Origin of the sequence: Streptomyces sp. AK02-01A (genome assembly GCF_033795305.1) — a bacterium.
Classification (GTDB): domain Bacteria; phylum Actinomycetota; class Actinomycetes; order Streptomycetales; family Streptomycetaceae; genus Streptomyces.
In genome coordinates this window covers 1-113708 of sequence record NZ_JARBAE010000008.1, presented here as the reverse complement: position 1 = coordinate 113708, position 113708 = coordinate 1, and the positions used below count along the sequence as shown (strand labels likewise).

Genomic DNA, 113708 nt, shown 5'->3' with positions numbered 1-113708 from the left:
CGCCACCAATGTGGGCCGGATCTTCCGGCCCGACGGCGACGCGCTGCCGGCCAACTGGAAGCACCTGCCGATCGGTTACCACGGCAGGGCCGGCACGATCGTCGTCTCCGGTACGGACGTGGCGCGCCCCTCCGGCCAGCGCAGGGCTCCCGCCGACCCGGCGCCCGTCTTCGGGCCGTCCGTCAAGCTCGACATCGAGGCGGAGGTCGGCTTCGTGGTCGGCACGCCGTCCCGGCAGGGCACTCCGGTGGAGCTGACGTCCTTCCGCGACCATGTCTTCGGGCTCTGCCTCCTCAACGACTGGTCCGCGCGCGACATCCAGGCCTGGGAGTATGTGCCGCTCGGCCCGTTCCTCGGAAAGTCCTTCGCCACGTCCGTCTCCGCCTGGGTCACTCCGCTGGAGGCCCTGGACGCGGCACGCGTGACGCCTCCGGCCCGTACCGAGCAGCCGCTCCCGTATCTGGACGACACGGACGACGAGCAGCCGGGCGGCTTCGACCTGCGGATCTCCGTCTCGCTCAATGGCGAGGTGATCTCCGAGCCGCCGTTCTCCTCCATGTACTGGACGGCCGCCCAGCAGCTCGCCCATCTGACGGTCAACGGTGCCTCGCTCCGTACGGGAGACCTCTTCGCCTCCGGCACGGTCAGCGGCGCCGCGCGCGAGCAGCGCGGCTCCCTCCTCGAACTCACCTGGAACGGCACCGAACCTCTCGAACTGCCCACCGGCAAGCGCACGTTCCTGGAGGACGGCGACGAGGTCACCCTGACAGCCTGGGCCCCCGGCCCCGACGGCACCCGGGTCGGCCTGGGCGAGGTGACCGGCCGGATCGTGGCCCGATGACCGGCCGGCACGGCGGCGCCCGTGCCGCTCTCCTCGTCCTCTCCCTGCTCCTCTCCGCTCCCGCGCTCACGGGCTGCGGTGCGGAACAGACTCCGGCGGCCCGGTATGAGGACGGTTACCGCTTCGGCCGGGACGAGGGGCCGGCCGGCCATCTCGGCGGCGGCGGCGAGGTTTCGCTCGGCGCCGCCGAGTCGGAGTGCGGCGAACACGCGGAGACGGACGGCGTGGACACCAACGCCGCGTGGATGGACGGCTGCACGGACGCGGCACGCGGACTGCCCGCCCGGCCGGAATGAGCGGGCGCCGCGCGCACGTCAACGCCACACGCCGCCTTCCCACGTGCGAGGGAGCTTGATCTTGTATCCGGCGGTTACGCTGGCAGAACCCGCGAGACTCCGTCCCATGGGAGCACTGATGAGCGTCGAACCCGAGGCCCCTGAGCCCACGTGGCCGACCCCGCCGGACGGCGGCTGGACCGCCGACGATCTGGACCGGCTTCCGAACCTGCCTCCGCACACGGAGCTGATCGACGGGAGCCTCGTCTTCGTGCGTCCGCAGACTCTTTTCCACTCACGGGCAGTCACCTTCTTCGAATGGCAGCTCCAGTCCGTGGCTCCCGCCGACCTGGAGATCGTCCGTGAGTTCTCCATCGACATCGACCGGTACAACCGGCCGGAGCCCGATGTCATCGCCGTGCGCGGAGACATCGTCGACGACCCCGAACAGACCCGGTTTCCCGCCGAGTCCGTGCTGCTCGCCGTCGAGGTCGTCTCCCCGGAGTCACGGTCGCGGGATCGGGAGACCAAGCCGCTGAAGTACGCCCGCGCCAAGATCCCGCACTACTGGCGGGTGGAGAATCACGACGGCCGGGCCGTGGTCTACGTCTTCGAGCTGGAGCCGGCCACCGGCGCCTACACCAGCACCGGGATCTTCCACGACCGGATGAAGGTCTCGGTCCCGTTCCCCGTCGATCTGGATCTCACCACCATCACTCCGCGCCGCCGCACCGCCGGTCAGGCGTAGCCGACACGCGGAGGGCCCGGCACCAGCATGCCGGGCCCTCCGCGTGTCTGTGCGCGCCGCCTACCGTACGAAGACGCCCGCCTGTCCGGCCAGGTCCAGGAAGTACTGCGGGGCCACACCCAGCACCAGCGTGACCGCCACGCCCACGCCGATCGCCGTCGTCGTCAGCGGCGACGGCACCGCCACCGTCGGGCCGTCGGCCTTCGGCTCGCTGAAGAACATCAGCACGATGACGCGGATGTAGAAGAAGGCCGCGATCGCCGAGGCGATCACACCGACCACCACCAGCGCTCCCGCGCCACCGTCCGCCGCCGCCTTGAAGACCGCGAACTTCCCGGAGAAGCCCGAGGTCAGCGGAATACCGGCGAAGGCGAGCAGAAAGACCGCGAAGACCGCCGCCACCAGCGGCGAACGCCGTCCCAGGCCCGCCCACTTGGAGAGATGCGTCGCCTCACCGCCCGCGTCGCGCACCAGCGTGACAACCGCGAACGCGCCGATCGTGACGAAGGAGTACGCCGCGAGATAGAAGAGGACGGACGAGATCCCGTCGGGCGTCGCCGCGATCACACCGGCCAGGATGAAGCCGGCGTGCGCGATCGACGAGTACGCCAGAAGCCGCTTGATGTCGGTCTGCGTGATGGCCACGATCGCGCCGCCCAGCATGGTGATGATGGCGACGGCCCACATCACCGGCCGCCAGTCCCAGCGCAGGCCCGGCAGGACGACGTACAGCAGCCGCAGCAGCGCCCCGAAGGCGGCCACCTTGGTCGCGGCGGCCATGAAGCCGGTGACCGGAGTCGGAGCGCCCTGGTAGACGTCCGGGGTCCACATGTGGAACGGCACCGCGCCGACCTTGAAGAGCAGACCCGTCAGGATCATCGCGCCGCCGATCAGCAGCAGCGCGTCGTTGCCCATGGTGTCGGCGAGCGCCGGGTTGATGTTCTGGACGGTGCCGTCGACCACCTCCGCGATCCGCGCGTACGACACGGAGCCCGCGTACCCGTACAGCAGAGCGATCCCGAAGAGCAGGAACGCCGACGAGAAGGCCCCCAGCAGGAAGTACTTGACCGCCGCCTCCTGCGACATCAGCCGCTTGCGGCGGGCGAGGGCGCAGAGGAGATAGAGCGGGAGCGAGAAGACTTCCAGCGCGATGAAGAGTGTCAGCAGGTCATTGGCCGCCGGGAAGACCAGCATGCCGGCGACGGCGAACAGCGCCAGCGGGAACACCTCGGTGGTGGTGAACCCGGCCCTGACCGCCGCCTTCTCGCTGTCACTGCCCGGTACGGAGGCGGCCTGCGCGGCGAAGGAGTCGACGCGGCCGCCGTGGCTCTCCGGGTCGAGCCTGCGCTCGGCGAAGGTGAACACGGCGACGACCGAGGACAGCAGGATCGTGCCCTGGAGGAAGAGCGTCGGACCGTCGACGGCGATGGCGCCCATCGCCGCGACATGCGCCTTGGTCGAGCCGTATCCGCCGGCCGCGAGCGCGATCACCGCCGCGAAGGCGGCGGCCAGGGCGACGACCGAGAGGAAGAGCTGCGCGTGGTAGCGCCCCTTGCGTGGGACGAACGCCTCGACCAGCACACCCAGGATCGCGGCGCCCACCACGATCAGTGCCGGTGCGAGCTGCGCGTATTCGATGTCCGGGGCCGGGATCTTGTTGATCCCGTCGGCCGCCATGGTTGTCCAGGGGCTGTGGACAGCAGTCGCACTCACGGAGCGGCCTCCACCTCGGGCTTGGGATCGGTCTTCTGTACGTCGGACAGCGTGTGCTGCACCGCCGGGTTGACGATCTCGGTCAGCGGCTTCGGATAGACGCCCAGGAAGAGGAGCAGCGCGATCAGCGGAGTGACGACCACCAGCTCCCGGACCCGCAGATCCGGCATGCTCCGGACCTCGGCCCTCACCGCGCCGGTCATCGTGCGCTGGTAGAGGACGAGGACATACAGAGCGGCCAGCACGATGCCGGTGGTGGCGATGATGCCGATCACCGGATACCGGCTGAACGTCCCGACCAGGACCAGGAATTCACTCACGAACGGAGAGAGTCCCGGCAGCGAGAGGGTGGCGAGGCCGCCGATCAGGAACGTACCGGCGAGGACCGGCGCGACCTTCTGCACACCGCCGTAGTCCTCGATGAGCCGCGAGCCGCGCCGCGAGATCAGGAAGCCGGCCACCAGCATCAGCGCGGCCGTCGAGATCCCGTGGTTGACCATGTAGAGCGTGGCGCCCGACTGGCCCTGGCTGGTCATCGCGAAGATGCCCATGATGATGAAGCCGAAGTGCGAGATCGACGCGTAGGCGATCAGACGCTTGATGTCGCGCTGACCGACCGCCAGCAGCGCCCCGTACACGATGCTGATCAGCGCCAGTACCAGGATCACCGGGGTGGCCCACTTGGACGCCTCCGGGAAGAGCTGGAGGCAGAAGCGCAGCATCGCGAAGGTGCCGACCTTGTCGACCACCGCGGTGATCAGCACGGCGACGGGCGCGGTGGCCTCGCCCATGGCGTTGGGCAGCCAGGTGTGCAGCGGCCACAGCGGCGCCTTCACCGCGAAGGCGAAGAAGAAGCCGAGGAAGAGCCACCGCTCGGTGCTGGTCGCGATGGACAGCGAGCCGTCGGCCCGCGCCTGGGCGATCTCGGAGAGCGAGAAGCTCCCGGCGACCACATAGAGCCCGATGACCGCGGCCAGCATGATCAGACCGCCGGCCAGGTTGTAGAGGAGGAACTTGACGGCCGCGTACGAGCGTTGCGTGGCGGCGGCGTCATCACCGCCGCCCGCCGCGGTGGCGGCGAACTGGGCGGGCGCCGCGCGGTCCCCGAAGCCTCCGATGAGGAAGTACATCGGGATGAGCATGGCTTCGAAGAGGATGTAGAAGAGGAAGACGTCGGTGGCCTCGAAGGAGAGGATCACCATCGCCTCGACCATCAGGATCAGCGCGAAGAAGCCCTGCGTCGGCCGCCAGCGGCGGTTCGCCTCGCTCACCGCCGAGCGGCCCGCGGAGTCCGTCTCCAGCGGATCGGCGTCGTGCCAGCCCGCCAGGATCACAAACGGGATCAGCAGTGCGGTCAGCGCGAGCAGGGCCACCCCGATGCCGTCCACGCCCAGTTCGTACCGGACACCGAAGTCCGCGATCCAGGCATGCGACTCGGTGAGCTGATAGCGGTCACCGCCGGGCTCGAAGCGGACCAGCACGATGGCGGCCAGCACGAGCGTGGCGAGCGAGAAGAGCAGCGCCAGCCATTTGGCGGCGGTGCGCCGGGCGGCCGGGACGGCCGCCGTGGCGATCGCGCCGACCGCGGGAAGCGCGGCCGTCACCGTCAGAAGAGGGAACGACATATCCGATTACACCGCCCTCATCAGCAGGGTCGCGGCGATGAGCACTGCCGTACCTCCGAACATCGAGACCGCGTAGGTGCGGGCGTAGCCGTTCTGCAGCTTGCGCAGCCGGCCGGAGAGCCCGCCGAAGGATGCCGCGGTGCCGTTGACCACTCCGTCCACCAAGGTGTGGTCGACATAGACGAGAGAGCGGGTGAGATGCTCGCCGCCGCGCACCAGGACCACATGGTTGAAGTCGTCCTGGAGAAGATCGCGGCGAGCGGCGCGGGTGAGCAGGGAGCCACGCGGCGCGACGCGAGGCACCGGGCGCCGGCCGTACTGGGCCCAGGCGATCCCGACACCGATCAGCAGCACCACGACCGTCGAGGCGGTGACCGCTCCGGCGCTGATCGGCGGCTCACCGTGTTCGAACCGCGTCACCGGCTCCAGCCACTTCACAAAGGACTCGCCGATGCTGAAGAGACCACCGGCGAAGACCGAACCGAAAGCGAGCACGATCATCGGGATGGTCATCGACCTGGGCGACTCGTGCGGATGCGGAACGGCGTGCTCGCCGCGCTCCTCGGCGGCCGGCTCGACGCCCGGCTCCGCCGGGGACGCGGTGGCCGTCTTGCGCCACCGCTCCTCGCCGAAGAAGGTCAGCAGCATCACGCGCGTCATGTAGTACGCGGTGATCGCCGCGCCCAGCAGCGTGACCGCGCCGAGGATCCAGCCCTCCGTGCCGCCCTTGGCGAAGGCCGCCTCGATGATCTTGTCCTTGGACCAGAAGCCGGACAGACCCGGGAAGCCGATGATCGCGAGATAGCCGAGACCGAAGGTGACGAAGGTGACCGGCATGTACTTCCGCAGGCCGCCGTACTTCCGCATGTCGACTTCGTCGTTCATGCCGTGCATGACGGATCCGGCGCCGAGGAAGAGCCCCGCCTTGAAGAAGCCGTGTGTCACCAGGTGCATGATCGCGAAGACATAGCCGATCGGACCGAGGCCCGCCGCCAGGATCATGTAGCCGATCTGCGACATCGTCGAGCCCGCGAGGGCCTTCTTGATGTCGTCCTTGGCGCAACCGACGATCGCACCGAACAGGAGCGTCACCGCACCGACCACCACGACCGCGAGCTGCGCGTCCGGAGCGCCGTTGAAGATCGCGCCGGACCGGGTGATCAGATAGACGCCGGCGGTCACCATCGTCGCCGCGTGGATCAGGGCCGAGACCGGGGTCGGGCCCTCCATCGCGTCGCCCAGCCAGGACTGGAGCGGCACCTGGGCCGACTTGCCGCAGGCGGCCAGCAGCAGCATCAGGCCGATCGCCGTCAGCTTGCCCTCGGTCGCGTCGCCCGCGGCCTCCAGCACCGGCCCGAAGGCGAAGGTCCCGAAGGTGGTGAACATCAGCATGATCGCGATCGACAGACCCATGTCGCCGACCCGGTTGACCAGGAACGCCTTCTTGGCCGCCGTGGCCGCGCTGGGCTTGTGCTGCCAGAACCCGATGAGCAGGTACGAGGCGAGACCGACGCCCTCCCAGCCCATGTACAGCAGCAGGTAGTTGTCGGCGAGGACCAGCAGCAGCATCGCCGCCAGGAACAGATTCAGATAGCCGAAGAAACGGCGGCGCCGCTCGTCGTGCTCCATGTATCCGATCGAGTAGATGTGGATCAGCGTGCCCACACCGGTGATCAGCAGTACGAAGGTCATCGACAACTGGTCGAGCTGGAAGGCGACGTCCGCCTGGAAGCCCTCGACCGGGATCCAGCTGAACAGATGCTGGTGCAGGGAGCGTTCTTCGCCGCTCCTGCCGAGCATGCCGCTGAAGAGCACCACGCCGATGACAAAGGACGCGGCGGCCAGCAGTGTGCCGAGCCAGTGGCCCGCGCGGTCGAGCCTGCGCCCGCCGCACAGCAGGACGGCCGCTCCGAGCAGAGGCGCCGCGACAAGCAGCGCAATCAAGTTCTCCACGATTCAGCGACCCCTCAGAGCTTCATCAGGCTGGCGTCGTCGACCGAGGCCGAGTGGCGGGAACGGAACACGGACACGATGATCGCGAGCCCGACCACGACCTCCGCGGCGGCGACGACCATCGTGAAGAAGGCGATGATCTGGCCGTCGAGATTGCCGTGCATCCGGGCGAAGGTCACGAACGCGAGATTGCAGGCGTTGAGCATCAGCTCGACGCACATGAAGACCACGATCGCGTTCCGCCGGATCAGCACACCGGCCGCGCCGATGGTGAAGAGCAGAGAGGCGAGATAGAGGTAGTAGACCGGGTTCATCGCTTGATCTCATCCTCCTTGCGGCCCAGCCGCTCCGCCGACCGCTGCTCCAGCGCCTTGAGGTCCGAGATGGCCTCGTTCGACACGTCGCGGATCTGGCCACGGTCCTTCAGCGTCTTGTTGACCGTCAGCTCGGACGCGGTGCCGTCCGGCAGCAGACCGGCGATGTTTACCGCGTTGTGCCTGGCGTAGACACCGGGAGCGGGCAGCGGTGGGAGCTGCGTCCCCTTGCGTACGCGCTCCTCGGCCATCTCCCGCTGTGTCTTGGCCCGTTCGGTGCGCTCCCGGTGCGTGAGCACCATCGCGCCGACGGCCGCGGTGATCAGCAGCGCGCCGGTGATCTCGAAGGCGAAGACGTACTTGGTGAAGATCAGAGCGGCCAGTCCTTCGACATTGCCTCCGGCGTTGGCCTGGCCGAGCCCGGTGAACGAGTTCAGCGAGGCATTGCCGATCCCGGCGACCAGCAGGGCGCCGAAGCCGAGCCCGCAGATCGCGGCCCACCAACGCTGGCCCCGGAGCGTCTCCTTGAGAGAGTCGGCGGCGGTGACTCCGACCAGCATGACGACGAAGAGGAACAGCATCATGATCGCGCCGGTGTAGACGACGATCTGCACGATGCCCAGGAAATAGGCGCCGTTGGCCAGATAGAAGACCGCCAGGACGATCATCGTCCCGGCGAGGCACAGTGCGCTGTGCACGGCCTTCTTCATCAGGATCGTGCCGAGCGCGCCGATCAGGGCGACGGTGCCGAGGATCCAGAACTGGACGGCCTCACCGGTCGAGGTGACGGAGGCGGCGATCGCGTTCATCCGCCGATCACCTTCCTCGACGCCGGCTCGTCCTCGCCGAAGTCCGAGGCGCCTTCCTGCGGCCGCCCGGACTTGGTCAGCGGGACCTGCCGGACCGTACCGGGCGCGGCCTCGGTGACCAGGCCCCGGTAGTAGTCCTGCTCGTCCGTGCCCGGGAAGATCGAGTGCGGCGACTCGACCATGCCTTCCTCAAGTCCCGCGAGGAGCTGCTCCTTTGTGTAGATGAGGCTCTCGCGGGAGCTGTCGGCCAGCTCGAAGTCATTGGTCATCGTGAGCGCCCGGGTCGGGCATGCCTCGATGCACAGTCCGCAGAGAATGCAGCGGGCGTAGTTGATCTGGTAGACGCGGCCGTAACGCTCACCGGGCGAGTAGCGCTCCTCGTCGGTGTTGTCCGCGCCTTCCACATAGATCGCGTCCGCCGGACAGGCCCAGGCGCACAACTCGCAGCCGATGCACTTCTCCAGGCCGTCCGGATGCCGGTTGAGCTGGTGCCGGCCGTGGAAACGCGGCGCCGTCACCTTCTGCTGTTCCGGATACTGCTCGGTCAGCCGCTTCTTGAACATGGCCTTGAAGGTCACGCCGAAGCCGGCCACCGGATTCCGGGGGGTACGGGGGGCGTCCCCCTGCGAAGAGTCAGACACCGTCAGCCTCCTTTCCGTCACTCTCGGTACCGTCACTCACAGTATTGCCGCCACCACTGACAATCAGCTCGCGCTCCTGGCGCGGACGCCTGCGCGGCACCGGTGGCAGTGTCTGGCCCGGCAGCGGTGGCACCGGGAATCCACCCGCCATCGGGTCGAAGGCGGGCGGCTCCGGCTCCTTCGCCGCCTCGGCCCTCTCCTTCTTGTCACGGAAGATGTCCACGACGAAGGAGAGCAGCAGGACCGCGATGACCGCCCCGCCGACGTACAGCACGATCGACTGGAAGGCGTAGTTCTCGTTCCGCAGCGCCCGTACGGTCGCGACGAGCATCAGCCAGACCACCGAGACCGGGATCAGGATCTTCCAGCCGAGCTTCATGAGCTGGTCATAGCGGACACGGGGCAGCGTGCCGCGCAGCCAGATGAAGAAGAAGAGCAGAAGCTGGACCTTGACGACGAACCAGAGCATCGGCCACCAGCCGTGGTTCGCGCCCTCCCAGAAGGTGGAGACCGGCCAGGGAGCACGCCAGCCGCCGAGGAAGAGCGTCGTCGCGACGGCCGAGACGGTGACCATGTTGACGTACTCGGCGAGCATGAACATCGCGAACTTGATCGACGAGTACTCGGTGTTGAAGCCTCCGACCAGGTCGCCCTCGGACTCCGGCATGTCGAACGGAGCGCGGTTGGTCTCGCCCACCATCGTGACGATGTAGATGATGAAGGAGACCGGCAGCAGCACGATGTACCAGCGGTCCGCCTGCGCCTCGACGATCGCCGAGGTCGACATGGACCCGGAGTAGAGGAACACCGAGGCGAACGCGGCGCCCATCGCGATCTCGTACGAGATCATCTGCGCGCACGAGCGCAGACCGCCGAGCAGCGGATACGTCGACCCCGACGACCAGCCCGCGAGGACGATGCCGTAGATCCCGACCGAGGCGACCGCGAGGATGTAGAGCATCGCGATCGGCAGGTCGGTGAGCTGCATCGTGGTGCGGTGGCCGAAGATCGAGACCTCGTTGCCGGACGGCCCGAACGGGATCACGGCGATCGCCATGAAGGCCGGCACCGCGGCGATGATCGGCGCGAGGATGTAGACGACCTTGTCCGCGCGCTTGACGACCAGGTCCTCCTTCAGCATCAGCTTGATGCCGTCGGCGAGCGACTGGAGCATGCCCCAGGGACCGTGCCGGTTGGGCCCGATGCGCAACTGCATCCAGGCGACGACCTTGCGCTCCCACACGATGGAGAAGAGCACGGTCACCATCAGGAACGCGAAGCAGAACACCGCCTTGACGACCACGAGCCACCAGGGATCGCGGCCGAACAACGACAGGTCCTCGGCGGCGAGAACACTCACCGGGTCCGCCGCGAGCTGGGCGAGGGCGGTCATGCGTGCACCTCCGGAGTGGCGGGAGCCGCGTCCGCCGGCTCGGCGGGGCCGATACGGACGAGCGTCCCGGGACGGGAGCCGGTGTCCGCGAGGACACCGCCGCCGGTGGAGTTGAGCGGCAGCCAGACGACCCGGTCGGGCATCTCCGTCACCCGCAGCGGAAGCGCCACCGTGCCGGCCGGGCCGGTGACGGCCAGCTCGTCGCCGTCCTTGACGCCGGTCTCCGCGGCCGTCGCGGCGGAGAGCCGGGCGACCGCCGCGTGCCGGGTGCCCGCCAGGGCCTCGTCGCCGTCCTGGAGACGGCCCTGGTCGAGCAGGAGCCGATGGCCCGCGAGGACCGCCTCGCCGCCGCCGGGCCTGGGCACCGGCCGGGCGGATTCGCGCGGTTCGGTGGCGTGCGGCCCGTCCCAGCCGCCGAGCCGGTCCAGTTCGGCGCGTACGGCCCTGAGATCCGGCAGCGCGAAGTGCACGTCCAGGGCGTCGGCCAGCATGTGCAGTACCCGCGCGTCGCTCGGCGGCAGGCGCCGCGTCATCTGCTCCGGCTTCAGCGCGGCCTCGAACAGCCGCGCCCTGCCTTCCCAGTTGAGGAAGGTGCCGGGCTTCTCGGCGACGGCCGCGACCGGGAAGACCACGTCCGCGCGGTCGGTGACCTCGCTCGGCCGCAGCTCCAGCGAGACCAGGAAGCCGACCGCGTCCAGCGCGGCCCGCGCGGCCACCGGGTCCGGCAGATCCGCGACCTCGACACCGGCGACGACCAGTGCGGCCAGCTCACCGGTGGCGGCGGCCGCGACGATCTGGCCGGTGTCGCGGCCGTACCGCTGCGGCAGTTCGCGTACGCCCCAGACCGCCGCGGTCTCCTCACGGGCCCGCGGGTCGGTGGCGGGCCGGCCGCCGGGCAGCAGCGACGGGAGCGCGCCCGCCTCGACGGCGCCGCGCTCGCCGGCCCGCCGGGGGATCCAGCCGAGCCGGGCGCCGGTGGCGGCGGCGGCCCGGACGGCGGCGGTGAGCCCGCCGGGAACCGCGGCGAGCCGTTCGCCGACGACGATCACGGCGCCCGGCGCGCGCAGCGCCTCGGCGGCCCGGGCGCCGTCACCGTCCAGTCCCGTGCCGGACGCCAGGGCGTCCAGCCAGTCGGGCTCGGTGCCGGGCGCGGCCGGCAGCAGCGTGCCGCCGGCCTTCTCCAGACCGCGGGTGGCGTGCGTCGCCAGCGAGAAGGCGCTCTGCCGGTGCTTGCGGTGCGCCTTGCGCAGCCGCAGGAAGACGCCGGGCGCCTCCTCCTCGGACTCGAAGCCCACCAGCAGGACGGCCGGTGCCTTCTCCAGCGTGGTGTACGTCAGCCCCGTACCGTCCAGGTCGCGGCCCCGGCCGGCGACCTGGGCGGCCAGGAAGTCGGCCTCCTCGCCGCTGTGCACGCGCGCGCGGAAGTCGATGTCGTTCGTGTCGAGGGCGACGCGGGCGAACTTGGCGTACGCGTAGGCGTCCTCGACGGTCAGCCGGCCGCCGGCCAGCACACCGGCCCGGCCGCGCGCGGCGCTCAGACCGCGGGCGGCGGCCTCCAGTGCCTCCGGCCAGCTCGCCGGTTCGAGGACACCGTCCGCGTTCCGTACGAGCGGGGTCGTCAGCCGGTCGGGCTTCTGCGCGTAGCGGAAGCCGAACCGTCCCTTGTCGCAGATCCACTCCTCGTTGACCTCGGGATCGTCGGCCGCCATGCGCCGCATGACCTTGCCGCGCCGGTGGTCGGTGCGGGTGGCGCAGCCGCCCGCGCAGTGCTCGCAGACGCTCGGCGAGGACACCAGGTCGAACGGGCGGGAGCGGAATCGGTACGCCGCCGAGGTCAGCGCGCCCACCGGGCAGATCTGGATGGTGTTCCCGGAGAAGTACGACTGGAACGGGTCGCCCTCGCCGGTGCCGACCTGCTGGAGCGCGCCGCGCTCCAGCAGCTCGATCATCGGGTCGCCCGCGACCTGGTTGGAGAACCGGGTGCAGCGCGCGCACAGCACGCACCGCTCACGGTCGAGCAGCACCTGCGTGGAGATCGGCACGGGCTTGTCGAACGTCCGCTTCCTGCCCTCGAAGCGGGTGTCCGCCTCGCCGACCTGCATGGCCTGGTTCTGCAGCGGACACTCGCCGCCCTTGTCGCAGACGGGACAGTCCAGCGGGTGGTTGATGAGCAGCAGCTCCATCACACCGCGCTGGGCCTTCTCGGCGACCGGCGAGGTGACCTGCGACTTGACGACCATGCCGTCGGTGCAGGTGATGGTGCAGGAGGCCATCGGCTTGCGCTGGCCCTCCACCTCGACGATGCACTGGCGGCAGGCGCCGACCGGGTCGAGGAGCGGATGGTCGCAGAATCGCGGGATCTCGATGCCGAGCAGCTCGGCGGCGCGGATCACCAGGGTCCCCTTCGGGACGGAGATCTCGATGCCGTCGATCGTCAGCGAGACAAGATCCTCGGGCGGGACCGCCGCCTCGCCGCCGCCGGAGGGGGCAGACGTGGTGACTGTCATGCGTTCACCTCCAGGTGCGGGTTCTGGTCTGCCCACGCGGTGGACTTCGCGGGGTCGAAGGGGCAGCCCTTGCCGGTGATGTGCTGCTCGTACTCCTCGCGGAAGTACATGAGCGAGGAGAAGATCGGAGCGGCGGCGCCGTCGCCGAGCGCGCAGAACGACTTGCCGTTGATGGTGTCGGCGATGTCGTTCAGCTTGTCGAGGTCGGACAGCCGTCCCTTGCCGGCCTCGATGTCGCGCAGGAGCTGGACCAGCCAGTAGGTGCCTTCCCGGCAGGGCGTGCACTTGCCGCAGGACTCATGGGCGTAGAACTCGGTCCAGCGCGTCACGGCCCGGACGACACAGGTCGTCTCGTCGAAACACTGGAGCGCCTTGGTGCCGAGCATGGAGCCGGCGGCGCCGACGCCCTCGTAGTCCAGCGGGACATCGAGGTGTTCGTCGGTGAACATCGGCGTCGAGGAGCCGCCGGGCGTCCAGAACTTCAGCCGGTGGCCGGCCCTGATGCCGCCGCCCATGTCGAGGAGCTGGCGCAGGGTGAGGCCGAGCGGGCCCTCGTACTGGCCGGGGTTGGTGACATGGCCGCTGAGCGAGTAGAGCGTGAAGCCCGGCGACTTCTCGCTGCCCATCGACCTGAACCACTCCTTGCCACGGTTCAGGATCGCGGGAACGGACGCGATGGACTCGACGTTGTTCACCACAGTGGGGCAGGCGTAGAGCCCCGCGACAGCAGGGAAGGGAGGACGCAGCCGGGGCTGTCCGCGACGGCCCTCCAGGGAGTCCAGCAGCGCGGTCTCCTCGCCGCAGATGTACGCGCCCGCGCCCGCGTGCACGACGACATCGAGATCGAGTCCGCTGCCCAGGATGTTCTTGCCGAGATAGCCCGCCGCGTATGCCTCGCGGACGGCTTCGTGCAGCCTGCGCAGTACGGGGACGACCTCGCCGCGCAGATAGATGAACGCGTTCTGCGAGCGGATCGCGTAGCAGGCGATCACGATGCCCTCGATGAGGGAGTGCGGATTGGCGAAGAGAAGAGGGATGTCCTTGCAGGTGCCCGGCTCCGACTCGTCCGCGTTGACCACCAGATAGTGCGGCTTGCCGTCGCCCTGCGGGATGAACTGCCACTTCATCCCGGTGGGAAAGCCGGCGCCGCCGCGGCCGCGCAGACCCGCGTCCTTGACGTACGCGATGAGGTCGTCGGGCGTCATGGCGAGGGCCTTCTTCAGCCCTTCGTATCCCTCGTGCCGCTCATAGGTGGCCAGGGTCCAGGACTCCGGCTGGTCCCAGAAGGCGGACAGGACAGGCGCGAGAAGCTTCTCGGGGCTGGTCCCGTTCTCGTTGAGTTCGGCTGCCATGGTCATCACTCCCCCTCCTCTGCGGCTGGTCCGGCCGGGTGCGAGGGGTCGGAGGCCGACGTCTGCTGCGGTGCGTCGTGCGAGCTGAGATGGCGCGAGCCCGGCTGCGGCTCGTCGTGCGGTGTCCTCGCGTCGCGCGGGCGGACCACTCGCGGCTGGGGTCCCTCTCCCTTGGCGAGCCGCAGTCCGGTGAGCGACGCCGGTCCCGCACCGCCGGTGGCCTCGACGGCGCCGGGCCGCTCGTCGGGGAAGCCGGCGAGGATGCGCGCCGTCTCCTTGTACGTACAGAGCGGCGCGCCGCGGGTGGGCTCGACGCGCAGCCCTTCCCTCAGATCGTCGACGAGGCGCTTGGCGGTTTCCGGCGTCTGGTTGTCGAAGAACTCCCAGTTGACCATCACCACCGGCGCGAAGTCGCACGCCGCGTTGCACTCGATGTGCTCAAGGGTGATCTTGCCGTCCTCGGTCGTCTCGTCGTTGCCGACGCCGAGGTGCTCCTTCAGTTCCTCGAAGATGGCGTCGCCACCCATCACCGCGCAGAGCGTGTTGGTGCAGACACCGACCTGGTAGTCACCGCTCGGCTTGCGCCGGTACATGGAGTAGAAGGTCGCGACGGCGGTGACCTCGGCGGTGGTCAGATCGAGCAGCCGCGCGCAGAGGGCCATGCCCGTGCGCGAGACATAGCCCTCTTCCGACTGCACGAGATGCAGCAGCGGGAGCAGTGCGGACCGCGACCCTGGATAGCGGGCGATGATCTCCTTGGCGTCCGCTTCGAGCCTGGCCCGTACCTCGGCCGGATACTCGGGGGCGGGGAGCTGCGGCATCCCCAAGCTGACCTCGGAACTGGACGGTGTGACTGTCACCGGTCGACGCCTCCCATCACGGGGTCGATGGACGCCACGGCGACGATGACATCGGCGACCTGGCCGCCCTCGCACATCGCCGCCATGGACTGCAGATTGGTGAAGGACGGATCACGGAAGTGGACCCGGTACGGACGCGTGCCTCCGTCGGAGACGACATGCGCGCCGAGCTCGCCCTTGGGCGACTCCACGGCGGCGTACGCCTGTCCCGGCGGCACCCGGAAGCCCTCCGTCACCAGCTTGAAGTGATGGATCAGAGCCTCCATGGACGTGCCCATGATGTTCTTGATGTGGTCGAGCGAGTTGCCCAGTCCGTCCGGGCCGAGCGCGAGCTGCGCCGGCCAGGCGATCTTCTTGTCCGCGACCATCACCGGGCCCGGCTCCAGCCGGTCCAGGCACTGTTCGACGATGCGCAGCGACTGGCGCATCTCCTCCAGCCGGATCAGGAAGCGGCCGTACGCGTCGCAGGTGTCGGCGGTCGGGACATCGAATTCGTAGGTCTCGTAGCCGCAGTACGGGTCGGACCTGCGCAGGTCGTGCGGGAGCCCGGCGGAGCGCAGGATCGGTCCGGTGGCGCCCAGCGCCATGCAGCCGGCCAGGTCGAGATAGCCGACGTCCTGCATACGGGCCTTGAAGATGGGATTGCCGGTCGCGAGTTTGTCGTACTCCGGCAGGTTCTTCCGCAGTGTCCTCAGCAGCTCGCGCAGCGCGTCGACGGCGCCCGGAGGCAGATCCTGGGCGAGTCCGCCGGGCCGGATGAACGCGTGGTTCATCCGCAGGCCGGTGATCAGCTCATAGGCGTCGAGAATCAGTTCACGATCGCGGAAGCCGTAGATCATGATCGTCGTCGCGCCCAGTTCCATACCGCCGGTGGCGATGCAGACCAGGTGCGAGGAGAGCCGGTTCAGCTCCATCAGCAGCACGCGCAGGACGGTGGCCCGGTCCGGGATCTGGTCCTCGATACCGAGCAGCTTCTCCACGCCCAGGCAGTACGCCGTCTCGTTGAAGAACGACGTCAGATAGTCCATGCGCGTGACGAAGGTGGTGCCCTGCGTCCAGTTACGGAATTCGAGGTTCTTCTCGATACCGGTGTGCAGATAGCCGATGCCGCAGCGGGCCTCGGTGACGGTCTCGCCCTCGATCTCCAGGATCAGCCGCAGCACTCCGTGGGTGGAGGGATGCTGCGGACCCATGTTGACGACGATCCGCTCGTCGTCCGCCTTGGCGGCGGACTGGACGACCTCGTCCCAGTCTCCGCCGGTGACGGTGTATACGGTGCCCTCGGTCGTCGCACGGGGCGTTGCGTGGGGAGCAGACATCAGGAGTACGACCTCCGCTGGTCCGGAGCCGGGATCTGGGCGCCCTTGTACTCGACGGCGATCCCGCCGAGCGGATAGTCCTTGCGCTGCGGGAAGCCCTGCCAGTCGTCCGGCATCATGATCCGGGTCAGGGCGGGGTGGCCGTCGAAGATCAGGCCGAAGAAGTCGTACGTCTCGCGCTCGTGCCAGTCGTTGGTCGGATAGACCGCGACCAGGGACGGCACATGCGGGTCGGCGTCCGGAGCGGACACCTCCAGCCGGATCAGCCGGCCGTGGGTGAGCGACCGCAGATGGTAGACGGCGTGCAGCTCGCGGCCCTTGTCGCCGGGGAAGTGGACGCCCGACACCCCGGTACAGAGCTCGAAGCGCAGCGCCGGGTCGTCGCGCAGGGTGCGCGCGACCTGGACAAGGTGCTCGCGCGCGATGTGGAAGGTGAGTTCGGCACGGTCGACGACCGTCTTCTCGATGGCGTTGCCGGGGACGAGGCCCTGCTCCTCCAGCGCGCCTTCGAGCTCGTCGGCGATCTCGTCGAAGACTCCGCCGGGGCCGCCGTACGGCCGCGCGGACGCGCCCGGCAGTGTCACCGTCCGTACGAGACCGCCGTAACCGGAGGTGTCTCCGCCGTTGCGGGCGCCGAACATGCCCTTCCGTACGCCGATCACCTCGCCGGTGTCGTCGCGCGGAGTGGGGACGTTGTTCCCGGATCGCTGCTCGTCGCTCACCGCAGCAGCCCCTTCATCTCGATCAACGGGAGCGCCTTCAGGGCCGCTTCCTCCGCCTCACGGGCCGCTTCCTCCGCGTTGACCCCGAGCTTGGTGCCCTGGATCTTCTGGTGGAGCTTGAGAATCGCGTCCATCAGCATTTCGGGCCGCGGCGGACAGCCCGGCAAATAGATATCTACTGGGACAATATGGTCCACACCCTGCACAATCGCGTAATTATTGAACATCCCGCCCGATGATGCGCAAACCCCCATGGAGATCACCCACTTGGGGTTGGGCATCTGGTCATAGACCTGCCGGAGAACAGGCGCCATCTTCTGGCTCACCCGCCCGGCCACGATCATCAGATCGGCCTGCCGCGGCGAACCACGGAAGACCTCCATGCCGAACCGCGCCAGGTCGTACCGCCCGGCGCCGGTCGTCATCATCTCGATGGCGCAGCAGGCGAGGCCGAAGGTGGCGGGGAAGACGGACGACTTCCGCACCCAGCCCGAGGCCTGTTCGACGGTGGTCAGCAGAAAACCGCTCGGCAGCTTCTCTTCGAGTCCCATTGGTGGCCCCTCAGCCCCTTTAGTCCCATTCCAGACCGCCGCGCCGCCACACATACGCGTAGGCGACGAAGACGGTGAGCACGAAGAGCAGCATCTCCACGAGCCCGAAAATCCCCAGGGAGTCAAAGGTGACGGCCCAGGGGTAAAGGAAGACGATCTCGATGTCGAAGACGATGAAGAGCATCGCCGTCAGGTAGTACTTGATCGGGAAACGGCCGCCTCCGGCCGGCGTCGGCGTGGGCTCGATGCCACACTCATACGCTTCAAGTTTTGCCCGGTTGTACCGTTTTGGGCCGATAAGCGTGGCCATGACCACGGAGAAGATCGCAAACCCAGCCCCGAGGGCGCCGAGCACGAGGATGGGTGCGTAGGCATTCACGCCCCTCAGCTCCTTCCAGTCGTCCTTGACCGTTGGACCGCACCGGGCATTCACTTCGCCGCCTCGCCGGAGAACGCGGAAGATCCTTGAAGATCGTCTACATGTGAGGCAGTTCACAAGCCCGACTGCCCCGCATCCTATGCCTGTCGGTCTGTGATCTGCGACACGGGGTACGACACCGCCTTTGTGATCTCCACCACCGCGCGAAGGATCATGAAGCCGGATGAGCGGTGCCCTTCACACGCAAAGCGGCAGCCCGGTCACCATATGTGACATCCAGGCCCATCATCGCTGGTGGAAGGCGTGTGGCCTATCAAGGGATGCACCGTGCAAGCAAATTGGCGGTGGAACGCTTTCGAGTGATAAGGCGACGCCGCTCACCCGCGCGAGCGGCGCGCGAGGAGCGATGTGGACACGTGCACGCGTTCACGAGGTGACCGCGCGGAGCCGTAACCGGCCGGATCCGCACCGTGATCATCCGGCGGTTTCACCCGCGCGGCCGTCCTGGACGGTTTCGCGGCGCCTACGACCTCCGGACTACGACCACCCTGTGACCCTTACCACTCCACCCGATCCACAGGAGAAGCGGGCTTGGCCATGGACGTGAAGGGGTGGTAAGTGGCGGGCAATTCGGACGTTTCCCGGAAAGCCTGTGATCACGACCATGATCACCGATGCCCGATTTGACCGTTACGGCGTCAATAAAGGTCGTCGCTAAGCGGATTCAGATATTCCGAAAGTAACTGTGGCGCAACACACGTCCCTTGACGGCAACCCGGGCACGCCTGATAGCCGTAGTACTCATGTCCCACACCGCTCACATACCCAGCCACCGGAAGCCCCGCCGGAGAGCGTCGAAGGTCGCCTTTCGCGCCGGAGTTGCCGGTGGCGTACTCAGCACCATCGCGGTAGCCGGTGCCGCCGCCCCGGCGAACGCCGAGCCTGTGACCGAGACCATCGAAATGCCTACGCTCACCTCCGGGCTCGCGGGCAGCTTCGAACGGTCCGCCGACGCGACCCAGCAGATCGCGCTCGACATCGAGTCACGTGCCCAGGAAGACGCGGCCGCCACCAAGGCCGCCGAGACCGCCAAGAAGGCCCAGGCCGAGGCGGAGCGCACAGCGAAGGAAAAGAAGAAGAAGGCCGAGGAGGAGGCCCGCGCCAAGGCCGCGTCCGCCGAGCGCGCCTCCCGCTCCGCCGAGCGCACCACGCTCGCCACGGCCTCCAAGAGCACCGGCTCCGGCGACCGCGCCGCCTCGTCGGGCACCTCTCAGGCCACCGGGTCGGCCGCGGCCCTCGTCTCCTTCGTCAAGGCGCAGGTCGGCGACGCCTACGTCATGGGCGGCACAGGCCCCAACGCGTGGGACTGCTCCGGCCTCGTCCAGGCCGCGTACCGCCAGATCGGCATCGACCTTCCCCGGGTCTCCGGCGACCAGTCGACGGCCGGCACCCAGGTCTCGCTGAGCAACCTCCAGCCGGGCGACATCCTCTACTGGGGCGGCGCGGGCAGCGCGTACCACGTGGGTGTCTATGTGGGCGACGGCCAGTTCGTCGGCGCGCAGAACCCCAGCTCCGGTGTGGTCCTGAGGTCTCTGGACTGGGACCAGCCGAGCGGCGCGGTCCGCGTCCTCTGACACAAAAGGCCGCGGTAGCGGTACAACCGATATGACGAAAGCCCGCAACCCGCTCGGGGGGATGCGGGCTTTTGTCGTATTAGTTCACTTTAATGCCTCTTGGATGCCTCTTGCGAAGAAGGTCCGGCCCGCTCGCGGCGCCGGCGCCCGGAGCGCGAAACGGGCCTTCACTCCGGAGCCGAACTGATGCCAACGGCCAGTGGGTAGGAGCCACTTGAACCATCCCGCACCAGCGGGCGCTCTTTCAGCCCAGGAGGCACCACCCATGACGGTAAAAGGCATCGACGTTTCGTCCTACCAGAGCTCGACATTCAGCACGGCCGGCCTCGACTTCGTCTTCGTCAAGGCCACCGAGGGCACGTCGTACATCAACCCGCGCATGACCGCGCAGGCCGCCCGGGCCCGCGGCGCCGGGCTGGTCGTCGGCTTCTACCACTTCCTGCGTCCCGGCAGCATGAAGGCGCAGGCCGCGTACTTCGTCGAGGAGTGCGCCAGCATCGAGGGCGACCCGCTCTTCGCCGACTGGGAGGACGACGAGGTCTCCTGCGCGCAGAAGGACTCGTTCCTCGCCGAGGTGAAGCGGCTGCGCGGCGCCACCCACCGGGTCGGGCTGTACTGCGGCCAGTACTACTGGCTCAACCGCGACACCACCAGTAACGCCGGCGACGCCCTCTGGATCGCGGACTACGTGACCGCGGGAAAGCCCCGCATCAAGGCCGCGTGGAAGTTCCACCAGTACACCGACAGCCCCGTCGACACCAACCTCGGCCGGTTCGACAACCGGACGGCGCTGCGCGACTGGGCCGACGTGGGATAGCGGCGGCTCCCGTCCGGGACCGCCGTCGAGCGGATCCCGTGCGGCGGCGGTGCTCCGGCGCCGCGCCGCCGCCGTCCGGGCGTCAGGCCTTCGGAGCCACCTTGGAGAGGCCGTTGATGATGCGGTCCATGGCGTCGCCACCCGTCGGGTCCGTCAGATTCGCCAGCATCTTCAGCGTGAACTTCATCAGCAGCGGATGCGTCAGACCGCGCTGCGTCGCGATCTTCATGACCTTCGGATTGCCGATCAGCTTCACGAACGCGCGGCCCAGCGTGTAGTAGCCGCCGTAGGTGTCCTTGAGGATCTTCGGATAGTGGTGCAGGGCCAGTTCGCGCTGTGCGGGCGTGGCACGGGCATGCGCCTGGACGATGACATCGGCCGCGATCTGGCCCGACTCCATGGCGTACGCGATGCCCTCGCCGTTGAACGGGTTGACCAGACCGCCCGCGTCACCGACCAGCAGCAGGCCCTTGGTGTAGTGCGGCTGGCGGTTGAACGCCATCGGCAGCGCGGCGCCGCGGATCGGCATCGTCATGTTCTCCGGGGTGTAGCCCCAGTCCTCCGGCATCGACGCGCACCAGGCCTTGAGCACCTCCCGCCAGTCCAGCTCCTTGAAGGAGTCGGAGGTGTTGAGGACACCCAGGCCGACATTGGACGTACCGTCGCCCATGCCGAAGATCCAGCCGTAGCCGGGCAGCAGCCGGTCCTCGCCGGGGCCGCGCCGGTCCCACAGCTCCAGCCAGGACTCCAGATAGTCGTCGTCGTGGCGCGGCGAGGTGAAATACGTACGGACGGCGACACCCATCGGCCGGTCCTCGCGCCGGTGCAGCCCCATCGCGAGCGACAGCCGGGTCGAGTTGCCGTCGGCGGCGACGACCAGCGGCGCGTGAAAGGTGACCGGCGTCTTCTCCTCGCCGAGCTTGGCGTGCACACCGGTGATACGGCCGGTGCGCTCGTCGGTGATCGGCGCCCCGACATTGCACCGCTCGTACAGCCGCGCACCGGCCTTCTGCGCCTGCCTGGCGAGCTGTTCGTCGAAGTCGTCGCGCTTGCGGACCAGTCCGTAGTCCGGGTAACTGGCGAGATCCGGCCAGTCGAGCTGGAGCCGTACACCGCCGCCGATGATCCGCAGGCCCTTGTTGCGCAGCCAGCCGGCCTCTTCCGAGATGTCGATGCCCATCGACACAAGCTGTTTGGTGGCCCGCGGGGTCAGACCGTCACCGCAGACCTTCTCGCGCGGGAACGCCGTCTTCTCCAGCAACAGCACGTCCAGGCCCGCCTTGGCGAGGTAGTACGCGGTCGTGGAGCCCGCCGGGCCGGCCCCGACGACGATCACATCTGCGGTGTTTTCGGAGAGGGGCTCGGTCACAGCGGGTTCTCCCGAAGACTCGAAATTGCGTACCGGACGGCACTCGACGTGTGCAGTCTATGGGTGCGTACTGATCCACCAGTTGAAGGGCTGCCCCCGTGAGCAATATGACCAAGCCGCTCCCCGTGGTCCAGCTCCGTGTCCCCACGGAGGAGGACGCGCTCGCCTGGCACCGGGTGTTCGACGATCCGGAGGTGATGGAGTTCCACGGCGGAGCGGCGGCGGAGATGTCGGTGTACGAAGAGCTGACCGCACGCCAGCGCAGACATGACGCCGTGCACGGCTTCTGCCTCTGGACGATGCTGGACGACCACGGTGAGGTCATCGGCTTCACCGGCGCGCAGCCGTGGCCGCACGAGTCCTACGGGCCGGTCGGCGAGATCGAGATCGGCTGGCGGCTCGGCCGGGCGTACTGGGGCCGCGGTTACGCCACCGCCGCCGCGCGGGCCACTCTGGAGCGGGTGCGCGCGGCGGGCGTCGGCGAGGTCGTGGCGATGGTGAACTCGCGCAACACACGATCGCTGGCGGTGACCCGGCGGCTGGGCATGGAACCGGCGGAGACCTATGTGCCGCCTGGCTCCGGCCAGGAGGCGTACTGCTTCCGGCTGGCGCTCTGAGACTCCGGCCGGAGAACCGCCCGAGCCGCGTGTTCAGACCCGCACGCCGCGGTGCAGCGCCACGATCCCGCCCGTCAGATCGCGCCAGGCCACCTTGGACCAGCCCGCGTCCCGCAGCCGCGCCGCGAGCGCGGGCTGGTCGGGCCAGGCGCGGATCGACTCGGCGAGATAGACGTACGCGTCGGGGTTGGAGGAGACGGCCCGCGCGGCCGGCGGCAGCGCGCGCATCAGATACTCCGTGTAGACGGTCCTGAACGGCGCCCAGGTCGGATGCGAGAACTCGCAGATCACCACGCGTCCGCCGGGCTTCGTCACCCGGTACAGCTCACGCAGCGCGAGATCCGTGTCCTGGACATTGCGCAGCCCGAAGGAGATCGTCACCGCGTCGAAGACCTCGTCGGCGAACGGCAGCCTTGTCGCGTCTCCGGCCGTGAACGGCATCCAGGAGTGCCGCTTCTTGCCCTCCCGCAGCATGCCCAGGGAGAAGTCGCAGGGCACGACATACGCACCGGTGGCGGCGAACGGCAGCGAGGAGGTGGCCGTGCCCGCCGCCAGGTCCAGGATCTTCTCCGCCGGCCGCGCGTGCACGGCCTTGGCGACCTCCCTGCGCCACAGCCTCGCCTGGCCGAGCGACAGCACATCGTTGGTGAGGTCGTACTTCGCCGCCACGTCGTCGAACATCGACGCGACTTCGTGCGGCTGCTTGTCCAGAGTTGCCCGGGTCACTGGCGTCGGCCTCGCTTGTCTAGGGTCCGGTGCGGCGCGGTACGGTCCCGGCGCACCGCATGTCCGTCGCGGTACGCACGCCATTCTCGCAGGCGGCCCCGGAGTCACGCGCGCCGGTGGACCAGCCGGCCGCCGAGGACGGTGGCGACGCAACCGCCCGCCCCGCGCCCGGCCAGCGCCGCGTAGGGATCGCCGGCCGGCTCCACGGCGAACACCGCGAAGTCCGCGTCGAGTCCCTGGCCGGCCAGCACGGCGCCGTGGAACGCCTCCTCGGGCGGCCGTCCCGCGAAGGGATCCAGCGTGGGCCGGCCCGGCGGATCGGTGCGGCGTTCCTCGACGCTCAGCCCGACTCGCGCCACCGCGTCCAGCACGGTGTCCCGCCGCAGATCTCCGGCGACCGCGACCGTCCCGTGTGCCAGCATCCGCTGGAGCCCGCGCCGCGCGCTCGCTCCCCACCGGGTGTCCGTCATCTCCAGCGCGGCGAGCGCCTCGCCGGTGAGCGGCTCGGTTCCCAGTGCGCCGGCCTCACGCGGATCGGGATGGTACGCGCGCTCCAGCAGCTCCGGGCCGTACGGATTGCACAGACCGGGCGTGATGATCCCCGGCCAGCTCCGGACCCGGGCCGCCGGGCTCAGGGCCGCCAGCTTCTCGTAGGGACCGACGGCGGCGACCGTCCGTCCCTCGACCAGCACCGCGCCGCCGGGCACGGGCTCACGCCCGGCTCCCGGCAGCAGCAGTCCGGCCCGGTGAATGGTCAGCACGGCGGAGTCAGTTGGCGCTGAGCAGCTTCAGCTCCGGATGGGCCGTGCCGCCCTCGATGGCCGTCGACGAGATGTGCGAGGCCACGCGGTCGTCGACCGGGTCGTTCGCCGGGTCGTCGTGCACGACGAGGTGCTCGTACGTGGTGGCGCGCTGCGCCGGAACCCGGCCCGCCTTGCGGATCAGATCGATGATCTCCAGCCGGTTGGAGCGGTGCCTGGCTCCGGCCGAGGACACGACGTTCTCCTCCAGCATGATCGAGCCGAGGTCGTCCGCGCCGTAGTGCAGCGACAACTGGCCGACCTCCTTGCCCGTGGTCAGCCAGGAGCCCTGGATGTGCGCGACGTTGTCGAGGAAGATCCGCGCGATCGCGATCATGCGCAGGTACTCGAAGAGCGTGGCCTGCGTCTGGCCCTTCAGATGGTTGTTCTCCGGCTGGTAGGTGTACGGGATGAACGCGCGGAAGCCGCCCGTCCGGTCCTGTACGTCACGGATCATCCGGAGGTGCTCGATGCGCTCGGCGTTGGTCTCGCCCGTGCCCATGAGCATCGTGGAGGTCGACTCGACACCCAGTCCGTGAGCGGTCTCCATGATCTCCAGCCAGCGCTCGCCGGACTCCTTGAGCGGTGCGATCGCCTTGCGCGGCCGCGCGGGCAGCAGCTCGGCGCCGGCGCCCGCGAAGGAGTCGAGTCCGGCGGCGTGAATGCGCCGGATCGCCTCCTCGACGGAGACCTTGGAGATCCGTGCCATGTGCTCCACCTCGGAGGCGCCGAGAGAGTGGATGACAAGCTGCGGAAAAGCCTTCTTGATCGCCGCGAAGTGCTTCTCGTAGTACTCCACGCCGTAGTCCGGGTGGTGTCCGCCCTGGAACATGATCTGCGTACCGCCGAGCTCGACGGTCTCGGCGCAGCGGCGCAGGATGTCGTCGAGGTCGCGGCTCCAGCCCTTGGCGGTGTCCTTGGGCGCGGCGTAGAAGGCGCAGAACTTGCACGCCGTCACACAGACGTTGGTGTAGTTGATGTTCCGCTCGATGATGTACGTCGCGATGTGCTCGGTCCCGGCGTACCGGCGGCGGCGTACGGCGTCGGCAGCGGCGCCGAGCGCGTGCAGCGGCGCCGAGCGGTACAGGTCGAGCGCTTCCTCGGAGGTGATACGGCCACCCGCGGCGGCTCGGTCAAGGACGCCAGTGACATGTTCGGACGTAAGGTCGGCCTTCTCGGTCACCGGTGCGGGTCCTTCCCAAGGGGGCTGTGTGACGACCGATCCAGCCTACGCCAGCGCTCGGACGCCTCCTCCGGTGAGGCGCGCGGCCCGCCGGGAAGCACGGGAAGTCCCGGCGGGCCGGCGCTCCGCTCAGGCCGGGAGCAGCTCCACGCGCACATCGGCCGGGAAGCCGGTGGTCGGTCCGGTCCGGCGCGCGAACTCCGTGACGCCCGCGAGCTGATCGGGACCGAAGCGGAAGTCGAGCGTCGTGAAGTAACGCTCCAGCAGCTCCGCGTCGAAGGACTCCCAGCGCGCCGCCTGCTTGGCGACCTTCGCGACCTCTTCCAGGGAGAGATCGCGGGACGCGAGGAACGCCTCGTGCACCTTCCGTACGACCGCGGGCTCACGCGCCTGATAGTCCTTGCGGGCCGCCCACACCGCGAAGACGAACGGCAGGCCGGTCCACTCCTTCCACATCAGCCCGAGATCGTGGACCTGGAGACCGAGCCGCGGCGCGTCGTGCAGCGAGGCGCGCAGCGCGGCGTCGCCGATCAGGACGGCCGCCTCCGCCTCCTGCATCATCAGGCCGAGGTCCGGCGGGCAGGTGTAGTAGTCCGGCTCCACCTTGTACTGCTCGGTCAGCAGGAGCTGCGCCAGCCGTACCGAGGTACGGGAGGTGGAACCGAGGGCCACCCGGGCGCCGTCGAGCTGGTCCAGCGGGACCTGCGACACGATCACGCAGGACATCACGGGCCCGTCGCAGCCGACCGCGAGATCGGGAAAGGCGACAAGCTCGTCCGCGTTGCGGAGGAATTCGACAAGGGTGATGGGCGCGATATCCAGCTCGCCGCGCACGAGCTGTTCGCTGAGTTTCTCCGGGGTGTCCTTCGTCAGCTCCAGATCGAGCAGGGTTCCGGTCCTGGCGAGCCCCCAATAGAGGGGCAGACAGTTCAGGAACTGGATATGGCCGACACGCGGCCGGCTCCGGCCATGGCCGGTTCTGATCTCCTCGGCGGACCGGGCGATTCCGCCGGCTCCGGCGGAATCGGTCGCCCTCGCCGCTTCTTCCGCCGCTGCCTCTACCGCTTCTGTCGCTGCGTTTTCTACTGGACTGTCCACATCGCGAGGCTAGACCCGCGGCGTACTCGGGGCAGCCCCGGGGGCGCGGTTCGTCAGCACGTCAGGCCCTTATCAAACGTCCGGGTGAAGTGATCTTTCCCTCTACCGCTGCGCACACGCTGCGTGCTAGGCTCGCCGCAAGTTGCAGTTTGGTTTCCCTTGCAGTACAGAGCCTGCGGAGCATGTGACCCGCAGGCTTTTGTAGTTTTCAGACTTCTTTGCAGGTTCTGGAGCAGGGCAACCCTTTGGCCCAAGGAGGGCTTATGGCTACCGGAACCGTCAAGTGGTTCAACGCTGAAAAGGGCTTCGGCTTCATCGCCCAGGACGGCGGCGGCCCGGATGTCTTCGTCCACTACTCCGCGATCAACGCGACCGGCTTCCGCTCCCTTGAGGAGAACCAGGTCGTGAACTTCGACGTCACGCAGGGCCCGAAGGGTCCGCAGGCGGAGAACGTCACCCCGGCCTAGTTGCCCGGTCAGGTGATCGCGAACAACTTGAGTAGCAGTACCCAAGGAGCCCTGCTCCTCCACTCGGGTGGGGAAGCAGGGCTCCTGCCTGTGTGGATCGCCGGCCGCCGGACGGCCCGGCGGGTATGCCTGCCTCATCGCTCGTAGAGCCGTTCGATCTCCGCCGCGAAGTCCTCCGCGATGGCCGATCGCCGCATTTTGAGCGAAGGCGTCAGATGGCCGGCCGCCTCCGTGAAGTCGACGGTCAGCACACGGAACCGGCGGATGGACTCGGCGCGGGAGACGAGCCGGTTGGCCTCGTCTATCGCGCGCTGGAGCGTCCCGCGCAGTTCGTCGTCCTCGACCAGAGCGGCCAGTGGCACGTCCTGCTTCTTCTTCATCCGCCGCCAGTGGGCCAGCCCGTCCGGCTCCAGGGTGACCAGGGCCGCGACGTACGAGCGGTTGTCGCCGACCACCATGCACTGGCTGACCAGCGGATGAGCGCGCAGCCAGTCCTCCAGCGGGGTCGGCATGACGTTCTTGCCGCCCGAGGTGATGATGATGTCCTTCTTCCGGCCGGTGATCGTGAGATAGCCGTCGTCGTCCAGCGCGCCCAGATCTCCCGTCGCGAACCAGCCGTCCTCGGACTTCTGTCCCCATCCCCAGCCGGACATCTCCTCCGAATCCGGCTCCCGTACCGCCTCGCCGCGCTCCGCGTCCCAGTAGCCGGCGAAGAGCTGTCCGCCGCGCAGCAGCACCTCTCCGTCGTCGGCGATCCGTACCGCCGTGCCCGGCAGCGGCCAGCCCACCGTGCCCAGCCGGGGCCTGAGCGGCGGCGTGACGGTCGAGGCCGCCGTGGTCTCGGTCATGCCGTATCCCTCGAAGATCTCGATGCCCGCTCCCGCGTAGAACGCGGCCAGCCGGCGGCCCAGCGGAGAGCCGCCGCAGATCGCGTACTTCACCTTGCCGCCGAGCGCGGCCCGGATACGCCGGTAGACCAGCGGGTCGTACAGCGCGCGGGCGGTCCGCAGACCGAGCGAGGGCCCGGGGCCGGTGCCGTGTTCCGCCGCCTCCACGGCCTCGCCGTACTGCCGGGCGATCCTCGCCGCGCGGTCGAAGGACGAGACACGGCCCATCTTCTCGGCGGTGGCCCGGCCGGTGTTGTAGACCTTCTCCAGGACATACGGGATGGCCAGCAGGAACGTCGGACGGAACCCGGCCAGATCCGCGAGCAGGTCCTCCGTCCTGATGGAGGGAGCGTGTCCGAGCCGTACCCGGGCGCGCAGACAGCCGATCGCGACCATCCGCCCGAAGACATGCGAGAGCGGGAGGAAGAGCAGCGTGGAGACGGGCTCCTCGCTCACCGACCTGAAGGCCGGATGGAGCAGTTCAATGGCGTTGTCCACCTCGGCGAAGAAGTTGGCGTGCGTGATGACGCAGCCTTTGGGACGGCCGGTCGTCCCCGAGGTGTAGATGAGCGTCGCGACGGACTCCGGGCCGAGTCCGGCGCGGCGCGCGGTCACGGCTTCGTCCGGGATGTCCTCGCCCGCCGCGCGCAGGTCCTCGACCGCGCCCGAGTCGAACGTCCAGAGATGAGTGAGACCGGGAAGCTGCTGGCGTTCCTGACCGATCAGCAGCGCCTGCTGCCTGTCCTCCACCACGCAGGCGACCGCGCCCGCGTCCTGCAGGATCCAGCGGGCCTGGAAGGCGGAGGAGGTCGGATAGATCGGCACGGTGACCAGTCCCGCGGCCCAGGCGGCGAAGTCGAGAAGGGTCCACTCATAGGTCGTACGGGACATGATCACGAGCCGGTCGCCGGGCCGCAGCCCCTCCGCCACCAGACCTTTGGCCACGGCACGCACCTCGTCCGCGAAGGCGGCGGCCGAGAGATCCCGCCAGCCGCCGTCCGGTCCCTTGCGGCTGATGACGGCCTCGGCCGGGGCCTCGCGGGCGTTGTCGAAGGGAATGTCGGCGAGCGAGCCGTGTCCCACGGGCGGGACCAGCGGAGGTACGGCCACCTCCCTGACGACCCCGTCCACCCGCACCTTCTCCGGCTCGGCCGGCGATACGGACACGGACTGGTCGTCGGCGGACACGGCGAAGGACACGTGCGGCTCCTCGTCTCAGCGGCTCTGCGCCACTCGTGAATCTATGACCGCGCGGAAAGCAGAACAATGGCCGTCCGCCATCTGCACCTCACCGGCACAGCACCCGGCCGTTTCCTCACCGGAAATCTGGTGTCGCGCCGGCCGGCCGGGCGCGGCCCGCGACCGCGTCACCGCACCGCCGCCGGCGGCCAGCGCTCTCCGGCCAGGAGGTTCCCGAGGCCCGTCCAGGCGAAGTTCATCAGCGTCGCCGCGGCCTCCTTGGCCGAGGCGCCCGGTGTCTCGTTCGCCCATCCGGCGAGTGACTCGGCCGCTCCCACGAGCGCCTGCGCCAGTCCGGCCATGTCCCGGTCGGCCAGGTCCGCCGCGCCGGACCGGTCGACGGCCGCCGGCGTGGCGTGCGCCTCGCGGGCCGCGGCGGCGATCAGTCCGGCCACCAACGCGACCAGTTCGTCCCGCAGCTTCATGACCTCGCCCGCGAACGGCTCACCCTGCGTACGCGCCTGCCGGTTCAGCACCACCCAGCCGTCCGGGTTCTCCGCCGTATGGGCGAAGAACGCCATGAGCCCGGACCAGAGCTGCCGGTCGGCCGGCTGTCCCGGATCCACACCGGCCTCCACCGCCGCGAGCAGCGCCGCCGCCTCCTGCCGTACACAGGCGGTGAACAGCTCCTCCTTCGAGTTCAGATAGAGATACACCAGCGGTTTCGAGACACCCGCCAGCTCCGCTATCTCGTCCATCGAAGCGGCCCGGTATCCGCGCTGTCCGAAGGTCCGCACGGCGGCGGCCATCATCTGCCGCTCCCGTTCCGCCCGCGGCATCCGCTTGGCCTTGCGAACTCCCGCGGTCTCCACGGCACTTACCGCACCCACGTCAGACTTCCTCCCACCCCATGCCCCCGAGCCGGACCAGCCTAGGCCCTGTCACCGGACAGACGGACGGGCCTCCTCCTCCGTGTCCGGAGGAGGAGGCCCGTCCCATCGGCCGAAGCGCCGGGCGGCGGCCGTCAGGCGGCGACCGGGACCTTCACCTTGTGCTCGGCCCTGTCGCTGTCGAAGTCGTCCACCGGCGAGGCCGAGGCCGCGTTGTACGCGTCGTGGTCGAGGATCTTCTCGCGTGCCGCGACGATGACCGGGACCAGCGCCTGGCCCGCGACGTTCGTGGCCGTACGCATCATGTCCAGGATCGGGTCGATCGCCATCAGCAGGCCCACGCCCTCCAGCGGGAGGCCCAGCGTGGAGAGGGTCAGCGTCAGCATGACCGTCGCACCGGTGAGACCGGCGGTGGCGGCCGAGCCGACGACCGAGACGAAGGCGATCAGCAGATAGTCCTGGATGCCGAGCTGCACATCGAAGATCTGCGCGATGAAGATCGCGGCGAGCGCCGGATAGATGGCGGCGCAGCCGTCCATCTTGGTCGTCGCGCCGAACGGCACGGCGAAGGATGTGTACTCCTTCGGGACGCCGAGCCGCTCGGTGACCTTCTGCGTGACCGGCATCGTCCCGACCGAGGAGCGCGAGACGAAGGCGAGCTGGATCGCGGGCCAGGCGCCCTTGTAGAACTGGAGCGGGCTGACCTTGGCGGCCGTCGCCAGCAGCAGCGGATAGACACCGAAGAGGACGATCGCGCAGCCGACGTAGACATCGGCGGTGAACGTCGCGTACTTGCCGATGAGGTCCCAGCCGTAGTCGGCGATGGCGAAGCCGATCAGGCCGATCGTGCCGATCGGAGCCAGCCGGATGACCCACCACAGGGCCTTCTGGAGCAGTTCCAGCACGGCCTCGCTCAGCGCGAGGACCGGCTTGGCCCGGTCGCCGAGCTTGAGCGCGGCGATGCCCGCGACGGCGGCCATGAAGACGATCTGCAGGACATTCAGTTCGGTGAAGGGCGTGATGACGTCGGTCGGCACGATGCCGGTCAGGAAGTCGATCCAGGAGCCGGAGTTGTGCGGCGCCTTGCCGTCCTTCGGAGTGAGACCGGTGCCCGCGCCCGGGTTGGTGATCAGGCCGATCACCAGGCCGATGGCGACCGCGATCAGTGACGTGATCATGAACCAGAGCAGCGTGCGGGAGGCCAGCCGGGCGGCGTTGTTGACCTTGCGCAGATTGGTGATCGACACCAGGATCGCGAAGAAGACCAGCGGCGCGACGGCCAGCTTCAGAAGCTGGACGAAGATTCCGCCGACCTTGTCGAGCGTGGTGTACAGCCAGCCGATGTCCTGGCTGCGGGCGAGCCAGCCGAGCAGGACACCGAGGACCAGACCGGCGACGATCTGGGCCCAGAACGGGACCTTCGGTATGCGGATACCGGCACCGGAGCCGGACGGCTTCTCGGTCGTGGGGGACGCGGAGTTCGCGGACACGAACACACTCCAGACATGACGTATCAGGGAAATACGGGGACAGAGGTGCGGCGCCCGTGTGTCAGGTAAGGCGCCGCTGAATGATGCCGGGTCAGACCGAGCGGCAACAGACCGCGGACATACAGCGGCAGAGATCGACATGCAGACGTGCCACGAGCGGGAAGCTCACGCCGTGGTGGGGGCACGCTGCTGTCTTCATGTCGACACATTAACACTTCAACTTTGAGCACCTCAAAGTCATGCTTTGGGTCTGGTCCACGCCGGAGCGGGCGCGCTCGGCTCACAGGACCGGGCCCGGCATGGAGCCGACCCGGAAACGACAACACCCCGGCACCGGAGGGACGGCTCCGGGCCGGGGTGTCGCGCTGAGGTACTGAGGTGTGCTGAGGTACCGAGGTGTGAGGAAACGTACGCGGCGGCTACTGGGCGGCGCGGTCCTCCCGGGACCGGCTGGCCTCCAGCTTGGCCTTGGCCTCGTCGACCTTGGTGACGATCTGCTCGGACATCTCGTCACGCTGCCTGCGCAGCAGTACGTAGCTGAGCGGCGCCGAGATGACGATGGCGAGCAGCAGCACCCATACGAAGTTGGAGTCGCCGAGGCCCTTGGGCAGCACGCCGAAGTGGACCAGGAGCGCGACGAAGACCAGGCAGCCGATGAAGATACCGATGCGCATCGCGGTGTAACGGATCGTGGCGCTTGGCTTCGCAGCGGTCACAGCGGGCCTTCTCTCTTCCTGGTGTCGTACCGCACCACGCCTCGCGTGGCGCTTCCCCGGGACAGGGCATGTCCGAACAGTGAAGCACGCCCCGTTCAGTACTGGTTCAAGGGGAGCAGCATGGTGATGTCGTCACGGTCGTCACCTGGGGCGACGCGAATCGCGTCGGGCACCCGGCCGACCTCCTTGAAACCGCACGAGGCGTAGAACCTGTCCGCGCCCGTGCCACCGCGGCAGGTGAGTCTGAGGGCCTCGATGCCCTCGATGTCACGGGCCGCCTCCGCGGCCGCGGCCATGAGCTCGCGGCCGTATCCCTTGCCCTGATGCCCGGGATGCACCATCACGGTGTAGACCCAGAGCCAGTGCCGCATCAGCCGGTGGGAGTTGAGCGTGAGGAACGCCGTCGCGGAGACGGCGCCCTCCTCGTCGCGTCCGACCAGCAGCCGGCACCGGCCCTCGGCCATGGCGGTGAGATGTCTGACCAGCTCCGGCCGTATGTCGTCGGCCGTCACCGGCGGTACGAAGCCGACGGCGCCGCCGGCGTTGGAGACATCCGTCCAGAGCTCGACGAGACCGTCGCTCAGGGCGCGGTCCACTCGTGGATCCAGCTCGAATATGAGCGCCACTGCCCCGGCCTCTCAGACTCGCATCGGCTGCGGGGACTCGCGGCGGCCCGCGTCCGGCCCCGGGTACTCGCGGATGATCTCGTAACGGGTGTTGCGCTCGACCGGCCGGAAGCCCGCGTCACGGATGAGGTCGAGCAGATCCTCCCGGCCCAGCTTGTTCGGCGTGCCGTAGTTGTCCGCGTCGTGCGTGATCTTGTACTCCACGACCGAGCCGTCCATGTCGTCCGCGCCGTGCTGGAGCGCGAGTTGCGCGGTCTGGACGCCGTGCATCACCCAGAACACCTTCACATGCGGGACGTTGTCGAAGAGCAGCCGGGAGACGGCGAAGGTCTTCAGCGCCTCCGCGCCCGTGGCCATCGTCGTCCGGGCCTGCAGACGGTTGCGGATCTTGCCGTCCTTCATGTCCACGAAGTCGTGCTGGTAGCGCAGCGGGATGAAGACCTGGAAACCGCCGGTCTCGTCCTGGAGTTCACGCAGCCTCAGCACATGGTCGACGCGGTGGCGCGGCTCCTCGATATGCCCGTACAGCATCGTCGACGGGGTCTTGAGACCCTTCGAGTGCGCGAGCCGGTGGATGCGCGACCAGTCTTCCCAGTGGGTGTTGTGGTCGACGATGTGCTGGCGGATCTCCCAGTCGAAGATCTCGGCGCCGCCGCCGGTCAGTGACTCCAGGCCGGCCTCGATCAGTTCGTCGAGGATGTCGGAGGCCGACAGACCCGAGATCGTCTCGAAGTGATGGATCTCGGTGGCGGTGAACGCCTTCAGGGAGACCTGCGGAAGGGCTTCCTTCAGCGCGCTGAGCGAGCGCGGGTAGTAACGCCACGGCAGTGTCGGATGGAGGCCGTTGACGATGTGCAGCTCGGTGAGGTTCTCGCCCTCCATCGCCTTGGCGAGCCGGACGGCCTCCTCGATGCGCATCGTGTACGCGTCCTTCTCGCCCGGCTTGCGCTGGAACGAGCAGTACGCACAGGACGCGGTGCACACATTGGTCATGTTGAGGTGGCGGTTGACGTTGAAGTGGACCACGTCGCCGTTCTTGCGTGTCCGCACCTCGTGGGCGAGACCGCCGAGCCAGGCCAGATCGTCCGACTCGTAGAGGGCGATGCCGTCTTCACGGCTCAGCCGTTCACCGGCCCGGACCTTCTCCTCCAGCTCGCGCTTGAGCCCCGCGTCCATACCGGCCGCCTCCCATACGTCTACCAATCGGGCCTGTCGAGCCTACGCTCCCCCGCCCGCCGGAACGGACACGGCCCTCCGCCCGCGCCAACGGCCCGCCGCCGGGCTCATTCCTCGGGCAGTTCGCCGACCCTGTTCTCCCACTTGGTGGAGAGCACGATGGTGGTGCGCGTCCGGGACACGCCCTTCGTACCGCTCAGCCGGCCGATCGTCTTCTCCAGGCCGTCCACGTCGCTCGCCCGCACCTTGAGCATGTACGAGTCGTCGCCCGCGATGAACCAGCAGTCCTCGATCTCTCCGAGGTCGCGCATCCGGCGGGCCACGTCCTCGTGGTCGGCGGCGTCCGACAGGGAGATACCGATCAGCGCGGTGACACCGAGGCCGAGCGAGGCCGAGTCGACCGTCGCGCGGTAGCCCGTGATGACGCCCGCCGCTTCGAGACGGTTGATGCGATCGGTGACGCTGGGCCCGGAGAGCCCGACGAGCCGGCCGAGTTCGGCGTACGAGGCCCTGCCGTTCTCTCTGAGGGCCTGGATGAGCTGCCTATCCACGGCGTCCATATGCCTGAAGCCTTCCATTGTTCAGCGATCTCGCAAGATTAGGTGTAGAATCTAAGGCATGCAAGGCAGAAGCCCTGCGAATCTTTCGAACGATCAACGATAATTCTTCACACTGTCAGGAGTGAGTCTCACCGTGTACACGATCGAGATGGCCTACGCCCATATGCGTGCGCTCCAGGAGCTGGCCAACCGCTCGCGTGCCCACCAGCCGGCCGCCGCGCAGCGCGTCGACAAGGCCAACCGCTCCCCGCACCGCACCAGGAAGCACTGACCGGCGGGCCGGCGGGTCCCGGCCCGACCGCCCTTCATTCCGTCACCTCGCGGGCCCGCGCGCGGCACCGGGCCCGTCCGCGTCACCGCGAGAGCCACCACCGAGCTCTCCCTCCCAACGGCGGTACAGCCGGTGCGGCACTCCCGCCGCGTCGAGCACCCGCCCGGCGACGAAGTCCACCAGATCCTGGATGTGCGTCGCCCCCGCGTAGAACGCCGGAGAGGCGGGCAGCACCACGGCGCCCGCCTCGTCCAGCGTCACCAGGTGCTTGAGCGTCTGGCCGTTCAGCGGTGTCTCCCGCACCGCGACCACGAGCGTGCGCCGCTCCTTGAGCGTCACGCTCGCGGCGCGCTGGAGCAGATCCTTCGACAGACCGAGCGCCACTCCGGCCACACAGGCGGTGGACGCGGGCACGATCAGCATTCCCTTGACCGGATACGACCCGGAGGACGGTCCCGCGGCCAGATCGCCGGCGCTCCAGTGCCGTACGTCCGCCGCCTCCGGCGAGCCGCTCGACGCGTCCGGCGCGGGATCCGGCGGCAGATCCGGTACGAAGGCGTCCGGTTTGCCGTCCGCGCCGCGCGCCAGCCAGCTCCGCAGATCGTCCCGCCAGTACGCGTCCCGGAAGGCGATTCCCGTCTCGTCGAGCAGGGTCAGCCGCGACGCCCGGCTCACCACGAGATCGACGCTCTCACCCGCGTCCAGCAGCCCGCGCAGTACGGCCGCCGCGTACGGCGTGCCGGACGCTCCGGAGACACCGACGACCCAGGGCCGCCGCGGCTGTCGCGGGCTGTGCTGGTCTGCGTACTGTCCGGGCTTCACGGATCCGAGCCTATCCGGCGGTCCCTGACCGGAACCGAGTACCGTGCCCGGGACGTTTCCCGGAGGGACATACGCGAACGACGGCGTCCGCCGGACACGTCGCGCGTCGCCGTCCGCCCGCACCGTCAGCCATCTCCGCACACCGCGCGTTCTGTCCTGGACAGCCGTGGGCCTCAGGGGGCCGCAATGCCGCATCCGACCACCGACAACACCGCATGGAGCCGGGCCGGCCGGGTGAAGGCGGCCGCGGCCGTGATGACCGGCTGGGTCGCGCTGCTCTGGACGCTGGAGGCGGTGGACGCCGCGACCGGAGCGCTCGACACCTACGGTCTCAGCCCGCGCCGCTTCGGCGAGCTGCGCGATGTGATCCCGATGGCCTTCCTGCACCACGGCTTCGGACATCTCGCCTCCAACACCGTGCCGCTGCTCGTCCTCGGATTCCTCGCCGCGCTGAGCGGCCTCCGCCGCTTCGCCGCCGTGGTCCTCACGATCATGGTGGTCGGCGGGCTCGGCGTCTGGCTCACCGCCGCCGACAACTCGATAACGGCGGGCGCCTCCGGCGTGGTCTTCGGCCTGCTGGGCTATCTGCTGGTCCGTGGCTTCGTCGACCGGAGCGCCGTGGACATCGTGGTCGGCCTGGTGGTTCTCGCGGTGTACGGCTCGGCGCTGTGGGGAGTGCTGCCGACCAATCCGGCCGTGAGCTGGCAGGGCCATCTGTTCGGACTGATCGGCGGAATACTGGCGGCGTTCATGTTCCGCAGAAGGCGGCCGGCCGCGACCGCACCGGGACGCTGAGCGCCGGCCCAGGAGGATCAGCCGGTCAGACCGTCAGACCGCGCGCCAGCAGATCCAGCAGCGCGCAGACGAACAGCGCGATCCCGATGAAGCCGTTGACGCTGAAGAAGGCCCTGTTCAGCCGCGAGAGATCGTGCGGCTTGACGATGGTGTGCTCGTAGAGGAAGGCCGCCACGACGATCACCAGGCCGGCCCAGAAGGCCACTCCGACGCCGGTGGCCAACGCGTACCAGACCAGCAGCAGCGTGGTCACGGCATGGGCCGCGCGCGCGCCGTACAGCGCGGCCGGGATGCCGAAGCGGGCCGGTACGGAGAGCACACCGTGCGCGCGGTCCGCCTGGACGTCCTGACAGGCGAAGATCAGATCGAAGCCGCCGATCCAGATCCCGACGGCGAGGCCCAGGATCACCGCGTCCCAGGACCACTGCCCGGTGATCGCGATCCAGGCCCCGACCGGGCCTATGGCCTGAGCGAGCCCCAGAATCACATGCGGGAAGTTCGTGAATCTCTTCCCGTACGGATAGACGACCATCGGAATGACCGCGATGGGCGCGAGGGCGAGGCAGAGCGGGTTCAGCGCGGCGGCGGCGGCGAGGAAGATCACGACGGCGACCAGCGCGCCGGTCCACGCGGACCGCACCGACACCGCGCCCGTCACCAGCTCGCGGCCCGCCGTCCGCGGGTTACGGGCGTCGATCTCGCGGTCGATGATCCGGTTGCAGGCCATCGCGAACGTACGCAGCCCGATCATGGCGAGCGTGACCAGCAGCAGCCGGCCCCAGTGGATGTTCCCGTCGAGCTGGAACATCGCGGTCAGCGCGGCGATATAGGCGAACGGCAGCGCGAAGACCGAGTGCTCGATCATCACCAGCCGCAGAAACGCCGGTACACCTCCGCCATGGCGCGGAGCGGGCACCTTCGCGCTGCCCTCGCCCAGAATGGCCTCGCCGGTCACAGCCCGTACTCCTTCCAACGCTTCGTCACCCGGTCGGAGATCTCCGGGTCGGACTCGACCATCTCCGGCCAGCCGCCGTCCCGGGTGTATCCCTCCTCGGGCAGCTTCCTCGTCGCGTCGATCCCCGCCTTGCCGCCCCAGAACTGCTGGTAGGACGCGTGGTCGAGATGGTCGACCGGACCCTCGACGACGGTGAGATCGCGCGCGTAGTCGGTGTTGCCCAGCGCCCGCCAGGCCACCTCGTGCAGATCGTGCACATCGCAGTCCGCGTCGACGACCACGATCAGCTTGGTCAGCGACATCATGTGCGCGCCCCAGACGGCGTGCATCACCTTCTGCGCGTGCTTCGGGTACTTCTTGTCGATCGAGACGATCGCACAGTTGTGGAAGCCGCCCGACTCCGGGAGGTGGTAGTCGACGATGTCCGGCACGATGATCTTGAGCAGCGGCAGGAAGAACCGTTCCGTCGCCCGTCCCAGCGGGCCGTCCTCCGTCGGCGGCCGGCCCACCACGATCGACTGGAGCAACGGCCGCTTCCGCATCGTCACACAGTCGATGGTGAGCGCCGGGAACGGCTCCTGCGGCGTGTAGAAGCCGGTGTGGTCACCGAACGGGCCCTCCGGCAGCGTCTTCCCGGGCTCCAGCCAGCCCTCGATGACGACTTCGGCGTTGGCCGGCACCTGGAGCGGCACGGTCTTGCAGTCGACCATCTCGATCCGCCGGCCCTGCACGAAGCCCGCGAAGAGGTACTCGTCGATGTCGCCGGGCAGCGGCGCCGTGGAGGCGTAGGTCACGGCCGGCGGGCAGCCGAACGCGATCGCCACGGGCAGCCGTTCGCCGCGCCTGGCCGCCACCTGGTAGTGGTTGCGGCTGTCCTTGTGGATCTGCCAGTGCATTCCGATGGTGCGCCGGTCATGGCGCTGGAGCCGGTAGAGCCCGAGATTGCGGACGCCGGTCTCCGGATGCCTGGTGTGCGTCAGACCGAGATTGAAGAAGGAGCCGCCGTCCCGCGGCCAGGTGAACAGCGCGGGAAGCTGGTCCAGATCCACGTCGTCACCGGTGAGGACGACTTCCTGGACCGGTGCGTCCTTGACCTTCTTCGGCGGCACATGCGTCATCGCGCCGAGCTTTCCGAATGCCTCGCGCACGCCGATGAAGCCCTGCGGCAGTTCCGGCTTGAGCAGGCCGCCGATCCGCTCGCTGATTTCGGCGTACGACGTGAGGCCGAGCGCCTTGAGCAGCCGCCGGTCGGTGCCGTACACATTCATGGCCAGAGGCATCGAGGAACCGCGGACGTTCTCGAAAAGCAGCGCGGGCCCGCCGGCCTTGTTCACCCGGTCGACGATCTCTCCGACCTCCAGATACGGGTCGACTTCGGCCTTGATGCGCTTGAGGTCACCCTCGCGCTCCAGTGCCCGGAGCAGCGAGCGGAGATCGTCGTAAGCCATGCGGTCCAGTGTGACATCCTCCCCGGCGCACTCTGCCGGGGCTTCCCTGATCAGCCCTCGGACGAGCGGGCCGGGCACGGGCCGCCGGGTCGCGGGCAGCTACTCGCCGTGGACGGAGGCTGATTGACTTCGGACACGTCCGAGCGGCCACTCGCTACTCTGGAACGGTCCGGGGACCGCCGATCCGGTCCCGAACTCCATACGCAGAGGGAGCTCCATGCTTCGGGTGCTGATGATTCTGGTGCCGTTGGCTCTCAGCATCTATGCGTTCATCGACTGCATCACCACCGACGAGAAAGACATCCGCTATCTCCCGAAGCCGGTCTGGGCGATTCTGGTGCTTCTCTTTCCGCTGGTCGGTTCCATCTCCTGGCTGATCGTGGGACGGGACCGTACGGCCGGCCGCGCGGCGGCGGGCCGTCGTGGTGGCTGGGTCGCGCCGGACGACAATCCGGACTTCCTCAACTCCCTCAAGGACGACCGGGACCGCGCGGACGGACGGAGCGAGCCACCGGCCGCCGCTCCGGTGGAAGCTCCTGCCGCTTCGCCGCTGGACGAGAAGGAGGCGGCGGCCCATCTGGAGCAGTGGGAAGCGGATCTGCGCCGTCGCGAGGAGGAGATCGAGCGCCGCGAGAAGGGCGGCGGCAGCGCGGAGGACACACCGCCGAAGTCCTGACCCGGTCAGGAGCGCTCGTCCGGCCGCCGGTGCGTCGCGGTGTCCACGGTGGAGGCGTGCCCGGTCTCGCCGGGGCGCCCGGAGAATCGATGAGGCATGGACCATGGAACGGCGACAAGCGCGGGAATGGCTGGCGACCGCCGTCGCCGAGGCACGGGCCGGGCTGGCCGAGGGCGGCGTTCCGATCGGCGCGGCGCTGTACGGCGCGGACGGGACACTGCTCGGCCGGGGTCACAACCGCCGTGTCCAGGACGGTGATCCGTCCCTGCACGCCGAGACGGCCGCCTTCCGCGCGGCCGGCCGGCAGCGCTCGTACCGCGGTACGACGATGGTGACGACGCTCTCACCGTGCTGGTACTGCAGCGGACTGGTCCGGCAGTTCGGGATCTCCCGGGTGCTGATCGGCGAGGCGGAGACCTTCCACGGCGGACACGACTGGCTGGCGGAGCACGGGGTCGAGATCGTCGTGCTCGACGATCCCGGATGCGCCGCGCTGATGCGGGCCTTCGTCAGCGACCGTCCGGATCTGTGGAACGAGGACATCGGCGCCGGCGGCGGCCCCGGCTGACCTTCCTCGGGCGCACAGAGAAACGCCCCGCGCGGGGTCGGTCCCGCGCGGGGCGCTCCGATGTACCGTCCGCCGGTCAGACGCCCGCGTACGAGTGCTTGCCGGTGACGAAGATGTTCACGCCGTAGTAGTTGAACAGCCAGCAGCCGAAGGCGATCAGGGCCAGATAGGCGGCCTTGCGGCCCTTCCAGCCGGCGGTGGCGCGGGCGTGCAGATAACTGGCGTACGCGACCCAGGTGATGAAGGACCAGACCTCCTTGGGGTCCCAGCCCCAGTAGCGGCCCCAGGCGTCGCCGGCCCAGATCGCGCCCGCGATGATCGTGAAGGTCCAGAGCGGGAAGACGGCGGCGTTGACGCGGTACGCGAACTTGTCGAGCGTCGCGGACGCCGGGAGCCGCTCCATGACGGAGGTGGCGAAGGAGCCCGGTGTGCCGCCCTCGGCCAGCTTGGACTCGTACCGCTCACGGAAGAGGTAGAGCAGCGTGGCGACCGCGCCCACGTAGAAGACCGCGCCGCAGAAGATCGCGGTGGAGACATGGATCCACAGCCAGTACGAGTGAAGGGCGGGAACCAACTGGTCGCTGTCGGTGTACAAGACGGTGACAGCGAGCCCGAGATCGAGGAGGACCGTGGTGACGAGCGGCAGTCCGATCCAGCGGACATTCTTCTTCAGCGCGAGCAGCGTGAGATACACGGCCACGGCCACGGTGGAGAAGGTGATGTTGAATTCGTACATGTTGCCCCAGGGGGCCCGCTGTACGGAGAGCGCGCGGGCGACCACACCGGCCGCCTCGATGACAAAGGCGAGGACGGTGAGGGAGACGGCCATGCGGCCGTACAGATCGCCCTTGGCGTCGCCGCCGTGCGCGCCGGGACCGTCCGGGACATCCCGGGCGCCGGCGGCGGAGCGGGTGATGATCCTCGGCCGCTCCAGGACGGCCGTGGCGCCGCCCTTCCGGGCGACCTGGACCTTGACCGAGCCGCCGGTGGACGCGCCGGCGTCGCCGGTGAGCGCGGCGGCGGTGCGGGCGACCTTGCTCCGGCTGCCCAGCAGCCACTCCGCGATATGGGCGAAGAAGGCGAGCGTGTAGACGGCCATGGACGAATAGATCAGCACGTTGCTGGTGTTCGCCAGGCTCTCATTGGTTGCTGCGGCGGCGAGACTCACTTCTCAGCCCCTTCGACAATCTCTTCTGCGGGATCAGGCGCCGTGGGCGCCTCTGAATTGAGGGTGACGGCCAGATCGGCCAGCTCCTCAGGGAGCTTGGCGGACTCGCTGCGGCCGAGTCCCGCCATCTCGACGACGGTGACGCCGTCGGCGCCCCGCACGGCCCGGACCCAGACCCGGCGCCGCTGGATGAAGAGTGAACCAGCCAGTCCGCCGATGGCGGCGACCGCACCGATCAGAGCCCACAGACCACCGGGCTGCTGCGAGATCTGGAAGCTCGCCCACTCCTTGACGTCCTTCTCGAAGGTGATCGAGCCGGCACCGTCCGGGAGCGTGAGCCTGTCGCCCGGCAGCAGGGTCTTCTTCAGGACATCGCCCTTGGTGTCCTTGAAGGCCTTCATCTTGTCGGTGTTGAGCTGGTACACGTTCTGCGGCAGCCCGGAGTCGACGCCCAGACTGCCGTGGTACGCGCCCACATTGAGCACCGGGAAGTCCAGCGCGGGAAAGCGCGAGAACATATCTCCCGAGCCCTTGCCTCCGTACGTCGGCACGAAGAGCGCGGCGAAGCCGAGCTGGTCCTTCTTGCCGCTCTTGTCCCGGTAGCCGTCCATCACCTTGATGGCGCCCGTGGACGAGATGTTGTTGTCGATGGGCAGCAGCGGGACCGCGCCCTTGAAGACCACCTGGCCGCGGCCGTCCCTGACGGTCACGACCGGGGCGTAACCATGGGAGATCAGATAGACCTTGGAGCCGTCGACCACCAGGGGCTTGTTGACCTGGATGACCGCCTTCCGCTCCTTGCTCCCGGCGCCCGTGGTGTAGCGGACGCCGGCCTCGAAGGTGCGCGGCGTGCCGAGCTGCGGCCCGCTGCGCTCATACGTCGCGGTGAACTTGTCCAGGGTGAAGCTGAACGGCGCGAGGTCGTCCGTGCTGAACAGCGATCCCGACTTGAAGTCGTCGTACTGCGTGAGGGTGTTGGAGAAGCCGTCGCCCTCGACGACCAGCTTGCCGCCCTCCGACTTGAAGAGCTGCCCGGTGGCGAAGGCCACCAGCAGCACGATGAGCGCGATATGGAAGACAAGGTTGCCGACCTCGCGGAGATAGCCCTTCTCGGCGGCCACCGCGTCTCCCACGCCGTGGGCACGGAAGCGGCGCTTCCGCAGCAGCGCGAGCGCGGCCTCACGGGCGGCCTCAGGCTCGGCCGTGGTGCGCCAGGTGGTGTAGACGGGCAGCCGGGTGAGCCGCTTGGGCGCGCCGGGCGGCCGGGAGCGGAGCTGGCCGGCGAACTGCCAGGTGCGCGGGACGATACAGCCGATGAGGGAGACGAACAGCAGGATGTAGATCGCGGAGAACCACACCGAGCTGTAGACCTCGAACAACTGGAGCTTGTCGTAGATCGGCGCGAGCGTCTTGTGCAGGTCCTTGAAGGTCTGCACCTTGAGCTCGTCGACGCTGGTCTGCGGGATCAGCGAGCCCGGGATGGAGCCGAGGGAGAGCAGGAAGAGGAGTATCAGCGCGACGCGCATCGAGGTGAGCTGCCGCCAGAACCAGCGGAGCCAGCCGACGATCCCGAGGACCGGGCCACCGATATAGGTCTCCTCGCGCGGTGCGGTGGAGAGCTGGGAGCCGGCGGCGCCGAGTTCGCGCGCGTCCCGCGCCTCGGAAGCGGCTCCCGCAGCCGACGCCTCGGCCGTGCTGTCGGTCTCTGTCTTGCTCATGGCACTAGATCCCCACCGTGAAGCCGTCGGACCAGCCCTGCATCTGCTGCATGATGCTGTCCCAGGCACCTGTCAGCAGCAGCAGACCGGTCACGATCATCATCGCGCCGCCGATCCGCGTCACCCACATGTAATGGCGCTTGACCCAGCCGAAGGCGCCGAGCGCCTTGCGGAACGCCACCGCGGCCAGCACGAACGGCACTCCCAGCCCGAGGCAGTACGCGACGGTGAGTATGGCTCCACGGCCCGCGCTCGCCTGATCGATCGCCAGCGCGTTCACGGTCGAGATGGTCGGCCCGAGACAGGGCGTCCAGCCGATCCCGAAGAGCGCACCGAGCAGCGGAGCGCCCGCCAGGCCGGTCACCGGACGCCGGTGGAAGCGGAATTCACGCTGGGTGAGCCAGGGCATCAGGCCCAGGAAGAGCACACCCATCAGGATCATCAGCGCGCCGAGGACCTTGGAGAGGATGTCCCGGTATCCCTGGAGCGTCGCGCCGAAGTAGCCGAACAGCGCGCCACCGGAGACGAAGACCGCGGTGAAGCCGATGACGAAGAGCGTCGCGCCGGCGGCCATCCGGCCCCGTCTGGCCTCGGCGAGATCGGTCCCGCTGACGCCGGTGACGTACGAGAGATAGCCGGGCACGAGCGGCAGCACACACGGCGAGAAGAAGGAGACAAGCCCGCCCAACAGCGCGATCGGCAGTGCGAACAGCAGCGCACCGCTGTATACCGTCTCGTTCATGCCGTGCTCCGCGGCGAGGAAGTGCGGCGCATCACTTCTCCGCGATCAGCGGGTCGATCATCTTGCGCAGCTTCTCCGCGTCGAGCGCCATCAGCGAGCGGGCCGCGATCTTTCCGTCCCGGTCGAGCACGATCGTGGACGGGATGGCCTGCGGATTGAGGCTGCCCTTGGGGAAACCGTTGACGATGAGCTTGCCCACCGGGTCGTACAGGCTCGGGTAGCCGACGCCGTAGTCCTTCTCGAACGCGAGCGCCGGCCCCTTGTTGGGATCCCGGGTGTTGATCCCGACGAACGCCACACCCTTGGCCTCGGTCTCCTTGGCGACCTTCGCCAGATACGGCGCCTCGGCGCGGCAGGGCCCGCACCACGAGCCCCAGACGTTCAGCACGACGATCTTGCCTCGGAGGTCGGCCACATCGAGCTTCTCGCCCTCAAGGGTCTCGCCCGCGATGTCCTTGACGGCCCTACGGTCCGCCTTCGCGACGGTGGCGATACCACCGGTGTTCGTCACGAAATTACTGTTGCCGCCGCCACCGGACTTGCCGCCGCCGCTGCACGCCGAAAGCGTCAGCGCCGCCGCGACGACCGTGACCGGCAGGATGGCGCGGAGTCGACGGCCGGAGCGGCGTCGGGGGGCGCGGCCTGAGTTCATGTGAAAAGTTTCGCATGGGCGTTTCGAGGATCTTGCGCACCCCCCTGGGTGCCCGGAAAGCCCCTTGTCAGGCGCTCTTAAAGAAAGCGTTCCAGCCGCCGGCCGGAGCCTGCCCGACCTCCAGCGTACGGAGCTTGGCGAGTACGGCGGGGTCCTGGACGTCGAGCCAGTCGGTGAACTGGCGGAACGAAACCAGCCGTACGTCGTTCTTGCCCGCCATGCCCTTCAGCGCCTCCTCCACGGCGTCCATGTAGATCCCGCCGTTCCATTCCTCGAAATGGTTGCCTATGAAGAACGGCGCGCGGTTCGTTTCGTACGCCCGCCGGAAACCGGCGAGATACGCCCCGGTGGCCTGCTTACGCCACTCCGGATAGCGCGAGGGCATACCGCGGGTCGAGTTGTGCGACTGATTCGCGAGCATGTTGTAGTCCATGGAAAGGACCTCGAAGGAATGTCCCGGGAACGGGACGGCCTGGAGCGGCAGATTCCAGACGCCTCCCATCTTGTCGGGCCACTTCTGAGTGCCGCCCGGAGAACTGGCGTCATAACGCCAGCCCAGCTCCTTCGCGGTCGGCAGCAGATTGTCCTGGCCGAGCAGACAGGGCGTGCGGGCGCCGACGAGTTCCTTGCGGTAGTCGAAAGGCAGCGGTTCGAGGTCGGTCCAGCCGCTGTTCGTCCGCCACTGCGTGACGAAGGACAGGGCCTGGTCTATCTCGCTGCGCCACTGCTCAGGGGTCCAGCGGGCCACCGAGCCCGAGCCGGCGCAGAAGTGCCCGTTGAAGTGCGTGCCTATCTCATGGCCGTCGAGCCATGCCTGACGGACGTTCTTCAGCGTCTCCCTGGCGTGCGCGTCGGTGAGATAGCCGATGTCGGACGCGCCTGTGCGGTTGTTCGGCGGCCGGTAGAGCGTCTTCTTGGATTCGGGCAGCACATAGAGGCCCGAGAGGAAGAAGGTCATCGCCGCGCCGTGATTCTTGGCGACTTCGAGGAAGCGCGGGAAAAGGCCATTGCCGACCTCGCCCGCTCCGTCCCAGGAGAAGATCACGAACTGCGGCGGTGTCTCGCCGGGTTCGAGAGGGACAGGCGGTGGCGGCTGATGCGGCTGCTTTCCGGTGTCGGAAGTGGAACCGTCACCGATGAGCCGGACCTCTCTGCCCGTGGGACGGCTCGCCGGACGCGCGCCGGCGGTTTCGCCTCCGCCTTTACCGCCGCTCGCGGCGGCCCCGGACCGGTCCGGCCCGCCTCCGCCGGTGGGGCGGCAGGCCGCGATTCCCACCGCGGCCGCGGCTCCAATTCCAGCTCCGAGCAGAGCCCTTCGGCTGATGTCCCGCATACCGTTCCCATCCGCGCTCGTTCGTCGTACCGCTCTGACAGTCTTACAAGCGGCAACTCGTGAGATGTCATGCCGAACGCGGAGGTTCCAACAGATGTTCCATTTTTAGTTATGTAACAACGGATGTGACAGACCTCATTGAAGACCCTGCATCCTGTCCGATACAGACCGGACAGGACCACAGGCGTACCGAGGGTGACCGCATATGACCGAAAGGCGTTGGCCGGACAGCTTCAGCGTCGGCCAGAGGCTCAGGCACCGAATGCCTTGGCCCCTCCCTTGACCGGCTTGGCACCGGCGAGGAGATGCGCCGGCACGAGATCACGGGCCGGCTCGGTGTAACCAACCGAAATGATCTTGTCGCCGCGATAGGTGAAGCTGGTCAGGGACGCGAGCGTGCACTGCCGCCGGCGCGGATCGTGCCAGAGCCTGCGCCGCTCGACAAAGCTCCGGACGATCCAGATCGGAAGCTGATGGCTGACACAGACCGCCTCATGGCCACGGGCCGCGTCACGCGCGGCGCCCAGGGCGCCCATCATCCGTACGACCTGGTCGACGTACGGCTCGCCCCAGGACGGCCGGAAGGGGTTGGTGAGGTGCTTCCAGTTGGCCGGTTTGCGCAGCGCGCCGTCGCCGACACCGAAGGTCTTGCCCTCGAAGATGTTCGCGGCCTCGATCAGCCGGTCGTCGGTGTCGAGAGTCAGACCGTGGGTCTTGGCGAGCGGTGCCGCGCTCTCCTGAGCGCGCTCCAGCGGAGAGGCGACGACATGAGCGATGTCGTGGTCCGCCAGATGCTCGGCGACCCGGTCGGCCATCTCGCGGCCCAGTTCGGAGAGGTGGTAGCCGGCGCGACGGCCGTACAGCACACCGTCCGGATTGTGGACCTCGCCGTGGCGCATGAGATGGACGATGGTCGTTTCATTGCCGATGTCGCTGTCGCTCATGCTGCGCTCTCCGGGTCCGTGGCTTCGGCGGCGGCGCGGGCGGCCGCCGGCAGTGCGGCGGCGATCCGTTCGATCGCGCGCTCGTCGTGGGCGGTGGAGACGAACCAGGACTCGAAGGAGGACGGCGGCAGATAGACGCCGTCGGCGAGCATCGAGTGGAAGAAGCGGGTGAAGCGGAACGACTCCTGCCGCTTCGCGCCCTCGTAGTCGTACACCTCGTCGGCCGTGAAGAAGACGGAGAACATATTGCTCGCCCTCTGCACCCGATGGGCGACGCCCTCCTTGCCGAGCGCCTCCGTCACCAGCGCCTGGATCTCCTCCGAGACCGCGTTGACCTTCTCGTACGCCGCGTCGTCGAGCAGCCGGAGCTGGGCGAGGCCGGCGGCGGTGGCGACGGGATTCCCGGAGAGCGTGCCCGCCTGGTAGACCGGGCCCGCCGGCGCGAGCCGGCCCATGACGTCGGCGCGGCCGCCGAACGCGGCGGCGGGAAAGCCGCCGCCCATGACCTTGCCGAAGGTCATCAGGTCGGGCGCGACGCCGTCGATGCCGTACCAGCCCGCCTTCGACGTACGGAACCCGGTCATCACCTCGTCGGAGATGTAGAGCGCGCCGTCGGCGGCGCAGATCTCCTTGAGCCCCGCGTTGAAACCGTCGCGCGGCGGCACGACGCCCATGTTGCCCGGCGACGCCTCCGTGATCACACAGGCGATCTCACCCGGATGCGCGGCGAATGCCTGGCGTACGGCGTCGAGATCGTTGTACGGCAGGACGATGGTGTCGCCCGCCTGCGCACCGGTGACGCCGGGCGTGTCGGGCAGCCCGAAGGTCGCCACACCGGAGCCGGCCGCGGCGAGCAGCGCGTCGACATGGCCGTGGTAGCAGCCGGCGAACTTCACGACTTTCGCGCGCCCGGTGAAACCACGGGCGAGCCGGATCGCGGACATGGTCGCCTCGGTGCCGGACGACACCAGCCGTACCTGTTCCACGGGTGCGACCCGGGCCACGATCTCCTCGGCGAGCGCGACCTCGCCCTCACCCGGCGTACCGAACGACGTACCGCGGGCGACCGCCGCCTGGACCGCTTCGATCACCTCGGGGTGGGAATGACCGAGAATCATCGGCCCCCAAGAACATACGAGGTCGACATATTCACGGCCGTCCGCATCGATGAGGTATGGACCGTTACCGGACACCATGAACCGGGGCGTACCGCCCACCGCGCGGAAGGCACGGACGGGAGAGTTCACGCCGCCGGGCGTCACGAGGGCCGCGCGGTCGAAAAGCGTCTGCGAAACTGGGGCGTCATAGGGGAAGCTCACGCAATCCATGGTGTCAGAGGCTCAGACGTTCTTGCGGACAGGTGTTTCACCGCACGTCCGTGGGGGAGGTCACTGTCACGATGATCGGGTTGCGCGGCCAGGGCTGCGAGTGGTCGGGTGGAGATATGCATCGCGGTGGCGGACTGGGCGAGGGGACCGACGACCTGGGTCCTGAGCCTGCCCGTCGGGGGAAGCACCGGAGACACGAGGCCCGGGAGCAGCCCGCGGGGAGCAGGAGTAGTGGCCGGGTGGGGGTGACCTACAAATACTTTGGCGCGCCCAACGGGGCCACGGCGGCACGGGTCCCGATTTCGATGCGCCCGGAAGAGCTGGGCGGTGACGAGCTCGGCATGGGCGGCATGTTCACCAAGATCAAGCCCGAGACGATAGCCGCGATGGTGCTGACCGGCATACAGGGCATGCCTCTGCACAAGGTGCCTCCGCTGGAACTGGTCGTGCTGCACCCGGACTACGCGGTCGTGAAACTCCCGATGACGGTCGTCGACCCTCTCCGTGGCATCGGCGAGGAGTCGGTGGGCGCGGCGGCCTTCATATGGTCCACGGTCCCGGACCGCGGCGGCCCGCGGGACGCGTACAACGTCTATCAACTGCTGCACGAGTGGCAGGACTTCAGCCACCGACTGCATGACGCGGGACATCAGCCTTATTGCCTGGTGTGGCCCTGAGCCCGCGTTACCGGGGCCATTGCCGACGCTTTTCTTGAGGCTGTCCCGGGAATAGCCGCGAAATCCTGCCAAGCCGCCGGGGCACATTGAGGGCACATGGACGGGGATTCGCCGCCGGTTGTGCCCCGCGATTCCGGTTCGTCGGCGAACGCGGCGTCGATCGCGGAGCGGGTCCGGGTCTCGCTCGGCGGCAGCGGATACGTATACGCACGCAGGATGAAGCCGGGATCGAAGTGCCCGAGGTACTCCGAAAGGGCCTTGATGCTCTCCCCCGCGTCCAGCAGAACCGACGCGTACGCGTGCCGCAGCGCGTGCATGCCGTCCTCGGGCGCCGCCTGGAGGTACTTGGCCCCGCGCTCGCGCGGGCAGCGGCCAGTACGAGCTTCCAGACGCCCTGGTTGAAGACGCTCCTGTTGTACGCCCGGCCCTTTTCGTCAACGAAGAGGAGGCGGAAGGTCTTCGATTCGCCGCCCGGCTTGCCCCAGGGCAGCGTGGCCTCGACCGGCGGGAAGTCCTACTCCCCCGAGCCTGGATCAGGCGGCCATCTCGCTGCGTATCCGGTCCAGTGACTGCGAAGCGGCGGCCTGCTGAGCGGGCAGCCGTGACCCCGCAGTTCGCATGATCCGCTGCAGCTGATGAGGGATGCGCTGCACAACAGCCTCCTGGGTAGCGGTATCGAGCGACTGGGCGGCGCCGCCCGCGTCGCTGGCGAGTAGCTGGACGTGCGCGACAGTGATCATTTCGATGACGCGCCACTGTGGAGCCACGACAGTCGTGGGCACTGGACTGTGTTCCACCAGCCGCATGGCCATGTTGGTGCGCTCGGTTGAGACGAGACCGCGCAGACGGATCTCATGGAGGGAGAAGGGATTGAACAAGCTGGTGTGGTCAACGCGGTCGAGCAGGGCGTCAGTCTCCCGCATCACCCGGTCGAACAGTTCGCCGTTGCCCAGCCCGCCGGCGGCCCGGGCGAGCAGCGGCAGCGCGGCGGCGCGGGCGTTGTCGTCGGGCGCGGTGGCGGCAGCGCGGCACAACCGTTGGACCGCCGCGCCCCGTAGGTTGGCCTTGCGCAGCTCGTTGCCGTGCATGCGCAGCACGTACGAGGTCATGCCCGGGTCCCCGAAGTACTCGGCGATCTCAAGGCTCATGGCCGTCCAGCGGGCGGCGGTGGCCAGGCGTTCCTCCGGCAGCACGTTGCCCAGGGCGACGCCGAGGCCGACGCGGGCCCGGGCGAGCAGGTGCAGAACGTCCCGCTCGGTGTGGCCTTCGTCGGCACGGGCTTCGAGCCGAGCAACGAGCGGCCACAGTTCGGAGACGGCTTCGGAGGCGTGGCCAGACTGGCGGGCGATCTCGGCGAGCCGGACGGCCGGCTCACCGAACTGCAGCATCGCCCGGTGGTCCGTGTCGGTGGGATCGGTGATGCCGAGGACGTGGGGAGGCAATCGCAGAGCCTCTCAGACACGGCGGCGGGAGCCGATGTCGTCGAGGGCGCGCTGCCCCAGCTCCAGGGCGGAGATGTAGGTCTTCTCGTAGCCGAGGAGTTCAGCGAGCGCGGTCTGGTTCAAGCCGTGCACGCGTCGGTAGAAACGAAGGATGCCGGCCAGATCACCCGCGGCCAGTACAAGTTGGGCCTGCGGTGTCGCCCAGTGCCACTGGGCGTGCCGGGCCGAGGGCCGGAGAAGCGGGAGCCTGCTCTCCCCTGCCCGGTGCGCGAGCTCGCCCCCGGCCATCGTCGACTACCTCCGCTCGTGGTCGTCCAGGGTCGCCGGGCCGTAGTAGCCGCTGCCGTACCAGGCGGCGATCGCCCGCTTGTAGCCGTCGGGCATGTTCAGTTCCGGTACCTCGTCGGCGGTGAACATGCCCAACTGCTTGTGCTCGTGGCTGACAACAGGCGGCCGCTCGGGGGTCAACACAGTGCAGCCGTAGGTCACGATCAATACCCGCCGCCCCGGGACGGGCTGGTAGACCCACACACCGCCATCGATGAGCGGGCCGGCCTCAACCTCCCAGCCGGTCTCCTCCTCGATCTCACGCGCTAGCGCCGCCTCAGGGCTGCTGTCCGGCAGCTGTTCGCCATCGGCGCTGCCGATCTCCAGTCGGCCTCCGGGCAGCTCCCACTCATCACGCTCGTTCCGCAGCAACAGCACGCGATCACGCGCGTCGAGCGCAACGCCCTTCACGGAGACGGGCCAGAGCGGCGGCGTGTACGTCATGACAGTCCTCGTCCTGCGGTGCGCGAGCCGGGCTCCGGAACGTAGCACGCTCCCCTCACCCCACCACCCCGCCGACCGAATTGTCCGAGTCGACAGTCTGTCGCTTTACCCAGCTCACCCCACCTCTCCACTCTGATCACACCGACCTCGATCGAAGGAGTACGGCGATGCTCGATACCTCCGCAGGCTCCGAGACGCTCTTCGCGGACCGCTACGTCAACCTCCGCGCCCCGCATGCCAACGACGTGATCGCCGCACAGCTTCGTGAGACCGGCCTGGTCACCCTCAACGGGCTGACGACCCGGCAGGAGGTCCTGGCGTTCGCCTCCCGGATGATGGCGATCACGCCTCACCCACACGGCGCCCCGGACAGCCTGACCCTGATTCACGACACGGGCAACCATGCCCACCGCGCCGGCTTCGCCGGCCTCGGCAGCGGCGAATTGCAGGCCCACACCGAACGGTCGGGCACCCCCACGCCTCCCCGCCTGATCCTCCTGGTGTGCCTGCAGCCGGCGACCGCGGGTGGTGAGACCTTCCTTGCTGACGGACGCGAAGTCCACGCCCGCCTCATGGGCGAGAACCGTGACGCGGCAGTGGCGCTCTGCCAGCCCAGGTCCGCCTACTTCGGCGCGGGTACGGGCCACACCACACAGGTCTTCACCGTCCAAGCCGACGGTCGGATCTCCTTACGGCTGCGCCAGGACGGTCTCGCCCGCTGGAGCCCCATCGTCCAGCCCCACCTCCCTGCCCTTCGCAGCGCCATCGCCACCAGCCAGCACCGCCTCCTGCTTCATGCCGGACAGGGCTATCTGCTGGACAACCACCGCTGGCTGCACGCCCGCACACGCTTCACCGGGGACCGAAGGCTCCTGCGCGCCCTGGGCGACCCCCGTTTCGCCCTCCCCGGGGGATTCGCCCCGCACCCGACAACCGCCGCCCTTCCCAAGGCCGGCGAGCCCGTCTCATCGGCACGCGCCCCGAGGAGGTGACCGATGTGACAGACGCCGAACAAGCCAGCGTGGGGACGTTGATGGTCGACAAGCGCAACGACCAGGTGGGGGTGGTCATGGGACACGCTGGGCCCTACATTCAGCTCCGCCCGCTGAAGGGCGGCAGGGAGTGGGACGTTCCCCCTACGGAACTTCGCCGTCCCACCCAGGCCGAGGAGCTGAGCGCCAAGGTCGCCGTAGCGAACGGACGGTGGGGGCGATGAGTCCACGCGCCGTTCTCGGGCACGAGACCTGGACGCTCGAACCCGACCGGGAACCCGATGCCGAGCCGACCACGTACGCGATGCAGTGCGCCGTCGACGGCGGGACATCGCCGCCCAGCGAGGACTTCGCCGAACCCCAGAACTGGGTGCTGAAGCACTGCGGCCTGCACCCGTCGCACCACACGTACCGCCGGAGTGCCCGAGGACGCTTCCCTCCGCCAGGTCCATGTGTCCAGCCACCGCGATGGCGGTCTCGGGTTTTCCTCTCCGGTGTCAGTTGGCCAGCGGGTCGCGGATCGTGTCGCGGGCCTCTCGGACCGGCCTGGACGCGCTGTGCCCCACGGTGCACGGGCAGAGGTCGCCGAGCTGAGCACGGACGCGGCTCGACCGTGTGGGACGGCTCAAGGCTGGTCCAGATAGGTGGCGAGAGTGCTGCGGCTGCGTCGCAGGCCGTCGATGCGCTCATCCATGGCCGCCAACTCCCGGTCCATGACGGCCCGCAGGTCCGCGCACCAGTCGAACCCGGGCTGCTCGCCCCGGGTGCACGGCAACACCACCCGGATCACCTCGGTGGACAGGCCCGCGTCCAGCAGCGCGCGCACCTGACGCACGGTGACCACCGCGTCCTCGTCGTAGTAGCGGTAACCGTTCGCAGCACGCCTGGCGTCAAGCAGTCCCTGCGCCTCGTAGTACCGCAGCAGCCGCGCGCTGACCTTGGTACGCCGTGACAACTCGCCGATCAGCATGTGCCGCCCCGTCCCGAGGTTGACCTTGCCATCGATGTGAAGCCCTAACGTCGCCGCATGAGCGAACATTCCGCGCAGGCCGGCCGCGGTGTTGGCGTCGCCGCGCTCCGAAGGAGAACCGTGAACTCACCGCTGCTCCGGCCTTACCGGGGCCCCGTACTCCAACTGCCCAACCGGACGGCCATGGCCCCGATGACCCGCGCCCGCGCCGACGACGCCACCGGCGTCCCCGTACCGGTCATGACCGAGTACTACGTCCAGCGCGCCGGCGCCGGACTCATCGTCAGCGAAGGAATCTGGCCGCACCGCCTTGGCAAGGGCGGCCCCGGTGTCCCCGGCCTGACCGAGCCGGTCCATGTCGAAGGCTGGCGCCGGACGACACGGGCCGTGCACGCCGCCGGCGGCCGCGTCTATGCCCAGTTGTGGCACGTGGGCCGCGTCAGCCACCCCGACATCCTCGGCGGAGAGCGGCCGGTCGCTCCCTCGGCCGTGGGCATCTCGCACGGCCAGATCTTCACCGCCTCCGGACTGAAGGATTACGTCGTCCCGCGTGAGCTGTCCGCCGCCGAGGTGGCCGAGGCTGTCGAGTCCCATGCCTCGGCCGCCCGCAACGCCATCGACGCCGGATTCGACGGCGTCGAGGTCAACGGCGCCTACGGCTACCTCATCGCCCAGTTCCTGTCCGACAACGCCAACCTGCGAACCGACGGTTACGCGGACCGCGTCCGCTTCGCGATCGAGGTCGTCGAAGCCGTCGCCGCCGCGATCGGAGCGGACCGGACCGGACTGCGCGTCTCTCCCGCCCATCCGCTCCTCGGCATCGTCGAGTCCGCTCCCGCCGCGCGCTACCACCGGCTGCTGGAGGCGCTGGACGGAATGGGCCTGGCGTACCTGCATGTGGTGCAGTCCGGAAAGTACGCCGCGCTGGAAGATCTGCGTCCCCGCTGGAGCGACACCCTGGTGGCCACCTACGACGGACCCGAGCCCGGCAGCCGTGAGCGGGCGGAAAGGGCGCTGAGCGCCGGCCTCGCCGACATCTACGCCTTCGGACGGCTGTTCCTGGCCAATCCGGACCTGCCGCGGCGCATCGCCGCCAACGCGCCGCTCAACCCGTTGCGCGAGACCGGAATGTACGGAGGCGGCGCGGAAGGATATGTGGACTATCCCAGCCTCAACAGCCGCAACGGTCAGGACCTCCCGTTTGGACCGGGCTGAATCCGGGAGCTGGGCGCTGGTGCGTGGATCGCGCCCCGGGCCGCCGGAGACGCCGCTGTTCCTTCATCAGACAGGCCGGCTCAGCCGCCCCCCGCCGCAGCCACCGACGCCTCAGCCGTCCTCGTCCCGGCGTCCCTCCGTCGCCCGGGTGATCGCCGTCTCCACCTCCGCCACGCGGTCCGCGAGCAGGCCGAGGGCCGCCACCGCGCGGGTCATCGGGTCGGCGGAGGGGCCGCCGTGGGACCGCGTACGGGTGTAGGCCGCCTTGACCGCCGTCCAGCGGGCGGACTGGGCGGGCGTGAGGGCCGAGCGGAGTTCGGCGAGTTTGAGGAGGCTTGCCTCGGCGCCCGTCGTCAGGGTCTGGGCCTCGCTCGTGTAGTGGTCGTCGATCACGGCGGCCAGTTCGGCGTCGTTCATGACCGCGTCGATACGGGCCACGATCTTGTTCATATTGCGGTAGGACCCCTGGAGCAGGAACGGCGGCTCGGTACGGGAGGCGTCGGCCTGCGCGGCGGAGGCGATATACGCCTCGTTGACCGCGAGGACCGTCGCGCGCGCGGTCAGGAGGTGGCGCAGTACGGCCAGCACACGGTCCAGTTCGGCCGGTGTGTACGGATGGCGCAGCCGGTCGGGACGGGCCGTCGGATCGTCGGCGGCGAGGCGGCCGAGCAGGTCGAGGTCGGCCCGGTCGCGGCCGGCCAGCGGCGCCAGTACCGGATGTGCGGTGAGGGCGTTCTCGACGAAGCTCAGCGCGAAGACGTCCTCCTTGCCGGTCAGCACTTCGCCCAGATTCCAGACGTCGGCGCGGTTGGCGAGCATGTCAGGGACGCGGAAGCGCTGCCCGGACTCGGTGTAGGGATTGCCGGCCATGCAGACCGCGAAGCGCTTGCCGCGCAGGTCGTACGTCCTGGTCTCGCCGTTCCAGACGCCCTCGATCCGGCGCTGCGCGTCGCACAGCGGGATGAACTGCTGGAGCAGTTCGGGCGAGGTGTGCTGGATGTCGTCCAGATGGAGAAGCGTGTTGTTGCCGCTCTCCAGCGCGAAGTTGATCTTCTCGACCTCCTGGCGGGCGGTCGCGTTCGGCGCTTGCTCCGGGTCGAGTGAGGTGACGGCGTGGCCGAGGGCCGGGCCGTTCACCTTCACCAGGACCAGGCCGAGGCGGTCGGCGACGTACTCCATGAGGGTCGTCTTGCCGTAGCCCGGCGGCGAGACGAGCAGCAGCAGCCCGTTGCTGTCGGTGCGCTTGGTCTCGCCCGCCGCGCCGAGCTGCTTGGCGAGGTTGTCGCCGATGAGCGGCAGATAGACCTCGTCGATGAGCCGGTTGCGTACGAAGGAGGACATGACGCGAGGCCGGTAGTCGTCCAGGCGCAGCCGGGTCCGCTCGGCCGCGACGAGCGCGCCGCGCCGGCGCTGGTAGGCCCGGAAGCCGGGAGCCACCCGCTCGTGGAAGTCCCGGGTGCGGGCGAGGAGTTCGTCGATCCGGACGGTGAGGCGGCGCCGCTCGATCCGTGGATGGCCGCCGAGCAGACCGTCGACGGTCTCGGTGAGCGGCGCCATCGAGTCGTAGCGCGGCAGGTCCGGGCACAGCTCGACGGCCGCCGCCTCCGCCAGATCGCCGGGATCGGTGTCCCGGCCGCCCGCGGTGGCGTAGGCGGTCAGCCAGTTGTCGACGAGCTGGCGCCGCGCGGCGAGGTCGTCACCGAGCCCGGTCAGGTCCTCGTCGTATGCCGAAGTGCCCACGGTCCGGCGGAACTTGTCGAGCAGTGTGCGCGCCGCCGCGCTGGTGACAAAGCCCTCGGGGCCGGATGTCAGCTCCTCGAAGAGATACTCGGCGCTCAGCGTCCCGCCGTCGTACGGTGCCATCGCGCCGGCCAGTTCCGCCTGGAGCGCGGCGATCGCCGGAGCCAGGCCGAAGGTCTCCCGGGCGCGCGCCATGGACCGGGCCCGGCGGGTCCAGGCGTCCCGCGCCTCGCCGGTGGTGCCGTGCGACCAGAAGAGCTGCGCGGCGGCGCGGTCCGCGGCCGGATAGCGCAGCAGTCCCGCGCCGGCGCGCAGGCGCAGCAGCGCGCCGAGAATGAGCGCGGCGTCGTGGTCGTGCACTCCGCGCTCATAGCCCTCGTCGTACGCGGCCTCCGCCGCCCGCCGTACATGGTCGAGGAGATCGCCGGGCCGCGCGGTGTCGTGGTCGTGGTCGTGGTCGTGGTCGTCGAGCAGCCTCGCCGCCAGATACTCGGCGCGGTACATCTCCGGCGACTCCGAGGGCAGGCTCTGGCCCCAGTGGGCCCGGGTGGCCGCGAAGTCCGGATCGGTGACGGGCGCGCGGTAGTCGGTGCCGGTGAGCGCGAAGGCCAGTCCGTCTCCGTGCGGTACGAGTGTCAGATCGAGCGGCTGGGTGTTGACGGCGAACCGGTGGCGTCCGAGGCGGATCAGCGCGCCGCCGTCCGCGTACAGGTCGACACGGTCGCGCAGGGCGCGGGCGGCCTCCTGGCGCGCGGCCCCGATCCGGCCGTCCAGTTCCTCCGCCCGTACCCGGTCGCCGAGTTCGCGCAGTTCGGCGACGGTGCGGCGGACCTTGGCGACCATCGGGTCGGAGGCGAAGTAGGTGCTGACCGCGTCGGCGGAGTCAAGCGCGGCGGACCGGCGCGCGACGGTCTCCAGCACTCGGACGGCCGATTCGGCCAGCCGCTCGGCGCGCCGGGCGCGGGCGTCCTGGAGGGTCTGCTTGCGGGTCGAGAACGTCTCGTACACCTCGCCGCGCCTGGCGGAGAGCGCGGCCAGGAAGTCGTCCGACTCCGCGAACCGGGATTCGAGGTTCTCCAGCCGCAGCAGCAGTCCGGCGAGCTGGTCGTCGCACGCCTCGGGAGTGTCCGCGGCGGCCAGCGCGGCGGTGACCGCCTGTCCCAGCAGCGCGGACTCGGCGGCGAACTCGGCCCGGCCCTCGTGGTCGAGGAGTTCCCGGCGGCGCGCGTCCAGCGTGGCGCGGGCGCTGTTGATGCCGCCCAGGACCTCGGCGGCGCGTTCCAGGATGGACGTACGGACGGTGGCGTCGGCGATGTCCAGACCGGCGACGACCTCGGTGACGGTCCGCAGCCCGGCCGTCAGCTCGTCCAGGCGCGCGCCGAGGGGCGCGGCCTCGGCCACGGTGGCGGTCGTGCCGGCCTCGGCCGTCAGCCGTTCGATGTCCTCGTGGTATTCGCTGAAGGCGTCGTCCCGGCGCAGGAACCGCACCGCGCGCTGTCCGAAGGAGGCGATGTCCGCCGTCACACCGTCCGCGAGCGCGTCGACGGCCCCGGTGTCGGCGTACCGCCGCTCCTTGAGCGTGAGCAGATGGCCGTGGGCGCGGCGCAGTTCGGTGAGGCGCCCCACCCAGGCGGCGGCCGAGTGCGGCGCGTCGCCGCGGGTCCTGCGTACGAGCGAGGCGATCTCGGCGGTGGACGCGGCGAGCGCCTCGGCGGCCTCCCGGGTCAGTGTCTCCACGGTCTCGAATTCGGCCAGCACCTGTCCGGCGGTGGCCCGCACGCCGTCCAGCGGCTCCCGCAGATCACCGGCCTCGGGATCGCCCAGCCAGTGGTAGGTGTCGGCGGCGCGGACACACGCGGCGAGCAGCGTCTCGTAGCCGGCGGTCGTCGGCGCGCCGGTCTCGGTGACGGCGCGGGCCAGCGACAGACAGTCGGAGATGCCGCGCACCAGGTCGGCGTTGCCGATCCGGGCCAGCGGTCCGGTGCCTGCCGGGGTCGCGGCGGCGTGCGTGTCGGAGACGTACGGCGAGCGCCAGATCTGGAGCGGATGGACCCGGGACGGCTCGCCGGAGCCGGCGCGCAGCACGATGAGCGTGCCGTCCTCGAAGAGCGCGTATCCGTGGCAGGAGAGCGGTGCGGCGGCCTCCTCGCGGATCACGTTGTACGGCAGGAGCAGGCTCCGGCCCTCGGCGCGGGCGTGGAAGACGTACAGCACGTCCTCGCCGTTGGGCGAGCGGAGCACCCGCTCGAACTCCAGGCCGGTGGTGTCGATGTCGAAGGTCTTGTACGCGCCGGTCGCCAGGCAGTAGCCGCCGGGAAAGACGATGCCCTGGTCCTCGGGCAGGCTCCGGCAGCCCTGTCCGATGCCGTCCAGCCGGACGACGGTCCTGGTGACGGTATTGAAGACGAGATGGCGCCGGGTCCGCTCCTTGTACGGACGGACGCGCAGCAGGATCAGCGCGCCGGCCCTGGCGTACTCGACGTCGGCGTCCGCGAGCGACTGGAGCGGCTCGTCGACCGGTTCGGAGTGGATCTCCTCGCCGGTCTCGGCGCTGTCGCCGCCGGGCGCCCTGACGGTGAGTGTGCCGCCGACCGTCGCGACGAACACCTCGCCGCCGATGGAGATGTGCGGTTGACGGCCGAGGACATGGTCCTCACGGGTGGTGGCCGTCCACTCGAAGTCGTGCGCCGGCGGAAGGACATGGTCCCGGTCACCGCGCGCGTCCAGGAACTCCGCGCTGCCGTCGGCGGCGAGCGCCCAGCGCAGCACCCGGATGTCGTCGGCGGTCTCGCCCGTCTGGAAGACGGCGAGCAGTCTGCCGTCCGTGTGGCGGAGCTGGAGAAGGCGGGCGTCGCGGTAGTAGCGGCGGAGGTCGGCGAGCTCCTTCACGAATGCCGGATCGTCGAGCAGACCGGGCACGGCGTCGTCCGGCAGCCGGTTCAGCTCGCGGTCGTGCAGGCTGAGGAGCTCGGCGACGGCGCCGCCGGCTCCGGCCTTCGAGTCGGACGAGGCCGCGTGGCCGGGAGGGATGTGGTGGCCGAGGAGGAGCGCGCCGCCGACGGAGACGATGTCGCGCGGCACACGCGGCTGCTCGGTGCGGACCTGCCCGGTGCCGGTGAGCGCGAGCTCCATGGAGCCGAAGGCCGCGATCCGGCGGGCGTTCAGCTCCTCGGCCCGGCGGGCCAGCTCGGCGGCCTGCGCACCGAGCCGGTCGCGCAGCACCTCGTATGTGCCGGCATCCACCGTCCCGGCGTCCACTGCGGTCTCCATCGCGCGTCTCTCGCCTCTCTCTTCCCGTACGCGTTGCTTGTCCGTACGCGTTGCCTGTCCGTGCGCCGTGCTGGTCACGCGTCGTCGCGAGCGGCCGTACGCGGAGCCGCCGTGTGACGGCTCCGCGTACGGCGGTCGCCGGCTCAGGACATGAGGCGTCGGTACCTCAGCCGCGGAGCCTCGGCCGTCAGGCCTTGGCCGTCAGGACTTGACCGCGCCGTTCAGCTCACCGATCGGAGTGTCGGCGAGCCCCAGCCGGTCGGCGTGTTTCAGAAGCTGCTTGAGCTGCCCGGACTGTGCGCCGCCGGACTTCATCAGCTTCATCAGCAGCGCGGACACCGTCAGGTTCCGCACATCGGCCGTCGAGACGGATCCGAGCATCCGTGTCAGGTCCTCCGGGAAGCTGGCCGTGCCGTCCAGCCACGGCTTTGTGAGCGCCTGGGCCGTCTCGGAGTGCTGTACGAAGCTGTCCACGCCCTTGCCGAGCGCGATCGACGACACCAGCCGGTCGAAGAAGACGGACTCGCCGCCGACGATATTGATGTCGGCGTTCTCCAGACCGGTCGCGACCACCGTGGCCTGTGCCTCCGCGACCTGTCGCTGCACATCGAGACCGGCCAGCCGGATCTCCTTCTCCGCGGCCAGCCGCAGCCGGTACTCCTCGTGCGTACGGGACGCGTCGTCCAGCGCGGCCATCGCCGCGGCCTTCTCCGTCAGTCCCTCCGCCTCGGCCTTCAGCTTCTCGCCGATCATCGCGGCATCGGCACCGGCCTGCGCGCGCGTGCCCTCGGCGGTCGCCAGGGCCCTGAACCTGGATCCCTCCGCCTCCGCCTTCAGCCGGGCCTCGGTGGCGCCGGCCTCCGCGCGGCCCGCCTTCTCGATGGCGTCCGCCTCCTTCTCCCGGACCTGCACCTCGGCGAGTCCGGGCGCCGCGGCCTCGGCCTGGATGCCCTCCGCGAGCCGCAGCTTGGCGCGCGCGTCGAGATCGGCGGACTTCAGCCGGGCCTCGGCGAGCGTCAGTTGCTCGGCGGCGCGGTGCGTGGCCGCGACCTCCGCCGCCTCGGCCGCCTTGATGTTCTTGACCAGCTTCTCCTGGGCCTCCGCCTCGGCGGCGATGATCACGGCCTGGCGGGTGCGCTCCGCCTCCTCGACGATGCGGAGCTTCTTGATGGACTCCTCCTGCTCGGCGACCGTACGGTCCACGGCGATCCGCTCCCGGATGACATCGGCGACCTCGCGGCGCTCCGCCTCGACCTCCTTGTCCTTGGAGATCCTGGACAGTTCGGTCTCGCGGTCCCGTCCGATGACCTCCAGCAGCCGGTCCTTCTCTATCCGCTCGTTCTCGACGGCGATGACCCGCTCGCGGTTCTTCTGCGCCACCGCGATCTCCCGCGCCTGGTTCTCGCGCTGCACACCGAGGTGCTCCTCGGTGCGGAGGTACGCGGTCTGCGCGCCGAGACGCTCCTCCTCCTGCACCTTGGCGGTGGCCGCCTCCTCGCGCGCCCGCAGCGTCTCCACCTCGCGGCGCTGCTTGATCTCGGCCTCGGACTGCCGGCGCTCCAGCTCCAGGATGGTCTCCCGGGCGTCGACGTTCTGCCGGGTGATCTCCTTCTCCTCGGTGCGCTGGAACTCATTGGTCCTGACATGCTCGACCGCCGTCAGTTCGGTGATCTTGCGAATGCCCTGGGCGTCCAGGATGTTGGCGCCGTCGAGCTGCGACATCGGCGTCTGCTCAAGGAAGTCGATGGCCGCGTCGTCGAGGTGATAGCCGTTGAGGTCCGTACCGATGACCCGGATGATCCGGTCCCGGAACTCCTCGCGCTTGGTGTAGAGATCGACGAAGTCGAGCTGTTTGCCGACGGTCTTCAGCGCCTCGGAGAACTTGGCCGCGAAGAACTCCTGGATGGCGACCTTGTCACTGGCGCGGACCGTGCCGATCGCCTGGGCCACCTTGATGACGTCCTCGACGGTCTTGTTGACGCGTACGAAGAACGAGATATGGATGTCGGCGCGGATGTTGTCCTGGCAGATCAGCCCCTCCCGGCCGGTCCGCCGGATCTCGATGATCTTCACCGAGATGTCCATGTACTCGGCCTTGTGCAGCACCGGCAGCACGACGGCGCCGGTGAAGGTCACATCGACCTTCTTCGTCTTGGAGATGATCAGCGCCCGGCCCTGCTCCACCTTGCGGAACAGCCGGCTGACCACCAGAAGCAGTGTGATCGTGATGAGCAGGACAACGGCGATCAGCACGCCGATGCCCAAGGAGATGGCATCCATGAACAGTCCTTGAGAGGCGAAGAGGCAAAGAGAGGCGCGGGAATCGGAGAGCGGCGCGAAGGCCGGAGAGCCGGGTGCCGGAAACGAAGGCGACGGGACGGAGACGCCGGAGCGCGCGGAGGACGACGGAGGCGAGGAGCCGGCTCAGCCGGCGGTACGCGGATCGAGCGCCGGATCGTAGGGCGCGACCCAGAAGAACTCGCCCTCGTGGTCGTACGCGTACAGCAGTCCCGTGCTTCCGGCGGCGAGGATGTCGTCGCCGATCTGCCGGACCTGGACGATCGCCGTCGATCCGTCGTCCGCCGCGACCTCGGCCTGGCCGAAGTCGGAGGAGACGGAACCGGTGCGGATCGTGCAGGTCAGCCCGACGAAGTCCAGCCGGGACGGCGGCGCCTGTTCAGGTACGAGGGCGCGCAGCCGGCGTACGAGCAGCCGCGTCACGCCCCAGGCGATCAGCAGCGCCGCGACCAGCACAGCGACCAGAAGAAGAGTGCGGGCGTCGCCGGACACACCGGAACGGCGCACCAGCACCGAGCCCGCCAGACCGGCGAACCAGGCCACGGCGACCAGCAGCGAGACCGGGACGGTCACGGGCACTCCGCCGAGCCCGGTGGCCTCGGTGTCCACCGGAGTGTGAAACGGATCGTGGTCGACCGCGCCGGCCAGCACCAGGACCCAGAACGCCACGACTACCAGGAGCGCGGCGCCGAACAGTACTGCGGGGAACCCCATCGCGGCGCTGAGGAATTCACCCATCGCCCACCCCCTGTGCTCATAAACCCCGGCGCCGCCCCCGCGTTTCCGCATCCCGGCATCCGAGGCACTCCCCCCGTCTGTGCACTGCCCATTGTGTTACCGATGGACACGTCGCGCATTGCCGTAATCCGGCAGTCTTTACGGCGCTCCGGTGCCGGACGCGGACCCACACCAAGACATGACACGACATACAGGCCGGACAGAGTACGACAAAGCACGCACATATGCGGAGAGTTCCGGGCGGCCGGAATCAGTCCTCGCCCTCCAGCTCCCCTTCCGTCTCCAGGAACACCTCGCGCAGCGCGTCCAGCACCGCCGGATCCGGCTTCGCCCACATGCCACGGGACTCCGCCTCCAGCAGCCGCTCCGCGATGCCGTGCAGCGCCCAGGGGTTGGCCTCCTGGAGGAACTCGCGGTTCTCCGGGTCCAGTACGTAGGTCTCCGTGAGCTTGTCGTACATCCAGTCGGCCACCACGCCTGTCGTGGCGTCGTACCCGAAGAGGTAGTCGACCGTCGCGGCCAGCTCGAAGGCTCCCTTGTAGCCGTGCCGGCGCATGGCCTCGATCCAGCGCGGATTGACCACGCGGGCACGGAAGACCCTGGACGTCTCCTCCACCAGACTGCGGGTACGGACCGTCTCCGGCCGGGTGGAGTCGCCGATGTACGCCTCCGGCGCCGAGCCCTTGAGCGCGCGCACCGTGGCGACCATGCCGCCGTGGTACTGGAAGTAGTCGTCGGAGTCCGCGATGTCGTGCTCACGGGTGTCGGTGTTCTTGGCGGCCACCGCGATGCGCTTGTACGCGGTCTCCATCTCGTCGCGGGCCGGCCGGCCGTCGAGTTCGCGGCCGTACGCGTATCCGCCCCAGGCCGTGTAGACCTCCGCGAGATCCGCGTCGGTGCGCCAGTCGCGGCTGTCGATGAGCTGGAGGATTCCCGCGCCGTAGGTGCCTGGCCGCGAGCCGAAGATACGGGTGGTGGCGCGCCGTTCGTCGCCGTGCTCGGCCAGGTCCGCCCGCGCGTGGGCGCGGATGAAGTTGGTGTCGTCGGGTTCGTCCAGCGAGGCGGCGAGCCGGACGGCGTCGTCCAGCAGACCGATGGCGTGCGGGAACGCGTCCCGGAAGAAGCCGCTGATGCGCAGCGTCACATCGATACGGGGACGGCCGAGTTCGGCCGGGGACATCGCTTCGAGTCCGGTGACCCGCCGGGAGGCGTCGTCCCAGACCGGCCGGACGCCGAGCAGCGCGAGCGCCTCCGCGATGTCGTCGCCGGAGGTGCGCATGGCGCTCGTGCCCCACAGGGACAGCCCGACGGAGGTCGGCCAGTCGCCGTTGTCGCCTCGGTAGCGCTCCAGCAGGGAGTCGGCGAGGGCCTGGCCGGTCTCCCAGGCGAGCCGGGACGGGACGGCCTTGGGATCGACGGAGTAGAAGTTGCGGCCGGTCGGCAGGACATTGACCAGGCCGCGCAGCGGCGAGCCGGACGGGCCGGCCGGGACGAATCCGCCGCTCAGCGCGTGCAGGACGTGTTCGATCTCGGCGGTGGTGCCGGCGAGACGCGGGACGACCTCGGTGGCCGCGAAGTCGAGGATGTCCGCGACGGCCGGTGCGTGGCCGGTGGCGGCCTCCGGCACGGCGGCCGGATCCCAGTCCGCGTCCTCCATGGCCTGGACGAGTGCGCGCGCCCGCTCCTCCGCCTCGTCGGCGGTGGTGCGCGTGGCGGCGGACTCGTCGAGGCCGAGGGCCTCGCGCAGACCGGGAAGGGACGAGGTGCCGCCCCAGATCTGCCGGGCGCGCAGGATGGCCAGGACCAGATTGACCCGGGCTTCGCCGGTGGGCGCGCCGCCCAGCACGTGCAGACCGTCGCGGATCTGCGCGTCCTTGATCTCGCAGAGCCAGCCGTCGAGATGGAGGATGAATTCGTCGAAGCCCTCGTCCTCGGGCCGGTCGGCCACACCGAGGTCGTGGTCGAGCTTGGCGGCCTGGATCAGCGTCCAGATCTGGGCGCGGATCGCGGGCAGTTTCGCCGGGTCCATGGACGCGATCGAGGCGTGCTCGTCGAGGAGCTGCTCCAGCCGCGCGATGTCGCCGTACGACTCGGCGCGCGCCATCGGCGGCACCAGGTGGTCGACCAGCGTGGCATGGACGCGGCGCTTGGCCTGCGTGCCCTCGCCCGGATCGTTGACCAGGAACGGATAGATCAGCGGCAGATCACCGAGGGCCGCGTCGGGTCCGCAGGAGGCGGAGAGACCGGCGTTCTTGCCGGGCAGCCACTCCAGGTTGCCGTGCTTGCCGAGGTGGATCATGGCGTCGGCGCCGAAGCCGCCGTCCTCCTGGGACGCCTGGATCCAGCGGTAGGCGGCCAGATAGTGGTGCGAGGGCGGCAGATCGGGATCGTGGTAGATCGCGATGGGATTCTCGCCGAAGCCGCGCGGCGGCTGGATCAGGATCAGCAGATTGCCGCGCCGCAGCGCGGCGAGCACGATGTCGCCCTCCGGATTCCGGCTCCGGTCCACGAACATCTCACCGGGCGGCGGACCCCAGTGGTGCTCGACGGATTCCCGCAGGTCGGCCGGGAGCTGTCCGTACCACCGCCGGTAGTCGGCGGCCGGGATCCGGACCGGGTTGCGCGCGAGCTGCTCCTCGGTGAGCCAGTCCTGGTCGTGGCCGCCGGCCTCGATGAGGGCGTAGATCAGCTCGTCGCCGTCGCCGGACTCCAGGCCCGGCACCTCTTCGTCGCCGAAGTCGTAGTCCGCGCCGCGCAGTTCGCGCAGGAGCGCGACGGCGCTCGCGGGAGTGTCGAGACCGACGGCGTTGCCGATCCGGGAGTGCTTGGTCGGATAGGCGGAGAGCACCAGGGCGAGACGCTTGTCCTGATTCAGAATGTGGCGCAGGCGCCCGTGCCGTACGGCGATCCCGGCGACGCGCGCCGAGCGCTCGGCGTCGGCGACATACGCGGGCAGGCCGTCCTCGTCGATCTCCTTGAAGGAGAACGGCACGGTGATCAGGCGGCCGTCGAACTCCGGCACGGCGACCTGCGACGCGGAGTCCAGCGGTGACAGCCCTTCGTCGCTCTCCTCCCAGGCGGCGCGGCTGCTGGTGAGGCAGAGGGCCTGGAGGATCGGCACGTCGAGCGCGGCCAGCGCGCCGGCGTCCCAGGACTCGTCGTCGCCGCCGGCGGACGCCTCGGCGGGCCGGGTGCCACCGGCGGCGAGCACGGTGGTGACGATGGCGTCGGCACCGCTCAGCGCGTCGAGCAGATCGGGCTCGGGAGCGCGCAGCGAGGCGACGAAGATCGGCACGGCACGGCCGCCCGCCTCCTCGATGGCCTCGCTCAGGGTGTCGATGAAGGCGGTGTTGCCGCTCAGATGGTGGGCGCGGTAGTAGAGCACGGCGATGACCGGCCGGCTGCCGAGGGCGTCCAGGGTCTCCACCCGGCGGTGGACCCGGCCCCAGGACGGCGCGGGCGCCGGCGGCTCGAAGCCGTGACCGGTCAGCAGGACGGTGTCGGAGAGGAACCGGGCGAGCTGTTCCAGATTGGCCGGACCGCCGTGGGCGAGATAGGCGTGCGCCTCGGCGGCGATGCCGATGGGCACCGTGGAGGCTTCCATGAGCTGGGCGTCCGGGGCCTGTTCACCGGTGAGGACCACGACAGGGCGGTCTCCGGCGAGCAGCAGATCGATCCCGTCCTGCCAGGCGCGCAGCCCGCCGAGGAGCCGTACGACGACAAGATCGGCGCCGTCCAGCAGCGCGGGCAGCTCGTCGAGCGCGAGCCGGGCCGGGTTGGCGTACCGGTACGGGACCGGGCCCTCCGCCGCACGGGCGCTGAGCAGGTCGGTGTCGGACGTCGACAGGAGCAGGATCATGCGGCGTCACGCCTTCCTCGGGGTCCGCGCCCCGGGCGGTGGTGTGGACGGCGGGAGTTCCTGACTCACCCGGCTGCTGCCGGGCTCACAGTGGCGGGACCGCGCCGGATTCTCACCGGGCTTCCTCCCCTGACGCCGTCGCTGGCGGTGACGGGTCTGGCGACCCGCCGTCTGCATAGTAGGTGGTGCAGGTCACGGGCGGGAGGGCGCCCGCACGATGGCCGGAACGGCAGGGGAGGGCGCGCGGGTACGTGGGTATGCTCGCCGCCATGCCGCCCACCTCGCCAACACCCGTGAACCGGGACGAAGCTCCCGTGCGGGAGCGCGGTGACGCCTGCCCGGGCGCGCTTCGGCTGCACACGGCCGACGACGGGCGGCTGGCCCGACTGCGGCTGCCCGGCGGACTTCTGACGCGCCATCAGGCGAGCGTGCTGGCCTCGGCGGCGGAGCGGCTGGGCGACGGGCGTCTGGACATCACGTCACGGGGCAATGTGCAGCTACGCGGGCTGGGCGAGAGCTGCGGCGCGGAGCTGGCGGAGCTGCTCCGCGAGGCCGGTCTGCTCCCTTCGGAACGCCATGAACGCGTACGGAACATCGTCGCCTCGCCGCTGGCCGGACTGGACGGACTTCCCGGCGCGGACGTCCAGTTGTGGACACGGGAGTTGGACACGCTGCTGTGCGCGAGCGAGACCGCGACGGCCCTCTCGGGACGCTTTCTGTTCGCGCTGGACGACGGCCGCGGCGATATGGCGGCGCTCGGCGCGGATGTGACGTTGCTCGCACGGCGGGACGGAACGGCCGCGTTGTATACCGGGACGAACCGGTCGGCCGCGAGGGACTCCGGGCCGCACGCACCGGCCGCTCTGCGCGTGACCGCCGCCGACGCGTCGCGCGCGGCCCTGCTGGCGGCGGAGACCTTCCTCACGGTCGCGGAGGCCAGCGGCTCGGGCGCCTGGCGCGTAAGAGAACTGCCCGCCGGCCAGGGGCTGGACGCGGCGGTGGCCGCGCGACTGACCGGGGCCGGGATCGCGGCGGAGCCTCTCGCGGCGATGCCGCCGCCGTCAGCGGCGGCGCCGCCCGCCGGGCTGGTCCACTCCCCCGACGGGACCGTGGCCGTCTCCGTGTACGCACCGCTGGGACGGCTGAGCGTGGCGCGCTGGCGGACGCTGACGGCCGGCGGCGACGAGCTGCGGGTGACGCCATGGCGCGGAGTGATCGTGCCGGGGCTCGAACCGGCCGCGGCCCGGGGCCTGCTGGCCGGTCTCCGTACGGCCGGGCTGATCACCGACCCGGACTCGTCCTGGTACGGCGTCGGCGCCTGCACCGGCCGGCCGGGCTGCGCCAAGGCACTCTCGGACGTACGGACCGACGCGGCCGGAGCCATGACGGCCGCGCCCGGCGGGCTGCCCGTGTACTGGTCCGGCTGCGCGCGCCGCTGCGGCCGTCCGGAGGGCGACCGGGTGGACGTGGTCGCGACCGGCGAAGGCGGCTACACCATCTCCGTAGTCTCCGTAACAGGAAACCTCCCGGCGGCGCCGCCGCCGAGGACAGCGGCGACGGGACCGGAGCTCGCCGAAGCGGTGGCGACGGCACGCACAACCCCAGTGACGAGATGAGCGAGACCACAGTGTCCACAGTGTTCGACTACGAGAAGGACGGCGCGGCGATATACCGCCAGTCCTTCGCCACGATCCGCGCCGAGGCGGACCTCGCCGGGCTGCCCGCCGATGTCTCGCAGGTCGCGGTGCGGATGATCCACGCCTGCGGGATGGTGGACCTGGTGCGCGACCTCGCCTTCACTCCCGGTGTGGTGGCGCGCGCCCGCGAGGCGCTGCGCGCGGGCGCGCCGATCCTGTGCGATGTCGCCATGGTCGCCAGCGGTGTCACGCGCAAGCGGCTGCCCGCGGGCAACGAGGTCATCTGCACCCTGTCCGACCCTTCGGTGCCGGCGCTCGCCGCCGCGGCGAAGACCACACGCAGCGCCGCCGCGCTCGATCTGTGGCGGGACCGGATGGCGGGCGCGGTGGTGGCCGTCGGCAACGCTCCGACCGCGCTCTTCCGGCTGCTGGAGATGATCGAGGACGGCGCACCGCGGCCGGCGGCCGTCATCGGTGTGCCGGTCGGTTTCGTCGGCGCCGCCGAGTCCAAGGACGCGCTGGCCGGCCACCCCTCCGGGCTTGAGCACCTGGTCGTACGCGGACGGCGCGGCGGAAGCGCCATCGCCGCCGCGGCCATCAACGCGATAGCGAGCGAGGAAGAGTGAACGCGAACACCTCCGCGGCCTCCGGGCCTTCCACCGGGCGGCTGTACGGAGTCGGCCTCGGCCCGGGCGACCCGTCACTGATGACCGTACGCGCCGTGCAGGTCATCGCCGAGGCCGATGTGATCGCGTATCACAGCGCCCGGCACGGCCGGTCCATAGCCCGTTCGATCGCCGCCGGACATCTGCGCCCGGACCATATCGAGGAGGCGCTGGTCTATCCGGTCACCACCGGGACCACCGGCCATCCGGGCGGATACCGGGGCGCGATGGAGGACTTCTACGCCGAGTCGGCCGACCGGCTCGCCGCGCATCTGGACGCCGGACGCACGGTCGCCGTGATCGCCGAGGGCGATCCGCTCTTCTACGGCTCGTACATGCATATGCACAAGCGGCTCGCCGACCGCTATCCGACCGAGGTCATCCCCGGTGTCACCTCGGTGAGCGCCGCCGCCGCGCGGCTCGGCACACCGCTCGTCGAGGGCGAGGAGGTGCTGACGATCCTGCCGGGCACGCTGCCCGAGGAGGAGCTGACGGCCCGCCTGGCCTCGGCGGACTCGGCCGTCGTCATGAAGCTCGGCCGCACCTTCCCGACCGTGCGGCGGGCCGTCGAACGGGCCGGCCGGCTGGCGGACGCCCGGTATGTCGAACGCGCCACGATGAGCGGCGAACGCACCGGCCCGCTGGCCGAGACCGACCCGGAGTCCGTGCCGTACTTCTCGGTCGCCGTCCTGCCGAGCCGGATCGACGCCGTGCCCGCGCCGGCCGAACGCGGCGAGGTCGTGGTCGTCGGCACCGGCCCGGCGGGACCGCTGTGGCTCACACCCGAGACGCGCGGCGCACTGGCCGCGGCCGAGGTCCTCGTCGGCTACACCACCTATCTGGACCGCGTGCCGGTCCGTCCCGGCCAGATCAGGCACGGCTCCGACAACAAGGTGGAGTCGGAGCGCGCCGAGTTCGCGCTCGATCTGGCGCGGCGGGGCCGGCGGGTGGCCGTGGTCTCGGGCGGCGACCCGGGCGTCTTCGCGATGGCCACGGCCGTACTGGAGGTGGCGTCCCGGCCGCCGTACGAGGATGTCCCGGTACGGGTGCTGCCGGGCGTGACCGCCGCCAACGCCGCCGCGGCCCGGGCCGGCGCTCCGCTCGGCCACGACTACGCCGTGCTCTCGCTGTCCGACCGGCTCAAGCCGTGGGAGGTCATCGCCGAACGGCTGCACGCGGCGGCCGCCGCCGATCTGGTGCTGGCGCTCTACAATCCCGGTTCGCGCAGCCGTACCTGGCAGGTCGGCAAGGCGCGCGAACTGCTTCTGGAGCACCGCGCTCCGGACACTCCCGTCGTCCTCGGCCGCGATGTGGGCGGGCCGGCGGAGAGCGTACGGATCGTGCGTCTCGCCGACCTCGATCCGGCGCAGGTCGACATGCGGACGATTCTGATCGTCGGCTCCTCGCAGACGGTGACCGTCCGGCGGGGCGACGGCGAACAGATCGTCTGGACACCGCGCCGCTATCCGGAAAGCTCTCCACCGGAGAGCTGAGCCAGCCAGCGCGCCGCCTCGTCCGGAGTCGTCACGACAGGCACACCGTCCGGGACGGGCGGCCTGCTGACGACGACCACCGGCAGGCCGGCCTCGCGGGCGGCGGCGAGCTTGGGCGCGGTGGCCGCGCCGCCGCTGTCCTTGGTCACCAGGACGTCGACGCGATGGCGGCGCAGCAGCTCGCGTTCTCCTTCGAGAGTGAAGGGGCCGCGGTCCAGCAGGGTTTCCAGCCTGGCGGGCAGGGGCGGCTCCGGATCGGGAGCGTCGACGGACCGTACGAGAAACCAGTGGTCGTCGAGATCCGGCCGCGCGAACGCGGCCAGGCCCATGCGCCCGGTGGTGAGAAAGACCCGCCGCCCAAGACCCGGGAGCGCCTCGGCCGCCGCCGCCAGCGAACCGGTCCTGTGCCAGTCGTCGCCGGCGACCGGGACCCAGGAAGGGCGGCGCAGGGCCAGCAGAGGAACATGGGCGGCGGAGGCGGCACGCGCCGCGTTGAAACTGATCGTTCCGGCGAAGGGATGGGTGGCGTCGATGAGCGCGTCCACGCGATGCTCGCGCAGCCAGCGCTCCAGTCCTTCCGCGCCGCCGAATCCGCCGATCCGCACCTCTCCGGGCGGCAGCACGGGCCGTGCGACGCGTCCGGCGAGTGAGCTGGTGACGCGGAGCCGGCCGTGGAGCGTCCCGGCGAGCAGCCGGGCTTCGGTGGTCCCGCCGAGGACCAGCACATGCGGCGGCCGGGCCACCGGAGATCTGTCTGTCAGCGATATGTCCATCGGGTCTTCGGGATCTCTCCATGGCTGAGGGCGTCACGGGCGGACGCGGTGCCCAACTCAAGCACACGGGTCTGCGGCACGGCTGGACGACAGGTGCGTGCGCGACGGCGGCGACGACGGCCGCGTACACGGCGCTGCTGACGGGAGAGTTTCCCGATCCGGTCACCATCGAGCTGCCGAAGGGCCAGACGCCCGCGTTCGCGCTGTCCCGCGAGGAGCTGTCCCAGGACCGGGCCATGGCGGCCGTGGTCAAGGACGCCGGTGACGACCCGGACGTCACTCATGGCGCCCTGGTCCGCGCGACGGTACGGCTGCTGCCGCCGGGCTCGGGCATTGTCTTCCGGGCGGGTCCGGGCGTGGGTACGGTCACCAGGCCCGGCCTTCCGCTGGAGGTCGGCGAACCGGCGATCAACCCGGTGCCCCGGCAGCTCATGCGCTCCCATGTGGCGCGCGTCGCGGCCCGCCACGGCGGTACGGGCGATGTGGAGATCACCGTCTCGGTCGACAACGGCGCGGAGATCGCCCGCTCCACCTGGAACCCGAGGCTGGGCATCCTCGGCGGCCTCTCCATACTCGGCACGACGGGCATAGTCGTCCCGTATTCCTGCTCGGCCTGGATCGACTCGATCAGACGCGGCGTGGACGTGGCCCGCGCCGCAGGACGTACGCATGTGGCGGGCTGCACCGGCTCGACGTCGGAGAAGACGGTCGTCGCCACCTATGACCTGCCGGAGGACGCCCTGTTGGACATGGGCGACTTCGCGGGCGCGGTCCTGAAGTACATCCGCCGCCACCCGGTGGCCCGCCTGACGATCTGCGGCGGCTTCGCGAAACTCTCCAAACTGGCGGCGGGCCACCTCGACCTCCACTCGGCGCGCTCGCAGGTGGACAAGGCGTTCCTGGCGGAACTGGCCACGGGAGCGGGCGCGGACGCGTCACTGGCGGCGCGAGTGGCGGCGGCCAACACCGGCCTGGAGGCGCTGCGGCTGTGCGAGTCCCGGGGAGTGGCGCTGGGAGACGCGGTGGCGACGCGGGCCCGGGACGAGGCGCTGGCGGTACTGCGCGGTGCGCCGGTGGAGGTGGACGTGATCTGTATCGACCGGGCGGGCGCGGTGGTGGGACGCAGCGAGCACGGCGGCGACAGCGGCGAGCCCCGCCACTCCGGCGGCGAGTGACGGGGCTGATTGGCGCGTTGTGCCTCAGCGGGCGGGAAAACCCGCGTCGTTGACAGCGGTGACGAACGCGGCCCAGCCGTCGGCCGAGAACGTGAGGGCCGGACCACTCGGGTCCTTGCTGTCCCGTACGGGGACGACAGCGCCGACGACGGTGGGCGCCCATTCAAGGCAGTTGCCGCCGTCTCCGTTGCTGTAACTCGACTTGATCCACTCCACCTGGGAGAGATCCGGGCTGGTGCTCATGGGGAAAGGGCCTCCATCGTGGACCGGATGAGAGACGCCGTATTACGTGGCGACAGGGCATGGGCCACAGGGCCTGCCACGCTGCGGCTCTCCGTTGCTCACCGGTCGGCCCCTTCGATCTGTGTGGCGAGTTCGTCCACAGAGACGAGGTTGCGACCGGCGACGGAGTTGGCGCGGCTGCGCTCGGCGTCCGGAGCATGGTTGAGCGTCGCGGTCTTCCACCAGCGCCGCCTGACGGCCGGGACGACGCTCTCCCCGGCAGCCTTGACCTCGGTGTGGAAGCAGGCGCGTTCAGCACCGCCCAGCACATCTCCGATGGCGTTGATGGTGTGCGGAATTTGCGGGATCGCCATGTACCCAGCGCCCGCTGGGTGCCCGAACTATGGAGTCACCGCATTCTCCTTCGGTTGGGGGAAGCCGCCCGCGTGGGTCCGGAAAGCGGCTCAACTGGCTGCGGCGTGGCGGCGAGCCCCGCCACTCCGGCGGCGAGTGACGGGGCTGATTGGCGCGTTGTGCCTCAGCGGGCCGGAAAACCCGCGTCGTTGACAGCGGTGACGAACGCGGCCCAGCCGTCGGCCGAGAACGTGAGGGCCGGACCACTCGGGTCCTTGCTGTCCCGTACGGGGACGACGCCGGAAGCAGCGGCGGCCTTCGGCGCCCACTCCACGCAGCCGCCGCCGTCACCATTGCTGTAGGTGGACTTGGCCCATTCAACGACGGAGAGGTCCGGGGTGGTGCTCATCTGGGAAGCGCCTCCATAACGGATCGGATGAACGCCCCTGTGTCACGGGGCGAGAGGGCATAAGCCCTCATCAGATCGTAGGCCCGCCGCCGGGCTCCGACCCTCTCCGGGTCTTCCAGCAGGGTGCCCGTCGTACTGCTCTCCTCGTAGGCCACGGAGGACTTGTCGTCCAGTGTCATGAGCGTCAGTGTGCCGCCCAGCAGCGCGTGTTCCCCGTGGGCGAAAGGCAGCATCTGCAACGTGGTGGTGGGTGTGTCCACGAGGTCGATGAGACGTACGAGTTGGTCCCGCATGACGACCGGCCCGCCGACTGCCCGCCGTAAGGCCGACTCGTCAAGAATCACCGAGAGGTCCGGGGCCGGGGTGGCTGTCAGCAGTGCCTGACGACTCAGCCGGGCCGTCACCTTCTCCTCGATCTCATCGGGCGTGGCCCTCGGATTACTGACACGGAAGAGCGCGCGGGCGTACTCCTCCGTCTGAAGGAGTCCCGTCACGATGTGGCCCGCGTACTCATCGATGACCCGGGCCCGGGCTTCCAGCTCCATGCGCCGCCGGTACTTGTCCGGATGAATTTCCTTGCGGGCCAGGCCGTACAGCTCTTCGAAGATTCCGTCCGTCCCGAATGCCGCATCAAGCTGAGCGGGCAGTTCGCGGGGCGGCATGTACTCCGCTGTCTCGATCCGGGACAGATGACTCTTACTGACGAGCACCACGCCTGACAGGCCCTCAAGGGTCAGACCAGCTCTCTCACGAAAGCTCCGCATCTTGGCACCGAACAAATGTCGGGCGGACCTGTCGGGCGTCAGTTCACGTGCGGGCCGGGCCATACGAGCACCCCCATTTTTCCCAGATTCGTGGTCGGTACGGAAACCGCTGTCGAGAGTACGCCGATGGGAGCCATGCTGTGAGCAACTAGTCACAGAGAGCAAACGAATTGACGAAAGGCGTTACGTCCATGGCACCAGCCGCCCGCCCGGCCCCCGAGATGGAGCCGAAGGAAGCCGAGAGCTTCCCGCACGTGGTTCCCGACTGGGTTCCTGATGAGTTCCCCGCACCGACAAGGGAGTTGGTGAAGCGCGTGGAGCGCGGACTGAGGCGGCTGACGCGATGACCAGAAGTGATGCGCGCAGGTTCCTGTCACTGCTGTCGGACGTGTTCGGCGTCGACGGCGTCCTCATCGTCCCGAAGACCGATCCCGGCGCGGAAGGAGCGGATCTCGTACCGGGCTCGGCGCTGAGATGGCCGAAGTGCGAGTGCGGCAGCCCGAAGTGCCCGGACTACGAGCCTCCGGCGCCATCGGGTGACGAACTCAGCGCGCGATTGGCGGAACAGAACAAACGCAGCAGCAGGGGTGGCACATGAGTCGCTTACGAAATTGGTTCGGGGCCGGAGCAATCGATCGCCGGCCCAGTCTGAGACTGTTCATCGCCGCACACGGAGACCGCGAAGGATTTCTCGCGGCTCTCCGCCAGTGGGACGAAGCGGCCTCGTTCGAAACGGCCGACCCTCTCCTGCCCGTAATCAGAAGCCGCACTGATCATGTGCCGCGCGAGAAAGGCAAAGGTCCCAGACCGACAGCTACTGGCTTCGCCTCGTAGCGCCTTGGGTACTGTCCGGCCGGAGCTACCCGTTGGGCGGCGTCTGGAGGCCGATCATGAAGCCTGTGCAGGGTTGGAATGTGTTCGAGGCGAGAGCAGGACGGGCCGCCAAGACGCTACTGCGACATCAGGGGTACGACGGAGGTTGGGGACTGACGCTCACCTCGGTCTCCTCCATCGTGAATACCAGCGAAGTCCTGGCACTCCTACGCGCGGCAGGCGTAGGAGGGAAACCCGCGCGTGATGCGCTGGACTTTCTTACGGGAGCGATTCGCGAACATTGCCAACCGCGACACCTGGGCGGACGCGGCGAGAACACGCGTTTCGTGGCCTTCGGACTGGCCGGTTTACTGCATCACCCGCACTTCTTCCATCAGCCCAAGATCGCGGAGACCGCGATGTGGTGTATCGGCTGGCTGGATGAGCACCAGGTCGAGCACGGATGGCCGGAGGTCTCCGGAGTCAACGACACATCTCTTCACCAAACAGCACTTGTCATTCAGGCACTGGCCCGCTTACAGGGCATCCTCAGCGAGCTCGGTCCCGACCTCACCCTGGCTGACGGCGTAGACACCATCACCTACGGCGTTCCACTGCTCAACGGCATACTCCGCGACGGTTCCCCGCTGATCGACGCCGGGCTCATCGACGCCGACGGCCTACGCCGCACGCTCGGTGAACTCACCGCGCAGCCGTACGACGAGGAGTTTCACGCCAAACTGCTCCAGGTCATCGACCTGCACTTGGCGGCGCGGGCATTCCTGTCCTGAACCACTCCTGAAGACCTTCTATCCGTTCCGCGCGACGACCGAGCATGTGAAGCCGGTACCCGGTGCGCTCCACCTCGTGGAACAAGGTGAAACCCTGCGCCTCGTAGTAGCGCACCAGGTCCGGCCACAAACAGTCTCTGCGCACCCACTCCCGGCCCTCACCTGCGGCCCGGTCCAGCGCCCACCACGCCATCAGTGTCCCCAAGCGAAGATGCCGCAGCGCTGGATCAGTCACCGATGTATTCAGATAGAACGCGGGCTCGGAGCGCTCCTCCGTTGTCCAACCCCACGGCGGGCCCTGATCCTGAACCGTCGTGCGACCCACGATTCGGGAGCCGTCCATCTCCAGCAGCCATACGTCTCCGTACGGGTTGTCGCACTGTCCGGCGAGATCATCCACACTCTCGCGCCAGGTGGGGAGCCCTCGGCGTTCCATCCAGTCACAACGAGCGTGAATCATTTTCGCCACCGCCGGACGATCGCTTGTCGCAGCGGGTCGCATCGCGAACACACGCATCTCCTTCGCCCAGTTACCGGGCAGCCGTTCCACCTGCGCGGGAGCGGCGTGTTGAGGTGATTCCAGGCGCCCGCGTCGCGGAATCATCCCGTGCGTGCGGGGAGCAAACCGCTCTGTGAGTGTACGAGTGGGCGCCACCGGATCGAGGACTTTCACCGGGTCACACATCTACGAACGCGCCGGTCAATCGCTCGTGGCAGCCATCAGCACGCGTGCGGGCGCTCCCGGTCCGGCGAGTACAGGTGGCTGTCGCGGAACTGCTCCGCCGCCAGCGTCCGGCCCACCATGATCACCGCCGTCCGCACCACACCCGCCGCCTTCATCTGCCCGGCGATGTCGTCCAGAGTGCCGCGCAGGACCAGTTCGTCGGGCCGGCTGGCCATCGCGACCACCGCGGCCGGGCAGTCGGCCCCGTAGTGCGGCAGCAGCTCCTCCACCACCCGGTCCACATACCTCGCCGCGAGATGCAGCACCAGCAGCGCTCCGCTCCGGCCGAGGGTCGCCAGGTCCTCTCCCTCGGGCATCGGAGTGGCACGCTGGGCGATCCGCGTCAGGATCACCGTCTGGCCCACCGTCGGCACCGTCAGCTCCCGCTTCAGCGCGGCGGCCGCCGCCGCGAACGCCGGTACTCCTGGCACCACTTCGTACGGCACAGCCGCCGCGTCCAGCCGTCGCATCTGCTCCGCGACGGCGCTGAAGACCGACGGATCGCCGGAGTGCAGCCGGGCCACGTCATGGCCCTCCTCGTGCGCCCGCACCAGCTCCGCCGTAATCCCGTCGAGGTCCATCCGCGCGGTGTCGATCAGACGCGCGTCCGGCGGGCATTCGGCCAGCAGCTCGCGCGGCACCAGGCTGCCCGCGTACAGACACACCTGGCAGGCGGCCAGCCTGCGCGCGCCGCGCACCGTGATCAGGTCGGCGGCGCCGGGTCCGGCGCCGATGAAGTACACCGTCATCGTTCTTCTCCTGAGAATTCGCCCGAGGTGATGTGCGGAGAAGCCTTGGTGACGGCCCACTGAGTGACCGGCATGGCTCCCCGCCAGCCGGTGAATCCGCCCACCGGCACGGCGTGCGCGACCGCCAGGCGCACCAGTTCGCCGCCGAAGCGGCGGTACCAGTCGGCCAGCAGCGCCTCCGACTCCAGCGTCACGGTGTTCGCGACCAGCCGGCCGCCGGCCGGCAGTGCGTCCCAGCACGCTTCCAGCAGCCCCGGTGCGGTCAGGCCGCCGCCGATGAACACCGCGTCGGGCTCCGGCAGTCCTGACAGCGCGGCCGGGGCGCGACCGCTGACGACACGCAGCCCGGGGACGCCGAGCGCTCGGGCGTTACGGCCGATCCGTTCCGCGCGGACGGGGTCGCGCTCCACCGAGACGGCCCGGCAGGAGCGGTGCGTACGCATCCACTCGACGGCGATCGAACCCGACCCGCCGCCGATGTCCCAGAGCGACTCGCCGGGCGCCGGGGCCAGCGCGGCCAGCGTCGCGGCGCGCACATGGCGCTTGGTGAGCTGGCCGTCGTGTTCGTACGCGGAGTCCGGCAGCCCGGGGACGGCCCCGAGCCGGAGCGCGTCCGGCGCGCGCCGGCACTCGATCGCCACGACATTCAGCGCGTCTCCGGCGGGCTCGGCCCAGTCGCGCGCGAGCGCGTCGGTACGGCGTTCACGTTCCGCGCCGAGTTGTTCGAGTACGCGCATACGGCTCGGCCCGTAGCCGCGCTCGCGCAGCAGCGCCGCCACCTCGGCGGGCGTGGCGGCTCCGGCGCTGAGCACCAGGATCCGGCGGCCGTCGTGAAGCGCGGCGGTCAACTGCTCGACCGGGCGGCCGACCAGCGTGACCACCTCCGTGTCCTCCACCGGCCAGCCGAGCCGGGCACAGGCGTACGACACGGACGAAGGATGCGGCAGCACACGGAGCGCACCGGCTCCGAGCACCTCCGACAGGGCCCGCCCGATTCCGTAGAACATCGGATCACCGCTGGCCAGCACGGAGATCCGGCGTCCGGCGCGGGCGGCGAGCAAGCCGGGCACGGCGGGCCGCAACGGCGACGGCCACGGCACCCGCTCGCCGGCGCACTCGTCCGCCGGGAGGAGCGCCAACTGCCGTGCGCCGCCGATGAGTACCTCCGCGCTCCGCAAAGCGGTGCGCGCGGTGTCGGAGAGCCCGTGCCAGCCGTCCGCACCGATCCCGACCACCGTCACCGGGGACACGGGGGCCGCTGGGGGCTCGGGACTCACTGCCGTACACCTCTGAACTGGGAGAAGACCGGACGCCGCACTCTACTGTCCGCCCGTCCTCCGGCCCCCGACGGGGGCATACCGCCCATCGAGGGCACACGACGGCTGCGCCCTTCCGGGGCCGGGGACGTCGGACGGCGGCTACCGAAGGAGCTCCCGCAGCCAGTGCGCGACGGCCTCGGCGGAGGCGGAGACGGTATCGGTGGACGAAGTCAGCGCGCCGGGGAAGACCCGGCCCCAGGAATCGGCTCGTCCGACGACGCCGACACGACAGGCCAGGTCGGCGAGGTCGCGCAGTTCGGCGGCGCTGTGGCCATGGCCCGTCCATGGTTCCAGATAGGCGTCGCGCAACCGGGCCAGTGCGGCGGGCGCTTCGACGGCGCCGAAGCGCCTGCGCGCGGCGTGTTCGACGACCAGCAGACTGCTGAACGGGTGGGCGACGGCGGAGTCTCCCCAGTCGAAGAAGGCGTAGCGGTCGCCACCGGTCAGTACGGACGCCTCATGGAGGTCGGAGTGGTCGAGGGTCGCGGGCACGGCGGAATCGGTCAGGGTCCGGCACCAGGAGGTGACGTCGGAAGACAGCGCGCGCAACGCCGCTCTCTCGTCGGCACTGAGGACGGCGGAGTCGATGAGCGCGGACAGCTGGCCCGCCAGACGCTCCGGCCGCAGGTCGGGCACGCCCAAGGCGAGGAGTTCGGCGGTGTGCGGGGCGGTTTCGCGCTGAAATTGCGCGTACTGACTCAGCGACTCCTCCCAGGCCCGGCTGCCGCCGTCCCGGTCAAGCACGTCCCTCAGCAGCGGCCCGCCGTCCGGAAGCAGCGACCAGGCGCGGGCGGTGTCGACCGCCAAAGGCTCCAGCACATGTGCCGGTGCCCAGGCGGGAAGCGCCTGGTTGAGTGCGGCTTCGAAGGCCGAGGCGGGCGGATTGGCCTTGAACCAGGCGGCATCGCCGTCCTGGAGTTCCATCCTCATCCCCACCGACCAGGGCCGTGACCGGGCGCGTACATCGCCTGTCGGCCGCAGCCCGTGCCGTGCGAGCTCTCCGACGGCCCAGCCGAGCGCCTCACGCCGCCAGGCGAGTTCATCCCAGGGAGTGACAGCGGCATAACCTCCGTCGTCCACGACGACCGACTCATTGTCGATGCTCATGCGCATGGGGCCATATCACCATGTGCGACCGGCGGTCTTCCTATGGTTTATCCGCCCTCGGACCCGGCGTCGGAACCGCCGTCGGGCGAGGTGTATGGGGCTGGCGCGGCATACGGAGGGACGGCGACGACACCTGACGGGCGCCCGGCCGCCTACGCGCACGGGCGCCCGTCATGGGTCGCGGTCACCGGGCGGTGTCAGCGAGCCGTTCCGACCGGCGAGCTGACGCCAACGCCGGCCTGTGCGGCGATACGCGGCTGCAACACCCGCTCGGCCAGCGCTCCGAAGATCAGCCCGAAGGCCGTCCAGAGCAGCGCCTGTACGCCGAGCGACGCGAGCCGGAACTCCCAGAGCAGAGCCGCCGGGAAGGATTCCCGGACGGCATCGGTGTTGGCGGGCAGGACGAGACAGGCCACCGCCACGGCGACGGCATAGCCGGCCCCGGCGACGACCGACGCGTTCCAGTTGCCCAGGCGCGGCGCCAGTCGTCTTCCCGCGATGACGGCGATGGCCGCCAGCCCGACGCTGACCAGGATCATCAGAAAGAACAGCGTGGTCCGTTTGCCGATGGTGTCCGGATTGCCCACCGCCGGCGGAGTCGCCGGATACTTCAGGAACGGCACCAGATAGACCGTGACGAAGGCGGCGCCCGCGATCAGGGCCGCGGTCGCCCTCGGGCCGAACCGGCCGATCCTGCCGAGGGACACGGCGAAGACCAGGGAGGCGATTCCGCCCAGGGCCACGCCGTACACCAGGACACCGGTGGCCAGCCCGAACGTCGACTGGACCGGTCGGCTGACCAGTTCCTCCTCCTCTTCCGAAGCCGGTGCGTCACCCGGCGCCGCGGCGCCGTGCTGATGCGCCAGTGCGGACTGGGTCTCCTCCAGAGCGATGGAGTCCCGTACGGAGGGCTCACCGGCCACATACGCCAGCGCGAACGCGAAGAGTCCGGCGAGCACACCCGCGATCATGCCGCGGACCAGGAGATTTCTGACGGTGGAGGCATGCATGCGCGTGATCTCCGTCAGTGGCAGGGGAAGCCGAGCAGGTGACGGCCGTCGTGCACCCATTCATGCACGCCCGCACCGGAGAACACCGATGTCGCACCCTGTTCCGCGCCGACGAAGTACAACAGCACCAGCATCAGCGTGCCCACGAACACTGCCCACGGCAGAATCGCGCGCAGCGGAAGTGGGGTCACCGCGGTGCTGGCGGGTGAAACGGCCGGGGGCGCTATGGACTGAGCCATGGCACATCCTCCTCGGGGAACTCGCGTCCCAATCAGTGGAGCTCGAACGACGGCCATCGGGTCTGACTCACCGAGCCCCCGCTGCGCTGTACACAGCCGGCACCCGGCATACAGTGGCGCGACCGTGCCGGACTCTCACCGGACTTCCGTTCCGCCGTCGTGATATCGACGTGAAGGTACCGCGAACCGACAGGCGGGCCAAGAGGCCCTCCGCCGGCCGGTGACCGCGGGAGCGCGGTTTTCGCCGGACGCCGAGCGCCGTACGGGCTCCGGGAGTTGATCCGGTGCCGGGCGGACCGGCCTTGAGCCAGGACAGCCGAGGAGAGCGCCGTATGACCACCCGAGTGATGTTCATCTCACCCGCCGTCAGCAAGGCCCTGCGCGAGGCCCGCTTCGCCGAAAGCCGAAGCGACGGCGAGAGGCGGAACGACGACGAGGGCCGGGTCGACAACGAGGGCCGGGTCGACAACGACGGACACCGGGAGGAGAGCGACGAGCTGGACGCCGTCGGGCTGCGGCAGGCCGAAGCGGTACGCGAGGTTTTCCCGCGCGCCGCCGCGCTGTATGTCTCGCCTTCCCGACGCTGCCGCCGGACCGCCGAGGTGCTTGGTCTGGACGCGCGGCCGGTGTCCGGCCTCGCACCCTGCGCGATGGGCCGCTGGCAGGGCAGGACCCTCGACGAAGTGGCCGCCGACGAACCGGAGTCGGTGGCCCTCTGGCTGGCGGACCCCGCCTCCTCTCCGCACGGCGGAGAGTCCCTGCTGGCCCTGCACGCCCGCGTCGGCCACTGGCTCGACAGCCTCAGCACCGGCGCCGCGGCGAAGAGAGAACGGCGGCCCGAGGAGCCGCGCGGCCACATCATCGCCGTGGCGGAACCGGACATCATCCGCGCCGCCACGGTCCACGCTCTCGGCGCGACCCCGCAGGCGTTCTGGAGGGTCGACGTACGGCCTCTGACCGCCACCGAACTCACCGGGCGGGACGGCCGCTGGAATCTGCTCAGCGGCCGGCCTCTGACAAGCGCCGCGTCCTGAAAGCCACGCTCCATAAAGCGACGTCCTTGAAAGCGCCGTCCTTGAAAGCGCGGTCCTTGAAAGCCATGCCTCGCAAGCCATGCCTCGCAATGCCACGGCCCTGAAAGCCGCGCCGCATCAGCCGTGAACCCGCGGCGGGATCAGCGGCCGGCCTTCGACCGGTCCAGTGCGGCGACTCCCACCGCCGCCAGCGCGATCTGGATTATCCACTCGATCCAGTCGGGACCGTCCGTATTGGCGACACCGACGGCAGCCGCGATGGCCGTACCGATCAGCGCCGCGACGATGCCGACGACGATGGTCCACAGCACGCCGATGCGCTGACGACCGGGCACGACGAGCCGTCCCAGCACACCGATGATGATGCCGATCACGATGGCCGTGATAATGCCGGAGATCTCCATGTCCGCTCCTTCTCACCACAGCTAGTACGGATGGTGGTGTATGCCAGAACGTCTGCCCACCGAACTCACGTCCACTCCAGGAGAGCGACAGTTCGCCAGTTCGGTTTAATCGGCGAACGTGATCTACGGAGGAGACATATCTCCGGAGCCGGGACGGCCTCCGGGACCGGCCCCGGAGGCCGTATGACGGACGGCTCCACCGCGGATCGCGGCCCGTCAGGACCGCCGGAGCCCCGAATTCCGCCGTGAGGACCTCGGCAGGCGCCGCGTCCGGTTCGTACGGCTCCAGCCCGTGAGCCACGACCACCGGAAGCCCGTACGCGTATCGATGTCAGACCCTCGTCCTACAGTGCGTGACATGGAGACGAAAGCACCGCGGGTCCGGATCGAACCCTGGTCGGAGGGCGATCTCGATCTGCTCCGCGCGGCGAACGCTCCGGAGCTGATGACCCATCTCGGCGGCCCGGAGACCGAGGAACAACTGGCCGGGCGGCACAGGCGCTATGTCGACCTGAGCGCCGACCGGACGGGCAGAGGACGGATGTTCCGGGTCGTGCTGCTGCCGGGCGGCGAAGCCGTCGGCACGATCGGGTTCTGGGAGCAGACCTGGCAGGGAGAGCAGGTGTACGAGACGGGCTGGGCCGTGCTCGCGGCATTCCAGGGACGCGGTATCGCGGCCGCCGCGACCGCCGCCGTCGTGGAGCGGGCGCGGGCCGAGAAGAAGCACCGCTATCTGCACGCCTTCCCGTCCATCGGGAATCCTCCGTCGAACGCGGTCTGCCGCAAGGCGGGATTCACACTGCGTGGCGAGTGCGAGTTCGAGTATCCGGTGGGTCATCTCATGCGCTGCAACGACTGGCGGCTGGACCTGACGGCGATGGAACAGACGCCATAGCCGGGCCGTGCGCCGCGTGTGCGCCGACCGCGTGCGCGGCCGTGCGGTCAGAAGTCCTGTCCGGCCCGGAAAGCCCTGGCTCGTGCCCCTCGTCCGATGGCATCCTGACGGCGTGAACGGACCGGAGATCCAGATTGATTTCGCCCCCGAGCTGCGCCTTTTCGTCGCGTCCGAGCGGCGCCAGGGACGTACGGCCGTTCTCACCGACGGCTCGTCCACCCTCGGCCATGCCGTCGAGTCGCTCGGCGTCCCGCTCACCGAAGTCGGTCCACTGCTCGTCGACGGACACGAGGTCGCCGTCTCACACATCCCGGCCGCGGGCGAATCCGTCGAGGTGCGGGCCGTGTCCCGGCCGCAGCGAGTGCCCGGAGCGCCGCTGCGCTTTCTGCTCGATGTCCATCTCGGCACGCTCGCGCGGCGGCTGCGGCTGCTCGGCATCGACGCGGCGTACGAGAGCGAGGACCTCGGCGATCCCGCGCTGGCCACTCTCTCCGCCGCACAGCGCCGGGTGATGCTGTCCCGGGACCGGGGCCTGCTGCGGCGGCGCGAGATCTGGGCCGGGGCATATATCTACAGCGACCGCCCCGACGACCAGCTCAGGGACGTACTGGAACGCTTCGCGCCCGCCCTCGCGCCCTGGACCCGCTGCACCGCCTGCAACGGCGAGCTGGGACCGGCCGACAAGGAGGCCGTCCAGGAGCAACTGGAGCACGGCACGCAGCGTACGTACGACGTCTTCGCCCAGTGCACGAGGTGCCGGCGGGTGTACTGGCGGGGCGCGCACCATGCCCGGCTCGCGGCCATCGTCGAGGACGCGGTACGCGAATTCGGTGGCGCGGCGGCGTAATCACGGCACCGCCGGCCGCGCGGCCCGCCGAGACGCAGAAGCGACCCGCCGAGACGCAGAAGCGACCCGCCGAGACGCAGAAGCGACCCGCCGAGACTCGGAAGCGGCCCGCCGAGGATCAGAAGACGTAGGAATCCCCGGTGTCAGGGGTCAGCACGCGGTGCTGATGGTTCTCCGGATTACGGTCCGACGCGCCGCCGTTCCACGCGGTGGCGACGCTCACGACCACCTCGGCCGGGCTGCCGGCCGTCCTGAGGTCAAGAGCCAGTTCGCGGCCCCGTCCGGCCGCGCGAAGGTGTCCCGTACGGCACAGCACCGTACGGTCGCCGCCCCACAGGCACTCGGACGGCAGGCTCTGACCGGCCTCCAGAAGCGCCGAGAAGTCCAGCCGTACGGTCGCGTCCGGAAGCCCGGACGGGCCATGGTTCTCGGACGCGATCCGGACCGTCAGCTTCCCGTCCCACAGCGACGCGCGACCGTGGTGGGCCAGATCGGCCTCGGGCGCGATCGCGCGGGGGTCGCCGGAGTCGCCGGATTCGCCAGAGTTGCCGAAAGCACCGAAGACATCCGGAGCACCGGCCCGCTCGCCCGCGGAGGCCGTTCCCGCGCCGGCCCCAGGACTCGCTCCGATCACCACCGCCGTGGCGGCGGACACCACCACCAGCAGCGCTTTCCGCATGACGCCCATGGCATGAAGATACCGATCATCACATGGCAATACCGTCCATTTATCCGCCCGGCACGCTTCCGATCACCCACATGGCACGCTGTCCGCATGCTCGTGCTGCGCTCGGTCGCTCTCTTCGTCCTCGCCGCCGTCTTCGAGATCGGCGGCGCCTGGCTCGTCTGGCAGGGCGTTCGCGGAGACGGCAACGGCGGCGGACGCGGCTGGATCTGGATCGGCGCCGGAGTCATCGCGCTGGGCGCCTACGGCTTTGTCGCCACACTCCAGCCGGAGGGCGAGTTCGGCCGGGTCCTCGCCGCGTACGGCGGGGTCTTCGTCGCGGGCTCGATCGCCTGGGCCGTGGTCGCCGACGGCTACCGCCCGGACCGCTGGGACATCGCGGGCGCGCTGGTCAGTGTGGCCGGTATGGCGCTGATCATGTACGGACCTCGCGGCCACTGACCGTCCGGCCCGTGTCCGGCGCGGCGCCGGACCCGGCCGGTCCCGGCGCCGGACACACTCGACGTCCGTCCCGGCTCCCTGCCTATCCTGGCCATACATCGATCACACGCGCGAGGAGTACGTCATGACCGCCGCGGGGACCCAAACCGCCGTCATCACCGGAGCGAGCAGCGGAATCGGTGCCGCCACCGCGCGGCAGCTCGCCGCCGCCGGCTATCACGTCGTCCTCACCGCACGCCGCAAGGACCGAATCGAGGCGCTCGCCGCGGAGATCGGCGCCGCCGGCCGGCACGCCACCGCGTACGCCCTCGATGTCACCGACCGTCCCGCGGTCGACGCCTTCGCCGCCGAGCTCGGCCGCTTGCCCTCCGTGAATGTCCTGGTCAACAACGCCGGTGGCGCTCTGGGCGCCGACCCGGTGGCCACCGGCGATCCCGCCGAGTGGCGTCAGATGTACGAGACCAATGTCATCGGGACGCTCAACCTCACCCAGGCCCTGCTGCCCGCTCTCACCGCGAGCGGCGACGGCACCGTTGTCGTCCTCTCCTCCACCGCCGGTCACTCCACCTATGAGGGCGGCGCGGGCTATGTCGCCGCCAAGCACGGCGCCCATGTCCTCGCCGAGACCCTCCGTCTGGAGATCGTCGGCACCCCGGTCCGAGTGATCGAGGTCGCTCCGGGCATGGTCAGGACGGAGGAGTTCGCCACCACGCGCTTCCACGGCGACACCGAGAAGGCGGCGAAGGTCTACGCGGGCGTCGCCGAGCCGCTCACCGCCGACGACGTGGCCGACACCATCACCTGGGCGGTCACTCGCCCGAGCCATGTCAACATCGACCTCCTGGTGGTCAGGCCACGCGCCCAGGCGTCCAACTCCAAGGTGCACAGGGAGCTGTGAGCGCCGAGCGACCGCCGATCAACCACTGACCGGCCGCTGACCGGCCTTTACGGCCGGCCCGGACGAGGAGCGCGGCGACCGGCGGCCCCGGCCGCCGCGCACAGCGGAGCCCGCCTTTACGGACGTCAGCCCTTCACACAAATGGCCTGCTTCAGCTTCGCCACCACCTCGACCAGATCCCGCTGCTGCTCGATGACCTGCTCAATGGGCTTGTAGGCGGCCGGGATCTCGTCCACGACGCCGGAATCCTTACGGCATTCCACACCCCGCGTCTGCTCTTCCAGGTCCCGCGTCGAGAAACGCCGCTTCGCCGCGCTACGGCTCATCCGCCGGCCGGCGCCGTGCGAGGCCGAGTTGAAGGCAGCGGTGTTCCCCAGGCCCTTGACGATGTACGTGCCCGTGGCCATCGACCCGGGAATGATCCCGTATTCACCGGAACCCGCGCGGATCGCGCCTTTCCGCGTCACCAGCAGATCCATGCCGTCGTACCGTTCCTCGGCGACATAGTTGTGATGGCAGCTTATCTCCCGCTCAAAAGCGACCCGGGCCTTCTTGAATTCTCTGCGGATCACATCCTTGAGCAGTCCGATCATGATGGCGCGGTTGTGCTTCGCGTATTCCTGGGCCCAGAAGAGATCGTTGCGATAGGCCGCCATCTGCGGTGTCTCCGAGATGAAGACGGCCAGGTCACGGTCTACCAGGCCCTGATTGTGCGACAGGTTCCGCGCCACGCCGATGTGATGCTCCGCCAGTTCCTTGCCGATGTTCCGGGAACCGGAGTGGAGCGTGAGCCACACAGCTCCCTCGGAATCGAGACTGACCTCAAGGTGGTGATTTCCGCTGCCCAGCGTGCCCATCTGCTTCGTCGCACGGTCCTGGCGGAATCGGACCGCCTCGGCCACTGAGCCGAACCGTCCCCAGAAGTCGTCCCAGCCCGCCGTCGGAAATCCGTGCAGCCGACCGGGATCCACCGGATCGTCATGCATTCCGCGACCCACCGGAATGGCCTGCTCGATCTTGGAGCGCAGCCGGGACAGATCGCCCGGCAGGTCGTTCGCCGTCAGGGACGTCTTCACCGCCGACATTCCGCAGCCGATGTCCACGCCCACCGCCGCCGGACAGACGGCGCCGTTCATCGCGATCACCGAGCCGACGGTCGCGCCCTTGCCGTAGTGCACGTCCGGCATTACGGCGAGCCCCTTGATCCAGGGCAGCGTCGCGACATTCCGCAGTTGCCGCATCGCGCCCTCCTCGACCGTCGCGGGATCCGCCCACATACGGATCGGGACCTTCGCGCCCGGCAGCTCCACATAAGACATAGTTCCTCGATCCCCCACGAAAGTCAGATAGCGCAAAAACCGGAACCAGGGCCGCCAAAGAGACGGCCGACCAGCGTCGACGGCTTCGCGTGCGGTAGACATTGTGTCCATCCGCCGTCATCCGGCGGCAAACGGTTTTCGCGCGCGCCGCCGTGCGGAACCCTGTACAGAAGGGAGCCCGGGACCTTGCAGCCAAAGGCGCGAAAGGCGTACGTACCCGGCCTGGCGGTGCTCCTCACGATGGTTGTCGCCGGCTGTTCGTCCGGCGCCGACCGCCCCGCCCTCGACGCCAAGCCCGGCGGTCCCACCACGTCCGCCGCGCCACCCGGCAAGTACCGCACGCTCCGCGAGCCCTGCGGTTCCGTGCCGCGCTCCACACTCAAGGCCCTGCTGCCCGGCGTCGCCGCGCTCCCGGAGGACCAGCGGGACAAGGTGTACGACGGCACCGCCTCCGTCACCTACGACACCGACCGCCGCGTCGGCTGTAGCTGGAAGGCCGACTCTCCCGACGCCTCCCACCAACTCGTGATCGATCTCGAACGCGTGGTGTCGTACGACCCGGGCGTGAGCGACGACGACCGCGCGCAGGCGGTCTATCTGGAGAAGGAGACCGCCGCGGCGCTGCCGGTGCCCGGCGACAGCGGCGCTTCGTCCCAGCCACCGAGCAGCCCGGCCTCGGGAACGGGCGCCGGCGCGGACACGACGACACGGTCCGGTCCCGGCTCCGAGACCTCCGCGCCGCCCTCCGAGACGCCGTCCGCCGAAGGACTTGAGCCGCGTCTCCTGGACGGTCTGGGCGATGTGGCCTTCCTCAACGATGTCCTCGCCCGCTCCGGCTCGGCCGCCCAGCACCGCACGGTGAGCGTGGTATTCCGCACATCGAATGTGATCGTGACCGTCCGGTACAGCGAGCAGCCGGCTCTTCCCGCCGAGGTCCCCGACAGCAAAGAACTGCAGGAAAAGGCGCGACAACTGGCCCGGACACTCGCCGACCAGCTCAACGAATAGCGGTCCGCGTCCCGGCCCGGAATCCCTCGCCCACGGCGGCCGGAGTCCGGTCGCCGGGCCCGCGGACCATGGCATGGCGGTTACCGTGGCCGATCGGACCGTACGACCAATGACTGAAGGAACCATGCACCGATCAGCCTCGCGACTCACTCGCATACTCGCCTGCGCAGCCGTTCCGGTGATGCTCGTCGTCGCCGGCTGCTCGTCCGAATCCGACAGCAAGAGCGACGCGGACGGCTCCTCCGCCGCGCCGAGCGCCGAGCCGTCCGCGACCGTCGCGCCCGCCAAGTACAGCGGGCTGCCCGACGTCTGCAAGACGATCGGCGGCAAGACGATCGGCTCGCTCGTCCCGAAGGTGAAGGTCAAGGGCGGTACGGCCAGCAAGTCCACCGATGTGACGTCTCGCAGCCGCTGCTCGTGGAACGGTCTGGACGACAACGGCGTCAAGGGCTCGCAGTACCGCTGGCTCGATGTCTCCCTCATGCGCTACGACTCCGACGCGTCGCTCGGCAGCGGTGCCGCGCGCGCCGGCGAGTACTACACGAAGGAGATCGCGGACGCGCGCGGCACCGAAGGCGCCAAGGACGTCAAGTCCGCTGCGGCGAGCGGCATCGGTGACCAGGCGACAACGGTCACGTACACGCTCAAGAAGACCGACGAGGACTTCGCGTACGCCACGATCGTGGCCCGTACGGAGAACGTCGTCGTGACTCTCACCTACAACGGCACGGGCTACGCGGGCGCGAAGTCGCCGAGCGTCTCCGAGATGTCGAAGGGCGCGGTGACGGCCGCCAAGGAGGCGGTGGCGGCGATCGCCGACGGCTCCGGTCAGGTGCCCACCACCGAGGACACGTCCAAGGCGAGCTGAGGACCGTCGCACAATCTCCGGCGGCGGTCTTTTCCTCCCGCTTTCCCACGGGCCGGGACCGCCTTCGAGGGCCCGGCTCCGCTCCCCGCGCCACGCCGTGCGCACACATGTGCCAGGCTGTGCTCGCCAGATGTCGGGCCGACGCGTACCTGTGGTCGCGTGCCTGATGTCGAATACAGGACCGGAATACACGTCGCACGCCGGGTCGGACACGGGTCGAGTACGGGGAGGGGATCGCGGGTGGCCGCGATGCAGCTGACACGCACGCACCGGATACTCATCGGGGTGGTGGTCACCGGAGCGGTGATCATCGCCGCGATAGGTTTCGCGGGGTCGTACGCCGCCGTACGCGAACTGGCCGAGGAGAAGGGCTTCGGCAGGTTCTCGCTGGTGTTCCCGATCGGCATCGACGCGGGCATCTGCGTCCTGCTCGCGCTCGACCTCCTGCTGACCTGGATCCGTATCCCCTTCCCGCTGCTGCGCCAGTCGGCATGGATCCTGACGGCCGCCACCATCGCCTTCAACGGCGCGGCGGCCTGGCCGGACCCGCTGGGCGTCGGCATGCACGCGGTGATCCCGCTGCTCTTCATCGTCTCCGTCGAGGCCGCGCGCCACGCGGTCGGCCGGATCGCGGACATCACCGCCGACAAGCACATGGAGGGCGTACGCCTCACCCGCTGGCTGCTCTCGCCGGTGCCCACGTTCAAGCTGTGGCGCCGGATGAAGCTGTGGGAGCTGCGTTCGTACGAGCAGGTCATCAAGCTCGAACAGGACCGGCTGATCTACCAGTCGCGCCTCCAGGCCCGGTTCGGCCGCAACTGGCGCCGCAGAGCGCCCGTCGAGGCGCTGATGCCGCTGCGGCTCGCCAAGTACGGCGTACCGCTCGCCGACACCGCGCCCGCTGGTCTGGCCGCCGCCGGTATCGACCCGGCGCCGCTGGCGGCCGCGCCCGTCCTGGCCGAACTGCCCGCCGGACAGGACGCGACGCCGGATCCCGCCGAGCAGCGGACACCGGCCCAGGCTCCGGCCCGGCCCGAGGCGCAGCCGCAGCCGCAGCCGCAGGCACAGATACCGGCCCAGCCTCAGATACCGGCCCAGCGCACCGGTGAGCAGACCCAGGCCACCGAGCCGGTCCAGACCACCGGACCGCAGCAGACGGACCAGCCGGCCGCCGCGGTGAGCCCCTGGTTCGCGGCGCCGCAGGTGCCGGAGGGCGCGTACGAGGGCGCGTACAACCCGACCTATGTCGAGGGCCTGGAGCCCACGCCGGTGATGATCCCTTCGGGCCCCGGCCGCAGCCGCCCGCTCGGCGGCGTCGGACAGGGACCGCAGCAGGCACCTCCGTACGCCGAGAGCGGCCAGGGGCCCGAGGGCCGGACCGGGCCCGGCAGCGACATCGCGGACCTCGCCGATATGGCCGTCGCCGGTGACGCCCTCGGCCAGGACCAGCCCGAGGACCTGCCCGTCCCCGGCCTGCCCGACGACCTCTCCCGCGAGGAGGCGTACTTCAACGCCTTCCGGAAGTACGTCAGCGAGCACGGCGACTTTCCCAACGCCCGCCAGTTCGGCCTGTACTTGATGGACCTGTACGGCATCACCGGCCGCACCGGCGGCCCGCTGAGCGAGAGTTCGCTCCGGACCTATCTGCGCGACTTCCGCTACCGCTACCAGTCGGAGCTGGACGCCGAACACATCGCCTGACCGGCCGGACGACGACGGGCCCTCACCCGGCTCAGCGGATGAGGGCCCATGGAGCGGAACGAACCGCGCGGTCAGGCGCCGAGCAGCCTGCGCACCCGCTCCGCACCCACCGCCAGCAGCAGTGTGGGCAGCCGCGGCCCCGTGTCCCGGCCCACCAGCAGCCGGTACAGGAGAGCGAAGAAGGTCCGCTGCGCGACCTTCAGCTCCGCCGTCGGCCTGGCATCCGGCGCCAGCCCTTCCATCATCTTCGGCACGCCGTAGACCAGGGTCGTCAGCCCGTCCAGCGACCAGTGGCTGTCCAGCCCCTTCAGCAGCAGCCGCAGCGACTCAACCGCCCGCTCGTCCAGCGAGCCGAGCAGCTCCTGGTCCGGCTCCGCGCGCACGATCGTCCGCGCCTCCGCGGGCACCTGGCTGGTGATCCAGTTCTCGGCCCGGTCGAGCCGTGGACGCACCTCGTCCAGCGAGGACAGCGGACGCTCCGGATCCAGCTCGCTCAGGATCCGCAGCGTCTGCTCCTCGGCGCCGGCGGTGATGTCCACGACCGAGGCCAGCGTGCGGTACGGCAGCGGGCGCGGCGTGCGCGGCAGCTCACCGGCCGCCGTGCCGGTGGCGCGCGCGTACGCGGCGGCGTCGGCCGGCAGGACCGAGCCGTCGCTGACCTTCCGCTCCAGCGCGTCCCACTCGTCGTACAGCCGCTGGATCTCCTGGTCGAAGGCGATCTTGAACGACTGGTTGGGCCTGCGCCGCGCGTACAGCCAGCGCAGCAGCGGCGCCTCCATGATCTTCAGCGCGTCGGCCGGGGTCGGCACGCCGCCCTTGCTCGACGACATCTTCGCCATCCCGGAGATGCCCACGAAGGCGTACATCGGGCCGATCGGCTGGACACCGTCGAAGATCTCGCGCACGATCTGTCCGCCGACGACGAACGAGGAACCGGGCGAGGAGTGGTCGACACCGGACGGCTCGAAGATCACGCCCTCGTACGCCCAGCGCATCGGCCAGTCGACCTTCCAGACCAGCTTGCCGCGGTTGAACTCGCTCAGCAGCACCGTCTCGGAGAAGCCGCAGGCCGCGCAGGTGTAGGTCAGCTCCGTCGTCTCGTCGTCGTACGAGGTGACGGTGGTCAGGTCCGTGCCGCAGTCACCGCAGTACGGCTTGTACGGGAAGTAGCCCGCGGAACCGCCGCCGCCGTCGTCCTCCCCGGCCGCGCCGGAGCCCTCGGCGGCCTCCAGCTCGGCCTCCTCGGCCTTCTTCTGGCCCTGTGCCTTGCCACCCTTGGCCTGGGCGGGCTTGTCCTTCGTCCGATAGCGGTCGAGGATCGCGTCGATGTCCGCGCGATGCCTCATCGCGTGCAGGATCTGCTCGCGGTAGACCCCTGACGTGTACTGCGCCGTCTGGCTGATCCCGTCGTACTCGACACCCAGCTCGGCCAGCGACTCGGTCATCGCGGCCTTGAAGTGCTCGGCCCAGTTCGGATACGCCGATCCGGCGGGCGCGGGCACCGAGGTGAGCGGCTTGCCGATGTGCGCGGCCCATGACTCGTCCGTACCGGCGACACCCGCCGGCACCTTGCGATACCGGTCGTAGTCGTCCCAGGAGATCAGATGCCGGACCTCGTGGCCCCGCCTGCGGATCTCGTCGGCGACCAGGTGCGGGGTCATGACCTCGCGCAGATTGCCCAGGTGGATCGGGCCGGAAGGAGACAGACCGGAGGCGACGACGACCGGTTTGCCAGGCGCACGTCGCTCCGACTCGGCGATGACATCGTCCGCGAAACGGGAGACCCAGTCGGTCTCGGTGCTCTGAGCCACGATCGGCACGTCCTTCTTTCTCGTACGCCCAAGGGCTTTTCGTACGCCCGACACATCCGGCGACGTCTGACGACAGCCATTCTCCCAGGTCCCTCCGACAGAGCGAAAACGGTTAAGAACCCCGTGGGATACTGGGCACGACTCCCCGCACCCGACAGGAACGGCACCAGCCCATGGCCTCGGTCACCTCCCTCGCTTCGACCGTCGATCAGCGCATCGCGGACGCCCTCTCGGCAGCTCTGCCGGAGGCCGGTACCGCGGACCCGCTGCTGCGACGCAGCGACCGGGCCGATTTCCAGGCCAACGGCATCCTGGCGCTCGCCAAGAAGCTCAAGGGCAATCCGCGCGAGCTGGCGACACGGGTCGTCTCCGCGCTCCCGGCCAATGACGTGATCAAGGATGTCGAGGTCTCCGGACCCGGCTTCCTCAACATCACCGTCTCGGACCGGGCGATCATCGAGACCCTCGCGGCCCGCGCGGCGGACAGCCGGCTCGGAGTTCCGTACGCGGAGCGGCCGGGCACGACCGTCATCGACTACGCGCAGCCGAACGTCGCCAAGGAGATGCACGTCGGACATCTGCGGTCCGCCGTGATCGGCGCCGCGATGGTCGAGATCCTGGAGTTCACGGGCGAGAAGGTGGTGCGGCGCCATCACATCGGCGACTGGGGCACCCAGTTCGGCATGCTCATCCAGTATCTGATCGAGCACCCGCACGAGCTGGACCACCAGGACGGCGCGGACCTCGAAGGCGAGACCGCGATGTCGAATCTCAACCGCCTCTACAAGGCCTCGCGCGCGATCTTCGACTCCGACGAGGAATTCAAGGTCCGCGCCCGGCAGCGGGTCGTCGCTCTCCAGGCGGGCGACAAGGAGACCCTCGCTCTCTGGCAGCGGTTCGTCGACGAGTCGAAGATCTACTTCTACTCGGTCTTCGACAAGCTGGACATGGAGATCCACGACCCCGACATCGTCGGCGAGTCCGGCTACAACGACATGCTGGAGGAGACCTGCCGTCTGCTGGAGGAATCCGGCGTCGCGGTCCGCTCCGAGGGCGCGCTCTGTGTCTTCTTCGACGATGTCCTGGGTCCGGACGGCAACCGGGTGCCGCTGATCGTCAAGAAGTCCAACGGCGGCTACGGCTACGCGGCCACCGACCTCTCCGCGATCCGCGACCGGGTGGGCGGCCTCGACGCGACGACCCTGCTGTACGTGGTCGACGCGCGCCAGTCGCTGCACTTCAAGATGGTCTTCGAGACCGCGCGCCGGGCCGGCTGGCTGAACGACGGCGTCCAGGCCGTCCAGCTCGCGTTCGGCACGGTGCTCGGCAAGGACGGCAAGCCGTTCAAGACCCGTGAGGGCGAGACCGTCCGGCTGGAGGACCTGCTCGACGAGGCGGTCGAGCGGGCGACGGCGGTCGTCCGGGAAAAGGCGAAGGACCTCAGCGAGGAAGAGATCGCCGAGCGCGGTACGCAGGTGGGCATCGGCGCGGTCAAGTACGCGGACCTGTCCACGTCGGCGGCCCGCGACTACAAGTTCGACCTGGACCAGATGGTCTCGCTGCACGGCGACACCTCCGTCTACATCCAGTACGCGCACGCCCGCATCCAGTCCATCCTCCGCAAGGCGGGCGACGCGGTGCCGGTCGCGCATCCGGAGCTGGCACTGGCCACGGCCGAGCGGGCGCTGGGCCTGCATGTGGACCAGTTCGGCGAGGTGCTCGCCGAGGTCTCGTCCGGATACGAGCCGCACAAGCTGGCCGCGTACCTCTATCAGCTCTCCTCGCTCTTCACGACGTTCTACGACCAGTGCAAGGTGCTGGACGAGAACAACCCGGCGGAGCTGGTCGAGAACCGCCTCTTCCTGTGCGACATCACGGCCCGCACCCTCCGGCAGGGCCTGGCGCTGCTCGGCATCCGGGCTCCCGAGCGCCTCTGAGATCTCCACGACTGCGAGGCCCCGCCGGTCCGTGACCGGCGGGGCCTCGCGGTCGGCGTCCGTGTCGCGCCGCCGGTCCGCTTCTCCGCCTCGCCGCACGGCGGACAGTCGTACGCGACAGCCTCGAATTGCTCCGGCCATCCACCGATTCGTCCCTCTCTGTTAACGAAAAATCCACCGGTGGTTCACAATTGACTTGCCCTCAGAAGCCTCAGCCGGATACACCTACCTCCACGACCTGGGGAGGGACGCCATCGCTGTGGGGGGCAGTTCCCGCCGTGCCCTGAGCCGGCGGCATTCCAACGACGCGACCACGCGCACCGCCGTGCTCGGCATGAGCCGCTCCTGATCCCGGGTTCCTTCACGTTCTCTCAGGAGGCAGCATGCCTACCCAGGCAAGACCCGGGGCCCCGTGGTCCCGTCGGATCGCTCTCACGGCCGCGCTGAGCTGCGCCGGGCTGCTGGTGAGCGGCTCACTGGCGGTCACGGCCACGGCGGACGAGCCGGGCGCGGGGCCGCAGGGCACCGTCACTCTTCCCGCACCGTCAGCCGCCGACCGGCCCACCTTCACCGTCCCGGGCCGCGCCACCGCCGACGTTCCCGCATCCGGACGCCTCTCCGCCGGGCGGGCCGCGGCGGACAGCGCGGCCCAGCGCGCCGACCTGAACGGCGACGGCTCCGGCGACCTGGTGTACCGCCTCAACTACGGCGAGGTGTTCACCGACTGGGGCTACGGCGGCGCGGTGGCGATCGGCGCCGACGACTCCGAGGTCAAGGACCTGATGCTGCCGGGCGATCTGACCGGCGACGGCAGGCCCGACCTTCTCACCGTGACATCCACCGGCGCGCTGCGGCTGCACAGCGGAGCGAACGCCACCAGCGACGGCGGGCTGACCTCGTACACCACGCTCAGCACCGGCTGGCAGGCGTACAACAAACTGTTCGTACCCGGCGATCTGACCGGTGACGGCGCACCGGACCTGCTGGCCCGCAGCACCGCGGGACTGTTCCTCTTCCCGGGCACGGGCACCGGATTCACCGCCGGGATCCAGGTCGGCGGCGCCGGCTGGAGCCAGTTCGACCAGCTCGTCGGCGTCGACGACCTCACTGGCGACGGCCTGGCCGACATCGTCGCGCGCAACTCCACCGGGCTGTACGTCTACCCGGGCAACGGCAGCGGCACCGGCTACCCGTTCCAGGAGCGGACCCAGATCGGCGGCACCGGCTGGCTCCAGTACAACCAGCTTCTCGGTGGCGCGGACTACGACGCCAACGGCACCGCGGACCTGGTGGCCCGCTCGTACGACGGCACGCTCTACTTCTACGAGGGCAACGGCGACGGCACTCTCGCCGCCCGGCAGGAGATGGGCACGGACTGGGGCACGGTGACGCAGTTCGCGGGCTCCGGCAACCAGCCGAACTTCGGCAAGAGCGGCGTCTTCGCCCGCACCGCCGACGGCACTGTCTACTACTACGAGGCGACCGGCACCGGCCGGCTCTCCGCGAAGTACCTGATCGGCGAGGGCTGGGACCGCTCGCTGTCGCGGCTCATCCACGCGGTGTCGCTGCGCGCGAACGGCATCTCGGACCTGCTGGAGCACAGCACGTACGACGGCCATCTGTACAACGACGGCCTCTACGCGGCGTCCGACCCGGAGATCGCGGGCGGCTCGAAGCTGTACAACCTCGTCCTCGGCCCCGGCGACCTCAACGGCGACGGCAAGGGCGATCTGCTGGCCCGCAGCTCCACCGACCTGTACTTCTACGCGGGCAACGGCAACGGCCTGTCGGTACAGGGCCGTGTCGAGATCGGCGGCAGCGGCTGGATGCAATTCAACCAGATCGTCGGCGCCGGTGACCTCACCGGCGACGGCCGCGCGGACCTCGTGGCCCGCAGCACCAGCGGCCTCTTCCTCTACGCCGGCACCGGCAACGCCGCCTCGCCCTTCGGCGCCAAGGCACAGGTCGGCGGCACCGGCTGGAGCCAGTACACCAATCTCGCCGCGCCCGGTGACCTCAACGGCGACGGCATCGCCGATCTGCTGGCCTCGAACTCGGCGGGCGAGCTGTACTTCTACGCGGGCACCGGCCTGGCGGCCACGCCCTTCAAGGAGCGCGTGAAGATCGGGACGGGCGGCTGGAACCAGTACGCCGACCTGGTCTGAGCCGGACCGTACGGCCGGGCCGGCTCCGGCCGTACGCAGGCGGCCGGCTTCCGCACGGAAGCCGGCCGCCTGCCCTGGTGAGATCCTCGCGGAGTCTTGCTCAGAGCTTCCGCAGTTTCTGCGCGACCTCCGTCGCCCAGTAGGTCAGGATCATGCCCGCGCCCGCCCGCTTGACGCCGGTCAGCGTCTCCAGGATCGCCGCGTCGCGGTTGATCCAGCCCTTCTCCGCCGCCGCCTCGACCATCGCGTACTCGCCGGAGATCTGGTACGCCGCGACCGGCACATCCACCTCGGCCGCGATCCGCGCCAGCACGTCCAGATACGGCAGCGCCGGCTTGACCATCACCATGTCGGCGCCCTCCGCCAGGTCGAGCGCCAGCTCCCGCAGGGACTCGCGCGCATTGGCCGGGTCCTGCTGATAGGTCCTGCGATCACCCTTCAGCGAGGAGCCCACGGCCTCCCGGAAGGGACCGTAGAACGCCGACGCGTACTTCACCGTGTAGGCCAGGACCGACACGTCCTCCTTGCCGATCGTGTCCAGCGCGTCGCGGACCACGCCGACCTGGCCGTCCATCATCCCGCTCGGGCCCACCACATGGACACCCGCGTCGGCCTGGACCTGCGCCATCTCGGCGTAGCGCTCCAGCGTCGCGTCGTTGTCGACGCGCCCCTGGTCGTCCAGCACACCGCAGTGGCCGTGGTCCGTGAACTCGTCCAGGCACAGGTCGGACATGATGACCAGCTCGTCGCCGACCTCCGCCTTCACCGCGCGGATACCGGCCTGGAGGATGCCGTCCGGGTCCGTGCCCGCCGTCCCCACCGCGTCCTTCTTGGCCTCCTCCGGGACGCCGAAGAGCATGATCCCGGAGACTCCGGCGGTGGCCGCCTCCACCGCCGCCTTGCGCAGGGTGTCCAGCGTGTGCTGGACCACTCCGGGCATCGTGGAGATGGGAATGGGCTCGGCGATCCCCTCCCGTACGAACGCGGGAAGGATCAGATCCGCCGCGTGCAGCCGCGTCTCGGCGACCATCCGCCGCATCACCGGATTGACCCGCAGCCGCCGGGGCCGCGAACCGGGAAAAGAACTGTGCGAAGTCACGTGCGCCTCCTGCGCGATCCGGGCCGGCGCTCGCTCGGCCTGGTGACGTGTTCACCCGCCTCGACCGCCGCGGCCCGGCGCGCCGCACCGAACGCGGCGAGCGCCTCGGCCAGTTTGTGCACCGACGGCTCGGGCGAGAGGACGTCGACGCGCAGACCGTGCTCCTCGGCGGTCTTCGCCGTCGCGGGGCCGATACACGCGATCACCGTCACGTTGTGCGGCTTGCCCGCGATCCCGACCAGATTCCGCACGGTCGACGACGAGGTGAACATGACGGCGTCGAAGCCGCCGCCCTTGATGGCTTCACGGGTTTCCGCCGGCGGCGGCGAAGCGCGCACCGTCCGGTACGCCGTGACGTCGTCGACCTCCCAGCCCAGCTCGATCAGGCCCGCCACCAGGGTCTCGGTGGCGATGTCGGCGCGCGGCAGGAACACCCGGTCGATCGGGTCGAACACCGGGTCGTACGGCGGCCAGTCCTCCAGCAGACCGGCGGCGGACTGCTCACCCGACGGCACCAGGTCGGGCTTCACACCGAAGTCGACCAGGGAGGCGGCGGTCTGCTCGCCCACCGCGGCGACCTTGATCCCGGCGAAGGCGCGGGCGTCGAGCCCGTACTCCTCGAACTTCTCCCGTACCGCCTTCACCGCGTTCACCGAGGTGAAGGCGATCCACTCGTAACGGCCGGTGACCAGACCCTTGACCGCGCGCTCCATCTGCTGCGGCGTGCGCGGCGGCTCGACCGCGATCGTCGGGACCTCGTGCGGGACCGCTCCGTACGACCTGAGCTGATCGGAGAGCGAAGCGGCCTGTTCCTTGGTCCGCGGGACGAGGATGTTCCAGCCGAACAGCGGCTTGGACTCGAACCACGCGAGCTGGTCGCGCTGGGCGGCGGCACTGCGCTCACCGACCACGGCTATGACGGGCTGGTGTCCGTCCGGCGACGGCAGCACCTTGGCCTGCTTGAGCGTCTGCGCGACGGTGCCGAGCGTGGCGGTCCAGGTGCGCTGGCGCGTCGTCGTACCCGCGACGGTGACGGTCATCGGGGTGTCCGGCTTGCGGCCCGCCGCGACCAGCTCACCGGCGGCGCCGGCCACCGACTCCAGGGTGGCGGAGACGACGACCGTGCCGTCGCTGGCGCCGACCTCGGCCCAGCAGCGGTCGCTGGCGGTCCTGGCGTCCACGAGACGCACGTCCGTGCCCTGCGCGTCACGCAGCGGCACCCCGGCGTACGCGGGCACACCGACCGCGGCCGCGATGCCGGGGACGACCTCGAAGGCAATGCCCGCGGTGGCGCAGGCGAGCATCTCCGAGCCCGCGTCGCCGTCCAGCCCCGGGTCCCCGGTGACCGCACGGACCACCCGCTTGCCGCCCCTCGCGGCCTCCATGACAAGATTGACCGCATCCCGGATCGCGGGGATCCCGGCGGTTTTTGACGCATCGTCAACAACTGTCAGTGCTGGCGTGCTCACACCCGCCCTGGCATGGCTGCGTACGACGTCGAGCACATCCGGCTCGGCGATCAGTACATCCGCCCCCGCGAGCGCCTCGACGGCGCGGAGTGTCAGCAGGCCCGGATCTCCGGGTCCGGCACCGAGGAAGGTGACGTGCCCCGATGCGGAGTAGGCCGAAAGGTCAGAGGTGGTGGGGCTCAATGTGCTCGCTCCCCCATAAGACCGGCCGCACCCTTGGCGAGCATCTCGGACGCGAGTTCGCGACCGAGCGCGACGGCGTCGCCGAGCGACGTGGGTACGGGACCGGTGGTGGACAGCTGCACCAGCGTCGAGCCGTCGGTGGTGCCGACGACGCCGCGCAGGCGCATTTCGTTGACAACCTGTCCGTCGGCCAGCAGGTCGGCCAGCGCACCCACAGGTGCGCTGCAGCCGGCCTCCAGGGCGGCGAGCAGGGAACGCTCGGCGGTCACGGCGGCCCGGGTGTACGGGTCGTCGAGCTCGGCGAGCACGGCGGCGAGGTCTGCGTTGACCGCGGCGCACTCCACTGCGAGAGCCCCCTGGCCGGGGGCGGGCAGGACGGTGTCGACCGGCAGGAAGTCGGTCACCTCACCGATCCTGCCGATCCGGTGAAGCCCCGCCGCGGCGAGCACGACGGCGTCGAACTCCCCGCTGCGGACATGTCCGATCCGGGTGTCTATGTTTCCCCGGATCGGGACGGTCTCGATGGCGAGGCCGTGGTTGCGGGCGTACGCGTTGAGCTGCGCCGTCCGGCGCGGCGACCCCGTACCCACCCGGGCGCCCCGGGGCAGCCTGTCCAGCGACAGCCCGTCCCGCGCGATCAGGACATCCCGCGGGTCCTCCCGGCGCGGCACGGCGGCCAGCGTCAGCTCGTCGGGATGGGCCGTCGGCAGGTCCTTGAGGGAGTGCACGGCGAAGTCCACCTCGCCACGCAGCAGCGCCTCGCGCAGAGCGGTGACGAAGACGCCTGTACCGCCGATCTGCGCGAGATCCTCGCGGGAGGTGTCGCCGTACGTGGTGATCTCCACCAGCTCCACCGGCCGGCCGGTCAGCTCACGCACCGCCTCCGCCACAAGCCCGGACTGGGCCATGGCGAGCTTGCTGCGTCTGGTTCCCAGTCTCCATGGCTTCTCGGGCCTCAGTGACTTCTCGGTCATACTCGCCCTCTGCCTACACCGTCGGTGTCATTCAGGTCGGCCCGGCTGACGGCGGCGACCGTCTGCGGGTCGAGGTCGAAGAGTTCTCGCAGCGCGTCCGCGTATCCGGCGCCGCCGGGCTCGCTGGCGAGCTGCTTGACCCGCACGGTGGGCGCGTGCAGGAGTTTGTCGACGACGCGGCGCACGGTCCTGGTGACCTCGGCCCGCTGCTTCTCGTCCAGATCGGGGAGCCGGCCTTCGAGACGCGCGACCTCACTGCTCACCACATCGGCGGCCATGGCGCGCAGCGCGACCACGGTCGGCGTGATGTGCGCGGCGCGCTGGGCGGCGCCGAAGGCGGCCACCTCGTCGGAGACGATCGTGCGGACCTGGTCGACATCGGCGGCCATGGGCGCGTCGGCCGAGGCCTCCGCCAGCGACTCGATGTCCACGAGCCTGACCCCGCCGAGGCGGTGCACAGCGGCGTCTATGTCCCGGGGCATGGCCAGATCGAGCAGCGCCAGCGGCGCCTCGCGCCCGTACAGCGCCGCCTCGATGTCGGCGGCGGTCAGTACCAGGCCGGTCGCGCCCGTACAGGACACCACCAGATCGGCCTGTGCCAGCTCGTCACCGACAGCGCCCATCTCCACGGCGCGCGCGGTCACGCCCGTGCCGCCGGGCTCCGTGAGGATCCGTACGAGCCGGTCGGCGCGCGCGGCCGTGCGGTTGGCGATGACGATCTCGTCCACGCCGGCCCGTGCGAGTGTCGCGGCGGCCAGCGAGGACATCGAGCCCGCGCCGATCACCAGTGCCCGCTTGCGCTTGGCCCAGGCTTCCACGGCCGCACCGGCGGCGAGCTGCTCCAGGCCGAAGGTGACGAGCGACTGCCCGGCCCGGTCGATGCCGGTCTCGCTGTGGGCCCGCTTTCCGACCCGCAGCGACTGCTGGAACAGATCGTTGAGCAGCCGGCCGGCGGTGTGCAGGTCCTGGCCCTGCGCCAGCGCGTCCTTGATCTGCGCGAGGATCTGCCCCTCGCCGACGACCATCGAGTCCAGCCCGCAGGCCACCGAGAACAGATGGTGGACGGCCCGGTCCTCGTAGTGCACATAGAGATAGGGAGTGAGCTCTTCCAGGCCGACGCCACTGTGCTGCGCGAGCAGCGTGGACAGCTCGGCCACTCCGGCGTGGAACTTGTCGACGTCGGCGTACAGCTCGATGCGGTTGCAGGTGGCGAGCACGGCGGCCTCCGTCGCGGGCTCCGCCGCGAGCGAGTCCTGCAACAGCTTGACCTGCGTGTCGGTGGGCAGCGACGCACGCTCCAGCACGCTCACCGGCGCGGTGCGATGGCTCAGTCCGACGACCAGAAGACTCATGCCGGCATCACCGCGGGAACATCCCCGTCGGGTCCCTTCCGGGTCGTCGCGACGCCGTCCGTCGCGCTCTCCACGGCACTGTCCCGCTCGACGGGCGGCGGGACCACCTCCGCCGCGGCTTCCTCGCCGGCCTTGCGCTGCTCGTGGAAGGCGAGGATCTGCAGCTCGATGGAGAGGTCGACCTTCCGCACGTCCACACCGTCCGGCACGGAGAGCACGGTCGGCGCGAAGTTGAGGATCGACGTCACACCGGCGGCGACCAACCGCTCACAGACCTGCTGGGCAGCGCCCGCCGGGGTGGCGATGACCCCGATCGAGACGCCGTTGTCGCTGATGATCCTCTCCAGCTCGTCCGTGTGCTGGACCGGCATTCCGGCGACCGGCTTGCCGGCCATCGCGGGATCGGCGTCTATCAGCGCGGCCACCCGGAAACCGCGGGACGCGAAACCGCCGTAGTTGGCCAGCGCGGCGCCGAGATTACCGATACCGACGATCACAACCGGCCAGTCCTGGGTCAGCCCCAGCTCGCGGGAGATCTGGTAGACGAGATACTCGACGTCGTAGCCCACGCCCCGGGTCCCATAGGAACCGAGGTACGAGAAGTCCTTCCGCAGCTTCGCGGAATTGACCCCGGCCGCGGTCGCGAGTTCCTCGGACGAGACAGTGGGGACGGATCGCTCCGAAAGAGCGGTCAGCGCCCGCAGATACAGCGGAAGCCTGGCGACGGTGGCCTCGGGGATTCCTCGGCTACGGGTCGCCGGTCGGTGAGTTCGGCCAGTTGCCACGGTGCTCCTGCGGGATGAGCGGGGCTGCAGGCGGCCGTATGTCCCAGGACCGCCCCGTCGAATGCAGGCTATGTCTTTGTGAACGCGTGCACAAAGATTGTGTCCGTTTTGTCCGTGCAAAGTGACCGGCGTCACGCGTCCGGATCTCGCGATCCCGGAACCGGCGACCGGATCATCCCGTTGCACATACGAAGGGGGCAATGCCGTACACACTCCTCACGAATACGCCCCCGCGACCGCTCTCCGCGTCCTTCCGGGACCGGCCCCGGAATCTCCGGCGGCGACTGCCGGACCGTGTCGGGATCCGGACCGCGACCTCCCGGAGAGACCCGGCGAAGCGCCCACGATGGTAACCGTCTTTTCGGTCAGGCCCCCAGTTCACGACGGAGCCGGCCGGCGTCCACCCGCCAGAACGTGTGCTGCTCCCCGTCCACCAGCACCACCGGGATCTGCTCCCAGTACGCGCGGTGCAGCGCCTCGTCCTGGGTGATGTCCTTCTCCTCCCAGGACGCGCCCGTCTCCGCGCACACCGCCTCGACCACCGCTCGGGCATCGTCACAGAGATGACACCCGGGCTTCGAGACGAGTGTCACCAGCCGCTCGGCAGCCGTTCTCTCGGTCTTCTTCGTCGTACGCCGCAACAGAGGACTCATACAGCCATTCTCCGCCTCCGCGCGGACCCGAGTCGCCGGTCGTCCACAGCCCGGTCCTGATAGCCCGATTAACGCATCGGTCGCGGAGAGTTCACCCCACCGCGTCCCCGCCCGTCAGGAAGTCCCGAACAGACTGGCTATGCTCACGATATGGCCGCACTGGGATGGCTCACCCCCCGCAAGCGCTCCGCCACAGCCAGGAGCGTGCTCGCGGGCGAGGCCGCAGCCGAAGCAGGGCTCAAGTCGACACAGGAGCCGCACGAGACCGACACCGCTGCCGCCGCCATGGCCGCCGTGGTGCCGGACTTTCCCGTTTTCGGGGACGCCCGCGCCGCCGCCTTCTTCGATCTCGACAACACCGTGATGCAGGGCGCGGCGATCTTCCACTTCGGCCGCGGCCTGTACAAGAGGAAGTTCTTCCAGCGCCGCGAGCTCGCCCGGTTCGCCTGGCAGCAGGCCTGGTTCAGACTGGCCGGCGTCGAGGACCCCGAGCACATGCAGGACGCCCGCGACAGCGCCCTGTCCATCGTCAAAGGTCATCGCGTCTCCGAGCTGATGTCCATCGGCGAGGAGATCTATGACGAATACATGGCCGACCGCATCTGGCCCGGCACCCGCGCCCTCGCCCAGGCCCACCTCGACGCGGGCCAGCAGGTCTGGCTGGTGACGGCAGCGCCGGTGGAGACCGCGACGATCATCGCCCGCCGCCTCGGCCTGACCGGCGCCCTCGGCACCGTCGCCGAATCGGTCGACGGCGTCTACACCGGCAAGCTCGTCGGCGAACCGCTGCACGGCCCGGCGAAGGCCGAGGCCGTCCGGGCACTGGCCGCGGCCGAGGACTTCGACCTGGACCGCTGCGCCGCGTACAGCGACTCGCACAACGACATCCCGATGCTCTCGCTGGTCGGACATCCCTACGCCATCAACCCGGACGCCAAGCTCCGCAAGCACGCGCGGCGGCTGGAATGGCGGCTGCGCGACTACCGGACCGGCCGCAAGGCCGCCAAGGTCGGCATCCCGGCAGCGGCCGGAGTGGGCGCGCTCGCCGGCGGCACCGTCGCCGCCGTGGCCCTGCACCGCCGCCGCAGGTAGCGCCACCGGCGATCCCGCACTCACTCCGCACGGCCCCGGCTTTGGCTCCGGGGCCGTACGCACGTGTGCGCGCGCACCGTCCGGACGTTCTACCCGTACGACCCGCGCGACACTCCCGGCGCACTCACTCAGGCACAACCCATCACGCGACCAAACAGATCTTGACGCAATCTGACTAATAAACGGTCACCATGTGCGACTTGATGCGTCGCCTAGGCGGCACGGAAGCGACGTAATCGATGATTTGAGCAACTGGGTGTAGCGCTGCCTGTACGAAGCGTTATTCTCCTCAGACGCATACCGGACCCCACACGTCGCCACGACGAGTGAATGGTCCCGCACTGCACGTGATGGAAGCTCTGCCTCTGGGAGTCCCGTGTACCCACACGTCGGGGTTGACGCCTCGGGCCTGGCTACGCTGCGCGCAACGGTCCTCGACCACTTGCGCGGCTTCGTCCCCACCGCGTACGCCGTACCCGCCTTCGCCGCACCGGCCCCTGCCGTGAGCGGCCCTATCGGATCTTGCTATGCCCTGGCGAACGGCGGTGCGGCGGTCGGCAGACGGGGAAGCCGAAGCAGCGCCGCCGCCTCGACCACCGCTCGCCGGCCCACCGCCGACAGCGACAGCGCCCGCATGATGGAACTCGTCGAGCGGGCCCAGGCCGGTGAGGCCGAGGCCTTCGGCCGGCTGTACGACCAGTACAGCGACACCGTCTACCGCTACATCTACTACCGCGTGGGCGGGAAGGCGACCGCGGAGGATCTCACCAGCGAGACGTTCCTGCGCGCGCTGCGCCGGATCTCCACCTTCACCTGGCAAGGGCGCGACTTCGGCGCCTGGCTGGTCACCATCGCAAGGAATCTGGTCGCCGACCACTTCAAGTCGAGCCGTTTCCGACTGGAAGTGACCACAGGCGAAATGCTCGACGCCAACGAGGTCGAGCGCAGCCCCGAGGACTCCGTGCTGGAGTCCCTTTCGAACGCGGCGCTGCTGGAAGCCGTACGGAAACTCAACCCCCAGCAGCAGGAGTGCGTCACGCTGCGCTTTCTGCAGGGACTCTCGGTCGCCGAAACGGCCCGGGTCATGGGGAAGAACGAAGGAGCGATCAAAACCTTGCAGTACCGGGCTGTCCGCACGCTGGCCCGGCTGCTCCCGGAAGACGCACGCTGACCGCCACTCACCGCCCGTACCGCCGCCCCGCTCCGTCCGCCTCCGTGTATCTCCGTCCACCTCCACCACGGACTCAACTCACAGTCGGTGACGCCTCGATGACGCGCTGGTCCGATCATCCGTCGCGCGTAACCCAAGTGCCGCGCCGCTCGTTGTGCGGGATGCAGGCTCCCTGCGGTCACGCCATGCCCGCAGCCACTCACTCAATCGTGTGGATGTGCTCAAGGCGTGCAACCTTCCGGACCCCCAGGGGAGTCGATCGTCATGACGAGAGGAGGTGCCGCCAGTGATCGCGAACATTTCGGCACACCGGCGGGCGAACGCCTTCGCCCAGGCCCTGGAAGACCAGACGGTCCAGGGCGCGGCGGCCGAACAGCCCGCCGAGTCGGCCGAACCGGCCGAACAGGGGCGGCTGTTGGCCCTGGCGAGTGGTCTCGGCGACCTGCCGAAACCCACGCTGGACCCCGAGGTCAAAGTGGTGCAACGGGCACAGCTCGTGGCAGCCATGGAGGCCATGCTGCTGGAGGGCACAGCGGCCGGAGGTGCGTCGTCGGGCCCTGCCGTGCCCGAGCAACGGAAACCGGGCCGGGGCGCCCACCGGGCCTCCCCGCTCCGGAAATTGCGCCCACGAACGCGCTGGTCCAAGAGCCTCGCGGCCGGCGGACTCACGGTCGGTGTGGCGGCCGGCGCGTTCGGCGGAGTGGCAGCCGCCAGCTCCGACGCTTTGCCGGGTGACTCGCTGTACGGGCTGAAGCGTGGCATGGAGGACTTCAAGCTCAATTTGGCGGACGACGAATCCGACCGCGGCGAGCTGTATCTCGACCATGCCTCGACCCGGCTCAGCGAAGCTCGCCGGCTGATGGAGCGCGGCCGTTCCGGCCAGTTGGACCACGAATCCCTGGGCGAGATCCGACGCACTCTGAGCGGTATGAAACACGACGCCACCGAGGGCCATCGCCTGCTTCACCAGGCATACGAACGGGACGGCTCGCTCGGCCCGATCGCCACCCTCTCGTCGTTCTCCGCCTCGCACCGCCAGGCGTGGAACGGGCTCCGCGACCGGCTGCCGGTCCAGTTGACGGATGTGGGCAACGAGGTCAACTCGGTGTTCGACGCCATAGACGAAGAGGTCGCTCCGCTGCAGTCACTGCTGCCACCCGCCCGCGAGACCCGGGGCGCCACCCGGCCCGGCTCCACCCAGGACTCCTCCGGCGCCGACCGTACGAACCATCCCTCGCCCTCCTCACCGAGCGGGAACGACGGCCGCTCGCGTTCCAGCGACAGACCGAACCCGTCGGGGACAGGCTCCGACAGCTCGGCCGGAGACGGTTTCTTCGACGGCGGCCTGCTCGACCCGCCGTTGAACAGCGTCACCCCGTCACCGTCCGAGAACAGCCCCGTCCAGCCCGGTCCCGACGTCACCATCCCGCCGCTACTGCCCGACCTGCTGCCCGGCCTGGGCTTCGACGCCGAAGACGACGGCTAGGACGACTAGCCGACTAGAACGACTACGACAACTAGGACGGCTACGACGACTAGGACGCGTTTGAGACATAGCGTCGTCATGTCCCAGGGGCGTATGAGCAGGCGGTACAGGGGTGAGGCGCGGTACTCCTCGGGGGAGTACCGCGCCTCGGCCATTTCTCACGCCTGATGTCAGCGGCCGGACGTCAGAAGAAGACGGACCGCCGCTGCACCAGCAGCTTGTACAACGTGTGCTGGATCTGCTCCCGTACCTGATCCGTCAGATTGAACATGAGCATCGGGTCCTCCGCCGCCTCCGGCGGATAATTGTCCGTGGGAATCGGCTCGCCGAACTGGATCGTCCACTTCGTCGGCAGCGGAAGCACTCCCAGAGGACCCAGCCAGGGAAACGTCGGCGTGATCGGGAAGTACGGAATACCCAGCAACCGCGCCAGCGTCCTCGCGTTGCCGATCATCGGATAGATCTCCTCGGCCCCCACGATCGAGCAGGGCACGATCGGCACTCCCGCACGCAGAGCCGTCGAGACGAACCCGCCACGGCCGAAGCGCTGCAGCTTGTAGCGCTCGCCGAACGGTTTCCCGATGCCCTTGAAGCCCTCCGGCATCACCCCGACGACCTCGCCGCGCTGCAGAAGCCTTTCCGCGTCCTCCGCGCACGCCAGGGTGTGACCGGCCTTCCGCGCCAATTCGTTGACCACCGGCAGCAGGAAGACCAGGTCCGCGGCCAGCAGCCGCAGATGCCGGTCCGCCGGATGGTTGTCATGGACGGCGACCTGCATCATCAGCCCGTCCAGCGGCAGCGTCCCGGAGTGATTGGCCACCACCAGCGCCCCGCCGTCCGACGGGATGTTCTCGATGCCCTTCACCTCGACCCGGAAGTAGTTCTCGTAGAGCGGCCGGATCAACGACATCAGGACCTGGTCGGTGAGTTCCTTGTCGTAACCGAACTCGTCGACCTCGTAATCACCGGTGACCCGTCGGCGCAGAAACGCCAGCCCGCCGGCGATCCGCCGCTCCCAGCTACTCCCCGTGTCCCGCGACCCGGCCTCACCGGCCGCGTCCGGGCCGCCGAAAGCCCCGGCCTCGGCATCCTCCGGCACTCGCTCATCGGCCGCACGGTCCTCCGTCGCCTGTTCCGGTGGCCGCTCCTTCGCCGACGGCTCCGGCACAGGCGTCAGCGGACCCTGTTTGCGGCCCTGCCCCTGTCCCAGCGAGCGCTTCGCGGCACCGTCCTTGGCCTGCTTGGGCCGGCCGCCGGCGGAGGCACGCCTCGACCGCGGTTCGTCGCCGAAGGGAATGACCTTGGCATCGGCCATATCAGGAGCGCTCCTTGCTGACGAGAGTGGAGAGCCGGTCGACCGTACGAGCCACAGCCTCGGGCGGCAGCAGCCCGGCGCCCCGGCCGCGCGCGAAGTCCGCGAAAGCCTCCGCCGTCGTATACGTGGGCACAAAACCCAGTGTCTCGCGCATCTGGTCCGTACTCACAACTCTGCCGTGAGTCAGCAGCCGGATCTGCTCCGGCGAGAAGTCCGTCATCCCGATCGTGCGCAGCGCCGAGCCGACCCAGGTCACGGCGGGCAGCGGGACGGGCACCGTGGGCCGCCCCAGCCGCCGTGAACACTGCGAAAGCAGCAGCACACCGTCACCGGCGATATTGAACGTCCCGCTGTTCAGCGTCCCGCGCCGCGGCTCGTCCGAGGCGATCAGCAGCACATCGATGACGTCGTCCTCATGGACGAACTGCAATCGCGGGTCAAATCCGAAGACCGTCGGCAGAACCGGCAGCGAGAGATATTCGGCGAACGGAGAATCCGCGGCGGGCCCAAGGATGTTCGCGAACCTCAGGACACAGACGGCCACATCCGGCCTGCGCCGCGCGAAGCCGCGTACATATCCCTCGACCTCCACGGCGTCCTTGGCGAAACCGCCGCTCGGCAGCGATTTGGGCGGTGTGGTCTCGGTGAAAACCGCCGGGTCGCGAGGCGCCGAGCCGTACACGCTCGTACTGGACTTGACCACCAGACGCTTCACGGTCGGCGACTTCTGGCAGGCGCCGAGGAGCTGCATCGTGCCGATGACATTGGTCTCCTTGACCGTGGCACGACTGCCGGTTCCCAGCGGAGTACCCGTCACATCCATATGGACGACGGTGTCGACATGATGCTGGGCCAGGACTCTCGCTATGGCGGGCTGGCGGATATCGGCCTGAATGAATTCCGCGGCACCGAGATGGTGCTCAGGAGGGACCGCGTCCACAGCGATCACCCGATCCACGTCGGAATCGCGTTGCACGCGTCGTACGAAACGGCCTCCGAGCTGCCGGGCCGCTCCGGTCACGAGCACGACCTTGCCCAAGATCAGCGCCTTCCCCTAGGTCTTCCACGTCCTGTCCGGTCGATCGTCGTGGATCAGCCCGGGGCGTCTGGTGCGGCGCATCGCCAGGCGGAGGATCGGCGTCGTCGATGGACGGACGTACGTGGACGACTCCGGCAACGCAGCGAGGTGCCGTACCAGGCGTCGCCGGCCCGCGAAGACCGACCGGACAGCGCCTAAGCGTCACCGTAGCCGGTCGGCATTGCACGGGGATGACCACGCGACACGCTTGACGGCTTATTTGGCCGAACAAAGACCGCGGCCCCTCCACCAGAACGGTGGAGGGGCCGCGAATTGCACGAACAGCCGCCGCTTACTTCTTGTTGCGACGCTGAACGCGGGTGCGCTTGAGCAGCTTGCGGTGCTTCTTCTTGGCCATCCGCTTACGCCGCTTCTTGATAACAGAGCCCACGACTACCCTCGCTCACTTCTCTTCACTCGGTGCGGGGCGTCTGGGCCCACACGACCTACGTCGGCCTAGCCTACCCGTCGCCGAGTGAGGGACGTAATCCGAGGGCACGCCCTAGGCCCTGTCTGACACATCCCGCCTGGCCTGCGACGCCTGGCACGCACGCTCACCGCGTTGTCGGAGTCATCCGAGTACGTCCAGTACACGGATGATCCTCCGCCTTGGGATCGCACGCACCAGACGTCGCGGGCCCCGCCCTCCGGGCGGACGGCGCTAGGTGTCAGACACGCCCTAGGCCGACTCAACCCCCACAAAGGACTCGCGGAGGTACTCGTGAACCGCTTGCTCCGGCACCCGGAAAGACCTGCCCACCCGGATCGCCGGCAGATGACCACTGTGCACCAACCGGTACACGGTCATCTTCGACACACGCATCACCGAGGCGACCTCCGCCACGGTAAGGAACTTGACCTCGTTGAGAGGCCTCTCGCTGCCAGCAGCCATGACCCACCTGTACCTTCCGCACACGACGGCCACCGGCTTCCCCTCCGGTAACTCTTCGTCGCTGTGCGCTCACACCCCAGACTAGGGGCGGGTGATACGAGTGGGGAAGAGGAGTAGCCTTCGGCCGCCTACTGTGACAGACACGCTCGATTGAGTACATAGCGAGTAAGCGGCCGGTAGTAAGCCGATCGCACCGCATCATCAAGCGGAACAGCCACGGACACTCGTCCCTCCGCCTCTCCGACGAACAGCGCGGGATCGTCCGTATCGGCCAGGCCAATGGCCTCAATCCCGAGCTGACCTGCGCCGCAGACCCAGCCATGGTCCCCGACGACCAGCTCGGGAAGCGGCCCGCCGGCCTCCGCCAGCCCGTCCAGCGCCACCCGAACCGGCAGCGGTGAATGGGTGTGCGCGCCGGGCTCACTCCCGGCGCACCCGGCTCCTGGTTCCCGCACCAACGCCACACCCCCTACGTAGCCGAGGTTGTACGTGCGTACGCCGAACCGGGTCGTTATGTCGATACATCTCCCCTGCGCCGGGGTGAGGACGAGACATCCCGCCGCCGACAAAGCGTCTGCGAGACCTGCGTAGAATCCAAGCAATCGGTGCGGATGTCCCGTCCCGAACAGCACCGGGACCCGGTGCGCCGCGGCTTGGCGCAGCCGCTCGGCGAACGCGTCCAGCGCGCTGAGCGTCCGCTCCGGATCGATCACATCCGGACCTGACACATGATCGGGATCGCTCGAAACCCCACACTTCTCGGCCATGAGCTGGAGCAAGTCCCGTTCGGCCCACGCCCATTCGGGATCAAGTCCGAGCGTCACACGCGGATCGCGAGCAGCGAAGAGACGGTAGCTGCGCAGGCTCTCCTCCCGCGACGTGGCCACGGGACCGGCCAGCCTGGCCGCCAGTAGATGCGCCCGCAGCGCTCCGGTGCTCAACACCCTGCCGATGGTCCCGGTTCCGGCGCCTCTCCGGGGCGGAACCCTGGATTCTCCGCACAGTTGGCGTAACAGCCGGCGGCAGACGGACCCGTTCCGGAAGACTCTCCGCCTCCCCGGCGGGCCTTCGCTCACGGAGGATTACGGGAACAGCCCTCAGGCCAGCAGCCCTCGCAGCGGGAACACGGCCTTCCGCGTAGCCAGGATCGCCTGGTCCAGCCGGTCCGCCGGATCGTAACCGCTCTCCCACGACCGCCAGCCCGGTGTCCGTCCGTCCGTCATCCGCCCAGGTCCCAACTGGCGTGTCCGTGCGTACACCTCGTCCCGCCACGACGCCGGTATCACCGACTCCGGATCGACCGGCTCATGCGCCGCGATGCCCACCAGATGCGTCCAGGACCGCGGCACCACATCCACCACCGCGTAACCGCCGCCGCCGAGCGCGACCCACCTCCCGCCGTCGGCGTGCTCGTGCGCCAGGTCGTGGCAGGCCTCCTGCACCGCACGCTGCGCGTCCAGCGACACGGCCAGATGCGCCAGCGGGTCCTCGAAGTGCGTATCCGCGCCGTGCTGGGTCACCAGCACCTGCGGCCGGAAGTCCGCCAGCAGCTCGGGCACCACCGAATGGAACGCCCGCAGCCAGCCCTCGTCACCCGTCCCGGCCGGCAGCGCCACATTCACCGCGCTGCCCTCGCCCGCTCCGGCGCCGGTCTCCTCCGGCCAGCCGGTGCCAGGAAAAAGCGTCCGCGGATGCTCGTGCAACGAGACCGTCAGGACGCGCGGATCCTCCCAGAACACAGCCTGCACACCGTCTCCGTGATGCACATCCACATCGATGTAGGCGACCCGCTCCGCACCCAGCTCAAGCAGCCGTGCCACGGCCAGTGCGGCGTCGTTGTAGACGCAGAACCCGGAGGCGGAGCCCGGCATCGCATGATGCAGTCCGCCCGCGAAGTTGACAGCATGAGCGGCCTCGCCGTGCCACACCGCCTCGGCGGCACCGACCGATTCACCGGCGATCAGCGCCGACGCCTCATGCATCCCGGCGAAGGCCGGGTCGTCCATGGTGCCGAGACCGTACGAACCGTCGGCGGACCGCGGATCCAGCGAGACCCGTCGTACCGCGTCCACATAGTCCTGATGGTGCACGAGCCGGAGCGTCGAATCGCCGGCGGCCGGCGCGGACACCACGTCGACCGCTCTGTCCAGCCCGTACGCCCGCACCAACCCCATGGTCAGCGCCAACCGGACCGGATCCATCGGATGGCTGGACCCGAAGTCATAACCCGTTACTGCGTCATCCCACATCAACAGTGCGCGGCCGCTCATGCCCGCCACCGTATCGGGCCGGACCCGCTCCGAACGAGCGGGCGTACACCAGGGTCACCAGGATCATCACCATCGGCACCAGCATCGCGCCCCGATAGCTCCACGCGTCGCCGAGCGCCCCCACCAGCGGGGCCCCGATCAGAAAACCCACATAGTTGAAGATATTGAGCCGGGCCACCGCGGCATCGCTGGCAGCGGGAAACAGCCGCCCGGCCGCTGCGAAGGTCTGCGGCACGATCACACACAGCCCGAGCCCCAGCGTCGTGAATCCGACGATCCCCACCCAGGCCCCAGGCGCCAGCGCCACCACCGCGAACCCGGCCGCCGCCAGCAGCGCCCCGCCCCGTACAACGGCCACCGCTCCGAACCGCCGCACGCCGAGATCTCCGGCCGCACGCCCCAGCAGCGTGGTGACCATATAGGCGTTGTACGGAACGGTCGCCAGCTCCTCCGAGCCGCCCAGCACATCCTGGAGGTACTTCGCGCTCCAGTTCGACACCGTCGAATCACCGATGTACGCGAAGGCCATGACAAGGCAGAGCGGCAGCAGAAGCCTGAACACGACCGGCTTGCCGCCGTGACTCTTCTCCACGCTGTCCACGGCACCGCCCGCCCGCTCGCGCTCAGCATCCACGTACCAGCGGCTCCCCACGAGCACGGCCGACAACAGCACCGCCACCGCGGGCAGATAGGACATCAGCAGCGACCAGTCCCAGTGCGCTCCCGCCCAGGCCAGCGAGGCCCCGGTGATCCCGCCAAGGCTGTACGCCGCATGGAAGCCCAGCATGATGCTGCGCCCGTACGCCCGCTGAAGGCTCACTCCGAGCATATTCATCGACGCGTCCAGCGCGCCGACCGCGAGCCCGAACGCTCCCAGGGCCACCGCGATGTGCCACAGCCGGTCTCCCGCTCCGACGCCGAGAAGAGCCAGCAGTACGACAGGCTGCGCCCATCGCAGCAGCACTCCCGGCCGCACCCGCGCCACAAGCCTTTCGGTGACAACACTGCCGAACCCGGCGAGGACCGGCACCGCGGCGAGAAACGCCGGAAGGAGCCCGTCGGATATGCCGTACCGGTCCTGGACGGCTGGGATACGAGTCACGAGAAGAGCGAAGGTCACCCCCTGGACGAGGAAACTCAGCGCAAGGGAGACCCGGCCGTGCCGTAAACGCGCATCCGTCATGGCCGGACAGCGTAGGGCGCCTCGCTACCCGTGGGTAGACGGATCAGGCAACGGATCGGCCAAGCAGTTCCGGCAGTCGCGCCATCCTGGAGAAGTATCCGGTCGCCCCGGTCAGCTTCTCGGCGGGTGTCATCGCGGTGAACGCGTACACATCCATGCCCGCGGCCCTGGCGGCCGCGACCCCGAGCGGGCTGTCCTCCACGACCGCGCAGCGCTCCGGAGCCACTCCCATCCGCTCGGCCGCATGGAGAAAGAGATCCGGGGCCGGCTTACCTCGTCCGACGTCCTGCGCGCTGAAGACAATGTCGTCTCCGAACCAACGGTCCAGGCCGGTTTTACGGTGCCCGACCCGGATCCGCTCATGGCTGCCGGACGAGGCGACGCAGTACGGCACTCCGTCGGCGGCCAGCTTCTCCAGCACCTCGACCGCGCCGGCGACCGGCTCCAACTCTCTTTCGAAAGCGGCGAAGACTCTGGCGTGCAGAGTGTCGTCGAAGTCCGCGGGCAGCCGCTGCCCAGTCCGCTCCTCCACGAAGTCATGCACGCGATGGACGGCGGCTCCCATGTAGTCCCGCAGGGAGTCCTCGTAGGACGTGGGATGGCCGAGCTCGGTGAGATAGGCGGCCAGAATGGTGTTGGAGAGGGGCTCGCTGTCGACGAGGACACCGTCATTGTCGAAAATGATCAGCTCGTAGCGCATACCTCGACCCTAAACCGGTCCTGAACGCAGGAATGCCCTGTACCTAAAGGCACAGGGCATTCCCACAACAATTGTTCGGCAGCGTCCTACTCTCCCACAGGGTCCCCCCTGCAGTACCAT

General features: G+C 69.4%; 107 protein-coding genes, 1 pseudogene and 2 riboswitches (1 of these 110 running past the window's edge). Of the genes and pseudogenes, 34 read left to right on the top strand and 74 right to left on the bottom strand.

Annotated features, from left to right (window positions below; genetic code table 11):
* The 3 genes from fahA to PV679_RS11140 all read left to right on the top strand — a co-directional run.
* On the top strand, nt 1-841 hold the 3' portion of the coding sequence (gene fahA / locus PV679_RS11150) for a fumarylacetoacetase (RefSeq protein WP_319679967.1). It extends 383 nt beyond the left edge of the window; only the last 841 of its 1224 coding nucleotides appear in the window; its start codon lies beyond the left edge, outside the window; its stop codon occupies nt 839-841.
* Nucleotides 838-1137, top strand: a complete 300-nt coding sequence (locus PV679_RS11145; protein WP_319679966.1) for a hypothetical protein — start codon at nt 838-840, stop codon at nt 1135-1137. The genes fahA and PV679_RS11145 overlap by 4 nt, the downstream gene beginning before the upstream one ends.
* Before the next feature lie 118 nt (nt 1138-1255).
* Nucleotides 1256-1864, top strand: a complete 609-nt coding sequence (locus tag PV679_RS11140) for a Uma2 family endonuclease (protein ID WP_319679965.1) — start codon at nt 1256-1258, stop codon at nt 1862-1864.
* Nucleotides 1865-1924: 60 nt separating this feature from the next.
* Here PV679_RS11140 and nuoN read toward each other — a convergent pair whose 3' ends face one another.
* Genes nuoN through PV679_RS11070 form a run of 14 tightly spaced genes read right to left on the bottom strand, consistent with a single transcriptional unit; the run spans nt 1925 to nt 18002 of the window.
* Nucleotides 1925-3577 carry an NADH-quinone oxidoreductase subunit NuoN gene (gene nuoN / locus PV679_RS11135; RefSeq protein ID WP_319679964.1) on the bottom strand — a complete coding sequence of 551 codons (1653 nt, stop codon included), beginning with the start codon at nt 3575-3577 and terminating at the stop codon, nt 1925-1927.
* Nucleotides 3574-5202, bottom strand: coding sequence for an NADH-quinone oxidoreductase subunit M (locus PV679_RS11130; RefSeq protein ID WP_319679963.1), 1629 nt, complete (start codon nt 5200-5202; stop codon nt 3574-3576). Before PV679_RS11130 ends, nuoN begins: the two co-directional genes overlap by 4 nt.
* 6 nt (nt 5203-5208) lie before the next feature.
* Nucleotides 5209-7155 carry an NADH-quinone oxidoreductase subunit L gene (gene nuoL / locus PV679_RS11125; RefSeq protein WP_319679962.1) on the bottom strand — a complete coding sequence of 649 codons (1947 nt, stop codon included), beginning with the start codon at nt 7153-7155 and terminating at the stop codon, nt 5209-5211.
* A gap of 14 nt (nt 7156-7169) precedes the next feature.
* Nucleotides 7170-7469: an NADH-quinone oxidoreductase subunit NuoK gene (nuoK, locus tag PV679_RS11120; RefSeq protein WP_319679961.1), complete on the bottom strand. Its 300-nt coding sequence runs from the start codon at nt 7467-7469 to the stop codon at nt 7170-7172.
* Complete coding sequence (locus tag PV679_RS11115; protein ID WP_319679960.1) at nt 7466-8278, bottom strand: NADH-quinone oxidoreductase subunit J; 813 nt, start codon at nt 8276-8278, stop codon at nt 7466-7468. The genes nuoK and PV679_RS11115 overlap by 4 nt, the downstream gene beginning before the upstream one ends.
* Nucleotides 8275-8919: an NADH-quinone oxidoreductase subunit NuoI gene (gene nuoI, locus PV679_RS11110; protein ID WP_319679959.1), complete on the bottom strand. Its 645-nt coding sequence runs from the start codon at nt 8917-8919 to the stop codon at nt 8275-8277. The genes PV679_RS11115 and nuoI overlap by 4 nt, the downstream gene beginning before the upstream one ends.
* Nucleotides 8912-10312 (bottom strand): NADH-quinone oxidoreductase subunit NuoH, encoded by a 1401-nt coding sequence (gene nuoH, locus PV679_RS11105; RefSeq protein ID WP_319679958.1) that lies wholly within the window; start codon nt 10310-10312, stop codon nt 8912-8914. Before nuoH ends, nuoI begins: the two co-directional genes overlap by 8 nt.
* Nucleotides 10309-12819, bottom strand: a complete 2511-nt coding sequence (locus PV679_RS11100; protein ID WP_319679957.1) for an NADH-quinone oxidoreductase subunit G — start codon at nt 12817-12819, stop codon at nt 10309-10311. Before PV679_RS11100 ends, nuoH begins: the two co-directional genes overlap by 4 nt.
* Nucleotides 12816-14177: an NADH-quinone oxidoreductase subunit NuoF gene (nuoF, locus tag PV679_RS11095; RefSeq protein WP_319679956.1), complete on the bottom strand. Its 1362-nt coding sequence runs from the start codon at nt 14175-14177 to the stop codon at nt 12816-12818. Before nuoF ends, PV679_RS11100 begins: the two co-directional genes overlap by 4 nt.
* A complete protein-coding gene (gene nuoE, locus PV679_RS11090) occupies nt 14177-14992 on the bottom strand; it encodes an NADH-quinone oxidoreductase subunit NuoE (protein WP_319679955.1) in 816 nt (271 codons plus the stop codon). Before nuoE ends, nuoF begins: the two co-directional genes overlap by 1 nt.
* Nucleotides 14993-15027: 35 nt before the next feature.
* Nucleotides 15028-16350 (bottom strand): NADH-quinone oxidoreductase subunit D, encoded by a 1323-nt coding sequence (locus PV679_RS11085; protein WP_319679954.1) that lies wholly within the window; start codon nt 16348-16350, stop codon nt 15028-15030.
* Nucleotides 16350-17072, bottom strand: coding sequence for an NADH-quinone oxidoreductase subunit C (locus tag PV679_RS11080; RefSeq protein WP_319679953.1), 723 nt, complete (start codon nt 17070-17072; stop codon nt 16350-16352). The genes PV679_RS11085 and PV679_RS11080 overlap by 1 nt, the downstream gene beginning before the upstream one ends.
* Nucleotides 17069-17623, bottom strand: a complete 555-nt coding sequence (locus PV679_RS11075) for a NuoB/complex I 20 kDa subunit family protein (protein ID WP_319679952.1) — start codon at nt 17621-17623, stop codon at nt 17069-17071. Before PV679_RS11075 ends, PV679_RS11080 begins: the two co-directional genes overlap by 4 nt.
* 19 nt (nt 17624-17642) lie before the next feature.
* A complete protein-coding gene (locus tag PV679_RS11070) occupies nt 17643-18002 on the bottom strand; it encodes an NADH-quinone oxidoreductase subunit A (protein WP_030379754.1) in 360 nt (119 codons plus the stop codon).
* An 803-nt stretch (nt 18003-18805) separates the two neighbouring features.
* On the opposite strand from PV679_RS11070, the gene PV679_RS11065 reads away from it, so the two are divergent.
* Together PV679_RS11065 and PV679_RS11060 are read left to right on the top strand one after the other, a co-directional pair.
* Complete coding sequence (locus tag PV679_RS11065) at nt 18806-19636, top strand: C40 family peptidase (protein ID WP_319679951.1); 831 nt, start codon at nt 18806-18808, stop codon at nt 19634-19636.
* Between the two features lie 265 nt (nt 19637-19901).
* Nucleotides 19902-20453, top strand: coding sequence for a glycoside hydrolase family 25 protein (locus tag PV679_RS11060; protein WP_319679950.1), 552 nt, complete (start codon nt 19902-19904; stop codon nt 20451-20453).
* A gap of 82 nt (nt 20454-20535) precedes the next feature.
* Here PV679_RS11060 and PV679_RS11055 read toward each other — a convergent pair whose 3' ends face one another.
* Entirely contained in the window at nt 20536-21822 is a 1287-nt protein-coding gene (locus PV679_RS11055) for a geranylgeranyl reductase family protein (RefSeq protein WP_319679949.1), read from the bottom strand.
* A 107-nt stretch (nt 21823-21929) separates the two neighbouring features.
* Here PV679_RS11055 and PV679_RS11050 point away from each other — a divergent pair, with 107 nt between their 5' ends.
* Nucleotides 21930-22439 (top strand): GNAT family N-acetyltransferase, encoded by a 510-nt coding sequence (locus tag PV679_RS11050; protein WP_319680062.1) that lies wholly within the window; start codon nt 21930-21932, stop codon nt 22437-22439.
* A gap of 33 nt (nt 22440-22472) precedes the next feature.
* Here PV679_RS11050 and PV679_RS11045 read toward each other — a convergent pair whose 3' ends face one another.
* From PV679_RS11045 to PV679_RS11030, 4 genes are all read right to left on the bottom strand, one after another.
* The gene (locus PV679_RS11045; RefSeq protein WP_319679948.1) at nt 22473-23165 is read right to left on the bottom strand and encodes a demethylmenaquinone methyltransferase; all 693 of its coding nucleotides are present in this window, start codon (nt 23163-23165) and stop codon (nt 22473-22475) included.
* 104 nt (nt 23166-23269) lie between these two features.
* Entirely contained in the window at nt 23270-23926 is a 657-nt protein-coding gene (locus tag PV679_RS11040) for an imidazolonepropionase-like domain-containing protein (RefSeq protein WP_319679947.1), read from the bottom strand.
* A 7-nt stretch (nt 23927-23933) separates the two neighbouring features.
* On the bottom strand, nt 23934-25148 hold the full coding sequence (mqnC, locus tag PV679_RS11035; RefSeq protein ID WP_319679946.1) for a cyclic dehypoxanthinyl futalosine synthase: 1215 nt from the start codon (nt 25146-25148) through the stop codon (nt 23934-23936).
* Between the two features lie 129 nt (nt 25149-25277).
* Nucleotides 25278-26153, bottom strand: coding sequence for a menaquinone biosynthesis protein (locus PV679_RS11030; RefSeq protein ID WP_319680061.1), 876 nt, complete (start codon nt 26151-26153; stop codon nt 25278-25280).
* A 356-nt stretch (nt 26154-26509) separates the two neighbouring features.
* Between PV679_RS11030 and PV679_RS11025 the strand changes: the two genes are divergently transcribed.
* Nucleotides 26510-26713 carry a cold-shock protein gene (locus tag PV679_RS11025; protein WP_017948713.1) on the top strand — a complete coding sequence of 68 codons (204 nt, stop codon included), beginning with the start codon at nt 26510-26512 and terminating at the stop codon, nt 26711-26713.
* 134 nt (nt 26714-26847) lie between these two features.
* Here PV679_RS11025 and PV679_RS11020 read toward each other — a convergent pair whose 3' ends face one another.
* From PV679_RS11020 to PV679_RS10990, 7 genes are all read right to left on the bottom strand, one after another.
* Complete coding sequence (locus PV679_RS11020) at nt 26848-28800, bottom strand: AMP-dependent synthetase/ligase (protein ID WP_416069693.1); 1953 nt, start codon at nt 28798-28800, stop codon at nt 26848-26850.
* 167 nt (nt 28801-28967) lie between these two features.
* Nucleotides 28968-29618, bottom strand: coding sequence for a helix-turn-helix domain-containing protein (locus PV679_RS11015; RefSeq protein WP_319680059.1), 651 nt, complete (start codon nt 29616-29618; stop codon nt 28968-28970).
* A 185-nt stretch (nt 29619-29803) separates the two neighbouring features.
* Nucleotides 29804-31159, bottom strand: a complete 1356-nt coding sequence (locus PV679_RS11010) for a dicarboxylate/amino acid:cation symporter (RefSeq protein WP_319679945.1) — start codon at nt 31157-31159, stop codon at nt 29804-29806.
* Between the two features lie 419 nt (nt 31160-31578).
* Nucleotides 31579-31875, bottom strand: a complete 297-nt coding sequence (locus tag PV679_RS11005) for a DUF4229 domain-containing protein (protein WP_319679944.1) — start codon at nt 31873-31875, stop codon at nt 31579-31581.
* Nucleotides 31876-31970: 95 nt separating this feature from the next.
* Nucleotides 31971-32501: a GNAT family N-acetyltransferase gene (locus PV679_RS11000; protein WP_319679943.1), complete on the bottom strand. Its 531-nt coding sequence runs from the start codon at nt 32499-32501 to the stop codon at nt 31971-31973.
* A gap of 12 nt (nt 32502-32513) precedes the next feature.
* Entirely contained in the window at nt 32514-33677 is a 1164-nt protein-coding gene (gene mqnE, locus PV679_RS10995; protein ID WP_319679942.1) for an aminofutalosine synthase MqnE, read from the bottom strand.
* Nucleotides 33678-33784: 107 nt separating this feature from the next.
* Nucleotides 33785-34237 (bottom strand): Lrp/AsnC family transcriptional regulator, encoded by a 453-nt coding sequence (locus PV679_RS10990; RefSeq protein WP_319679941.1) that lies wholly within the window; start codon nt 34235-34237, stop codon nt 33785-33787.
* A gap of 121 nt (nt 34238-34358) precedes the next feature.
* On the opposite strand from PV679_RS10990, the gene PV679_RS10985 reads away from it, so the two are divergent.
* On the top strand, nt 34359-34508 hold the full coding sequence (locus PV679_RS10985; RefSeq protein ID WP_319679940.1) for a hypothetical protein: 150 nt from the start codon (nt 34359-34361) through the stop codon (nt 34506-34508).
* Nucleotides 34509-34550: 42 nt separating this feature from the next.
* Here PV679_RS10985 and PV679_RS10980 read toward each other — a convergent pair whose 3' ends face one another.
* Nucleotides 34551-35330: a UbiX family flavin prenyltransferase gene (locus PV679_RS10980; protein WP_319679939.1), complete on the bottom strand. Its 780-nt coding sequence runs from the start codon at nt 35328-35330 to the stop codon at nt 34551-34553.
* A 186-nt stretch (nt 35331-35516) separates the two neighbouring features.
* On the opposite strand from PV679_RS10980, the gene PV679_RS10975 reads away from it, so the two are divergent.
* Nucleotides 35517-36125: a rhomboid family intramembrane serine protease gene (locus tag PV679_RS10975; RefSeq protein ID WP_416069692.1), complete on the top strand. Its 609-nt coding sequence runs from the start codon at nt 35517-35519 to the stop codon at nt 36123-36125.
* A gap of 25 nt (nt 36126-36150) precedes the next feature.
* On the opposite strand, the gene mqnP is transcribed toward PV679_RS10975, so the two are convergent.
* Nucleotides 36151-37080 (bottom strand): menaquinone biosynthesis prenyltransferase MqnP, encoded by a 930-nt coding sequence (gene mqnP, locus PV679_RS10970; RefSeq protein ID WP_416069691.1) that lies wholly within the window; start codon nt 37078-37080, stop codon nt 36151-36153.
* On the bottom strand, nt 37077-38528 hold the full coding sequence (locus PV679_RS10965) for a menaquinone biosynthesis decarboxylase (RefSeq protein WP_319679938.1): 1452 nt from the start codon (nt 38526-38528) through the stop codon (nt 37077-37079). The genes mqnP and PV679_RS10965 overlap by 4 nt, the downstream gene beginning before the upstream one ends.
* A gap of 217 nt (nt 38529-38745) precedes the next feature.
* Here PV679_RS10965 and PV679_RS10960 point away from each other — a divergent pair, with 217 nt between their 5' ends.
* Nucleotides 38746-39204 carry a PLD nuclease N-terminal domain-containing protein gene (locus PV679_RS10960; protein WP_319679937.1) on the top strand — a complete coding sequence of 153 codons (459 nt, stop codon included), beginning with the start codon at nt 38746-38748 and terminating at the stop codon, nt 39202-39204.
* Between the two features lie 103 nt (nt 39205-39307).
* A complete protein-coding gene (locus tag PV679_RS10955) occupies nt 39308-39772 on the top strand; it encodes a nucleoside deaminase (protein ID WP_319679936.1) in 465 nt (154 codons plus the stop codon).
* A 76-nt stretch (nt 39773-39848) separates the two neighbouring features.
* Here PV679_RS10955 and ccsB read toward each other — a convergent pair whose 3' ends face one another.
* The 7 genes from ccsB to hemL form a co-directional block, all read right to left on the bottom strand.
* Nucleotides 39849-40871 (bottom strand): c-type cytochrome biogenesis protein CcsB, encoded by a 1023-nt coding sequence (gene ccsB, locus PV679_RS10950; protein ID WP_416069696.1) that lies wholly within the window; start codon nt 40869-40871, stop codon nt 39849-39851.
* Between the two features lie 65 nt (nt 40872-40936).
* Nucleotides 40937-42658, bottom strand: coding sequence for a cytochrome c biogenesis protein ResB (locus PV679_RS10945; protein ID WP_319679934.1), 1722 nt, complete (start codon nt 42656-42658; stop codon nt 40937-40939).
* A gap of 4 nt (nt 42659-42662) precedes the next feature.
* Nucleotides 42663-43400 carry a cytochrome c biogenesis CcdA family protein gene (locus PV679_RS10940; RefSeq protein ID WP_319679933.1) on the bottom strand — a complete coding sequence of 246 codons (738 nt, stop codon included), beginning with the start codon at nt 43398-43400 and terminating at the stop codon, nt 42663-42665.
* Between the two features lie 31 nt (nt 43401-43431).
* Nucleotides 43432-44052, bottom strand: coding sequence for a TlpA disulfide reductase family protein (locus PV679_RS10935; RefSeq protein WP_319679932.1), 621 nt, complete (start codon nt 44050-44052; stop codon nt 43432-43434).
* A gap of 67 nt (nt 44053-44119) precedes the next feature.
* Entirely contained in the window at nt 44120-45385 is a 1266-nt protein-coding gene (locus tag PV679_RS10930) for a hypothetical protein (protein ID WP_319679931.1), read from the bottom strand.
* Between the two features lie 251 nt (nt 45386-45636).
* Nucleotides 45637-46329 (bottom strand): histidine phosphatase family protein, encoded by a 693-nt coding sequence (locus PV679_RS10925; RefSeq protein WP_319679930.1) that lies wholly within the window; start codon nt 46327-46329, stop codon nt 45637-45639.
* On the bottom strand, nt 46326-47657 hold the full coding sequence (gene hemL, locus PV679_RS10920; protein WP_319679929.1) for a glutamate-1-semialdehyde 2,1-aminomutase: 1332 nt from the start codon (nt 47655-47657) through the stop codon (nt 46326-46328). The genes PV679_RS10925 and hemL overlap by 4 nt, the downstream gene beginning before the upstream one ends.
* 116 nt (nt 47658-47773) lie before the next feature.
* Here hemL and PV679_RS10915 point away from each other — a divergent pair, with 116 nt between their 5' ends.
* Nucleotides 47774-48334 (top strand): hypothetical protein, encoded by a 561-nt coding sequence (locus PV679_RS10915; RefSeq protein WP_319680056.1) that lies wholly within the window; start codon nt 47774-47776, stop codon nt 48332-48334.
* 71 nt (nt 48335-48405) lie between these two features.
* On the opposite strand, the pseudogene PV679_RS10910 reads toward PV679_RS10915, so the two are convergent.
* The 4 genes and pseudogenes from PV679_RS10910 to PV679_RS10895 form a co-directional block, all read right to left on the bottom strand.
* Nucleotides 48406-48848: pseudogene (locus PV679_RS10910) on the bottom strand (site-specific integrase); the annotation flags it as partial.
* A gap of 19 nt (nt 48849-48867) precedes the next feature.
* Complete coding sequence (locus tag PV679_RS10905; RefSeq protein ID WP_319679927.1) at nt 48868-49722, bottom strand: hypothetical protein; 855 nt, start codon at nt 49720-49722, stop codon at nt 48868-48870.
* A gap of 66 nt (nt 49723-49788) precedes the next feature.
* Entirely contained in the window at nt 49789-50064 is a 276-nt protein-coding gene (locus PV679_RS10900) for a hypothetical protein (RefSeq protein WP_319679926.1), read from the bottom strand.
* 6 nt (nt 50065-50070) lie between these two features.
* Nucleotides 50071-50547, bottom strand: a complete 477-nt coding sequence (locus PV679_RS10895; RefSeq protein WP_319679925.1) for an NUDIX hydrolase — start codon at nt 50545-50547, stop codon at nt 50071-50073.
* A gap of 167 nt (nt 50548-50714) precedes the next feature.
* Here PV679_RS10895 and PV679_RS10890 point away from each other — a divergent pair, with 167 nt between their 5' ends.
* Together PV679_RS10890 and PV679_RS10885 are read left to right on the top strand one after the other, a co-directional pair.
* Nucleotides 50715-51539, top strand: a complete 825-nt coding sequence (locus PV679_RS10890; protein WP_319679924.1) for a TauD/TfdA family dioxygenase — start codon at nt 50715-50717, stop codon at nt 51537-51539.
* A 41-nt stretch (nt 51540-51580) separates the two neighbouring features.
* A complete protein-coding gene (locus PV679_RS10885) occupies nt 51581-51763 on the top strand; it encodes a hypothetical protein (protein ID WP_319680055.1) in 183 nt (60 codons plus the stop codon).
* 401 nt (nt 51764-52164) lie between these two features.
* On the opposite strand, the gene PV679_RS10880 is transcribed toward PV679_RS10885, so the two are convergent.
* A complete protein-coding gene (locus PV679_RS10880) occupies nt 52165-52509 on the bottom strand; it encodes a MerR family transcriptional regulator (RefSeq protein WP_319679923.1) in 345 nt (114 codons plus the stop codon).
* A gap of 120 nt (nt 52510-52629) precedes the next feature.
* On the opposite strand from PV679_RS10880, the gene PV679_RS10875 reads away from it, so the two are divergent.
* Nucleotides 52630-53724: an alkene reductase gene (locus PV679_RS10875; protein WP_319679922.1), complete on the top strand. Its 1095-nt coding sequence runs from the start codon at nt 52630-52632 to the stop codon at nt 53722-53724.
* A gap of 111 nt (nt 53725-53835) precedes the next feature.
* On the opposite strand, the gene PV679_RS10870 is transcribed toward PV679_RS10875, so the two are convergent.
* The 4 genes from PV679_RS10870 to cobN form a co-directional block, all read right to left on the bottom strand.
* A complete protein-coding gene (locus tag PV679_RS10870) occupies nt 53836-58734 on the bottom strand; it encodes a DNA repair ATPase (RefSeq protein ID WP_319679921.1) in 4899 nt (1632 codons plus the stop codon).
* A gap of 201 nt (nt 58735-58935) precedes the next feature.
* Nucleotides 58936-61014, bottom strand: a complete 2079-nt coding sequence (locus tag PV679_RS10865) for a flotillin family protein (protein WP_319679920.1) — start codon at nt 61012-61014, stop codon at nt 58936-58938.
* Nucleotides 61015-61158: 144 nt separating this feature from the next.
* Entirely contained in the window at nt 61159-61770 is a 612-nt protein-coding gene (locus PV679_RS10860; RefSeq protein ID WP_319679919.1) for a hypothetical protein, read from the bottom strand.
* A 250-nt stretch (nt 61771-62020) separates the two neighbouring features.
* Nucleotides 62021-65629 carry a cobaltochelatase subunit CobN gene (cobN, locus tag PV679_RS10855; RefSeq protein WP_319679918.1) on the bottom strand — a complete coding sequence of 1203 codons (3609 nt, stop codon included), beginning with the start codon at nt 65627-65629 and terminating at the stop codon, nt 62021-62023.
* A gap of 34 nt (nt 65630-65663) precedes the next feature.
* A riboswitch (cobalamin riboswitch) is annotated at nt 65664-65813 on the bottom strand.
* A gap of 73 nt (nt 65814-65886) precedes the next feature.
* On the opposite strand from cobN, the gene cobG reads away from it, so the two are divergent.
* From cobG to PV679_RS10840, 3 genes are read left to right on the top strand one after another with little or no spacing between them, the layout of a single operon-like run.
* On the top strand, nt 65887-67245 hold the full coding sequence (cobG, locus tag PV679_RS10850) for a precorrin-3B synthase (RefSeq protein ID WP_319680054.1): 1359 nt from the start codon (nt 65887-65889) through the stop codon (nt 67243-67245).
* Nucleotides 67246-67265: 20 nt separating this feature from the next.
* Nucleotides 67266-67892 carry a precorrin-8X methylmutase gene (locus PV679_RS10845; protein WP_319680053.1) on the top strand — a complete coding sequence of 209 codons (627 nt, stop codon included), beginning with the start codon at nt 67266-67268 and terminating at the stop codon, nt 67890-67892.
* Entirely contained in the window at nt 67889-69424 is a 1536-nt protein-coding gene (locus tag PV679_RS10840) for a precorrin-2 C(20)-methyltransferase (RefSeq protein WP_319679917.1), read from the top strand. Before PV679_RS10845 ends, PV679_RS10840 begins: the two co-directional genes overlap by 4 nt.
* On the opposite strand, the gene PV679_RS10835 is transcribed toward PV679_RS10840, so the two are convergent.
* Nucleotides 69394-70197, bottom strand: coding sequence for a cobalt-precorrin-6A reductase (locus tag PV679_RS10835; RefSeq protein ID WP_416069690.1), 804 nt, complete (start codon nt 70195-70197; stop codon nt 69394-69396). The two genes, PV679_RS10840 and PV679_RS10835, sit on opposite strands and share 31 nt — an antisense overlap.
* Nucleotides 70198-70217: 20 nt before the next feature.
* On the opposite strand from PV679_RS10835, the gene PV679_RS10830 reads away from it, so the two are divergent.
* The gene (locus tag PV679_RS10830; protein WP_319679915.1) at nt 70218-71372 is read left to right on the top strand and encodes a cobalt-precorrin-5B (C(1))-methyltransferase; all 1155 of its coding nucleotides are present in this window, start codon (nt 70218-70220) and stop codon (nt 71370-71372) included.
* Nucleotides 71373-71396: 24 nt separating this feature from the next.
* On the opposite strand, the gene PV679_RS10825 is transcribed toward PV679_RS10830, so the two are convergent.
* The 4 genes from PV679_RS10825 to PV679_RS10810 all read right to left on the bottom strand — a co-directional run bounded on the left by PV679_RS10825 (nt 71397) and on the right by PV679_RS10810 (nt 73121).
* Complete coding sequence (locus PV679_RS10825; protein WP_319679914.1) at nt 71397-71615, bottom strand: DUF397 domain-containing protein; 219 nt, start codon at nt 71613-71615, stop codon at nt 71397-71399.
* A gap of 98 nt (nt 71616-71713) precedes the next feature.
* The gene (locus tag PV679_RS10820) at nt 71714-71968 is read right to left on the bottom strand and encodes a hypothetical protein (protein ID WP_319679913.1); all 255 of its coding nucleotides are present in this window, start codon (nt 71966-71968) and stop codon (nt 71714-71716) included.
* A 164-nt stretch (nt 71969-72132) separates the two neighbouring features.
* A complete protein-coding gene (locus PV679_RS10815) occupies nt 72133-72357 on the bottom strand; it encodes a DUF397 domain-containing protein (protein WP_319679912.1) in 225 nt (74 codons plus the stop codon).
* Nucleotides 72354-73121, bottom strand: coding sequence for a helix-turn-helix transcriptional regulator (locus PV679_RS10810; protein WP_319679911.1), 768 nt, complete (start codon nt 73119-73121; stop codon nt 72354-72356). The genes PV679_RS10815 and PV679_RS10810 overlap by 4 nt, the downstream gene beginning before the upstream one ends.
* 343 nt (nt 73122-73464) lie before the next feature.
* On the opposite strand from PV679_RS10810, the gene PV679_RS10805 reads away from it, so the two are divergent.
* Complete coding sequence (locus PV679_RS10805) at nt 73465-73719, top strand: hypothetical protein (protein ID WP_319679910.1); 255 nt, start codon at nt 73465-73467, stop codon at nt 73717-73719.
* Between the two features lie 292 nt (nt 73720-74011).
* Nucleotides 74012-74725: a hypothetical protein gene (locus PV679_RS10800; RefSeq protein ID WP_319679909.1), complete on the top strand. Its 714-nt coding sequence runs from the start codon at nt 74012-74014 to the stop codon at nt 74723-74725.
* On the opposite strand, the gene PV679_RS10795 is transcribed toward PV679_RS10800, so the two are convergent.
* The 6 genes from PV679_RS10795 to PV679_RS10770 form a co-directional block, all read right to left on the bottom strand.
* Nucleotides 74685-75227, bottom strand: coding sequence for a GNAT family N-acetyltransferase (locus PV679_RS10795; protein WP_319680052.1), 543 nt, complete (start codon nt 75225-75227; stop codon nt 74685-74687). The genes PV679_RS10800 and PV679_RS10795 overlap by 41 nt on opposite strands.
* A gap of 218 nt (nt 75228-75445) precedes the next feature.
* Nucleotides 75446-76198, bottom strand: a complete 753-nt coding sequence (gene cobM / locus PV679_RS10790; RefSeq protein WP_319679908.1) for a precorrin-4 C(11)-methyltransferase — start codon at nt 76196-76198, stop codon at nt 75446-75448.
* Nucleotides 76195-77475, bottom strand: coding sequence for a precorrin-6y C5,15-methyltransferase (decarboxylating) subunit CbiE (cbiE, locus tag PV679_RS10785; protein WP_319679907.1), 1281 nt, complete (start codon nt 77473-77475; stop codon nt 76195-76197). The genes cobM and cbiE overlap by 4 nt, the downstream gene beginning before the upstream one ends.
* 141 nt (nt 77476-77616) lie before the next feature.
* Nucleotides 77617-78624, bottom strand: a complete 1008-nt coding sequence (locus PV679_RS10780) for an aminoglycoside phosphotransferase family protein (protein ID WP_319679906.1) — start codon at nt 78622-78624, stop codon at nt 77617-77619.
* Between the two features lie 197 nt (nt 78625-78821).
* Nucleotides 78822-79634 (bottom strand): CbtA family protein, encoded by an 813-nt coding sequence (locus tag PV679_RS10775; protein ID WP_319679905.1) that lies wholly within the window; start codon nt 79632-79634, stop codon nt 78822-78824.
* A gap of 14 nt (nt 79635-79648) precedes the next feature.
* The gene (locus PV679_RS10770) at nt 79649-79873 is read right to left on the bottom strand and encodes a CbtB domain-containing protein (RefSeq protein ID WP_319679904.1); all 225 of its coding nucleotides are present in this window, start codon (nt 79871-79873) and stop codon (nt 79649-79651) included.
* 60 nt (nt 79874-79933) lie between these two features.
* Nucleotides 79934-80021, bottom strand: a riboswitch (cobalamin riboswitch).
* Between the two features lie 184 nt (nt 80022-80205).
* Here PV679_RS10770 and PV679_RS10765 point away from each other — a divergent pair.
* Nucleotides 80206-80907 carry a histidine phosphatase family protein gene (locus PV679_RS10765; RefSeq protein ID WP_319679903.1) on the top strand — a complete coding sequence of 234 codons (702 nt, stop codon included), beginning with the start codon at nt 80206-80208 and terminating at the stop codon, nt 80905-80907.
* Between the two features lie 140 nt (nt 80908-81047).
* Here the strand turns inward: PV679_RS10765 and PV679_RS10760 are convergent, their stop codons facing one another.
* Nucleotides 81048-81311, bottom strand: a complete 264-nt coding sequence (locus PV679_RS10760; RefSeq protein ID WP_319679902.1) for a GlsB/YeaQ/YmgE family stress response membrane protein — start codon at nt 81309-81311, stop codon at nt 81048-81050.
* A 358-nt stretch (nt 81312-81669) separates the two neighbouring features.
* On the opposite strand from PV679_RS10760, the gene PV679_RS10755 reads away from it, so the two are divergent.
* Together PV679_RS10755 and PV679_RS10750 are read left to right on the top strand one after the other, a co-directional pair.
* Nucleotides 81670-82206: a GNAT family N-acetyltransferase gene (locus PV679_RS10755; protein ID WP_319679901.1), complete on the top strand. Its 537-nt coding sequence runs from the start codon at nt 81670-81672 to the stop codon at nt 82204-82206.
* A gap of 112 nt (nt 82207-82318) precedes the next feature.
* Nucleotides 82319-83053, top strand: a complete 735-nt coding sequence (locus tag PV679_RS10750; RefSeq protein WP_319679899.1) for a Mut7-C RNAse domain-containing protein — start codon at nt 82319-82321, stop codon at nt 83051-83053.
* Nucleotides 83054-83171: 118 nt separating this feature from the next.
* On the opposite strand, the gene PV679_RS10745 is transcribed toward PV679_RS10750, so the two are convergent.
* Nucleotides 83172-83741 carry a hypothetical protein gene (locus PV679_RS10745; RefSeq protein WP_319679898.1) on the bottom strand — a complete coding sequence of 190 codons (570 nt, stop codon included), beginning with the start codon at nt 83739-83741 and terminating at the stop codon, nt 83172-83174.
* A gap of 87 nt (nt 83742-83828) precedes the next feature.
* Between PV679_RS10745 and PV679_RS10740 the strand changes: the two genes are divergently transcribed.
* Together PV679_RS10740 and PV679_RS10735 are read left to right on the top strand one after the other, a co-directional pair.
* On the top strand, nt 83829-84179 hold the full coding sequence (locus PV679_RS10740) for a YnfA family protein (RefSeq protein ID WP_319679897.1): 351 nt from the start codon (nt 83829-83831) through the stop codon (nt 84177-84179).
* Nucleotides 84180-84303: 124 nt separating this feature from the next.
* Nucleotides 84304-85077, top strand: coding sequence for an SDR family oxidoreductase (locus PV679_RS10735; protein ID WP_319679896.1), 774 nt, complete (start codon nt 84304-84306; stop codon nt 85075-85077).
* 125 nt (nt 85078-85202) lie between these two features.
* Here the strand turns inward: PV679_RS10735 and PV679_RS10730 are convergent, their stop codons facing one another.
* Nucleotides 85203-86396 carry an RtcB family protein gene (locus PV679_RS10730; protein WP_319679895.1) on the bottom strand — a complete coding sequence of 398 codons (1194 nt, stop codon included), beginning with the start codon at nt 86394-86396 and terminating at the stop codon, nt 85203-85205.
* A 240-nt stretch (nt 86397-86636) separates the two neighbouring features.
* Between PV679_RS10730 and PV679_RS10725 the strand changes: the two genes are divergently transcribed.
* The 3 genes from PV679_RS10725 (at nt 86637) to PV679_RS10715 (ending at nt 89973) form a co-directional block, all read left to right on the top strand.
* Nucleotides 86637-87404, top strand: a complete 768-nt coding sequence (locus tag PV679_RS10725) for a DUF3558 domain-containing protein (RefSeq protein WP_319680051.1) — start codon at nt 86637-86639, stop codon at nt 87402-87404.
* 124 nt (nt 87405-87528) lie between these two features.
* Nucleotides 87529-88272, top strand: coding sequence for a DUF3558 domain-containing protein (locus tag PV679_RS10720; RefSeq protein ID WP_319679894.1), 744 nt, complete (start codon nt 87529-87531; stop codon nt 88270-88272).
* 240 nt (nt 88273-88512) lie between these two features.
* Nucleotides 88513-89973, top strand: a complete 1461-nt coding sequence (locus PV679_RS10715) for a DUF2637 domain-containing protein (protein WP_319679893.1) — start codon at nt 88513-88515, stop codon at nt 89971-89973.
* Between the two features lie 71 nt (nt 89974-90044).
* Here the strand turns inward: PV679_RS10715 and lysS are convergent, their stop codons facing one another.
* Nucleotides 90045-91793 carry a lysine--tRNA ligase gene (gene lysS, locus PV679_RS10710; protein WP_319679892.1) on the bottom strand — a complete coding sequence of 583 codons (1749 nt, stop codon included), beginning with the start codon at nt 91791-91793 and terminating at the stop codon, nt 90045-90047.
* Nucleotides 91794-91957: 164 nt separating this feature from the next.
* Between lysS and argS the strand changes: the two genes are divergently transcribed.
* Complete coding sequence (gene argS / locus PV679_RS10705; protein WP_319679891.1) at nt 91958-93721, top strand: arginine--tRNA ligase; 1764 nt, start codon at nt 91958-91960, stop codon at nt 93719-93721.
* A 383-nt stretch (nt 93722-94104) separates the two neighbouring features.
* On the top strand, nt 94105-95886 hold the full coding sequence (locus PV679_RS10700) for an FG-GAP repeat domain-containing protein (protein WP_319679890.1): 1782 nt from the start codon (nt 94105-94107) through the stop codon (nt 95884-95886).
* A gap of 100 nt (nt 95887-95986) precedes the next feature.
* On the opposite strand, the gene hemB is transcribed toward PV679_RS10700, so the two are convergent.
* The 6 genes from hemB to PV679_RS10670 all read right to left on the bottom strand — a co-directional run bounded on the left by hemB (nt 95987) and on the right by PV679_RS10670 (nt 102401).
* Nucleotides 95987-96985, bottom strand: a complete 999-nt coding sequence (hemB, locus tag PV679_RS10695) for a porphobilinogen synthase (RefSeq protein ID WP_319679889.1) — start codon at nt 96983-96985, stop codon at nt 95987-95989.
* Entirely contained in the window at nt 96982-98637 is a 1656-nt protein-coding gene (locus PV679_RS10690) for a bifunctional uroporphyrinogen-III C-methyltransferase/uroporphyrinogen-III synthase (protein ID WP_319679888.1), read from the bottom strand. The genes hemB and PV679_RS10690 overlap by 4 nt, the downstream gene beginning before the upstream one ends.
* Entirely contained in the window at nt 98634-99611 is a 978-nt protein-coding gene (hemC, locus tag PV679_RS10685; protein WP_319679887.1) for a hydroxymethylbilane synthase, read from the bottom strand. Before hemC ends, PV679_RS10690 begins: the two co-directional genes overlap by 4 nt.
* A complete protein-coding gene (locus PV679_RS10680; protein WP_319679886.1) occupies nt 99608-100963 on the bottom strand; it encodes a glutamyl-tRNA reductase in 1356 nt (451 codons plus the stop codon). The genes hemC and PV679_RS10680 overlap by 4 nt, the downstream gene beginning before the upstream one ends.
* The gene (locus PV679_RS10675) at nt 100960-101748 is read right to left on the bottom strand and encodes a redox-sensing transcriptional repressor Rex (protein WP_319679885.1); all 789 of its coding nucleotides are present in this window, start codon (nt 101746-101748) and stop codon (nt 100960-100962) included. Before PV679_RS10675 ends, PV679_RS10680 begins: the two co-directional genes overlap by 4 nt.
* A 365-nt stretch (nt 101749-102113) precedes the next feature.
* Nucleotides 102114-102401, bottom strand: a complete 288-nt coding sequence (locus tag PV679_RS10670; protein WP_319679884.1) for a glutaredoxin family protein — start codon at nt 102399-102401, stop codon at nt 102114-102116.
* A gap of 150 nt (nt 102402-102551) precedes the next feature.
* Between PV679_RS10670 and PV679_RS10665 the strand changes: the two genes are divergently transcribed.
* The 3 genes from PV679_RS10665 to PV679_RS10655 all read left to right on the top strand — a co-directional run bounded on the left by PV679_RS10665 (nt 102552) and on the right by PV679_RS10655 (nt 106150).
* A complete protein-coding gene (locus tag PV679_RS10665; RefSeq protein ID WP_319679883.1) occupies nt 102552-103493 on the top strand; it encodes an HAD-IB family hydrolase in 942 nt (313 codons plus the stop codon).
* A 376-nt stretch (nt 103494-103869) separates the two neighbouring features.
* Nucleotides 103870-104664 carry an ECF subfamily RNA polymerase sigma factor, BldN family gene (locus tag PV679_RS10660; RefSeq protein WP_319679882.1) on the top strand — a complete coding sequence of 265 codons (795 nt, stop codon included), beginning with the start codon at nt 103870-103872 and terminating at the stop codon, nt 104662-104664.
* A gap of 286 nt (nt 104665-104950) precedes the next feature.
* A complete protein-coding gene (locus tag PV679_RS10655) occupies nt 104951-106150 on the top strand; it encodes a DUF5667 domain-containing protein (RefSeq protein ID WP_319679881.1) in 1200 nt (399 codons plus the stop codon).
* 184 nt (nt 106151-106334) lie between these two features.
* Here PV679_RS10655 and PV679_RS10650 read toward each other — a convergent pair whose 3' ends face one another.
* The 8 genes from PV679_RS10650 to PV679_RS10615 form a co-directional block, all read right to left on the bottom strand.
* Nucleotides 106335-107465: a lysophospholipid acyltransferase family protein gene (locus PV679_RS10650; RefSeq protein WP_319679880.1), complete on the bottom strand. Its 1131-nt coding sequence runs from the start codon at nt 107463-107465 to the stop codon at nt 106335-106337.
* A gap of 1 nt (nt 107466) precedes the next feature.
* Nucleotides 107467-108504 carry an NAD-dependent epimerase/dehydratase family protein gene (locus PV679_RS10645; protein WP_319679879.1) on the bottom strand — a complete coding sequence of 346 codons (1038 nt, stop codon included), beginning with the start codon at nt 108502-108504 and terminating at the stop codon, nt 107467-107469.
* Nucleotides 108505-108835: 331 nt separating this feature from the next.
* Nucleotides 108836-108934, bottom strand: coding sequence for a 30S ribosomal protein bS22 (locus PV679_RS10640; RefSeq protein WP_003948845.1), 99 nt, complete (start codon nt 108932-108934; stop codon nt 108836-108838).
* A 288-nt stretch (nt 108935-109222) separates the two neighbouring features.
* Nucleotides 109223-109435: a helix-turn-helix domain-containing protein gene (locus PV679_RS10635; RefSeq protein ID WP_014046653.1), complete on the bottom strand. Its 213-nt coding sequence runs from the start codon at nt 109433-109435 to the stop codon at nt 109223-109225.
* Nucleotides 109436-109563: 128 nt separating this feature from the next.
* Nucleotides 109564-110379, bottom strand: a complete 816-nt coding sequence (locus tag PV679_RS10630; protein WP_319679878.1) for a phosphatase — start codon at nt 110377-110379, stop codon at nt 109564-109566.
* A gap of 153 nt (nt 110380-110532) precedes the next feature.
* Nucleotides 110533-111705, bottom strand: coding sequence for an acetoin utilization protein AcuC (locus PV679_RS10625; protein ID WP_319679877.1), 1173 nt, complete (start codon nt 111703-111705; stop codon nt 110533-110535).
* On the bottom strand, nt 111674-112888 hold the full coding sequence (locus tag PV679_RS10620) for an MFS transporter (protein WP_319679876.1): 1215 nt from the start codon (nt 112886-112888) through the stop codon (nt 111674-111676). Before PV679_RS10620 ends, PV679_RS10625 begins: the two co-directional genes overlap by 32 nt.
* A gap of 43 nt (nt 112889-112931) precedes the next feature.
* Nucleotides 112932-113588: an HAD family hydrolase gene (locus PV679_RS10615; RefSeq protein ID WP_319679875.1), complete on the bottom strand. Its 657-nt coding sequence runs from the start codon at nt 113586-113588 to the stop codon at nt 112932-112934.
* Between the last annotated feature and the right edge of the window lie 120 nt (nt 113589-113708).

What these genes read in the sequence shown, in the direction of transcription:
- PV679_RS10810 (WP_319679911.1), bottom strand. Translation starts at nt 73,121, where the DNA reads ATGCGGAGCTTTCGTGAGAGAGCTGGTCTGACCCTTGAGGGCCTGTCA.
- PV679_RS10925 (WP_319679930.1), bottom strand. Translation starts at nt 46,329, where the DNA reads ATGAGCGACAGCGACATCGGCAATGAAACGACCATCGTCCATCTCATG.
- PV679_RS11100 (WP_319679957.1), bottom strand. Translation starts at nt 12,819, where the DNA reads ATGACAGTCACCACGTCTGCCCCCTCCGGCGGCGGCGAGGCGGCGGTC.
- PV679_RS11065 (WP_319679951.1), top strand. Translation starts at nt 18,806, where the DNA reads ATGTCCCACACCGCTCACATACCCAGCCACCGGAAGCCCCGCCGGAGA.
- PV679_RS10825 (WP_319679914.1), bottom strand. Translation starts at nt 71,615, where the DNA reads ATGAGCACCAGCCCGGATCTCTCCCAGGTGGAGTGGATCAAGTCGAGT.
- cobG (WP_319680054.1), top strand. Translation starts at nt 65,887, where the DNA reads ATGCTCGCCGCCATGCCGCCCACCTCGCCAACACCCGTGAACCGGGAC.
- PV679_RS10745 (WP_319679898.1), bottom strand. Translation starts at nt 83,741, where the DNA reads ATGGGCGTCATGCGGAAAGCGCTGCTGGTGGTGGTGTCCGCCGCCACG.
- PV679_RS10650 (WP_319679880.1), bottom strand. Translation starts at nt 107,465, where the DNA reads ATGGCCGATGCCAAGGTCATTCCCTTCGGCGACGAACCGCGGTCGAGG.
- nuoK (WP_319679961.1), bottom strand. Translation starts at nt 7,469, where the DNA reads ATGAACCCGGTCTACTACCTCTATCTCGCCTCTCTGCTCTTCACCATC.
- PV679_RS10700 (WP_319679890.1), top strand. Translation starts at nt 94,105, where the DNA reads ATGCCTACCCAGGCAAGACCCGGGGCCCCGTGGTCCCGTCGGATCGCT.
- PV679_RS10665 (WP_319679883.1), top strand. Translation starts at nt 102,552, where the DNA reads ATGGCCGCACTGGGATGGCTCACCCCCCGCAAGCGCTCCGCCACAGCC.
- PV679_RS10735 (WP_319679896.1), top strand. Translation starts at nt 84,304, where the DNA reads ATGACCGCCGCGGGGACCCAAACCGCCGTCATCACCGGAGCGAGCAGC.
- PV679_RS11060 (WP_319679950.1), top strand. Translation starts at nt 19,902, where the DNA reads ATGACGGTAAAAGGCATCGACGTTTCGTCCTACCAGAGCTCGACATTC.
- PV679_RS10775 (WP_319679905.1), bottom strand. Translation starts at nt 79,634, where the DNA reads ATGCATGCCTCCACCGTCAGAAATCTCCTGGTCCGCGGCATGATCGCG.
- PV679_RS10720 (WP_319679894.1), top strand. Translation starts at nt 87,529, where the DNA reads ATGCACCGATCAGCCTCGCGACTCACTCGCATACTCGCCTGCGCAGCC.
- PV679_RS10620 (WP_319679876.1), bottom strand. Translation starts at nt 112,888, where the DNA reads ATGACGGATGCGCGTTTACGGCACGGCCGGGTCTCCCTTGCGCTGAGT.
- PV679_RS10900 (WP_319679926.1), bottom strand. Translation starts at nt 50,064, where the DNA reads ATGGCCGGGGGCGAGCTCGCGCACCGGGCAGGGGAGAGCAGGCTCCCG.
- PV679_RS11085 (WP_319679954.1), bottom strand. Translation starts at nt 16,350, where the DNA reads ATGTCTGCTCCCCACGCAACGCCCCGTGCGACGACCGAGGGCACCGTA.
- PV679_RS10880 (WP_319679923.1), bottom strand. Translation starts at nt 52,509, where the DNA reads ATGCTGATCGGCGAGTTGTCACGGCGTACCAAGGTCAGCGCGCGGCTG.
- PV679_RS11115 (WP_319679960.1), bottom strand. Translation starts at nt 8,278, where the DNA reads ATGAACGCGATCGCCGCCTCCGTCACCTCGACCGGTGAGGCCGTCCAG.
- PV679_RS10795 (WP_319680052.1), bottom strand. Translation starts at nt 75,227, where the DNA reads ATGCGACCCGCTGCGACAAGCGATCGTCCGGCGGTGGCGAAAATGATT.
- PV679_RS10670 (WP_319679884.1), bottom strand. Translation starts at nt 102,401, where the DNA reads ATGAGTCCTCTGTTGCGGCGTACGACGAAGAAGACCGAGAGAACGGCT.
- hemL (WP_319679929.1), bottom strand. Translation starts at nt 47,657, where the DNA reads ATGGATTGCGTGAGCTTCCCCTATGACGCCCCAGTTTCGCAGACGCTT.
- argS (WP_319679891.1), top strand. Translation starts at nt 91,958, where the DNA reads ATGGCCTCGGTCACCTCCCTCGCTTCGACCGTCGATCAGCGCATCGCG.
- PV679_RS10635 (WP_014046653.1), bottom strand. Translation starts at nt 109,435, where the DNA reads ATGGCTGCTGGCAGCGAGAGGCCTCTCAACGAGGTCAAGTTCCTTACC.
- PV679_RS10805 (WP_319679910.1), top strand. Translation starts at nt 73,465, where the DNA reads ATGACCAGAAGTGATGCGCGCAGGTTCCTGTCACTGCTGTCGGACGTG.
- PV679_RS11015 (WP_319680059.1), bottom strand. Translation starts at nt 29,618, where the DNA reads ATGCCGCGGGCGGAACGGGAGCGGCAGATGATGGCCGCCGCCGTGCGG.
- nuoH (WP_319679958.1), bottom strand. Translation starts at nt 10,312, where the DNA reads ATGACCGCCCTCGCCCAGCTCGCGGCGGACCCGGTGAGTGTTCTCGCC.
- PV679_RS10960 (WP_319679937.1), top strand. Translation starts at nt 38,746, where the DNA reads ATGCTTCGGGTGCTGATGATTCTGGTGCCGTTGGCTCTCAGCATCTAT.
- PV679_RS10915 (WP_319680056.1), top strand. Translation starts at nt 47,774, where the DNA reads ATGCATCGCGGTGGCGGACTGGGCGAGGGGACCGACGACCTGGGTCCT.
- mqnE (WP_319679942.1), bottom strand. Translation starts at nt 33,677, where the DNA reads ATGGACGCGGGGCTCAAGCGCGAGCTGGAGGAGAAGGTCCGGGCCGGT.
- PV679_RS11075 (WP_319679952.1), bottom strand. Translation starts at nt 17,623, where the DNA reads ATGGGACTCGAAGAGAAGCTGCCGAGCGGTTTTCTGCTGACCACCGTC.
- PV679_RS10965 (WP_319679938.1), bottom strand. Translation starts at nt 38,528, where the DNA reads ATGGCTTACGACGATCTCCGCTCGCTGCTCCGGGCACTGGAGCGCGAG.
- PV679_RS11145 (WP_319679966.1), top strand. Translation starts at nt 838, where the DNA reads ATGACCGGCCGGCACGGCGGCGCCCGTGCCGCTCTCCTCGTCCTCTCC.
- nuoE (WP_319679955.1), bottom strand. Translation starts at nt 14,992, where the DNA reads ATGCCGCAGCTCCCCGCCCCCGAGTATCCGGCCGAGGTACGGGCCAGG.
- PV679_RS10755 (WP_319679901.1), top strand. Translation starts at nt 81,670, where the DNA reads ATGGAGACGAAAGCACCGCGGGTCCGGATCGAACCCTGGTCGGAGGGC.
- PV679_RS10885 (WP_319680055.1), top strand. Translation starts at nt 51,581, where the DNA reads ATGGTCGACAAGCGCAACGACCAGGTGGGGGTGGTCATGGGACACGCT.
- PV679_RS10815 (WP_319679912.1), bottom strand. Translation starts at nt 72,357, where the DNA reads ATGAGCACCACCCCGGACCTCTCCGTCGTTGAATGGGCCAAGTCCACC.
- cobM (WP_319679908.1), bottom strand. Translation starts at nt 76,198, where the DNA reads ATGACGGTGTACTTCATCGGCGCCGGACCCGGCGCCGCCGACCTGATC.
- ccsB (WP_416069696.1), bottom strand. Translation starts at nt 40,871, where the DNA reads ATGGCCGTCTACACGCTCGCCTTCTTCGCCCATATCGCGGAGTGGCTG.
- cobN (WP_319679918.1), bottom strand. Translation starts at nt 65,629, where the DNA reads ATGATCCTGCTCCTGTCGACGTCCGACACCGACCTGCTCAGCGCCCGT.
- PV679_RS11140 (WP_319679965.1), top strand. Translation starts at nt 1,256, where the DNA reads ATGAGCGTCGAACCCGAGGCCCCTGAGCCCACGTGGCCGACCCCGCCG.
- PV679_RS10725 (WP_319680051.1), top strand. Translation starts at nt 86,637, where the DNA reads ATGGTTGTCGCCGGCTGTTCGTCCGGCGCCGACCGCCCCGCCCTCGAC.
- PV679_RS10905 (WP_319679927.1), bottom strand. Translation starts at nt 49,722, where the DNA reads ATGCTGCAGTTCGGTGAGCCGGCCGTCCGGCTCGCCGAGATCGCCCGC.
- PV679_RS11050 (WP_319680062.1), top strand. Translation starts at nt 21,930, where the DNA reads ATGACCAAGCCGCTCCCCGTGGTCCAGCTCCGTGTCCCCACGGAGGAG.
- PV679_RS10730 (WP_319679895.1), bottom strand. Translation starts at nt 86,396, where the DNA reads ATGTCTTATGTGGAGCTGCCGGGCGCGAAGGTCCCGATCCGTATGTGG.
- PV679_RS10760 (WP_319679902.1), bottom strand. Translation starts at nt 81,311, where the DNA reads ATGGAGATCTCCGGCATTATCACGGCCATCGTGATCGGCATCATCATC.
- PV679_RS10830 (WP_319679915.1), top strand. Translation starts at nt 70,218, where the DNA reads ATGGCTGAGGGCGTCACGGGCGGACGCGGTGCCCAACTCAAGCACACG.
- PV679_RS10800 (WP_319679909.1), top strand. Translation starts at nt 74,012, where the DNA reads ATGAAGCCTGTGCAGGGTTGGAATGTGTTCGAGGCGAGAGCAGGACGG.
- PV679_RS10865 (WP_319679920.1), bottom strand. Translation starts at nt 61,014, where the DNA reads ATGGATGCCATCTCCTTGGGCATCGGCGTGCTGATCGCCGTTGTCCTG.
- PV679_RS10895 (WP_319679925.1), bottom strand. Translation starts at nt 50,547, where the DNA reads ATGACGTACACGCCGCCGCTCTGGCCCGTCTCCGTGAAGGGCGTTGCG.
- PV679_RS10820 (WP_319679913.1), bottom strand. Translation starts at nt 71,968, where the DNA reads ATGGCGATCCCGCAAATTCCGCACACCATCAACGCCATCGGAGATGTG.
- PV679_RS10770 (WP_319679904.1), bottom strand. Translation starts at nt 79,873, where the DNA reads ATGGCTCAGTCCATAGCGCCCCCGGCCGTTTCACCCGCCAGCACCGCG.
- PV679_RS10780 (WP_319679906.1), bottom strand. Translation starts at nt 78,624, where the DNA reads ATGAGCATCGACAATGAGTCGGTCGTCGTGGACGACGGAGGTTATGCC.
- PV679_RS10935 (WP_319679932.1), bottom strand. Translation starts at nt 44,052, where the DNA reads ATGAACTCAGGCCGCGCCCCCCGACGCCGCTCCGGCCGTCGACTCCGC.
- PV679_RS11130 (WP_319679963.1), bottom strand. Translation starts at nt 5,202, where the DNA reads ATGTCGTTCCCTCTTCTGACGGTGACGGCCGCGCTTCCCGCGGTCGGC.
- hemC (WP_319679887.1), bottom strand. Translation starts at nt 99,611, where the DNA reads ATGACCGAGAAGTCACTGAGGCCCGAGAAGCCATGGAGACTGGGAACC.
- PV679_RS10870 (WP_319679921.1), bottom strand. Translation starts at nt 58,734, where the DNA reads ATGGAGACCGCAGTGGACGCCGGGACGGTGGATGCCGGCACATACGAG.
- PV679_RS10625 (WP_319679877.1), bottom strand. Translation starts at nt 111,705, where the DNA reads ATGAGCGGCCGCGCACTGTTGATGTGGGATGACGCAGTAACGGGTTAT.
- PV679_RS10945 (WP_319679934.1), bottom strand. Translation starts at nt 42,658, where the DNA reads ATGAGCAAGACAGAGACCGACAGCACGGCCGAGGCGTCGGCTGCGGGA.
- PV679_RS10975 (WP_416069692.1), top strand. Translation starts at nt 35,517, where the DNA reads ATGCCGCATCCGACCACCGACAACACCGCATGGAGCCGGGCCGGCCGG.
- PV679_RS10765 (WP_319679903.1), top strand. Translation starts at nt 80,206, where the DNA reads ATGACCACCCGAGTGATGTTCATCTCACCCGCCGTCAGCAAGGCCCTG.
- PV679_RS10890 (WP_319679924.1), top strand. Translation starts at nt 50,715, where the DNA reads ATGCTCGATACCTCCGCAGGCTCCGAGACGCTCTTCGCGGACCGCTAC.
- PV679_RS10990 (WP_319679941.1), bottom strand. Translation starts at nt 34,237, where the DNA reads ATGGACGCCGTGGATAGGCAGCTCATCCAGGCCCTCAGAGAGAACGGC.
- PV679_RS10930 (WP_319679931.1), bottom strand. Translation starts at nt 45,385, where the DNA reads ATGCGGGACATCAGCCGAAGGGCTCTGCTCGGAGCTGGAATTGGAGCC.
- PV679_RS10740 (WP_319679897.1), top strand. Translation starts at nt 83,829, where the DNA reads ATGCTCGTGCTGCGCTCGGTCGCTCTCTTCGTCCTCGCCGCCGTCTTC.
- nuoF (WP_319679956.1), bottom strand. Translation starts at nt 14,177, where the DNA reads ATGACCATGGCAGCCGAACTCAACGAGAACGGGACCAGCCCCGAGAAG.
- PV679_RS11025 (WP_017948713.1), top strand. Translation starts at nt 26,510, where the DNA reads ATGGCTACCGGAACCGTCAAGTGGTTCAACGCTGAAAAGGGCTTCGGC.
- PV679_RS10860 (WP_319679919.1), bottom strand. Translation starts at nt 61,770, where the DNA reads ATGGGTGAATTCCTCAGCGCCGCGATGGGGTTCCCCGCAGTACTGTTC.
- PV679_RS10680 (WP_319679886.1), bottom strand. Translation starts at nt 100,963, where the DNA reads ATGAGTCTTCTGGTCGTCGGACTGAGCCATCGCACCGCGCCGGTGAGC.
- PV679_RS10940 (WP_319679933.1), bottom strand. Translation starts at nt 43,400, where the DNA reads ATGAACGAGACGGTATACAGCGGTGCGCTGCTGTTCGCACTGCCGATC.
- PV679_RS10615 (WP_319679875.1), bottom strand. Translation starts at nt 113,588, where the DNA reads ATGCGCTACGAGCTGATCATTTTCGACAATGACGGTGTCCTCGTCGAC.
- PV679_RS10955 (WP_319679936.1), top strand. Translation starts at nt 39,308, where the DNA reads ATGGAACGGCGACAAGCGCGGGAATGGCTGGCGACCGCCGTCGCCGAG.
- PV679_RS10835 (WP_416069690.1), bottom strand. Translation starts at nt 70,197, where the DNA reads ATGGACATATCGCTGACAGACAGATCTCCGGTGGCCCGGCCGCCGCAT.